Annotated in this window: 101 protein-coding genes (2 of these 101 cut by a window edge); 49 read left to right on the forward strand and 52 right to left on the reverse strand. The window is 65.8% G+C overall.

Annotated elements, in window-relative coordinates; all coding sequences use genetic code 11:
• The 12 genes from KK488_RS10030 to KK488_RS10085 form a co-directional block, all read right to left on the reverse strand.
• A protein-coding gene (locus tag KK488_RS10030) for an FAD-dependent monooxygenase family protein (protein ID WP_214623096.1) crosses the window boundary here: on the reverse strand, positions 1–113 show its 5' portion. The gene continues 880 nt to the left of window position 1, outside the view; the window shows 113 of its 993 coding nt (coding positions 1–113); its start codon is at positions 111–113; its stop codon lies off the left edge, out of view.
• A 25-nt stretch (positions 114–138) separates the two neighbouring features.
• On the reverse strand, positions 139–1,227 hold the full coding sequence (locus KK488_RS10035) for a YncE family protein (protein WP_214623098.1): 1,089 nt from the start codon (positions 1,225–1,227) through the stop codon (positions 139–141).
• 47 nt (positions 1,228–1,274) lie between these two features.
• Positions 1,275–1,619, reverse strand: a complete 345-nt coding sequence (gene qhpC, locus KK488_RS10040; protein WP_214623100.1) for a quinohemoprotein amine dehydrogenase subunit gamma — start codon at positions 1,617–1,619, stop codon at positions 1,275–1,277.
• Entirely contained in the window at positions 1,616–3,076 is a 1,461-nt protein-coding gene (gene peaB, locus KK488_RS10045) for a quinohemoprotein amine dehydrogenase maturation protein (RefSeq protein WP_250890246.1), read from the reverse strand. The genes qhpC and peaB overlap by 4 nt, the downstream gene beginning before the upstream one ends.
• The gene (gene peaA / locus KK488_RS10050) at positions 3,073–4,926 is read right to left on the reverse strand and encodes a quinohemoprotein amine dehydrogenase subunit alpha (RefSeq protein WP_250890247.1); all 1,854 of its coding nucleotides are present in this window, start codon (positions 4,924–4,926) and stop codon (positions 3,073–3,075) included. Before peaA ends, peaB begins: the two co-directional genes overlap by 4 nt.
• Positions 4,927–5,073: 147 nt before the next feature.
• Positions 5,074–5,613 (reverse strand): cytochrome c family protein, encoded by a 540-nt coding sequence (locus KK488_RS10055; RefSeq protein ID WP_250890248.1) that lies wholly within the window; start codon positions 5,611–5,613, stop codon positions 5,074–5,076.
• Between the two features lie 29 nt (positions 5,614–5,642).
• Positions 5,643–6,188, reverse strand: coding sequence for a methylamine dehydrogenase light chain (locus tag KK488_RS10060; RefSeq protein ID WP_214623101.1), 546 nt, complete (start codon positions 6,186–6,188; stop codon positions 5,643–5,645).
• Positions 6,189–6,214: 26 nt separating this feature from the next.
• On the reverse strand, positions 6,215–6,817 hold the full coding sequence (locus KK488_RS10065) for a thioredoxin domain-containing protein (protein ID WP_214623103.1): 603 nt from the start codon (positions 6,815–6,817) through the stop codon (positions 6,215–6,217).
• A 5-nt stretch (positions 6,818–6,822) separates the two neighbouring features.
• Positions 6,823–7,365 (reverse strand): MauE/DoxX family redox-associated membrane protein, encoded by a 543-nt coding sequence (locus tag KK488_RS10070; RefSeq protein WP_284732164.1) that lies wholly within the window; start codon positions 7,363–7,365, stop codon positions 6,823–6,825.
• Positions 7,365–8,519 carry an amine dehydrogenase large subunit gene (locus tag KK488_RS10075; protein WP_214623105.1) on the reverse strand — a complete coding sequence of 385 codons (1,155 nt, stop codon included), beginning with the start codon at positions 8,517–8,519 and terminating at the stop codon, positions 7,365–7,367. Before KK488_RS10075 ends, KK488_RS10070 begins: the two co-directional genes overlap by 1 nt.
• Positions 8,520–8,629: 110 nt before the next feature.
• Positions 8,630–9,832, reverse strand: coding sequence for an MFS transporter (locus KK488_RS10080; protein WP_214623107.1), 1,203 nt, complete (start codon positions 9,830–9,832; stop codon positions 8,630–8,632).
• Positions 9,833–9,906: 74 nt separating this feature from the next.
• Positions 9,907–10,575, reverse strand: a complete 669-nt coding sequence (locus KK488_RS10085) for a TetR/AcrR family transcriptional regulator (RefSeq protein ID WP_214623109.1) — start codon at positions 10,573–10,575, stop codon at positions 9,907–9,909.
• Positions 10,576–10,748: 173 nt separating this feature from the next.
• Between KK488_RS10085 and KK488_RS10090 the strand changes: the two genes are divergently transcribed.
• Positions 10,749–11,210 (forward strand): c-type cytochrome, encoded by a 462-nt coding sequence (locus KK488_RS10090; RefSeq protein ID WP_250890249.1) that lies wholly within the window; start codon positions 10,749–10,751, stop codon positions 11,208–11,210.
• Between the two features lie 48 nt (positions 11,211–11,258).
• On the opposite strand, the gene KK488_RS10095 is transcribed toward KK488_RS10090, so the two are convergent.
• From KK488_RS10095 to KK488_RS10105, 3 genes are all read right to left on the reverse strand, one after another.
• Complete coding sequence (locus KK488_RS10095) at positions 11,259–12,593, reverse strand: ATP-binding protein (RefSeq protein WP_214623112.1); 1,335 nt, start codon at positions 12,591–12,593, stop codon at positions 11,259–11,261.
• Complete coding sequence (locus KK488_RS10100; RefSeq protein WP_214623114.1) at positions 12,590–13,279, reverse strand: response regulator; 690 nt, start codon at positions 13,277–13,279, stop codon at positions 12,590–12,592. The genes KK488_RS10095 and KK488_RS10100 overlap by 4 nt, the downstream gene beginning before the upstream one ends.
• 139 nt (positions 13,280–13,418) lie before the next feature.
• Entirely contained in the window at positions 13,419–14,390 is a 972-nt protein-coding gene (locus KK488_RS10105) for an ABC transporter substrate-binding protein (protein ID WP_349356873.1), read from the reverse strand.
• 175 nt (positions 14,391–14,565) lie between these two features.
• Here KK488_RS10105 and KK488_RS10110 point away from each other — a divergent pair, with 175 nt between their 5' ends.
• Positions 14,566–15,939 carry an MFS transporter gene (locus tag KK488_RS10110; protein WP_349356876.1) on the forward strand — a complete coding sequence of 458 codons (1,374 nt, stop codon included), beginning with the start codon at positions 14,566–14,568 and terminating at the stop codon, positions 15,937–15,939.
• 415 nt (positions 15,940–16,354) lie between these two features.
• Here the strand turns inward: KK488_RS10110 and KK488_RS10115 are convergent, their stop codons facing one another.
• From KK488_RS10115 to KK488_RS10130, 4 genes are all read right to left on the reverse strand, one after another.
• Positions 16,355–17,041, reverse strand: coding sequence for a PEPxxWA-CTERM sorting domain-containing protein (locus KK488_RS10115; RefSeq protein WP_214623119.1), 687 nt, complete (start codon positions 17,039–17,041; stop codon positions 16,355–16,357).
• Between the two features lie 436 nt (positions 17,042–17,477).
• Complete coding sequence (locus KK488_RS10120) at positions 17,478–18,209, reverse strand: SDR family oxidoreductase (RefSeq protein ID WP_214623120.1); 732 nt, start codon at positions 18,207–18,209, stop codon at positions 17,478–17,480.
• Complete coding sequence (locus KK488_RS10125; RefSeq protein ID WP_214623121.1) at positions 18,202–19,203, reverse strand: Rieske 2Fe-2S domain-containing protein; 1,002 nt, start codon at positions 19,201–19,203, stop codon at positions 18,202–18,204. The genes KK488_RS10120 and KK488_RS10125 overlap by 8 nt, the downstream gene beginning before the upstream one ends.
• Positions 19,204–19,490: 287 nt before the next feature.
• Positions 19,491–20,246 carry a TetR/AcrR family transcriptional regulator gene (locus KK488_RS10130; RefSeq protein ID WP_214623122.1) on the reverse strand — a complete coding sequence of 252 codons (756 nt, stop codon included), beginning with the start codon at positions 20,244–20,246 and terminating at the stop codon, positions 19,491–19,493.
• Positions 20,247–20,437: 191 nt separating this feature from the next.
• Here KK488_RS10130 and KK488_RS10135 point away from each other — a divergent pair, with 191 nt between their 5' ends.
• Entirely contained in the window at positions 20,438–22,105 is a 1,668-nt protein-coding gene (locus KK488_RS10135) for a CocE/NonD family hydrolase (RefSeq protein WP_214623123.1), read from the forward strand.
• 255 nt (positions 22,106–22,360) lie between these two features.
• On the opposite strand, the gene KK488_RS10140 is transcribed toward KK488_RS10135, so the two are convergent.
• Both KK488_RS10140 and KK488_RS10145 read right to left on the reverse strand, forming a co-directional pair.
• Complete coding sequence (locus KK488_RS10140) at positions 22,361–23,497, reverse strand: LLM class flavin-dependent oxidoreductase (protein WP_214623124.1); 1,137 nt, start codon at positions 23,495–23,497, stop codon at positions 22,361–22,363.
• Positions 23,498–23,768: 271 nt separating this feature from the next.
• A complete protein-coding gene (locus KK488_RS10145) occupies positions 23,769–24,758 on the reverse strand; it encodes a methyltransferase (protein ID WP_214623126.1) in 990 nt (329 codons plus the stop codon).
• 165 nt (positions 24,759–24,923) lie between these two features.
• On the opposite strand from KK488_RS10145, the gene KK488_RS10150 reads away from it, so the two are divergent.
• The 7 genes from KK488_RS10150 to KK488_RS10180 all read left to right on the forward strand — a co-directional run bounded on the left by KK488_RS10150 (position 24,924) and on the right by KK488_RS10180 (position 35,006).
• Positions 24,924–25,655, forward strand: coding sequence for an SDR family oxidoreductase (locus KK488_RS10150; RefSeq protein WP_214623128.1), 732 nt, complete (start codon positions 24,924–24,926; stop codon positions 25,653–25,655).
• A gap of 70 nt (positions 25,656–25,725) precedes the next feature.
• Positions 25,726–26,109 carry a BlaI/MecI/CopY family transcriptional regulator gene (locus KK488_RS10155; RefSeq protein ID WP_214623130.1) on the forward strand — a complete coding sequence of 128 codons (384 nt, stop codon included), beginning with the start codon at positions 25,726–25,728 and terminating at the stop codon, positions 26,107–26,109.
• Positions 26,106–27,902 carry a M56 family metallopeptidase gene (locus KK488_RS10160; RefSeq protein ID WP_214623131.1) on the forward strand — a complete coding sequence of 599 codons (1,797 nt, stop codon included), beginning with the start codon at positions 26,106–26,108 and terminating at the stop codon, positions 27,900–27,902. Before KK488_RS10155 ends, KK488_RS10160 begins: the two co-directional genes overlap by 4 nt.
• A 105-nt stretch (positions 27,903–28,007) precedes the next feature.
• Positions 28,008–28,805 carry a hypothetical protein gene (locus KK488_RS10165; protein WP_214623133.1) on the forward strand — a complete coding sequence of 266 codons (798 nt, stop codon included), beginning with the start codon at positions 28,008–28,010 and terminating at the stop codon, positions 28,803–28,805.
• A 41-nt stretch (positions 28,806–28,846) separates the two neighbouring features.
• Entirely contained in the window at positions 28,847–30,946 is a 2,100-nt protein-coding gene (locus KK488_RS10170; protein ID WP_214623135.1) for a TonB-dependent receptor plug domain-containing protein, read from the forward strand.
• A gap of 182 nt (positions 30,947–31,128) precedes the next feature.
• Positions 31,129–34,005, forward strand: a complete 2,877-nt coding sequence (locus KK488_RS10175) for a TonB-dependent receptor plug domain-containing protein (RefSeq protein WP_214623136.1) — start codon at positions 31,129–31,131, stop codon at positions 34,003–34,005.
• 395 nt (positions 34,006–34,400) lie between these two features.
• Positions 34,401–35,006: an alpha/beta fold hydrolase gene (locus KK488_RS10180; protein ID WP_214623138.1), complete on the forward strand. Its 606-nt coding sequence runs from the start codon at positions 34,401–34,403 to the stop codon at positions 35,004–35,006.
• A gap of 122 nt (positions 35,007–35,128) precedes the next feature.
• On the opposite strand, the gene KK488_RS10185 is transcribed toward KK488_RS10180, so the two are convergent.
• A complete protein-coding gene (locus tag KK488_RS10185) occupies positions 35,129–35,575 on the reverse strand; it encodes a Cif family virulence factor (RefSeq protein ID WP_214623140.1) in 447 nt (148 codons plus the stop codon).
• A 64-nt stretch (positions 35,576–35,639) separates the two neighbouring features.
• Complete coding sequence (locus KK488_RS10190; protein ID WP_214623142.1) at positions 35,640–37,028, reverse strand: MFS transporter; 1,389 nt, start codon at positions 37,026–37,028, stop codon at positions 35,640–35,642.
• A 192-nt stretch (positions 37,029–37,220) separates the two neighbouring features.
• Between KK488_RS10190 and KK488_RS10195 the strand changes: the two genes are divergently transcribed.
• The 3 genes from KK488_RS10195 to KK488_RS10205 all read left to right on the forward strand — a co-directional run bounded on the left by KK488_RS10195 (position 37,221) and on the right by KK488_RS10205 (position 40,129).
• Positions 37,221–37,748: a MarR family winged helix-turn-helix transcriptional regulator gene (locus KK488_RS10195; protein ID WP_214623144.1), complete on the forward strand. Its 528-nt coding sequence runs from the start codon at positions 37,221–37,223 to the stop codon at positions 37,746–37,748.
• 193 nt (positions 37,749–37,941) lie between these two features.
• Positions 37,942–38,709: a sulfite exporter TauE/SafE family protein gene (locus tag KK488_RS10200; RefSeq protein ID WP_214623146.1), complete on the forward strand. Its 768-nt coding sequence runs from the start codon at positions 37,942–37,944 to the stop codon at positions 38,707–38,709.
• Between the two features lie 118 nt (positions 38,710–38,827).
• Positions 38,828–40,129, forward strand: coding sequence for an LLM class flavin-dependent oxidoreductase (locus KK488_RS10205; protein ID WP_214623148.1), 1,302 nt, complete (start codon positions 38,828–38,830; stop codon positions 40,127–40,129).
• 207 nt (positions 40,130–40,336) lie between these two features.
• Here KK488_RS10205 and KK488_RS10210 read toward each other — a convergent pair whose 3' ends face one another.
• Complete coding sequence (locus KK488_RS10210) at positions 40,337–40,675, reverse strand: carboxymuconolactone decarboxylase family protein (RefSeq protein WP_214623150.1); 339 nt, start codon at positions 40,673–40,675, stop codon at positions 40,337–40,339.
• Between the two features lie 191 nt (positions 40,676–40,866).
• Here KK488_RS10210 and KK488_RS10215 point away from each other — a divergent pair, with 191 nt between their 5' ends.
• Positions 40,867–41,256: a carboxymuconolactone decarboxylase family protein gene (locus KK488_RS10215; protein ID WP_214623152.1), complete on the forward strand. Its 390-nt coding sequence runs from the start codon at positions 40,867–40,869 to the stop codon at positions 41,254–41,256.
• A gap of 56 nt (positions 41,257–41,312) precedes the next feature.
• Here KK488_RS10215 and KK488_RS10220 read toward each other — a convergent pair whose 3' ends face one another.
• On the reverse strand, positions 41,313–44,153 hold the full coding sequence (locus KK488_RS10220; protein WP_214623154.1) for a TonB-dependent receptor plug domain-containing protein: 2,841 nt from the start codon (positions 44,151–44,153) through the stop codon (positions 41,313–41,315).
• 240 nt (positions 44,154–44,393) lie between these two features.
• Here KK488_RS10220 and KK488_RS10225 point away from each other — a divergent pair, with 240 nt between their 5' ends.
• Together KK488_RS10225 and KK488_RS10230 are read left to right on the forward strand one after the other, a co-directional pair.
• The gene (locus KK488_RS10225) at positions 44,394–45,761 is read left to right on the forward strand and encodes an MFS transporter (protein ID WP_214623156.1); all 1,368 of its coding nucleotides are present in this window, start codon (positions 44,394–44,396) and stop codon (positions 45,759–45,761) included.
• Entirely contained in the window at positions 45,748–46,626 is an 879-nt protein-coding gene (locus KK488_RS10230; RefSeq protein ID WP_214623158.1) for an amidohydrolase family protein, read from the forward strand. Before KK488_RS10225 ends, KK488_RS10230 begins: the two co-directional genes overlap by 14 nt.
• A 4-nt stretch (positions 46,627–46,630) precedes the next feature.
• Here the strand turns inward: KK488_RS10230 and KK488_RS10235 are convergent, their stop codons facing one another.
• Complete coding sequence (locus KK488_RS10235) at positions 46,631–47,542, reverse strand: cupin domain-containing protein (protein ID WP_214623159.1); 912 nt, start codon at positions 47,540–47,542, stop codon at positions 46,631–46,633.
• A 237-nt stretch (positions 47,543–47,779) separates the two neighbouring features.
• On the opposite strand from KK488_RS10235, the gene KK488_RS10240 reads away from it, so the two are divergent.
• From KK488_RS10240 to KK488_RS10250, 3 genes are read left to right on the forward strand one after another with little or no spacing between them, the layout of a single operon-like run.
• Entirely contained in the window at positions 47,780–49,918 is a 2,139-nt protein-coding gene (locus KK488_RS10240; protein ID WP_214623162.1) for an acetate--CoA ligase family protein, read from the forward strand.
• Positions 49,919–49,947: 29 nt separating this feature from the next.
• Positions 49,948–50,799: a p-hydroxycinnamoyl CoA hydratase/lyase gene (locus KK488_RS10245; protein WP_214623164.1), complete on the forward strand. Its 852-nt coding sequence runs from the start codon at positions 49,948–49,950 to the stop codon at positions 50,797–50,799.
• Complete coding sequence (locus KK488_RS10250; RefSeq protein WP_214623166.1) at positions 50,796–51,131, forward strand: carboxymuconolactone decarboxylase family protein; 336 nt, start codon at positions 50,796–50,798, stop codon at positions 51,129–51,131. Before KK488_RS10245 ends, KK488_RS10250 begins: the two co-directional genes overlap by 4 nt.
• Before the next feature lie 107 nt (positions 51,132–51,238).
• Here KK488_RS10250 and KK488_RS21585 read toward each other — a convergent pair whose 3' ends face one another.
• The 3 genes from KK488_RS21585 to KK488_RS10265 are packed head-to-tail and all read right to left on the reverse strand — an operon-like array spanning position 51,239 to position 55,142.
• Entirely contained in the window at positions 51,239–52,324 is a 1,086-nt protein-coding gene (locus tag KK488_RS21585) for an acyl-CoA dehydrogenase family protein (protein WP_214623167.1), read from the reverse strand.
• On the reverse strand, positions 52,321–53,523 hold the full coding sequence (locus KK488_RS10260; protein WP_214623169.1) for an acyl-CoA dehydrogenase family protein: 1,203 nt from the start codon (positions 53,521–53,523) through the stop codon (positions 52,321–52,323). Before KK488_RS10260 ends, KK488_RS21585 begins: the two co-directional genes overlap by 4 nt.
• Positions 53,523–55,142 (reverse strand): GMC family oxidoreductase, encoded by a 1,620-nt coding sequence (locus KK488_RS10265; RefSeq protein WP_214623171.1) that lies wholly within the window; start codon positions 55,140–55,142, stop codon positions 53,523–53,525. Before KK488_RS10265 ends, KK488_RS10260 begins: the two co-directional genes overlap by 1 nt.
• 126 nt (positions 55,143–55,268) lie before the next feature.
• On the opposite strand from KK488_RS10265, the gene KK488_RS10270 reads away from it, so the two are divergent.
• Positions 55,269–56,777 carry an aldehyde dehydrogenase family protein gene (locus KK488_RS10270; protein WP_214623173.1) on the forward strand — a complete coding sequence of 503 codons (1,509 nt, stop codon included), beginning with the start codon at positions 55,269–55,271 and terminating at the stop codon, positions 56,775–56,777.
• Positions 56,778–56,982: 205 nt separating this feature from the next.
• Here KK488_RS10270 and KK488_RS10275 read toward each other — a convergent pair whose 3' ends face one another.
• On the reverse strand, positions 56,983–57,762 hold the full coding sequence (locus tag KK488_RS10275) for an IclR family transcriptional regulator (protein ID WP_214623175.1): 780 nt from the start codon (positions 57,760–57,762) through the stop codon (positions 56,983–56,985).
• A 473-nt stretch (positions 57,763–58,235) separates the two neighbouring features.
• Here KK488_RS10275 and KK488_RS10280 point away from each other — a divergent pair, with 473 nt between their 5' ends.
• Positions 58,236–61,181 carry a TonB-dependent receptor plug domain-containing protein gene (locus KK488_RS10280; protein ID WP_214623177.1) on the forward strand — a complete coding sequence of 982 codons (2,946 nt, stop codon included), beginning with the start codon at positions 58,236–58,238 and terminating at the stop codon, positions 61,179–61,181.
• An 87-nt stretch (positions 61,182–61,268) separates the two neighbouring features.
• Here KK488_RS10280 and KK488_RS10285 read toward each other — a convergent pair whose 3' ends face one another.
• Positions 61,269–61,790: a VOC family protein gene (locus KK488_RS10285; RefSeq protein WP_214623179.1), complete on the reverse strand. Its 522-nt coding sequence runs from the start codon at positions 61,788–61,790 to the stop codon at positions 61,269–61,271.
• An 85-nt stretch (positions 61,791–61,875) separates the two neighbouring features.
• Positions 61,876–62,787 carry a LysR family transcriptional regulator gene (locus KK488_RS10290; protein WP_214623181.1) on the reverse strand — a complete coding sequence of 304 codons (912 nt, stop codon included), beginning with the start codon at positions 62,785–62,787 and terminating at the stop codon, positions 61,876–61,878.
• 120 nt (positions 62,788–62,907) lie between these two features.
• On the opposite strand from KK488_RS10290, the gene KK488_RS10295 reads away from it, so the two are divergent.
• From KK488_RS10295 to KK488_RS10310, 4 genes are read left to right on the forward strand one after another with little or no spacing between them, the layout of a single operon-like run.
• Entirely contained in the window at positions 62,908–63,705 is a 798-nt protein-coding gene (locus tag KK488_RS10295) for an alpha/beta fold hydrolase (RefSeq protein WP_349356877.1), read from the forward strand.
• Positions 63,706–63,727: 22 nt separating this feature from the next.
• Positions 63,728–64,894: an LLM class flavin-dependent oxidoreductase gene (locus tag KK488_RS10300; RefSeq protein WP_214623185.1), complete on the forward strand. Its 1,167-nt coding sequence runs from the start codon at positions 63,728–63,730 to the stop codon at positions 64,892–64,894.
• A gap of 23 nt (positions 64,895–64,917) precedes the next feature.
• Positions 64,918–65,865: an alpha/beta hydrolase gene (locus KK488_RS10305; RefSeq protein WP_214623186.1), complete on the forward strand. Its 948-nt coding sequence runs from the start codon at positions 64,918–64,920 to the stop codon at positions 65,863–65,865.
• 3 nt (positions 65,866–65,868) lie between these two features.
• A complete protein-coding gene (locus KK488_RS10310) occupies positions 65,869–66,249 on the forward strand; it encodes a carboxymuconolactone decarboxylase family protein (protein ID WP_214623188.1) in 381 nt (126 codons plus the stop codon).
• Positions 66,250–66,499: 250 nt separating this feature from the next.
• Here KK488_RS10310 and KK488_RS10315 read toward each other — a convergent pair whose 3' ends face one another.
• Positions 66,500–67,213 (reverse strand): carboxymuconolactone decarboxylase family protein, encoded by a 714-nt coding sequence (locus KK488_RS10315; RefSeq protein ID WP_214623190.1) that lies wholly within the window; start codon positions 67,211–67,213, stop codon positions 66,500–66,502.
• Positions 67,214–67,299: 86 nt separating this feature from the next.
• On the opposite strand from KK488_RS10315, the gene KK488_RS10320 reads away from it, so the two are divergent.
• Positions 67,300–68,244 carry a VOC family protein gene (locus KK488_RS10320; RefSeq protein ID WP_214623192.1) on the forward strand — a complete coding sequence of 315 codons (945 nt, stop codon included), beginning with the start codon at positions 67,300–67,302 and terminating at the stop codon, positions 68,242–68,244.
• Positions 68,245–68,282: 38 nt separating this feature from the next.
• Positions 68,283–69,125, forward strand: coding sequence for a fumarylacetoacetate hydrolase family protein (locus KK488_RS10325; protein ID WP_214623194.1), 843 nt, complete (start codon positions 68,283–68,285; stop codon positions 69,123–69,125).
• A gap of 157 nt (positions 69,126–69,282) precedes the next feature.
• On the opposite strand, the gene KK488_RS10330 is transcribed toward KK488_RS10325, so the two are convergent.
• A complete protein-coding gene (locus KK488_RS10330) occupies positions 69,283–70,116 on the reverse strand; it encodes an IclR family transcriptional regulator (RefSeq protein WP_214623196.1) in 834 nt (277 codons plus the stop codon).
• A 121-nt stretch (positions 70,117–70,237) separates the two neighbouring features.
• Here KK488_RS10330 and KK488_RS10335 point away from each other — a divergent pair, with 121 nt between their 5' ends.
• From KK488_RS10335 to KK488_RS10350, 4 genes are all read left to right on the forward strand, one after another.
• Entirely contained in the window at positions 70,238–71,455 is a 1,218-nt protein-coding gene (locus KK488_RS10335; protein ID WP_250890250.1) for an FAD-dependent monooxygenase, read from the forward strand.
• 12 nt (positions 71,456–71,467) lie between these two features.
• Positions 71,468–72,664 (forward strand): alpha/beta hydrolase, encoded by a 1,197-nt coding sequence (locus KK488_RS10340; protein ID WP_214623200.1) that lies wholly within the window; start codon positions 71,468–71,470, stop codon positions 72,662–72,664.
• Positions 72,664–73,440, forward strand: coding sequence for a helix-turn-helix transcriptional regulator (locus KK488_RS10345; RefSeq protein ID WP_214623201.1), 777 nt, complete (start codon positions 72,664–72,666; stop codon positions 73,438–73,440). The genes KK488_RS10340 and KK488_RS10345 overlap by 1 nt, the downstream gene beginning before the upstream one ends.
• A gap of 226 nt (positions 73,441–73,666) precedes the next feature.
• Positions 73,667–75,724, forward strand: coding sequence for a PQQ-dependent dehydrogenase, methanol/ethanol family (locus tag KK488_RS10350; protein WP_250890251.1), 2,058 nt, complete (start codon positions 73,667–73,669; stop codon positions 75,722–75,724).
• A gap of 205 nt (positions 75,725–75,929) precedes the next feature.
• Here KK488_RS10350 and KK488_RS10355 read toward each other — a convergent pair whose 3' ends face one another.
• Both KK488_RS10355 and KK488_RS10360 read right to left on the reverse strand, forming a co-directional pair.
• Positions 75,930–77,132: a cytochrome P450 gene (locus KK488_RS10355; protein WP_214623202.1), complete on the reverse strand. Its 1,203-nt coding sequence runs from the start codon at positions 77,130–77,132 to the stop codon at positions 75,930–75,932.
• Complete coding sequence (locus KK488_RS10360; protein ID WP_214623204.1) at positions 77,129–77,962, reverse strand: SDR family NAD(P)-dependent oxidoreductase; 834 nt, start codon at positions 77,960–77,962, stop codon at positions 77,129–77,131. Before KK488_RS10360 ends, KK488_RS10355 begins: the two co-directional genes overlap by 4 nt.
• A 260-nt stretch (positions 77,963–78,222) precedes the next feature.
• Here KK488_RS10360 and KK488_RS10365 point away from each other — a divergent pair, with 260 nt between their 5' ends.
• Genes KK488_RS10365 through KK488_RS10385 form a run of 5 tightly spaced genes read left to right on the forward strand, consistent with a single transcriptional unit; the run spans position 78,223 to position 84,737 of the window.
• Complete coding sequence (locus tag KK488_RS10365) at positions 78,223–79,590, forward strand: spinster family MFS transporter (protein ID WP_214623206.1); 1,368 nt, start codon at positions 78,223–78,225, stop codon at positions 79,588–79,590.
• Between the two features lie 46 nt (positions 79,591–79,636).
• Positions 79,637–80,986, forward strand: a complete 1,350-nt coding sequence (locus tag KK488_RS10370; protein WP_214623208.1) for an MFS transporter — start codon at positions 79,637–79,639, stop codon at positions 80,984–80,986.
• A gap of 22 nt (positions 80,987–81,008) precedes the next feature.
• On the forward strand, positions 81,009–82,376 hold the full coding sequence (locus tag KK488_RS10375) for an MFS transporter (RefSeq protein ID WP_214623211.1): 1,368 nt from the start codon (positions 81,009–81,011) through the stop codon (positions 82,374–82,376).
• Positions 82,377–82,410: 34 nt separating this feature from the next.
• Positions 82,411–83,805: an MFS transporter gene (locus KK488_RS10380; protein ID WP_214623214.1), complete on the forward strand. Its 1,395-nt coding sequence runs from the start codon at positions 82,411–82,413 to the stop codon at positions 83,803–83,805.
• A gap of 26 nt (positions 83,806–83,831) precedes the next feature.
• Entirely contained in the window at positions 83,832–84,737 is a 906-nt protein-coding gene (locus tag KK488_RS10385; protein ID WP_214623216.1) for an SDR family oxidoreductase, read from the forward strand.
• 57 nt (positions 84,738–84,794) lie between these two features.
• Here the strand turns inward: KK488_RS10385 and KK488_RS10390 are convergent, their stop codons facing one another.
• The 9 genes from KK488_RS10390 to KK488_RS10430 form a co-directional block, all read right to left on the reverse strand.
• On the reverse strand, positions 84,795–85,733 hold the full coding sequence (locus KK488_RS10390) for an amidohydrolase family protein (protein WP_214623218.1): 939 nt from the start codon (positions 85,731–85,733) through the stop codon (positions 84,795–84,797).
• Positions 85,734–85,781: 48 nt separating this feature from the next.
• Complete coding sequence (locus tag KK488_RS10395) at positions 85,782–86,582, reverse strand: HpcH/HpaI aldolase family protein (protein WP_214623221.1); 801 nt, start codon at positions 86,580–86,582, stop codon at positions 85,782–85,784.
• A gap of 73 nt (positions 86,583–86,655) precedes the next feature.
• Positions 86,656–87,600, reverse strand: a complete 945-nt coding sequence (locus KK488_RS10400) for a hypothetical protein (protein ID WP_214623223.1) — start codon at positions 87,598–87,600, stop codon at positions 86,656–86,658.
• Positions 87,601–87,757: 157 nt separating this feature from the next.
• Positions 87,758–88,789 (reverse strand): DUF6282 family protein, encoded by a 1,032-nt coding sequence (locus KK488_RS10405; protein WP_214623225.1) that lies wholly within the window; start codon positions 88,787–88,789, stop codon positions 87,758–87,760.
• Positions 88,790–88,880: 91 nt separating this feature from the next.
• A complete protein-coding gene (locus KK488_RS10410; protein WP_214623227.1) occupies positions 88,881–89,366 on the reverse strand; it encodes a nuclear transport factor 2 family protein in 486 nt (161 codons plus the stop codon).
• 159 nt (positions 89,367–89,525) lie between these two features.
• On the reverse strand, positions 89,526–90,020 hold the full coding sequence (locus KK488_RS10415) for a nuclear transport factor 2 family protein (protein ID WP_214623229.1): 495 nt from the start codon (positions 90,018–90,020) through the stop codon (positions 89,526–89,528).
• Positions 90,021–90,033: 13 nt separating this feature from the next.
• Complete coding sequence (locus KK488_RS10420; protein ID WP_250890252.1) at positions 90,034–91,020, reverse strand: alpha/beta hydrolase; 987 nt, start codon at positions 91,018–91,020, stop codon at positions 90,034–90,036.
• A gap of 22 nt (positions 91,021–91,042) precedes the next feature.
• Positions 91,043–92,038, reverse strand: a complete 996-nt coding sequence (locus tag KK488_RS10425; RefSeq protein ID WP_250890253.1) for an alpha/beta hydrolase — start codon at positions 92,036–92,038, stop codon at positions 91,043–91,045.
• 50 nt (positions 92,039–92,088) lie between these two features.
• Positions 92,089–93,270, reverse strand: coding sequence for an SMP-30/gluconolactonase/LRE family protein (locus tag KK488_RS10430; RefSeq protein ID WP_214623231.1), 1,182 nt, complete (start codon positions 93,268–93,270; stop codon positions 92,089–92,091).
• Between the two features lie 174 nt (positions 93,271–93,444).
• Between KK488_RS10430 and KK488_RS10435 the strand changes: the two genes are divergently transcribed.
• From KK488_RS10435 to KK488_RS10445, 3 genes are all read left to right on the forward strand, one after another.
• Complete coding sequence (locus tag KK488_RS10435) at positions 93,445–93,600, forward strand: hypothetical protein (protein WP_214623233.1); 156 nt, start codon at positions 93,445–93,447, stop codon at positions 93,598–93,600.
• Between the two features lie 214 nt (positions 93,601–93,814).
• Positions 93,815–96,385 (forward strand): TonB-dependent receptor, encoded by a 2,571-nt coding sequence (locus KK488_RS10440; protein ID WP_214623235.1) that lies wholly within the window; start codon positions 93,815–93,817, stop codon positions 96,383–96,385.
• Positions 96,386–97,345: 960 nt separating this feature from the next.
• Positions 97,346–97,708: a hypothetical protein gene (locus KK488_RS10445; RefSeq protein ID WP_214623237.1), complete on the forward strand. Its 363-nt coding sequence runs from the start codon at positions 97,346–97,348 to the stop codon at positions 97,706–97,708.
• Positions 97,709–97,776: 68 nt separating this feature from the next.
• Here KK488_RS10445 and KK488_RS10450 read toward each other — a convergent pair whose 3' ends face one another.
• Positions 97,777–99,399, reverse strand: a complete 1,623-nt coding sequence (locus KK488_RS10450; protein WP_214623239.1) for a GMC family oxidoreductase — start codon at positions 99,397–99,399, stop codon at positions 97,777–97,779.
• A 238-nt stretch (positions 99,400–99,637) separates the two neighbouring features.
• Between KK488_RS10450 and KK488_RS10455 the strand changes: the two genes are divergently transcribed.
• The 10 genes from KK488_RS10455 to KK488_RS10500 all read left to right on the forward strand — a co-directional run bounded on the left by KK488_RS10455 (position 99,638) and on the right by KK488_RS10500 (position 110,976).
• Positions 99,638–100,183, forward strand: a complete 546-nt coding sequence (locus KK488_RS10455; RefSeq protein WP_214623240.1) for a cupin domain-containing protein — start codon at positions 99,638–99,640, stop codon at positions 100,181–100,183.
• Positions 100,184–100,349: 166 nt separating this feature from the next.
• Entirely contained in the window at positions 100,350–100,832 is a 483-nt protein-coding gene (locus KK488_RS10460) for a MarR family transcriptional regulator (protein WP_214623242.1), read from the forward strand.
• A gap of 105 nt (positions 100,833–100,937) precedes the next feature.
• A complete protein-coding gene (locus KK488_RS10465; protein WP_214623244.1) occupies positions 100,938–102,869 on the forward strand; it encodes a flavin-containing monooxygenase in 1,932 nt (643 codons plus the stop codon).
• Positions 102,870–102,961: 92 nt separating this feature from the next.
• Positions 102,962–104,431, forward strand: coding sequence for an aldehyde dehydrogenase (locus KK488_RS10470; RefSeq protein WP_214623246.1), 1,470 nt, complete (start codon positions 102,962–102,964; stop codon positions 104,429–104,431).
• 82 nt (positions 104,432–104,513) lie between these two features.
• A complete protein-coding gene (locus KK488_RS10475; RefSeq protein ID WP_214623248.1) occupies positions 104,514–105,425 on the forward strand; it encodes an NAD(P)-dependent oxidoreductase in 912 nt (303 codons plus the stop codon).
• A gap of 68 nt (positions 105,426–105,493) precedes the next feature.
• Entirely contained in the window at positions 105,494–106,531 is a 1,038-nt protein-coding gene (locus tag KK488_RS10480) for an aldo/keto reductase (protein WP_214623249.1), read from the forward strand.
• Positions 106,528–108,138 (forward strand): flavin-containing monooxygenase, encoded by a 1,611-nt coding sequence (locus tag KK488_RS10485; protein WP_214623251.1) that lies wholly within the window; start codon positions 106,528–106,530, stop codon positions 108,136–108,138. The genes KK488_RS10480 and KK488_RS10485 overlap by 4 nt, the downstream gene beginning before the upstream one ends.
• Before the next feature lie 37 nt (positions 108,139–108,175).
• Positions 108,176–109,573, forward strand: coding sequence for a nuclear transport factor 2 family protein (locus tag KK488_RS10490; RefSeq protein ID WP_214623253.1), 1,398 nt, complete (start codon positions 108,176–108,178; stop codon positions 109,571–109,573).
• 36 nt (positions 109,574–109,609) lie between these two features.
• Positions 109,610–110,149 (forward strand): nuclear transport factor 2 family protein, encoded by a 540-nt coding sequence (locus KK488_RS10495; RefSeq protein ID WP_214623254.1) that lies wholly within the window; start codon positions 109,610–109,612, stop codon positions 110,147–110,149.
• A complete protein-coding gene (locus tag KK488_RS10500; protein WP_214623255.1) occupies positions 110,119–110,976 on the forward strand; it encodes an alpha/beta fold hydrolase in 858 nt (285 codons plus the stop codon). The genes KK488_RS10495 and KK488_RS10500 overlap by 31 nt, the downstream gene beginning before the upstream one ends.
• A gap of 374 nt (positions 110,977–111,350) precedes the next feature.
• Here the strand turns inward: KK488_RS10500 and KK488_RS10505 are convergent, their stop codons facing one another.
• The 6 genes in view from KK488_RS10505 to KK488_RS10530 are tightly spaced (at most 42 nt apart) and all read right to left on the reverse strand, a layout consistent with a single transcriptional unit that may run on beyond the window.
• On the reverse strand, positions 111,351–111,869 hold the full coding sequence (locus KK488_RS10505; protein WP_214623257.1) for a nuclear transport factor 2 family protein: 519 nt from the start codon (positions 111,867–111,869) through the stop codon (positions 111,351–111,353).
• Positions 111,866–112,453: a nuclear transport factor 2 family protein gene (locus KK488_RS10510; protein WP_214623259.1), complete on the reverse strand. Its 588-nt coding sequence runs from the start codon at positions 112,451–112,453 to the stop codon at positions 111,866–111,868. The genes KK488_RS10505 and KK488_RS10510 overlap by 4 nt, the downstream gene beginning before the upstream one ends.
• Complete coding sequence (locus KK488_RS10515) at positions 112,450–112,929, reverse strand: nuclear transport factor 2 family protein (protein WP_214623261.1); 480 nt, start codon at positions 112,927–112,929, stop codon at positions 112,450–112,452. Before KK488_RS10515 ends, KK488_RS10510 begins: the two co-directional genes overlap by 4 nt.
• The gene (locus tag KK488_RS10520; RefSeq protein WP_214623263.1) at positions 112,926–113,498 is read right to left on the reverse strand and encodes a carboxymuconolactone decarboxylase family protein; all 573 of its coding nucleotides are present in this window, start codon (positions 113,496–113,498) and stop codon (positions 112,926–112,928) included. Before KK488_RS10520 ends, KK488_RS10515 begins: the two co-directional genes overlap by 4 nt.
• Positions 113,499–113,509: 11 nt before the next feature.
• A complete protein-coding gene (locus tag KK488_RS10525) occupies positions 113,510–114,079 on the reverse strand; it encodes a carboxymuconolactone decarboxylase family protein (RefSeq protein ID WP_214623265.1) in 570 nt (189 codons plus the stop codon).
• Between the two features lie 42 nt (positions 114,080–114,121).
• Positions 114,122–114,225: the 3' portion of an SDR family NAD(P)-dependent oxidoreductase gene (locus tag KK488_RS10530; RefSeq protein WP_214623267.1), read on the reverse strand. The gene runs 667 nt beyond the window's last position; the window shows 104 of its 771 coding nt (coding positions 668–771); the start codon falls outside the window, past its right edge — the gene reads right to left on this strand; it ends in the stop codon at positions 114,122–114,124.

Consider the following 114,225-nt stretch of genomic DNA (forward strand, 5'->3'; position numbering starts at 1 on the left):
GCGGGGACGGAGGGGCGATGGACAGGCACCAAGTCCGCCGCGATGCCAGCCCGGCCGAGCAGATGCGCGCAGCTCATCGCCGCCACGCCGCTGCCCCTGATGGTGAGGTTCATTCGGACTTGCGAGGCTTCCGCGCGATCACTGCGTGATCACCATGCCTGCCATCGTGATGTCGTTCTGCGTTTCCCAGTCCGCGACCGGCTTGAGCGTCTTGCTGTCATAGACCGCGATGTCATAGCCGGCGCCATAGACATAGAGCTTCGCCCCGTCGCCCGACATGCCGAAATAGAAACGCCGGCGGCAGGGAAACTCGGCCTTGTCGACCGCGATGTTCTTGACGAGATCGAAGTGCCAGAACTCGCAGCGCTGGCTGCCGATGTCGCCATTCACGGCGACGGTATAGCCGTCCTTGCCGTCCGGCGTCACTTCGAGGCCGGCGAGCCGCGCCGGGGCCGGGCCGACCGGCGTGAAGTTGAACTGGCGCGAGGTCAGATCGAAGCGGGCGATGCCGAAAATCTTGTTATGGACGTAGGGATCCTGCGCGTTGAACAGGGAGATGAGCTGGCCGGGCGTGCGCAGCCGATCCAGCGTGCCGCCGAAGCTGACCTGCTCCATGCCTGGCGAGTCCGGCTTGGCGAGGTCGAAGCGCTCGACGACCTTGAAGTCGGCCGTGTTGACGACCAGCACCTTGTCGCGGAACACATAGAGCGTCTTGCCGTCGGGCGAGAGCGCGAGATTGCCGCGATAGCTGAACGTGCTGTCCTCCGGCGCGAGATCGACCGAGCGGACGACTTTCTTCTGCTGCAGGTCGACGACCATATATTGCAGCTTGCTGATGAAGTAGCGATCGATCTCCTTCTCAATCCGCGTGCCCAGAATGTAGAAGTAGCGGCCGGTGGGATCGACCACGCCGCCATCGAAGCGGTAGCGCGTCGTGGGCGTGTTCAGGCTGAACTTGTTGATAATCTTGCGCGTGGCGACGTCCATCACCTCGATGCCGCTCGTGGTGTTGGTCGTGACGTAGAGCTTCTTCTTGTCATCGGAGAGCCGCATGCTGGTCGGCAGGCCGGTGTCGAGCGTCACTTTCTGGAGCGTGGCGCCGTTGGTGTCGTCGATCATCATGACCTGGTTGGGATAGCCGCCCAGGAAGATCGTGCTCGCGGCCAGCGAACTTGCCGCGCCGGTCGCCAGCAGAAGGGCCGAGACACATAGGGACAGCTTTTTCATGCGACAGGCTCTTCCTCAATCGTTGCAGGCAAGGGGCTCGACCGGTCTCATGGGAAGACGAGATCGAGGTTGCGCCAGTCCTTGGTGGCCACCGCGCAATTGGCGGCCCAGTCCGGCGAGTAATTGAGATGATCGGGCACCGCGACCGGCCAGAAGCAGGTGACGTAGCAATCGTAAATGTCGCGCTCGACCGGCTGGCACAGGCCCGCCGTGCCGCCACCCGAATCCACTTCCCAGCCGGGCGAGAAGGAGAGCGTACAGCCCATCGGCACATGCGGCCGGGGTGCGTTCTGCTGCAGGGCGACGACATCTTCCTCGGTCGAGGCGTCTGCCGCAGTGATCGCGTCGTCGATGCGCTGTGCTTTCCTGTTGAGGGGCCGGAGATGCTTCATGACAGGGCCTTCCGTTCAGCAAATCGTTCCAGGAACTGGGGATTGAGGGCGCTCAGCGCGCCGTAGATCTTGAGGCAGGTGTCGGTCCACTCGCGGATCCAGTCGCAATAGTGGAGGTTGGCGTGGCCGGTGTCGCCGTAGCGCACGAACGCCTCGTGATGGCAGCCGCCGGCGCAGAGCGGGCGCGCCCAGCAGGTCTGGCATTCATATTTGGCGGTGACGTGGCCGCGCGAGAGGAAGTCCTCGCGCTTGTCCTGATCGATGCCGGTTTCGAGATTGCCGAGCGTGTGCGTGTCGGCATCGGTGAAGCGGTGGCAGGGCGAGAGATCGCCGGACGGACTGACCCCGAGCAGGCCCAGGCCCGCGCCGCAGGGATGCGACTTGTTGACGCCGGCCAGCAGCTCGCCGATCGTCTCGCTGACATTGGTGAAGCCGTGCATCCGGCCGCGCAGGGCATATTCCAGCCACTCGTCGGCCAGTTCGTGGAACTGGGCGAGCACCTCGTTCATGCCGTCGCCGTTGATCGAGTAATCATGGTCGCCCGAGGTCGTCACCGGCGCGAAGCCGACCTCATGGAAGCCGATATCGTCCTTCAAGTGGCGATAGATGCGCACCACGTCGGTGACGCCGTTGGTCAGCGTCACGCGCGCCGTGATCGCGCGGGTCTTGTGATTGGCGATGAGCTTGCGCAGGCGCGGCTCGATCACCGCATAGGTGCCCTTGCCGGTCTTGTAGACGCGGTGCTTGTCCTGCAGGTCCGGCGGGCCGTCCATGCTGACCGTGACGCCGATGCCGTTGTCCGAGAGGAAGGCGATGATCTCGTCGGTGAGCAGCGTCGCGTTGGTGGTGAGGCTGAAGCCGATCGTCTTGCCGGCCGCGGCCGCCGCCTCGTTCGCATAGAGCACCACCTCCTTCAGCAGCTTGAAGTTCATCAGCGTCTCGCCGCCGAAGAAGGTGATGTGCACAGCCCCGCGGTCCCGGGACTGCTCCAGCAGGAAGTCGACCGACGTTTTCGCCGTGTCGATCGTCATATATTTGGGCTTGCCGGCGGGCGTCGCGATCTTGTCGGCGCCGAACTCGTAGCAATAGGTGCAGGCGAGATTGCACTGGTTCGTGATGTTGAGCACCAGCGCCTGCAGCGGGAAATCGGCCGGCGGGCTGGTCGGGCCGGGCTCGGGCGCGCCGCGATCGGTGACGATGCCGCGCACCAGGCGCAGCTCGCGGATCAGCTCCTCGGCATCCGCGCCGTCATAGCCGCCGGCGACCAGCGCCTCGACCAGCTCGGCATGGCTCATCTCGCGCTCGTCGAGCCGGGCAAGGACATTGGTCGCGGCCTGGTCCAGCGCGAAGATCGAGCCGGCCGACACGAGGTACATGAACTCCTGCCCGACCGACTGGAAGCTGTGCATCTCGCCGCGCCGGTAACGGGTGACGCTGATCGGCTCCATCTTGGTCATTGCGAAACCTCCGGCTGGTCCCAGCGCTTGTAGGTGGGCACGGTCACGACCAGGTAGGAGCGGGCGGTGAGCGGCCGGCCGAACGCGTCCTTCTCGGACTTCGCCGTCGCGACGACCCACACCTCGCCATAATTGTTGCGACTGAAGCGGCGCTTGGGGTTCGGCCCTTCGACCGAGGGGACGAACAGCGCGGCCGGGCTCAGCGTGCCGACGAAATCCTTGTCGTCGTCATAGGTGACGGTCGAGAATTCCTGCACGCTCCAGGTGACGTCGATCGAGCCGAGCGGGATGTCGTCGGCAGTGTTGGGCTTGCCATCGAGGCCATTGTCGAAGCCGATGGCGTCATATTGCTGATAGCCCTTGGGATATTTCTCGCCGCCGAGATGGGCGAGGCTCGTCTCGGGCGTGACCTTGAGATAGTCGACCTTCTTGTAGATCGGCAGCGCCTTCTGCAGGACCGTGCCGCGTATGCCGACGTCGCGCAGGCCGGGGAGGGCGGCACTGGCGACGTCGACGGTGGCGACCACCTCGTTGGCGCTCGCCGAGGCGACCTTCTTGACGGTGACGCCGGCGCCGAGATCGAGATCGGCGGCGGTGAGTCCGCTCGGCAGGTTGGCGCCGTAGATATGGACGCTGACACCGGTTGAGCCAACCTTGATCGCATAAGGCGAGACGCTGACCACCACCGGATCGGCGCTGACGCGGGTCAGCTTCACGTCCATGCCGAACTCGTGATACTCGCCCCAGTACCAGCGGCCCTCCGCGCTCTTCTGGTCGGGCGAGAACCACATCGTCTCGCGCATCACGCTTTCGAGATCGTCCGGCTTCTCGGTCGAGAGCGCGCCCTGCGAGCGGCCGCGCCAGCTATAGCCCGAATAGATGATGCCGCTGCCCTTGCGGGTCATCGCGGTGCCGCCGGTGAGGGAGTGCAGGGTCGTCGAGGTGGTGAAATCCGCAGGATCGCTGCCCGGCGCGATTGTCATCTCGCCCACGAAGCGGCCCTTGCCGGGCACGGTCGCCGAGACGATCCAGGTGCCGGCGAGCTTGGGATCGCGGATGCGCGGCTGCCAGGCGGCCCATTCGGGCGTGTGCAGCGCCGCGGCCTTGGAGATATAGTCGAGCGCGACCTCGCCCGGCGTGGGCGGCGGGGGCGCGCCGTCGGCCGGCTCGGCGCCCGGCATGCGCCGGCGATACTGCGCTTCCGCCTGCGGATAGAGCGCGACGTGCATGTTCTGCAGCAGCGCCCATTCCGTGCGCGTGCGGCGCGAGGACATGGGCTGGCCGAACGCATGGCAGGAGGCGCAGGCGGTGCGGACGGTCTCGTTGGGGATGTTCGTCTCGTCGAGGATACGGCGCTCGGCCATGTACATGACCGGCTTGGCCTCCTCGGGCGCCAGACCGTGCCATGTCGCGAGATATTTGACGATGCCCTTGGCTTCCACGGGCGAGATCGGCGCGCCGTTCAGCTCGACCATGCGCTTGATCGTCTGCGCCCAGCCTTCCGGCGTCGCGCGCACCCAGGAGATGCGGCTCAGATTGCCCTTGGCGTCCGGCGCGTGGCAGGTGCCGCATTTCTCGATCGTGAGCTTGTCGGTGACGGGGATGCCGGCCTCGGTCTCGACCATCGGCCAGGCGTCCTTGTCAGCCGGCTTGGTGGCGACCTGCGCCGCCACGACGGAGGCGCAGCCGACGGCGCTCGCCAGCAGGAGCTTCTGCGCCAGGGAGACGCGCGCGCTCAGCTTTCGCACCTGCGAAGGGATGCGCTGGAATGGCGTCAGGGTCACGCTTGATTGCGTCGATCCGCTCTCGGAATCGATCGATACTGGCTGGTCGCTCCGCGAGACGCTCATGCTCGGATAGTCCCCTTATTTGTCCGGCGCCGCTGTGATTCGGTTCATCGGATTGCGCGAAGATTGGACATTCGTCCAGAATTGGTCAAGCGACTTTTGCATGTGCGAACAGACTTTATTTTCAAGCCTGTCGGCGTGCCGCTCCGCTCAGTGCGTCGGGGCCGGCATGACGAACAATTGCCGCAGCGAGGCGGGCGCGCCGCACTTGCGGATGGCGCTCTCGACATGGCGGGCGCGCTCCGCCTTGAGCGAGACGGAGGAGAGGGCGAACTGCCGCTCGTGAGCGACCTCGGCTTCCGTGAACGGCTTTGTGCCACGCGGCGCGCTGGTGCCGCCGATGCCGAAGATGACGTAGTTCACCAGATCGGCAAGCTGCTGATTGTCGGTGATGCGGCTGTGCGCGATGTTCGGCAGGCGGATGAGATAGGCGCGCGAGTCCGGCGTGCACATGAAGTAGCCGACGCGGCCCTGCAACTCGGGCAATTGCGCTGGCGCCGAGCGGCCGTCCACGCCGTGGCAGCCGCCGCAATTCTCGATATAGTCGGAGCGCGCCAGCAAGGGATCGCCGATCATCGCGGCAAGCGGGTCGGCGCCGGTCTCGGCCCGGCCGGTCATCGAGCCCGCAGCCGCGCAGATCATGAGCGTCAGCACGGCGAGCAGGACCAGAGAGGCGCGGAGGGTCGGCATGACCGGTCTCACCCTCGCGACCTTCCGGTCTACTGCGCTGCGCCGACCAGCACGGCGGTCGAACAATGATACTGCATGCTGTCCGTGCCGAAGCACCAGATGATGTCGTTGTTGAGTTGCGGCGTGTAGATCTGCGTCTCGCGGTCGGCATTGTCGCAGAAGCAATGGTTGCACAGCGGCTTGCCGCAGCAGTCGCGATAGGCGATCAGATAGGCCTTGCCGTCATCGGGATTGATGCATGTGCCGACCCAGGAGACGGGGGACGGCTGGGCGCCGGCCGGGCAGCTATGGATGCCGCCGCCGCAGCAGGAGCAGAGCGCGCCGTCGATCGCGCAATAGCGCCAGTAGTTGCACTCGGTGTCGTCCTTGGTCTGCGCGGCGCGCGCGAAGGCGGTCTTGCCCTCGGGCGAGCGATCCGGCTTGGCGGCATTGGCGCGGCTGACCGGCAACAGCGGGAAGGCGGGCGCGGCGACCAGGGCCAGCCCCAGTTTCGAGAGCAGGCTGCGGCGCGAGGTGCGGCCGGCAAAGCCACGCAGCAGCGATTCGCCCAGGCCATCGGCATCGAACTTCTTCATCTGTTTGCCCCCTTTTCCCGACCGGCTCAGGCTGCCTGGGCCTTGAGGCCCGTGATGTAATCCTGCACCGAGCGGAGCCCCATCTCATGCGCGATGACCAGGCTCTCGAGATGCTCGCGGCTGTTGACGAGGCCCTTGGAGAGCACCGCGCCATGCTCGTCGAGCAGCACGGCGTAGGGCAGCTTCCCGACGCCATAGGCCTGGCCCACTTCCGGCCCGTTGATGAAGGTGTAACGCTCGAGCCCCTGCTTCGCGATCATCTCGCGCTGCACGGCCGGATCGTCGTCGCCCACGAAGCTGAGCGCGATGCGCTCGTCATGCGCGAAGGACTTGGCCATCGGGATCAGCGCCTTGCAGAGCGGGCAGGCGGCCGAGACGAACATGAGCAGCCGCAGCTTGGTGCCGTGCGCCTCGCCGCCGACGAAGGTCGTGCGCCCGTCGAGCGTCGCCGCCGCGATGGCATCCGCGCGCTCGCCCACTTCGGGGCCGCCCGCCGTGGTCAGTGCGCCGGCCGGGGCCACGCGCATGTGCAGGACGCCGACCTGCCGGGCGAGCGCGAGCAGCGCGGTGCCGAGGATCAGGATCACGACCCAGGAGAGGATTTGCGAGACGATGAGCGAAACCAGCATGGCGCCTATCTCCTGGACGCGAGGGCTGGGGCGGTGCCGATCGCCCCGATGGAAGACATGAGCGCCGCAAGCAGCGCGAGGCTCAGCCCGGCCGCGACGGCGGTGACGAGATCGATCCCCGCCAGCGTCGCCAGCTCCGGCAGGCGCAGCAGCAAGGCCGCGCCGAAGAGCAGATTGCGCAGCACCAGCGTCCAGCTCAGCGATTGCGACAGTTCGGGCCGCCCGCATCCGCAGCTGATGTGGCTGCGGCCGCGCAGGATATTGATGGCCATGGCGAGCGCGAACAGGCCGAGCAGCGCGATGCCGAGCAGCGCCGGGACGGGACGCAAGCCGGCGATGAGGGCGGCGCCGATCAGGATCTCGGCGAGGGGAAGCAAGGTGGCGGCGGGCGACACCAGCGCATCGGGCAGCAGCCGGTAATTGGCGATCACGCCCGGCAGCAGCCGGCGATGGCGCAGCTTGACGATGCCGGCGGTCGTGAAGATCAGGCCGATCCCGATCGAGGCCGCCAGGCCCGTCACCGACAGGGCGGTGGCCAGCGCGGTCATCATGACGCGGGCATGGTATAGGCCATGCCGCCTCCGGCCCGCTCGATCTTATGCTCTTCCTTGCCGGTCTTGCCGTCGAGGATGATGCCGTTGCCGCCTTCCTCCTCGTTGAGGAAGATCATCGGCTCGGCGCCTTGGGTCACTTCGATATGGGCGGCGGGGATCTTGAGCGGGAAGCGCCGCACGACCTTCCTGCTCGTCGTATCGAGCACCCAGATCTCCTCGCCAGCCGCCTTGTGCGACCAATATTCGCCCATGTGCATCAGCACGTAGAGCTCACCCGAGGGCCGGTGCAGCGCCATCGGCTGGCGCCCGCCCGGATACCAGTCGACAGCGAGCGGCTTGGTGTCGGCGGCGGCATAGCCCGCGGCGGCCTGGATCGAATAAGGCTGCGCGACCGTCGGCGTCGCGCCGAGCGTGGCGGTGTAGATGAGGCCGGTATAGGACATCATCACCGTCTGCTGCTTGGCCTTGTCATACTGGAAATTCTCGAAGATCGGATCACCGGTGGCCGAGAAGAAGGGCGCGCTGTGCGTGATCACCGGCTTGGCGCCGCCGACCGTGACGGTGGCCAGCGACCCGTCCGAGCAGAGCGCCGAGAAGCCCACCGCCGGATTGGGCATCAGCGCCGCGCAGCCGGGCAGCTCGATCGCCTTGACGAACTTGCGCTTGGTGAGGTCGACGACGTTCACTGACGAGGCGGGGCTCATATTGTAGACGAAGCCCCATTTGCCGTCGTCGCTGATGATGAAATTCTGCTTGCGCTCGCCGACCAGCAGCCGGTCCGGAATATTGATGTCGGCCTGCAGCTTGAGATCGATCGCGTCATAGACCGCGACCATGTCCTGCCGGGTACCGCGATTGCCCTTCGTCCAGATCGTCTCGGAGACGTAGTAGAACTTGCCGGTCGGATCGAGCGCCATGTCGGAGCTGGCGCTGGTGTTGACCATGCCCTTCATCTTGCCGGTCTTGGTGTCGTAGATGCTGGTGCCTTCGCTGCCGAAGCCGCCGCGCACGAACACCCATTCGGGCTTGGGCGGCTCCATCTTCGAGACTTCGGACGTCTCGCCCTCCTGCGCGCGGACCGCGCTGCTCGCCGTCATCAGGGCGAGGATGGTGAGCGAAGAAAGCACCCTGGCAGCGGCGAGCGTCATATGGTCTGGTCCCCCGATCAATGCCGATCTCGCTGTCGAAGATTGGACAGATGTCCAAATTCGTCAAGTGTTTCTTGCGGCATCGCCACAAATTTTTTGCGAGTGCGAAATCAGGCGTGGTAAAATTTTGAAGTACCAGCAGATTCTGCCCGGTCGACCGGCAGATCGTCAGTCTTCTCCGGCGCGGCACGGCACCAGAGCCCGGAGAGAATCAGCGCAACGCAGCCGGCGGAAATCGTGACGATGGCACCCCCCAGAAGGCCCGCGTCGCCGAAAGCGCTCGTCAGGATCGAGCCGATGACAGGTCCCAGAATCATGCCCCCGCTGTGTGTGCAGGCGACGAGGCGGCGGAAGAAGGGATCCTGACTGGCGGCGCTCGCCATGCCCGAGCAGCGGATGATGATCGCGGTCGAGCCGATGTTGAGCAGCACGATCGAGACGACGAACAGTGCATCGTCGCCGATCGCGGTGGCCGGGATCGGCGCGAGCAGGGACAGGCCGGCCAGCGCGCCGGTCAGGGGCAGCGGCATCAGCGCGCGCTCGCGCATGACGCTGAGCGCCGTCAGCGCACCGGCGATCGAGCCGATCGCGACGGCATCGCCGATGACGCCCTCGTCGATCTGCGCCGCGATAGCGAGCGCGCCGGTGAAGCTCCAGACCATCATCGTCGAGCAGATGAACAGCAGCGATGCCGCGGCGAGCGCCCAGGCCGAAGGCGAGATGGGATGGCGCTGCTCGGCGATGCGGGGGGTGGCGCGGGCAGCGGGCTGCTCGGCGCGGCGCGTGAACAGCATCAGGCCGAGCGCGACGCTGGGGACGATGGCCAGCGCGGTCAGCGCCTGACCCGGATCGGCCGCGCGCGCGACCGCCGGCGCAACCAGCGCGACGCATGTCGAGAGCAGCAGCTGGATGAGGAACACCGCGCCATAGGCGCCGTTCGGGCGCCAGGCGGCTGCGGCGCTCATCGCCCGCGTGTAGATCATCCCCATGCCGAGGCCATAGCTGGCGCGGATGCCGAGCAGCGCTGCGGTCGCGTCGATCCGCGCGGTGGCGAGGCTGGCGAGCAGCGCGAGCATGGCGCAGAGGATGAAGAGGCCGAACGGCAACCGCGCGCCGGCGCGCCAGACGATCAGCGAGCCGATCACCATGCCGCTCTGCGTTGCGCCGACGATCCAGCCATGATCGGCCGGGGCGACGGGGTGCGCAGAGGACAGGAGCGTGAAGAAAACGGGATCGATGCCGGGTTGCAGGCAGCCGAGCGAGGCCGTCAGGATCGTCGCGAAGAGCGCAGCCTTGTGCAGTCGCAGTCCCATGATGATCCTCGCAGCCCTCCGCGCGCCGGCGGCGCGTGGGCCCGTCAGATCATCCCGTCCGGGACCTGCGGTCTCTAGGTCAGCCGCCTGGTCATCAGCGCGATCTCACCGGGCTCGAGGCTCTTGGCGAGCCGGACGAACCATTCGGTGGAAATCGCCGTGATTGCAGGCATATCGCCTGCCCAGGGCTTCTGGTATCCGAGAAAAGGCGTAGTGCCTTCCATCGAGGCGCTGATGAACAGGGCGACGGTGGCGACCTCTTCCTTGCTCAGCCGGGGATTGATGGCGCTCACATATTCGCCGATCACCTCATGTACCTTGCCATAGAAGGCGCGGACGCGGTCGGCGATGAAGTCGTTGTGGTTGGCGAGCGCCCACAGCTCGGTGAACAGCCGCGTGGTGCGCTTGCCGCAGATGTCGTCGAGGCAGATCTTGATGACCAGCCGCAGCCGCTCCTCGGCCGAGAGGTTCGGCTGGCGCACCTGCATCTCCAGCTTCACGTCATAGTTGGTGACGATCTCGTCCAGCAGCACCTGCACCAGCATTTCCTTGCGCGGGAAATGATAGCTGACATTGCCGACCTTCATGCCGCAGGCGGCGGCGATGCGCCGAATCGTGAAGGCGGCGGCGCCTTCGTCGATCAGCACGGACAGCGCCGCCTTGAGGATGGAGTCCACGGTTTCGCTGCCGCGCGAATAGATGCCGGGGCGGGGACGGGCGAGTTCGGTAAGCGCTTCAGCCATGCAACCTGCTATATAAAGGGCCTGATGTCGCCGCCAAGTCACGGTGCAGCAAATTACATGCTGCACCTGCTAATGGATGCTTGACGAAAATTTGATAAATGTCCAGTATTTGTGAATCGGTATCCGCAAATCCGGGCGGCGACCGGCGGGTTTGCGCGAAAGGGATGCGTCGAATGAGGCCTGTCAGGTGGACGATTGCGGCCCTTCTCCTGTTGGTGCCGAGTCTCGCCCATGCCAACGGCGCCGCGACCTATTCCTCGCGCTGCGCCATGTGCCACCGGCCCGATGGCGCCGGACTGCCCGGCCAGTTCCCGCGGCTGAGCGGCCGCGTCGGGCAGATCGCGGGCGCGAAGGACGGGCGCGTGCTGCTCGGCAAGATCCTGCTCTATGGCATGTACGGGTCGATCACCGTGGACGGCAAGCCGCTCACCGGCCTGATGCCGCCGATGGGATCGCTGCCCGATCAGGATATTGCGGACGTGCTCAACCATGTCGCGTCGTTCAAGAAGGCCGGCAAGCCGCCAGCGCCCTTCACGGCCGCCGAAATCGCCGCCTTGCGCGCGACCAGATTGTCGAGCGCGGCGGTCGGCGCCGAGCGGGCAAGCCTGGCGGCGAAGGGCGTGGTGGTGCCATGATCGTGGTGCGCTGCGCGCCTCGCTGCCCCAGCGTTTCGGCGCGCGTCGCTAGGCGGGCAGCGTCACCGTTGCGCAAAGGCCGCTCGGGACGCGGTTGACGAGTTTGACGTCGCCGCCATGCGCGCGGGCGACGGCGCGCGCGCTTGCCAGGCCCAGCCCCATGCCGCCGGTCTCGCGGTTGCGCGATCCCTCCAGCCGGAAGAATGGCTCGAAGACTTTGTTCAGCCGATCCTCCGGGATCCCCGGCCCTTCGTCCTCGACGTCGATCACGATCTCGCCATCTTGCCGGTGCAGCGTTACCTGCGCCGCGCCACCGTAGCTGATCGCGTTGTCGATGATGTTCGACAGCAAGGCCTTGAGCGCGGCCGGATCCCCCTCGATCGCGATCGGCTCGCCCGGCGCCAGGCTCGCGATCGCGCCATGATCGACGAAGCCGTCGACGACGCTTTCCGTCAACGCACGCAGATCCAGCTTCTGGCGCTTCGCCGGCTGGGCAAGATCGCGCAGAAAGCCGAGGACGACCGTGATCATCTCCTTCATGTCGAGAATATCGCCTTCGGCGGCCGTGCGCTGCGGTTCGGGCATGGCGTCGAGGCGCAGCGACAGGCGCATGAGCGGCGTACGCAGGTCATGGGCGATCGCCGCCATCAGCAGCGAGCGGTCGTCGACATAGCGCGCAAGCCGCGCCTGCATCTCGTTGAAGGAGGCTGCCGCCTCGACGATTTCGGGAGGTCCGGTGAGCGGCATGGGCTCGGCGCGCGGATCGCGGCCCAGCCGCTCCGCCGCCTGCGCGAACAGCGCGATGGGCTGCGCCAGCTTGCGCGCCAGCCACCAGGCGACCGGCGCCGCCGCCAGCACCGTCGCCAGGATCCAGAACAAAGCGCGCTGCTGCCAGAAATTGATGCTGCGGCTCAGCGGCGCCACGGTCCGCCATTCATGCCCGCGCAGCCAGAGCGAGGCGCTGAAATCGCCGAAGATGACATGGCCGTTGGGACCCTCGCCGGCGGATACCAGCCGCCGGACGCGCATTGGCGACAGCAGCGGCAGGTCCATGATGATCGGCGCGGGCAGGGGGCGCCACACGCGGACATGGGATTCCGGGACCTTGAGCTCCTCGGCGAGCCGTTGCTCGACGAAACCCAGCCGGCGACCCCGCGCGGATGCCGTTTGCGCATCCAGCACCTCGATGCGCAATTCGCCGGCCTCGTCCGCTTTTCCGGTCAGCGCGGCGCCTACCTGCGGCAGCGTGAACAACTTCGGCACCGGCGCGGGCAACAGGAAGATGAGCGCGGTGGTGACGAGCTGGACGCCGGCCACCGCCGCGATCATGACGAGGAAGATGCGCAGAAATAGCGGCGCAGTCCGCCGGCGCGGCGCGATCATGCCGGACGGACCTCCGGAACGAACAGATAGCCTTCGCTCCTGATCGTGCGGATCACCTCGTCGCCAGGCGCGCGCAGCTTGCGGCGCAGCCGGCTAACCTGCACGTCGATCGCGCGGTCGAAAGCCTCGGTGTCCGGCCCGCGTGCATGGTCGAGCAGCGTGTCGCGGCTGAGCACCTTGCGTGGCCGCTCGACGAAGGTGCGCAGCACCGCGAACTCGCCCGGCAGCAGATCGACCAGCAATCCGTCCGCGTCGAGGAGCTGGCGCGTCTCGAGATCGACCACCCAGCCGTTGAAGGTCAGCGCGCGCGCGCCGTTGGCGACGGTCTCGCGGCTGCGCAGGGCGGCCTTGACGTGCGCGAGAATCTCGCGCGGGCTGCAGGGCTTCACCAGATAATGGCCGGCACCGATCTCCAGCCCGGCGACGCGGTCGTCGATTTCGCCGAGCGCGCTCAGCATGATGACCGGTGGTCCACCGCGCGCGGCCAGCCGCTCGCAGACCGAAAGCCCGTCCTCGCCCGGCATCATGATGTCGAGGATGATGAGATCGAACGTCGCGGCCTGCATCGCGCGGTCCATCTCGCCGGCATTGGCCGCCGTCTGGACGGTGTAGGCATGACGCATCAACGTCTCGGACAGAAGTGTCCGGACGCCGGGATCGTCGTCCACCACGAGCAGGTTGGCCATCGTGCCTTTCCTTGGGCTATCCTCGCCGCATCATATCGCGGGCAATGCCGGGTGTCGCTTTCGCATGCATGCTTTTCCGGAGTGTTTCCATGGGCTGCGCGCGCGGTGGATCGCCAGGATTTCCCGTTGGGGCTGACGACTACTCCTTCCTCCGCGACAGGGCCCGCGCCTCCGCCTCGATGCTTGGGTCGATGAGCCTGGCAAGGTTTTCCCGCGTTCGGGGCGTGCGGCCATCCCGGGCGGCCAGCCAAGCTTCCTCGCTCACCAGCGTATCGAGGAGGTCGGCTGAGAGCGTCGCGGGGAAGCTTTGGTGCGGCCAGGCGGCGCGAACGAGCTTTTCCGGATAGCCCGTCGCCTGCGCCGCAAGGATTATGGCGTCAGCGGGATCGCGGCGCATATGCTCGGACGCCTCGACCAGCCTGGCGACGAAGCGGACGATCTTCGCGCGCGACGCGGGATCGGCCAGCTTTGCGGCCGTCGCGTGCAGATTGTAGAGCTCACGATAGCGTGTGTCCGGCTGCAGGATGACGGCGTCGCCGCCGAGTTGCTCGATGGCGCTCTCCGGCTCGGGATCCCACAGCACGAGCGCGTCGGCGCCGCCGTCCAGCAGGAGCCGGGCGCTGTCCTTCGGCGGAAGCGGGAGCGGGACGATCTCCACGTCGGCGTCCGTCATTCCGGCTGTCGCCAGCGCCGTGTGGAGATAGAAGGCGGCCGAACTGTCCCTGACGGTCGCGATCTTCCTGCCTCGCAGGTCGGCAACGGACCGGATGCGGGCTGATCGCTTGCCCACGATCCGATATTGGCCTTCGGTGATGGTCAGGATGATCCGCAGATCGGGATGGGTCAGCGAATGCCGCAGCGCCTGGGTGTCGGCGTGGCCCGCGAGGTCCGCGGCGGCGCTTTCCGGCACCTGGTAGAGGCTGGGGATGGCACCGTTGGGAATCTCCGGCCGGGCGGCGGCCAGGTGCCGGATCGCATAATGCACCGGCGCCGCCTCGATCACGGCATGGGCCGAGAAACGGAGGTCGCCCGGTGTTGCGCGGGGCTGCACGGCGCGGCTGGCACATCCGGCCGTTGCCATGGCCAATACGCACAGGAGCGCGAGCGTCACGGCGCGGCTCGTTGGCACACGCGATGCCAGTGTCGCAGCTCTCATAATCCTCCCCCGCCTCTTCATCTCTAAATTAAAGTCATATAGAATAATATTGTCTCGTCCGATAGGCCATGTTAGCCGTGCCGCAAAGCCGCGACCAACGGGATGATCGGGCAGGGAGAGACAGTTGAGCGTGGCGCAGCAATCGATCGACACGGTGCTCGAGCAGCCGGTCATGGGCAGCTATCGCTGGACCCTCTATCTCGCGTGCGGCTTTCTGATGATGCTGGAGGGCTATGACGCCTATGTCGTCTCCAATCTCGCCGCCATCATCGCCAAGGGGCTCTCCATTCCGATCCCGCAGATGGGGGTCGTGTTCACGGCGCAGTCGGCGGGCATGGCGCTGGGCTTCTATACCGTGCCGATGCTGGCCGACCGGATCGGCCGGCGCAACATCATCATCATCGGCGCGATCCTGTTCGGCGTCCTGACCCTGATGTCGGCGATGGTCGGCACGATGCAGCAATTCACGATCGTCCGGTTCCTGGCCTTCGCCGCGCTTGGCGGGACGATGCCGACGATCGTCGCGCTGAACGCGGAATTCATGCCGGCGGCGCGGCGCGGCAAGCTCGTGACCTGGCTGTTCATCGCCCATGGTCTGGGCGCGTCGGTGGCCGGATTGCTGGGCCCGACCATCGTCGCCTATCATAGCTGGCAGGCGGCCTTCTGGGCGGGCGGGCTGCTCATGCTGCTGTTCGTGCCGTTTCTCTATCTCTACCTGCCGGAATCCTGCCGTTATCTCATCCTGCGCGATCCGCAGGACGCGCGGATCGGGCAGATCCTGCGACGCATCGCGCCTGGCCTGTCGTTCGCGCCGGGCACGCGCTTCACGACGACCGAGACGAGGACGACGGGCATTCCGGTCGCGGATCTGTTCCGCGATGGCCGCGCCCCGATGACGGTGTTGCTCTGGGTCGCGATGGGGGCGGCGCTGTGCGTGACCGCGACCTTCACCGCCTGGCTGCCGACCTATCTCCACGTGCTTGCCGGCCTGCCCGTCGCCACCGCGACGCGCATGACGGCGGTGTCGGCGTTCGGCGCGATCGTCGGGCCGATCCTGCTGACGATCATGATGAAGCGGCTGGGCATGCCGCTTGCCCTGATGGCGACCTTGCTGCTGGCCTTCGTGGCGATGACGTGCCTGGCGCTGGTCGGCGGGCTGCCCTGGCTCGGCTGGGCGCTCGGCGCCGCCTACGGCCTGCTGCTGATCGGATCGCAGGCTGGCCTCAACGGGCTGGTGGCAGCAAGCTATCCGACCTCGATCCGCTCGACGGGGATCGGCTGGGCGGGCGGCGTCGGCCGGCTGACGTCGATGATCGGTCCGGGGCTGGGCGGGATCATCCTGGCGGCAGGATGGGGCCCCTGGGAAATCTACCCCGCCATCGCCGCTCCGCTCCTGATGGCGGCCGTGGCGATGCTGATCTTCCACTGGATCCGGGCCGGGGAGCCGGCCGTCGAGGCAGACCGGACGACGGGTCCCGGTGTCGCGGCGGCGGCGAGGCATTAGGATCGCGCCTGGCTGCACGGAAAGTGTTAACCTGTGTGAGGTTCTCGAAGGGTATTTCGTTCAGAAATAATGACATGTGCCTCGAAACTTCGCGAACATCGCGCGTATGACGCATGGCGTTTCGTCAAAAGTCCCGCGCGGGCCGAGCGGGGGTCTGATGTTTCGGGAATGGTTCAGACGAGTCAAAGAGCGGGCGCGGCCTGGCGCCTGATTGGCATGGCATGAAAGGTGGCGCGTAGGACAGAAGGTCGGGCGGTGCTTTCCGGCGAGGGCGGGGCACTGGCGTGGTTCATGATTTCCGCGTTGACGGCACGGTCCTGATGGTCGCGGTTCGACACACGCCCTGGACGGCAAGCGGACGCGGAAAGGCCGCCGGGAGCTGGTCCCGACGGCCTTCCCGATGTGCAGCGATCGATCAGGCGAAGCTGGCGACAGCCTTGCGGCCGCGCATCGCGGCGCCGGCGAGCGCGAAGCCGCCGATCATCATCGCCCAGGTCGCGGGCTCGGGCACGCCGGGATTGCCCGGCGTCGCCGAGTTGATCGTGATGTCGGCAAAAGCGACCTGGTTGGCCGAACCGCCGAAGTCCACCGACATGGCCGTGCCGGCGAAGGTCACGCCGATCGGGACATAGGGGCAGAAGTTCGCGCCGAAGCAGCCCGGAACGCCGGCGCCGTTCTGCGTGGTCGGCAGGTTGATGGTGGCGAGGATCGACCCGGTGGCGTTGAGACCGCTGTACACGTTCACGAAGGCCGGGTTGTTGACGGCACTGTAGTAGAACGAGAAGCCGGTGTTGAAGCCGCCGGCAACGTTCATCGTCGAGGCCGCACCGGTCAGGAAGAACAGCAGGTTGCCGCCGGTCGGCAGCGCCGCCGAGTTGCAATTACCGCCCGGCTGGACCGAGCAGGCAATGGCATTGTTCGAGAAGCTGATGCCATAGTTGGTGCCGGGGCCGGAACCGAGGCTGCCGGTGCCACCATTATAATATTCGAGAACAAGTTCCTGAGCGTCGCCGTTCAGACCGGCAAAGTTCAGCGATTGAGCGCTGACAGGCATCGTGACGGTGGCAAGCAAAGCGCCTGCCAGAGCAAATGCAATCTTCATGATCAAACTCCCACATGCCGCGTTCCCAGACGTATCGCGCAGCTGCTTGTTGGGACCCGCGGCACTTCCCACCAGCCTAGCGATCCGATCTATCTCGTGCGCCTGGTTCCCAACGCAGGGCGCACGCAAAGATCACCGGGATATTAACCTTTTTTGCCATGCAAGAAGAGCGGAAAATTCTCGGTCGGGACACGTTTTGAGATTGTGCCGAAATGGTGCAGATGATGCTTTGAAATATCTATAAATTTCAAAATCTTAACAAATTTCGCTTCCCAGTGGATACTCCACAGAGGGCCGATTTCCGGCTTTGCTGGCGGCTCCCGTTACCGTGGATGCCGCGATTGATCGTCACCGGTTCGGCTGTTCCCGATTCGCCGCAGGGGCTGGGCTCCCGCCGCGATCGGCGCGCCGACCATCCTTCAGGACATGATGCGCCTCACCAGGGAACCTGGCCATTTTCGCCGTACAGCCCGCCGGTCGGGCCATCCGCGCCGAGGAGGGCGAGGCCGACAGCTACCGCGGCGCCTTCGCCGGGCGGGCGGCCCTTGCCGCCCGAAAGCGCGGTGGCGCACAGGCCCGGATTGGCGGCGTTGACCTTGATCGGCGTGTCGAGCAGCTCGTTGGCGAACTGCACGGTGATGCCGTTCACCGCCGTCTTGGAGGTATTGTAGGCGAGCAGGCGGCTGAACGAGAAGGGCGCGTCGCGGCCGCTGCTGAGCGCGAGCGAGGCGAGGCCGGTCGACATGTTGACGATGCGGCCGGCGGGCGCGCGGCGCAGCAGCGGCAGCATCGCCTGGGTGACGGCGACGAGGCCGAAGACATTGGCCTCGTAGGTCTCGCGCATGATCGCCAGATCGGCACCGCTCGGCGGCACGTCGCGCTCCAGCGAGACGGCGGCGTTGTTGACCAATATGTCGAGCCGGCCCCGGTCGGCGGCGATCCGCCCGGCGGCGGCCTCGATGCTGGCTGCGTCGGTGACGTCGATCGGCAGGAACTGCGCGTCGAGACCCTCGTCGCGCAACTTGGCTGCGGCCTCCTCGCCGGCCTGCGCATTGCGCGCGCCGACCAGCACGGCGGCGCCCGCCTTGGCGAGGCCGCGCGCGATCTCGAAGCCGATGCCCTTGTTGGCGCCGGTGACGAGGGCGACCTTGCCCGCCGCCTCAGACATCGAACGGTGCCGAGCGCGGATATTTCTCCATATATTGCAGGAACTGGCCGAAATATTTGTCGCTGCGGATCAATGTGCTCTTCTGGAAGCCGCGGAAGCGCAACGAGAAGAGGATCGGCTCGTCCTCGGCATAGAGCTTGTGGACATAGTCGACGCGCTTCTCGAGCTCGGCATCGGCCGCCTCATAGCCCATCTCCTCCGCCTGCGACTTGCGCATGGCGACGATGAAATAAGCGTCGGACCAGCCCGCCGCGACCTGCGAGCTGCCGGCCATGAACAGCCGTTCGATACCGCCGGTCAGCTGCAGGTGCGCGGCGAGCCAGGTGCCGCCATAAAGCTGCGTGTCGGCGACGCGCACGTTGGATTCCTGACGGACGGTCACAACATAATCGTCGAAATCGACACGGACCGGATTGGGGTCCGGGATATTATGGACCGTCTTCAGATGCTGGAAATCGACGAGGTTGGACGAGCTGATCCAGCCCTCGATCGGCCGCAGCGCATGATGATAGGCTTTGTAATAGACCTCGTCTTCCGAGAGATTGGGAAATTCCGGAAGATCGAACAAGGCTTCCTCACCATTGAAGGCCCAGATGATGCCCCAGCGCTCGCCGGCGGGATAGGGATGGATGCGCACGGCGGAGGGGATGACGGTCTCGTCGGGAATGTCGACGCATTGCCCGTCTGGCCCGAACTGCCAGTGATGATAGGCGCAGCGCACCGCGCCATTGACCAGGCAGCCTTGCGCGAGGTCGGCGCCGACGTGCGGGCAATAGGCGCTCTGCACGACCGGCTTCCCGTCCGGGCCGCGATAGACGATAACGCGGGTACCGAGGAAGTTGACGCCGACGATCTTCCCCTCGGGCAGATCGGCCGCCAACATGAGCGGGTTCCAGTTCTTCAGATATTTGCCGTCATGCGCCTTGCCATAGACCTGGCCGGTATGCGGCTGCGGAGGCGCGACCGGCGCCTCCTGAATGTTCGCGTCAGACATCGGACTCTCCTTGATGGCGGCCTGCCTAACATGTCGCGCCGGGCGGGGAAATAGTTTTTATAGTCGAGTAGAATTATTGGAGGGGGCGGGGCCCTTGCTCAAACTTCCGTTCGTCCTGAGTAGGGGGTGAGCCTGTCGAGCCGCAGGCGACCGAAGGTCAACACCCGTATCGAAGGATTCTGTGCCGCGCGGAGTCCTTCGATACGCCATTTCGACAAGCTCAATGGCTACTCAGGACGAACGGGAACATAAGTCTGCTAAGGAAAGGAGTAGCGTAAGGAGCGCGCTCAGCTTCCCGCCGCAACCTTGCGCGCGGGCTGGGTGCCCGCAACGCCCTCCGCGCCGACGCCCTTGAGGATCATGTCGATCACGAAGGCCTTGTAGCGCTCGGCGGCCTGCGCAGGGCTTTCGCCACCGCGGCCGACCAGCTTGGCGGCATGCAGAATCTTCTCGCACAGGCCCATGATGGCGAGGAAGGTGAAGGCCGGGTCGATCGGCCGCAGCGTGCCCTCGGCGACGCCGGCGTCGATCAGGCCCTCGTAGATCTCCAGCGTCTTGCCCATCCACAGGTTGATCAGCTCGGTCGCGAGCGGGTCGGTCTCATTGTCGATGATCTCGACCATGAGGCGGTGGTAGAAGGGATTGACCAGGAAGAAGTCGACCATCGCGTCGATGCGGATGGCGAGGCGCTCCGGGGCAGACTTGGCGTCGTTGGCGCCCTCGATCTCGATGACGCGATCGCCAATCTCCTTGGAGAGCATGCGGGCGACGTCGACCAGCAGGCGGGTGCGATCCTGGAAATAATATTTGAAGAGGGTCAGATGGACCTTGGCGTGGCGCGCGGCGACCGAGAGGGAAAGCTTCTCCGGCGGCACGGTGCGCAGCAGCTCGGCAGTCTTCTCGATCAGCAGCTCTTTGCCGATCCGTCCCTTGCCGGTCGGTCGGCCGATGGCGCGCGCCGTTTTGGCTTTGGTGGCCTTGGTGGCCTTGCGCGGGCTAGCCGATGGGGTCTGATCGCCGATTGGAATAATATCCTTCGCCAACGGATCGTCATTTCCTTCTTGTCGGCCGGAAGCGCCCGGGCGATGTTGAAACCCCTAGCTCTTCCCTCGCTTTTCGGCAACTCCCGCGGCGAAAAGGACAGTTTGCCATAATTATAATGATATTGAAATAGGACCGTCGGTCCAGTAGGTCGGTAGGAAAGCGCGAAAGACGGGCAGCGAAGGGGCAGAGGATGGCGAAGGGCTACAAGGACAGGCTGCGGGCGCCGCTCAATTCGCCGGAGTTTCGCGGGGCGCGAGCGCGGCGCTACGAGCGGATCGAGGCAGATGGCATGGTCATCGAGCGCGACCTGCGGGTGCCAACGCGGTTCGGCTTCGACATCTGGATCGACCTGTTCCGCCCCGCCGATGCGCCCGTGCACATGCCGGTGCTGGTGGCCTGGACGCCTTATGGCAAGCATGACCCCGCGCCGCTCGCGACGATCTTCCCGGCCTCGGGCGTCGAGCCGGGCTGGATGTCCGACTATACCATCTTCGAGGCGCCGGATCCGCTGTTCTGGACGCGGCGCGGCTATGCGCTGATCACCGCGGACGTGCCGGGCACCTGGTATGCCGAGACGGAGGCGAGCTATTTCTCGCCGCGCGAGGCTGAGTGCCATTACGACCTCATCGAATGGGCGGGGACGCAGGACTGGTCCAACGGCAAGGTCGGTACATCGGGCGTCTCCTATCTCTCCTCCTCTCAGTGGAAGGTCGCGGCGCTGAAGCCACCCCATCTGGCCGCGATCAATGTGTGGGAGGGCTGGTCCGACACCTATACCGAGATCGTCCGCCATGGCGGCATCCCGGAGACGCATTTCTGGCCTTATATCCAGGTGCGCTGGGGCGTGTCGGACAGGCAGGTCGAGGATCTGTGGGCGCAGACCGTCGAGCATCCCTTCTTCGATGAGTATTGGAAGACTAAGGTCGCCGATTTCGCGGCGATCGATGTGCCGGCCTATGTCGTGGCGAGCTGGTCGGATCATGGCGTCCATACCCGCGGGACGCTGGAAGCCTACAAGGGACTCTCCTCGTCGCAGCGGTGGCTGGAAATCCACGGCAGCAAGAAATGGGGCTATTTTTACGAGCCGCCATCGGTGGCGCGGCAGGCGGCTTTCTTCGATCATTTCCTGAAGGGGGAAGCGACCGACCTCGCCAACTGGCCGCCAGTGCGGCTGCATGTGCGCGATCGCTTCGGCGTCGCGGTGCAGAAGCCGGCGGCGCAATGGCCGGTCGAGGACACGCGCTATGAGCGGCTTTATCTGGATGCCGCCGCGGGCGCGCTCAGCCGGGAGGCGCCGGCGCTGGCCGGCGAGGCCGTCTATGATCCGCTCGACCAGACAGGCGAGGCGGTGTTCGACCTGCGTGTCGACACCGAGACCGAGCTGGTCGGTCATATGAAGCTCAAGCTCTGGGTCTCGACGGACGAGGGCGACGATCTCGATCTCCATGTCGCGGTCGAGAAGCTGCGCGCGGATGGCACGAAAGAGGGCTTCGCGCATTGGGCGGTGTTCGAGGACGGGCCGGTGGCGCTGGGGTGGCTGCGCGTCTCGCGACGCGCGCTCGATCCGGACAAGTCCAGCGACTGGCAGCCGGTGCTGGCCAACGACCGCGACGAGAAGCTGGCGCCCGGCGAGGTGGCCGAGGTGGACATCGAGATTCTGCCCTCGGGCACGCGCTTTCTGCCGGGCGAGACGCTGCGGCTGATCGTCAAGGGGCGAGACGTCTACAATCATCCCAAGCCGATGCTCTACATGCGGCATGAGGATACGGTGAACCGGGGCACGCATCGCATCCACAGGGGCGGTGCGCGGGCATCCTATCTGCTGGTGCCGGTGGTGGCGTTGGGCGAGCGGCTTTGACTCTTAGCCCCTCCCCTTCAGGGGAGGGGTTGGGGTGGGGCTGGACGTTTTGGCAGTCTCGCTGCGCGAGCGATGCTGCGCATCGCCCCCACCCCTTCCCCCTCCCCTGAAGGGGAGGGGCTGATCAGTCGGGTATCAGGAAAATCCCCCCAGAGCCGGCGGAGAGGAGCTGCCGGCCCTGGGGTATGCGGTGCTGCATGCGTCCGCCGGATTGCCGGGCGCCGGGGCGAAGTGCCCGGCGACCGCTTGCAAATCTCAGTTGCGGCCCCCGGACGCGAGCACCTTGTTGACCGCCGCGGCATTGGCGCCGCTGAATTCGTGGCGATTCTCATAAACCCAGTCGAACGATTTCTCGCGCTGGCGGTTGGTGCCGTTGAAGCGCGGCATGACGTAGCGCGCCATCAGCTCGTAGCTGCGCTTGGTCGCTTCGTAGTTCATCCAGTTGGTGCCGGACATGAGGACCGTGCCGAACGGGCCGATCCGCTCCCACAGCTTCTCGAGATACTCGACAGCCTCGTCCGGCGTGCCGACCAGGCCGCCGCGCGCGGCGACCATCCTGGCCGGATCGTCGCCGCCCTTCTCGCGCGTCTCGGCATAGGCCTTGGGATTGAGGGCTTCGAGATATTTGAGCCAGGGGTCGTAGCCGAAGTGCAACGCCTTCTCCGCCTCGGCCTTGGTCTCGGCGAGGTGGAATGAGACGACGACGCGCAGATCGTCGCGATCGAGCGTGTTGCCATGCTCCTTCGCAGCTTCCTCGGCATGCGCCCAGGCGCCGTTCACGTCGCCGCCGCCCTGCGTCAGGATGCCCATGCCATAGCGGCCGGCGAGGCGCGAGCCGATCGGCGTGCGCGAGGTGGCAACGGCAAGCGTCGGGCGGGGATGGCTGTAGGGCGAGAGCTGCAGGCGGGCACCGTGCAGCGTGAACCAGTCGCTGTCATGATCGACCACTTCGCCGTCGAGCAGCCTCATGATGACATCGACGCCCTCGACCAGTCGCTCGCGCTGCTGCTCCGGCGCGATGCCGAGCATCTGCGCATCGGAGATGAGCATGCCGGGACCGAAGCCGAACATGGCGCGGCCGCGCGTCTGATGGTCGAGCTGCACGATGCGGTCCGCGACCATATAGGGGTGATGATAGGGCACGGAGATGACACCGGCGCCGATGCGGATGCGCGAGGTGCGCTCGGCGGCGGTGGCGATGAAGAGATCCGGCGAGCCGTAGATCTGCAGGCCGCCGCTGTGATGCTCGCCGATCCACGCCTCGGTGAAGCCCAGATATTCGAGATACTGCACCAGATCGAAATCGCGCTGCATGCAGAGCGCGACATCCTCGTCATTGGTATGGTGAGGGGGCAGGAACACACCTGTCCGCACGTGACGCGATTCAACCAAGCAACTTCTCCCAGATCTGTTCTCGCCGCGAGCCATCCTTAGGCGCCCGCCATGCGCGTGACAAGATATTTCTAGTTGATTAGAAAATATACAACGGAAGGAGCGCGCGCTTTCCTCCTTCTTCCGTCATTCCCGCGAACGCGGGAATCCAGAATGGCGAGGCCCGGCTTATCCGCTCTTGGATTAGCTTCGCTGAACTTCGTTTCCCGCGTTCGCGGGAATGACGGGGAAGGTTCAGGTGGAATGACGGGAAAGGCGCGGGGCCAGCCAGTCAGACGGCGCGTGCCTCGATCGCCCAGCAGCCGTCGGCGAGCGGCTTGACCGCTTCGACCGCGAAGCCCGCTTCGCCGAGCATATCGCGGAATTCCGCCTCGGTGCGTTCCTTGCCGCTGATCGGCATCATGACGAGATCGGCGCGGACGACGGCCTCGTCCTGGGCGCCGACGCGCTCGGGCAGGATGCGCTCGAGGAGGAGGAAGGCGGCGCCCGGTGCGAGCGCGGCCCGGATATTGGCGAGGATGCGCCGGCAGTCGCCATCCGGCCAGTCGTGCAGGATATATTTGAGGAGGATGCAGTCGCTCCCCTCCGGCACGGCGCTGAAGAAATCGCCGCCGCGGAAGCCGGCGCGTCCGCCGAGGTCGGCCTCGTTCAGATAGCGTTCCGCACCGGCCGCGATCAGGCCGAGATCATAGACGAAGCCGCTTGCCTCGGGATTGGCGCGAAGAACTTCGATCAGCACGGCGCCATAGCCGCCGCCGACGTCGATGATGTTGCGATAGGCGGAAAAGTCGCATGCCTGCGCGAGCGCGCGGGCGATCGGCACGGACTGTTCGGCCATGGCGCGGTTGAAGATGTCGGACTGGGCGGGGTCGCTGTGGATCGCGCCGAAATTGCCGTTGCCCCAGCCGGGCTCGCCGGTGCGCAGCGTGTCGCCGAGCGTCTCCAGCGAGCGCCAGATGCGGTCGCCCCACAGCATCGCCATGCCGCGCAGCGAGTTGCTGGCATCGGCGCGCAGCATATGGCCGGCCGGCGTCGCGACGAAGGCATCGGCCGAGACTTGATCGCACAGCCCCAGCACGGCGATCGCGCGCAGGATGCGCAGGCAGGTGGGCGCATCGAGCCCGAGGAGCAGGGCGAGATCCTCGACGGTGCGGGGCGTCTCGTCCAGCGCGTCGAACAGGCCCGCGCGCGTGCCCTCGTAGATGGCGCGGGTGCGCCATGCGCCGGTTATGGCCTCGGTCACCTTTCTTGCGTCGGACATCATTCCCTCCTCCTGACGGCGCTTGTCGCGCATTCCTCCGCGCGCTCCTGCACCTTTTCGCTTTCGCCCGCAATTAGAATTATAGATGAATATAATATGACGATTTCGGTGGATTCGCGGCGCATTTGCAGGAAGACCTCGCCGCAACAAATTAGGGAGAGAGACATGCACGATCTGTCGCGCCATACGGCGGTCATCACCGGCGCGAGCTCCGGTATCGGCGCGGCGGTCGCGCGGGCCTTCGCGGCGGGCGGCGCGAAGCTGGTGCTGGCCGCGCGGCGGCAGGACCGGCTTGAGGCGCTGGCGCGGGAGCTGGAGGGCGAAGGCGGTGAGCTGATGATCCGCCCGACCGACGTGACGTCCGAGGACGACGTCGTCGGCCTGTTCGCGGCGGCGGAGGCTTTTTCGCCGGTCACTCTGCTGGTCGCCAATGCCGGGGTGGTCAGTCACATGCCGACGGCGGACTGCACCATGGCGCACTGGAACGAGGTGATCGGCGTCAATCTGACTGCGGCCTTCCTGTGCGGCCGCGAGGCTTTCCGGGCGATGAAACCGCGTGGGCGGGGTCGGATCATCAATATCGGGAGTTTATCGGCGCAGATGCCGCGCGAGAACACGATCGCCTACACCGCCAGCAAATATGGCCTGGAAGGCATCACGCGCTCGCTGGCGCTGGACGGGCGCGCCCATGGCATCACGGCCTCGATCATCCACCCCGGCTCGACGATCACCGAGCTGATGGGCGAACAGACCAACACGAGGCCGCCATCCGACAAGACAATGGAAGCGACGCATGTCGCCAACCTGATCGCGATGATGGCGGCGGTCCCCGACGAGGTGAATCTGCTGACCGCGACGATGCTGCCGATCGCACAGCCCTATCTCGGCCGGGGCTGAGTATGCGGCGGCGCTTGACGGCGCTACAAATGTAGCGTAGTGCTACAAATGTAGCGATGAAAGGTTCGCCATGCTCAAGAAACTGCCGCCCCGTGAACGCGAGATCGTCGACCTGCTCTATGAGCGGGGCGAGCTGGCCGTGTCCGAGATTTGCGACGCCCTGCCGGTGGCGCTCAGCGGCTCGGCGGTGCGCGCGATGCTCAAGCGGCTGGAGGACAAGGGCTATGTAACGCGGGCCGACTCGCTGCGCGGCTTTCTCTACAGCCCGGTCGTCGCCGACAGTGATGCGCGCAAGTCCGCGCTGAGCGACGTGGTGCGGACCTTCTTCAACGGATCGGCGGCCAGCGCCGCGAGCGCATTGCTGGGCATGTCCGAGCGGATCGACACAGGCGAGCTGGACGAGCTGGAGCGAATGATCGCGCAGGCTCGCCGCGCGAAGGAGACTGGCCGATGAACGCGCTGATCGCTCTTGCCCTCAAGTCGCTGGTGATCGGCGCCGTCACCTTGCTGCTGCTCCGCCTGGCGCGGGGACGCTCGGCGGCGGAGCGCAGCTGGGTCGCCCATGTCGGCCTGCTCGCGATGGTCGTGCTGCCCTTCGCGCCGCTGGCGATGCCGGCGCTGCAGATCGAGCTGCCTTCCGCCGTCAGCTCGGCAACGGACCCGGCATCGCCCGCGCCAGTCGCGGCTCAGGGCGCGGCGGAGCCCGCGGTGTCGACGAAGGTCGCGGCGGCGCAGCCGGCCGATACCCGGGCGAACGCGGGTCCAGTCATCGATCTCGATACGGCGTCCTTGCTCTACTGGATCCCGACCGGCATCCTGCTCGGCATCACGCTGCTGTCGCTCATGCGGCTCTTCGCCCTGCGCGCGCGGGCGGACGTGCTCGTCGACGGCCATTGGCTGAGCGCGCTGGCCCGCGCGCAGAAGCGGATGGGCTTCAAGCATGGCACCGCGCTGCTCACCAGCGGCGATCTGCCCTCGCCGATCAGCTGGGGGCTGATGCGCCCGGTGATCCTGCTCAATACGCGTGCGGTCGATGCCGCCGATGAGGCCGAGGCGATCATCGCGCACGAGCTGGCGCATGTCGCGCGGCTGGACTGGCTGAAGCTGTTGCTCGCCCGCGTCGCGACCGCCCTGTTCTGGTTCAATCCGATGGCCTGGATGCTGGCGCGCGAGGCGCATCAGCTGCGCGAGGAAGCGGCCGACGACACAGTGCTGGCGGCCGACATTCCCGACACGGACTATGCCCAGCTGCTGGTCGGCATCGCCCGCCACGAGTGCAAAGGCATGCTGATCGGCGCGCATGGCGTGGCGCCGTCGAAGAGCTCGCTCGCCCGCCGCGTGAAGCGCGTGCTCGACAGCGGCCTGCCGCGCGATCCGGCGGCGCGGCCGTTCCTGCTCGGCGTCTTCGTCGGCATGCTGGCGCTCGCCGCGCCACTGGCCGCGCTCACGATCGTTCCAGCCGGATCGGGCGCGACGAACGGCAAGGGCAAGAAGGTGGCCTTCGCCGACGAGGACAAAGGCTATTATCCGGCCGGCGGCGTCGCGCTGCCGCATGTCGTGCGCCAGAGTGTTGACAAGGCCGTCTCGTCGGCCGTCCAGGGCGCGCTCTCGGTGGTGCAGCCGCCGGAGCCACCGGCACCGCCGATCCCGCCGGCCGTGGCGCAGAGGATGGATGCGCGCGGCGCATGGTCGGGCATCGGCCCGCGTCCGGGCGAGGTCGGCCCGAAGCCGGGTGATGTCGGGCCGGTCACGCGCCAGCCCCGTGACGAGCATTCGGCGATCGACACGGCCATCGAGATGCGCGCCGTCGGCGTCACGCCGGATTATGTCGCCAACATGCGGACGGCGGCGCCCAATATCGGCCGCCTCAGCAACGAGGATCTGATCGAACTGCGCGCCGTGGGGGTGACGCCGGCCTATGTCCAGGAGCTGGCGAATGCGGGCTATCGCAGTCTCGACAAGGATGCGCTGGTGCAGGCGCGGGCCATGGGTATTCGCGGCTCGTATATCGCCAGCCTCGCGGCCGAGGGCTATCCCAACCTGTCGATCGACGAGCTGGTCGAGATGAAGGCGGTCGGGGTCCGCGCCGAGGATATTCGCGCGCTGCGGCGGCAGGGCTATCCGCGCTTCACGCCTAAGCAGCTCGTCGACATGAAGGCCGTGGGCGGCAGCGACATCTCGCACGGCCGGCGAGGCCGTGGTGCCGATCCGGATCCTGATCCCGATCCCGATGACGACACTGGCTGAGCGGCCCGCGCCGCGCTGACCGCCTGATCTTCCACTGACGCAGACTTCGCAACGCCCACCCCGGGCGAACGGGAGCGGCTTGCCGCTCGCCACAGGAGACGTGCCATGCCTCGACCCCTTGCATTCCTCATCGCCCTCGCGCTCGGCCTGATGGCTGTCGGCTCGGCCGGCATCGCTCTGCCGCTCGACGATATCCGCTTCACCCTCGATCTTTCGCGCGATCATGCCGAGGTGCGGCTGACGCTCAACGACGCGCGCGACAAAGGCAGGAAGGGCGATCATCACTCGTCGTCCGACTATCCTGTCTCCGACCTTGCCGGGCTCAAGCCGGACTGGGCGAGGGGCGGCCCGGTCAGCTTCGCGCTCGTCCGTGATGCCGGCCGGGTCGACTGCGCCGGCACCGCGCGCGCCGCCCATGCCGAGGGGACGTGCCGCTTCACGGCGGATCGCGGCCTCTCCGATCTTCTGGCGGCGAGCGGCATGGCCCGGCCGACCGAGGAAGAGGCTTATGCGATGACGCTGATCGGCGTGCGCCGCGCCCTGCTCGATGCGCTCATCGCCGGCCATTATCCGATGCCGGGCATCGACGATTTCATCGCGATGAGCGCGGTCGGGGTGACGCCGGACTTTCTGCGCGAGCTGGCCGCCACCGGCTATGCGCGGCTGGAACCGGAGCAGCTGATCCAGATGGCGGCGCTCAGGATCGATCCCGCCTTCATCCGCGGCTTCGAGCGGATCGGTTACAAGAATCTGCCGGTCGAAACTCTGGTCCAGCTTCGCGCGCTCGATGTCACGCCGCAGTTCGTCGAGTTGGTCAGGCGCGACAGCATGGGCGATCTCTCCATCGACCAGCTCGTCAAGCTCAAGGTCATCGGCTTCAGGCCTGCCGCCGCCGCGCACTGAGCGTTAGCGGCCCTTCAATCCCGATTTGCGAAAGGTGGTTCATGGCTTTCAGGCCCTTCTCCAGTCTTGCCCCGATGATCGGCGCTGCGCTGATTCCCGCCGCGGCCATCGCGCAGGCCGTGCCGGCCGCGACGGACCCGGCGGTCGTGCCGCCGCCTGCGCTCTCCGGAGGTCGTGCCAAGCGCGTCTATACGCCCGCCGATTTCACCCGCTTCGCGCCCAAGACCGCCTATGACCTGCTGGTGCAGGTGCCCGGCTTCGTGATCCGCGTGCCCGATCAGAATCGCGGGCTAGGCCAGGCATCGGAAAATGTGCTGATCAACAGCCAGCGCATCGCCAACAAGTCGGGCGGCGCGGTCGACGAGCTGCAGAAGATCAACGCCGCAAACATCGCGCGGATCGAGATCGTCGAGGCGGCGAGCCTGGGCATTGCCGGTCTTTCGGGGCAGGTCGCCAATGTCATCCTCGCGACGGAGATCAAGTCGTCCGGCCGGTTCGAGTGGAAGCCGGACTTTCGCGCGCATTATTCCGAGCCCAATTATTTCAGGGGTAGCATCAGTTACACGGGCAAGAGCGGCTGGCTGGACTATACGCTCGCGGTCAAGAACAATACCGGGCGCGGCGCGTTCGGCGGGCCGATCCTGCTCTACGATGCCAGCGGCAAGCTGTTCGAGACGCGCGAGGAAATCTACCACGGCGAGACCGAGCAGGTCACCTTTTCGACCAAGTTCACGATCGACGGACCGGGGTCTTCGGTGGGTAATCTGACGCTCGCCTACACGCCCTACTGGGCGCCCGAGGCGCGGTGGGACAGCCGCATCCGCACCGACGGCAATGACAGCGCGCGTAGGACCGGCACCAAGCTCGACGGCTGGTATTACGACCTCAACGCCGATTACGAGTTCGCGCTCGGCCCGGGGCGGCTCAAGCTGATCGGTGTGCGCCACTTCGATCATGAGCCGATCGTCACGACGCAGGTCACCGATTTCGACAGCGGCAATCCCGCGCAGGGGACCTTGTTCGGGCGCAACTCGCGCATTTCCGAGACGGTGCTGCGCGGCGAATATCGCTGGAAGACCGGCGCTAACGACTGGCAGCTCTCGCTCGAGCGCGCCTTCAATGCGCTGGACCAGCGCGGCTCGCTGGCCAGGCTGGCGCCGGGCGGCGCCTTCGAGCCGCAGGATTTTCCGGAAGGGACCGGCAAGGTCCAGGAACTGCGCTACGAGGGCATCGCGACGCTCAGCCGTCCGCTTGGGCCGAAGCTCGATCTGCAGATTGCCGGCGGCGGCGAGATCTCGACGCTGGAGCGGGTCGACGGCAACCTGCCGGCGCGCAACTTCTTCCGGCCCAAGGGCAGCATTGTGCTCGGCTGGCATCCGGGCGGCGGCTGGGACGCCAGCCTCAAGCTCAATCGCCGCGTCGGCCAGATCAGCTTCTATGATTTCCTCGCCCAGCCCAAGCTGGTCGACGATCGCGAGAACAGCGGCAATCCCGATCTCGTCCCGCCCCAGCAATGGGAAGTTGAGGTCGAGGTCGGCAAGGAGCTCGGCGGCTGGGGCAAGACACGGCTGCGCGTTTATCGCCATTGGGTGGAGGACATCGTCGACATTATTCCGATCGGCACGGATGGCGAGGGCGTCGGCAACCTGCCGCATGCCACCCGCTTCGGGATGGAGAGCACCGGCACCTTGCTGTTCGATCCGGTCGGCGTGAAGGGGGCCAAGCTCGACATGACGCTTGGCTTCGAGCGCACCAGCGTCAAGGATCCGCTGACCGGCGAGAACCGCGCGCTCAGCGGCACGCGCGATCATTGGGTGGAATTCAACCTGCGTCACGACATTGCCGGCACGCCGCTCGCCTGGGGTGTCGATGCCACCAATGAGCATTACACCGCGAACTTCTATCTGAGCGAAGTCTATCGCAGCTGGGAGGGACCATGGTTCGTCAATGTCTATGCTGAGCACAAGGCGCTGTTTGGCCTGACCGTCCGCGCGCAGATCGGCAACATCTTCAATGCCCGCCACCGCCTCGACCGCACAGTCTATGCAGGCTGGCGCGACCGCGATCCGGTCGCCTTCATCCAGCGCAACAACCAGCTGATCGGCCCGATCTTCCAGTTCACGGTGCGCGGCAACTTCTGAGCAAATCCGCACATGACGCTGCGGAAAGCGTCTTTTCGCCATGGACGGCCGCCCAATTTCCCCGCTTGCCTTTTAATCAGCCTGTCTTATGAATGGCGCAATTGTCGAATGGCATTCAAAATAGTGGCATGACCACGCCGACGACAGCGATCAAAAGACGATGATCAAGAGGGGAGTGGATTATGGCACGCATCGTGAGGCTCCGTACGCGGGGCTTGCTGATGATCACGACGGCGATCGGCGCTGTGGGACTGACGGTTGGTCCGGCGCAGGCGCAAGCACTGGCTGAGCCACAGGATGCCCCATCGGCGGCCGAGGGCGCCAGCGATCAGGACATCGTCGTCACCGCCTCGCGCACGGCCCAGAACGGCCTGCAGGCGCCAACGCCCACGCAGGTGATCGGCGCGGACGTCATCGCCAAACAGGCGGTGACCACGGTCATGGAGGTGCTCAACCAGAACCCCGCCTTCAAGGCGACCCGCTCGCCCGGCGCCAACGCGACCAATACCTCGAGCCCAGCACAGGCCACGGCCGACCTGCGCGCGCTCGGCGGCCAGCGCACGCTGGTGCTGGTTAACGGATCGCGCGTCGTGCCGTTTGCGCCGGCCAGCAATCTCGGCGTGCCGACCACGACCGACCTCAACCTCTTCCCGACCCTGATGATCGAGCGGGTCGACGTGGTGACCGGCGGCGCCTCGGCGCTCTACGGGTCGGATGCGGTCTCGGGCGTAGTCAACCTGCTGATGCGCAAGCAATATGACGGTATCCAGGTCACCGCCCAGGCCGGCATCTCGTCGCGCGGGGACTATCGCACGCTGCGCGGCGGCTTCATCGGCGGCCATGATTTCGATGACGATCGCGGCCATATCGTGCTCAGCGCCGACTATTCCGACAACAACGGCGTGGGCGACATCTATCGACGCGGCTGGGGCCGGGATGAATGGATGATCGTCAGCAACGGCCAGCGCACCACACCGAATACGCCGGGCTTCGGCCAGCCTGCCTTCATCCTTGCCAAGAACGTCCACAACAGTCTGGGCGCGGGCGGGGTGATCACCAGCGTCATACCCGGCCTGACCAACATGACCTTCAACAACAACGGGACACTGCGCCCATTCCAGAAGGGCTCCATCTTCGGCGGCTCGACGATGATCGGCGGAGAAGGTCGCTCGATCATCACCGACACCGCGCTGGTGCCGGACGTCACCCGCTTCACGGCCTATGGCAGCCTCCATTATGAGCTCAGCGATGCCGTCACCGCCTATGTCGAGGGCGGCTATAGCTGGTCCGAGGGCTTCCTGGACGGCGTCGCCATCCGCCTCACCAGCCAGGCGATCCGGCGCGACAATGCCTTCCTGCCCCCTGCTGTGCTGGCGCTGCTGCCCGCCACGACGCAGAGCTTCAACATCAGCAAGATCGCCCATGACGTCGGCATCAATCACTATGATGTGACCAACAAGACGCCGCACGGCGTGGTCGGCTTCGAGGCGGCGCTGGGGGGGGCGTGGAAGCTCGATGCCCATCTCTCCTACGGCGAAAACCACTACGCCTCGCGCACCAGCGAGAACCCGGTCACCGCCAAGCTCGCCTTCGCCATCGACGCGGTGAAGGACGCGAACGGCAACATCGTCTGCCGGGGCGTGCGCGACGGGGTCGCGGCGGCGGCGGGCTGCCAGCCGCTCAACCTGTTCGGCGAGGGCAACACCAGCGCGGCGGCACGCGCCTATATCTGGGGCAATGGCCTCTCCGAGGTGAAATATACCCAGGTATCGGCGGCGGCCAACATCGTCGGCCAGCCTTTCTCGACCTGGGCGGGGCCGGTCGCGGTGGCCTTCGGCGGCGAATATCGGCGCGAGACCGAAGCGCTGACTGCCGATGCGGTGGGCGCCGCCAACGGCTTCCTCACCGCCGGCAACGCCGTGCCCTATTCCGGCGCCTTCGATGTGAAGGAGGGCTATGCCGAGGTCACTGTGCCGCTGGCGGCCGACACGCCGGGGCTAGAGACGCTCGATGTGAACGGCGCGTTCCGCTATGCCGACTATAGCACGGCGGGCGGCCAGACGGCCTGGAAGCTCGGCGCCGTCTGGGAGCCGATCAAGGGCCTCAACTTCCGCGTGGCGCGCTCGCGGGACATTCGCGCGCCCGCGATCAATGAGCTCTACAGCCCGGGCAGCAACGTCACCAACAACGTCACCCTGGTCGTCGACGGCGTCACCAAGAATGCCTCGATCCCGCAGAATACCAGTCTCGGCAATCCCAATGTCGGGCCGGAATTCGCGGACACCTGGACGGCGGGCTTCGCCTATACCGGCAGCGGGGCGTTGCGCGGCGTCGGCCTCTCGGTCGATTATTACAACATCAAGATCAAGGACGCGATCACCAACCTTTCAACCACGAATATCGCGGCCCTGTGCGGGGCAGGGGAGACCCAGTTCTGCAACTATTTCACTTATGGGCCGGACACGAGCACGCCCAACCCCAACGACCGCATCCACACCGGCCTCGTCGCCGGCGCGCTCAATGTCGGCGCCTTCACGCAGGAAGGCATCGACATGACTTTGAGCTACCGCACCACCGCGCCGTTCCTGGGCGAGGACGGGCGCTTCACGACCACAGCCAGCGGCACCTATGTGCTGCACGCGCTGGTCGACAGCGGCACCGGCGCGGCGCCGATCGACCGCGTCGGCGAGAATGGCTGGGCGAACCTCGGCGCGATCCCGCACTTCCGCAGCACGATGACCAACACGTTCGGCGCGAAGCAGTGGGAGCTCTCGTTGCAGACCATCTTCATCAGCGGCGGCGTCCAGGACGTGACCTACAACACCTCGCCGACCACGACGATCAACGACAACAAGGTGCCGCGGGTCGTCTATTTCAACCTGACCGGCAAGCTCATGGTCGGCGACGCCCGCAAGTTCGAGCTGTTCTGGGCGGTCAACAACGTGCTGGACAAGGATCCGCCGCCAACCCCCTACATCATCCTCAACGGCCCGGTGAACGGCCAATATTACGACAAGGTCGGCCGCAATTTCATGGTGGGTGCGCGCGTCAAATTCTGACGGGCGCATCCGTTTCCCTCCTGGGGCGCCTCCATGGGGCGTCCTTTTTTTGGGCGCCGAGGACTGTCGGACTGATCGAGAGAGTCGATCGGGGCGCGCGATAATCTTCCGAAGTTCACGAAGGTCACGGTGTGAATTAATTTCTATTTCGCGAAAACAGGAGGGGGACCCGGACGAGCCGGATCCTGTGATCGAAAAGCGATTATTCATGCTGAGAAAGAACCGGGCTGTCATGGCATCATGGCAGGGGTGTAGGACAGGGGTTTCCGAAAGCGTGAGTTCCGACCGGTTTGCATCGGTGCGAGGCCATGGGCTCGCGAAAGCGGATTATCGGACGGCGACGTCTTTACGGACGGCGGCGTTGTATTCTGTTCGCCGCGCTCTAGGACCGCTGCATGACTAAGACGTTGTTCCTCCCCGGGGCCACTGCCGATGCGTCCTACTGGAGTGATGTCGCCGACCTGCTCGATGTCGAGGCGATCCATTTTTCGTGGCCGGGCCTCGGGGGTGAAGCACCTGAAGAAGGCATCGAAAGCATCGACGATCTCGTCCGTCTGGTTCTCGCGGAAATCGATCAGCCGGTGAATATCGTTGCGCAGTCGCTCGGCGGCCTCATTGCGATCAAAGCCATCCTCCAAAAGCCTGAGCATATCAACAGGCTGGTGCTGGCGGTGACCTCCGCTGGCGTGCCGGTTGGCGATCTTGGAGGAACAGACTGGCGGCCAAACCACATTCGCCGCTTTCCCAATGCACTTCTGCCCCGGTCGCCAGACTGGATGGAAGACACGTCGGTCGATCTATCGGAGCAGATAGCGCTTATCCAGGTTCCAACACTTCTGCTGTGGGGAAATGAGGACCCGATTAGCCCCGTTGCCGTCGGGGAGCGATTGCATTCGCTTTTCCCGAAATCGGAATTGCGGATCATTTCCGGAGGCCATCACGATCTTGCCCAAACACATGCGCAATTGGTCGCCGGCTTCATCGCTCAGCACTTCGCCTGACCGTCGTTGGGTGCACCACCAGACTATGCGGGCTGTTGAAGGCGGACGGCCGCTCCCCCCAACCCCTCCCCTGAAGGGGAGGGGCTAAGAGTTGGATTCTCGCCCGTTCCGGTGAGCCACCCTCAGCTGAAGTTGAGCTGGTTGCCGCCCCGGAAGAGGTTGACCAGTTCGCGGCGGGTGCAGAGCCAGCGGCCTGCGGCTTCGTCGTAGCGGAAGGTCTCGGTGGCGCGGCTGATGCGGGTGGGGACTTCGCTTTCCAGCGGCGGCTCGCCGTCGACGGCCCAGAGCAGCATGTACCAGTGAGCGGTGGCGCCGCCGGTCTCGTCGAACTCGGCGCGGAAATTGCTGTAGGCGTGGACGGCGACGCGGGCGCCGCGGTCCTCGCGCCAGCTGTAGAATTTCTGGATTTCCTCGCGGCCTTCGAGGTTCAGCTTGCCGGATTTGTAGACGGCTTCGGGCGCGTAATAGTCGGCGGCGTTGCGGCCCCAATTGGTGTCGACGTCATGCCAGAAGTCGGCGAGGCCCATTTCAAGCTCGGCCGTGGCGATGGCGCGGTCCCTGCGATTCATCCTTGTCTCTCCGTGATTTGGATCGGGTATTGCGGGCCGGCCGTGAAGCGTGACGCGCGCGCGCTCAGCCATGGGCCAGCGCGGCGCGCTGGATCCTGGGCGCGCCGTTGAGGCTCATCAGCCAGAGCGAGAAGAGGCCGGCCGAGGCGAGCGGCAGGGCGAGCATGGCGAAGATGCCCGCCGCGCCGAAGCCCTCACTCAGGACGAAGGCGCCGAACAGAGGGGCGAAGATGGAGGCGACGCGGCCCGCGCCATAGGCCCAGCCGACGCCGGTGGCGCGGTAGCGCGACGGATAGAGCGCCGCGGCGAGGGCGGCGACGCCGGCCTGGCCGCCATGCTGGCACATGCCGAGCATGACCAAGGCGACGAACATCAGCGGGCCGGGCGCGGTGACGCCGATCAGCGCGCAGCCGAGCGCCGCGGTGAGGAAGGTCGCCACCATCACGCGCTTGAAGCCGAGCCGATCGATGAAGAAGCCGATCGACAGCGTGCCGAGGACGCCGGCGGTCGTCTCCGTGGCGTTGACGGCGGCGACCATCTGCCAGGAGAGGCCGAGCACTTCCTTGAAGATCGTCGTCTTCCAGACCCCGGCGGTGATGAAGACGAAGCTCGATATGGTGATGGCCCACATGAGCAGTGTCCTAACGCGCATGTCCGGCCCCAATATCTCGGCGACCAGCGCTTTGGTGGCGCCGCCGGTTTGGGCTGGGCGGGGTGTCGCGACGATCGTCACCGGCGGGGCGCCGCGCGGCTGCATCGCCCGGGCGAGCGTCTGGATCGCGGGATCGTCCGGATTGCGGCCGGCGCGCGCGCGCAGCGATTCCGGCAGGAGGAAATGGACGAGCGGCAGCATGATCGCGGGCAGGGCCGCCGCGATCCAGAAGGCGCCGCGCCAGCCGAACGGTTCCAGCACGACCGCCTGCATGATCGCGCCGAACAGCGAGCCGAGCATCGTGCCGGAAACGGTGATGGCGCTCATCGTGCCGCGCAGACGTTTCGGCGCGGTCTCCGACGCGATGGTGACGAGGATGGGGATCATCGCCGTGCCGCACAGCCCGGCGAAGAAACGCCAGGCCGCGAAGACCGGCAGCGTGTGGGCGGTGAGGATGCCGAGCGCGGCGACCATCATGCCGGCATAGCAGATGAGCAGGACACGGGGCCGGCCGAGCCGATCGGCAAAAGGCGGGATCAGGAAGGCGCCGATCAGCATGCCGGTCTGCTGCGCGATCATCGCGGCGGTGACGGCGGCGGGCGCGACGTGGAAATCCTTGGCGAGGAGCGGCAGAACCCAGCCGACGACATAGAGCTCATAGCCGTCGATCGCGGTCAGCAGCGTGCAGAGGGCGATGACGATGATGTGGAAGCGATTGAGCGCGAGGCCGTCGACAAACGTGTCGGCGTCCATGGATTGGGGGATCGATGTTGGCATCGAATCCGGTTGCGCGCCCGTCATCCTGTCTCTCCTCCGGCCTGCTCGTGGACAGGCGCGGGGAATAGAACAGGATGGCAGCCAGACTGTCAATCAGGTTTGGTGAACATCGTTTGTCATGAGCAAACAGAAACGAGGCCGGGGCGCGGTTTCACGGCGCACATGAGGGCCGCCGCGATGCTGGACAGCGATGGCGCGATCCGCCATCAAGCAGTCATGGCGAAAACAGCCCATTCCGATGCCAAGACTTGGGCCGAGCATCCGACGCGCTCGATCCTGAGCCTCGTCAAGCAAGTGCAGTACAAGGCCTATGTGCGGCTGGAGTCCGTGTTCCAGCCGCTCGGCGTGACGGCGGTGCAGTTCCGCATCCTGACGACCCTGTCGTCGCGGCCGGGGCTCTCCTCCGCCGAGCTGGCGCGGCTCTACGACGTCAAACCGCAGACGATGATCAAGCAGATCGCCCTGCTCGAGGCCAAGGGGCTGATCGGCCGCCGGACCAGCCCGACCAACCGGCGGCTGCTCGAACTGACCCTGACGGAGGAGGGCCAGGCTTGCCTGAAGCTGTGCCGCACGGGCGCCCAGGCCATGGAGCGCACGCTGCTGGAGCCGCTCGACGAGACCGAGCAGGCGCATCTGCGGGCCATGCTGGTGACCCTCCTGCAGTCGATGAGCGGCCCCGTCGTGGCGGAGGGCGACGATCCGGATATCGAGGAATTCTCGCGGGTGGGCGTGCAGCGGGTTTGAGGTGGTGACCGACACTCCCCCTCCCGCTTGCGGGAGGGGGCCGGGGGGTGGGCTTTCCGACGTCACCGTCCAGTGCCCACCCCTAACCCCTCCCGCAAGCGGGAGGGGGACAGACCGTCCGAAACGCCTCGTCTGCCTGACAAGCTTAGGTGCCGCCCATCCCATCCCCCGGTTCACCTCCCCCAAGAAGAGCTTGATTGACCGATCCGCCGCGAGGCCCGACACGCAGCGGGCCGTGCTGACGCTCGCCCTCGCCCTCGTCGCTGCCCTTTACGCCTCGGTCGGGCAGGCGGGGGGCACGGGTTATCTGGCGGTCATGGGCATCGCGGGGATCGATCCTGCCGTGATGAAGCCGACGGCGCTGGCGCTCAACGTGTTGGTCGCGGCGATCGCCACGTTCCATTTCTGGCGGGCCGGGCGCTTCTCGTGGCGGTCCTTCTATCCGTTCGGCGTGCTCGGCTTTCCCTTCTCGCTGATCGGCGGGGCAATCAACCTGCCGGCTCATGTCTATTATCCGGTGGTCGGCGCGCTGCTGCTGGCGGCCTCGGGCCAGATGATGCGCGCGGCGCTGGCCGGGGCGATGCCGGAGTTGGCGCCGCGGAATCCGCCCTTCGTGCCCGCGTTGCTGGTCGGCGCCTGTATCGGCCTGCTCTCGGGGATCACCGGGACCGGCGGAGGCATCTTCCTGGCGCCGGTCATCCTGATGACGCGCTGGGTCGAGATGCGCCGGGCCGTCGCGGTGACCGCCGCCTATAATCTGCTCAACTCCGCCGCTGCCCTCGCGGGCAGCTATGCCACGCTGAACCGGCTGCCGGCGGCGCTGCCGCTGTGGCTGCTGGTCACGGCGATCGGCGCGACGGCGGGGGCCATCGTGGGCAGCCGCCATGTGCCGGAGCGGCCGATGCGCCTCCTGCTCGCGCTGATCCTGCTCGCCGCGGCGCTCAAGATGCTGCTCGCCTGACCGGTCGCTCACGCTCCGATCGCCACAAAGCCCTTTACATCATGCGCACCTCATGACAGCAAGGCTGTTATAAGCTTGGCTGTCAAATAGGCCGCCGAGTCTGAGAGGAGATGCGATCATGCAGTTCGGGCTCTTTTACGAACATCAGTCGCCGGCGCCGTTCACCGCCGAGGGGGACCACCGGATCTTCCAGAATGCGCTGGACGAGCTCGAGCTCGCCGACGCGCTGGGCTATGATTATGCCTGGCTGGTCGAGCATCATTTCCTCGAGGAATATTCGCACAGCTCCGCGCCCGAGGTGTTCCTGGGCGCGCTCAGCCAGCGGACCAAGCGCATGCGCCTCGGCCATGGCATCTGCGTGATGCCGCCGGCGATCAACCATCCCGTCCGCGTCGCCGAGCGCATCGCGACGCTCGACCTGCTCTCGGGTGGCCGCATCGACTGGGGCACCGGCGAGAGCGGCACCGCGCTGGAGCTGGAGGGCTTCAATGTCGATGTCGACCGCAAGAAGGACATGTGGCGCGAGGCGACCGAGCAATGCGCCAACATGCTGACGATGACGCCCTATCCCGGCTATGAGGGCGAGTTCTTCTCGATGCCGACGCGCAACATCGTGCCCAAGCCGCTGCAGAAGCCGCACCCGCCGCTCTGGGTCGCCTGCTCGCGGCGCGACACGATCCTGCACGCGGCGCGCAACGGCATGGGCGCTTTGGTCTTCGGCTTCGCCGCGCCGGAGCAGGCGGGGCAGTGGGTCCAGGACTATTACGACATCATCAAGTCCGACGAGTGCGTGCCGATCGGCCATGCGGTGAACGCCAACTTCGCGATCGTGACGGCGCTCAGCGTCCATGAGGACGAGCAGGAGGCGATCCGGCGCGGCTCGCAGGGGTTCAAGTTCTTCGGCTATTCGCTCGGTTATTATTCCTCGTTCGGCGAGACGAAGCCTGGCGATTCAAAGGTCTGGGAGACATTCCTCAAGGCCGAGGACAAGATCGCCGACAATCATGGCAACGGCGGCATCGGCACGCCCGAGCAGGTCTATGAGCATTGCAAGGGCTATGCGGACGTCGGCGTCGACCAGATCATCTTCGTCCAGCAGACCGGGCCGGCCAATCACGAGCATATCATGCAGTCGCTGGATCTGTTCGCGAAGACGACCATGCCGAGGCTGAAGGCGGACGAGGAGAAGCGGCTCGCCGACAAGGAGGCGGAGTTGGCGCCCTATGTCGCGGCCGCCCTGGCCCGGAAGAAGACGATGGCGCCGCTGCCTGTCGACGAGATCGCGCCGGTCACCTCCTTCGGCCAGCGCAAGAAGGATGCCGGTGCCTATGTGAACTTCCGCTCCGATCGCGGTGGCGGCGTCGCGGTGGTGCCGGACGATCCGCTCGCGCCGGTGGCGAAGGATCCGGCGGCGGCATGATGCGGGGGGGAGGTCAACTCCCCGCCCGTTCGTCCTGAGTAGGGGCTGAGCTTGTCGAAGACCCGTATCGAAGGACCGTGCATGGCCCTTCGATACGGGTCTTCGCTACACTGCCTTCGGCAGCTACTCAGCCCCTACTCAGGACGAACGGGAATGGTAGGAATGCCCCTCCGTTCTTGTTGAGCGTGGCTGGACTTTCAGGCTCCGTCAATCGTCCCGCGAGGCGCCCTCATGCGCGCGCTGGACGTTGAGCAGCGCCCGCGCGCCGTTCACCGCGCAGGGCCAGCCGGCATAGAAGGCGATGTGCGAGATGGCTTCGCCCAGCTCCTCAACCGTGAGGCCATTCTCGATGCCGAGCTGGATATGTCCCTCCACCTGATTGCGGTTGAGCGCGACGAGGGTCATGATCGTGATCAGGCTGCGATCGCGCTTGGAGAGTTGCGGGCGTTCCCAGACCTTGTCGTAGAGTATGTCCTGCGTGATCTCGTTGAGCAAAGGGGCGACGGCGGCCAGTTCCTTGCCCTTGCCGCCGGATGGTCTCTTCATGTCGTCTCTCCCGTCGGGCAGTTGCTATTTACAAACCCCATTCAGCATGGCAGCGACATCCTTATAAGCCAAGCTTTCATATCGCCGTCCGGTTCGATGCCGAAGCGGGAAAGGCTGTTAGCACGGACGAGGATGTTGCGCGCGGGCGGCCGCGCGGCCGCAGAGATACTTACCCTGAAAGGACCGATGCCATGAGCTTCAAGACCGACGATCCCTCTTTCGAGGCCGGCAAGGAGATGCGGCGCAAGCTGTTCGGCGAAGCGGCCGTGGCGCGGCTGGAGGAGGCGGATGATTTCAACGAGCCGCTGGAGGATTATGTCACGCGCGCCTGCTTCGGCGAGACATGGACGCGGCCGGGCCTGACCCTGCGCGAGCGCAGCCTGATCACGCTGGCGGTGGTGGCGGCGCTCAACCGGCACACGCCGGTCAAGCGGCTGACCAAGATGGCGATCACCTGCGGCGCGACCAAGGACGACATCAAGGAGACCATCCTGCAGACGACCATGTATATGGGCATCGCCGGCGGCGTGGAGACCTGGGCGCTGTGCGCCGAGGCGCTGAAGGAAATCGACGCCTATTGAGGGGTAGGGGGAGCCCTCTCCCACGAAAGTGGGAGAGGGCTTTAGGGGCCCGTCCCTCAGAAGCGCACGCGGGCGCCGAACACATAGTAGCGCCCGACCTTGTCGAACATCTGCGAGTTGGCCACGGTCGGCTGAGTGATCGCGTTCGGCAGGATCGGCGGGCTGACGTCGAGCAGATTGTCGACCTTGCCGTAGATCTCCAGGAAATCGGTGATCTTGTAGGAGGCCGACAGATCGAGATAGCCGCGGCCCTTCACATGATTCTGGTCGGCGGGCAGATCGACATTGTCGACATAGAAAGAGCGGAACTTGCCGCTGCCGATATAGCGGAAATAGGCGCCGAGGCGCATCTTGTCGGTGGTCCAGCTGAGATCGTAGTTCCATTTCCAGTGCGGCTGGCCGGAATAGTCGGTGGCGAGGTCGCCGATATAGCTGGTGGTGAGACCCGAGACGGTGAGGGCGAGCTTGTCGACATAATTGACCAGCAAGCGGGCCGCGACCGTGCCCTCGGCGCCGAGCAGCGAGAGCCGGCGGCGATAGGCGATCTCGAAATCGATGCCGCTGGTCTCGCTGCGCTGCGTGTTGACCAGAGTGGCGACGACCTTCGAGATGAGGTTGGTGTTCGGATCGACGGTGATCAGCGCGCAGCTGTCCTGCAGGTTCGAGACATAGCAATTGTTGAGGATCGTCTGCGAGGGAATGGCGGTGATCACCCCGTCGATCTTGATGTGATAATAATCGATCGAGGCGTTGAGGCCGGGCAGGAAGCTGGGCTGGAGGACGAGGCCGATCGACTTGGTGTCGGCGCGCTCGGGCTGGAGCGTCGGATTGCCGCCGGTGAGCTGCAGGATGATGTAGCTGGGCGACGGCCGGTTGGCGCGCGGATCGGTCAGCGAATTGAGCACCTGGTTCTGGCCGGCGTAAAGCTCGTTGATGTTGGCCGCGCGAATGTCGCGCGAGATGGTGCCGCGCAGGCGGATGTCCTTGATCGGGTTGTAGTTGAAGCCGACCTTCCAGGTGGTGACCCCGCCCGAGGAGCTGTAATCGGCATAGCGCACGGCGCCGTTCAGCTCGAGATTCTGGGCGAAGGCCATGTCCTTGGCGAGCGGAACGGCTGCTTCGAGATAGGCTTCCTTGACGGTCAGCTTGCCCGTGAAGGGCTGCTGGTTGATCGAGCGCCAGGACCGCGTCAGCGAGAGCGCATCGGACACGCTGTCGATCGTCTCGTGCCGATACTCGCCGCCGACCGCGACGCTGACATCGCCGGCCCAGGTGGCGAAGGGCTTGCCGCGCAGGTTCGCGCCGGCCGCGTTCTGGGTCATCCTGGCATCGTACCAGGACGTGCCCCGATACCAGTTGAGCGCCGCCTGGCTGATCGAGCCGGCGCCGAATACGTTGATCGGCACGCAGGCGGGATTGTCGTTGGCGGTGCTGGCATCGGCATTGATCCGGCAGACCGGCTGGCCATTGGCGCCGATGACGGCGTCGACCCCGTTGAACCAGTTGGTCTGGATGCGGTTGTTGACCGATTCCTGGCGGAAGCGATTGTCCGAACGCTGGACGAAGGCGTCCCACTCCCAGCCATCGCCGAACTTGCCGTTGAGGCCGGCGGCATAGCGCAGGACGCGGCCCTTGCTGTTGTTCTGCGAGAAGCCGTCTTCCATGTTCACGCGGCCCAGGCTGAAGCGCGTGATGTTGTTCGCCGTCATCAGCGTGCGGATCGAGGTCGGCAGGAAGGCGTTGTCGCGCTGGATGGTGAGCGGCGTCGCGCCAAGATCGATGTTGGGCGCCAGATCCGAATTCACCTCGACCCGCGACCAGAGCAGGTCGGTCCACAGGGTGATTGCTGGCGAGATGTCGAAACTCGCGCGGCCATAACCCGAATAGCGCTTGATATCCGGCAGGATGTTGCCGTCATCCTCCAGCGAGGCGCCGTCGCCGCCGAGCATGAAGGTGTTGTTGGCCGGGCTGCCATAGGTGAAGGATTGCGGCGTACCGCCGGTGCCGAACTGAACACCGCGCAGCACGTCGACGCCATTCGCGGCATTGGTGTCGGCATTGACGCCGACGATCAGGCCGCCGAGCGTTGCGAACAAGCGACCATTATTGGCGATATAATTCTTGACCTGGCTATTGGTCGACGTCGCAAGCGGATTGCCGAACAGGATCGGACTGTTCTGCCCCCAGGGACGGGCTGCCTGACGCGTCTGCCCGGTATTGTGATAGAAATCGCCGGCGATCTCCAGATGCAGACGATCGTCGAGCAGGCTGGTGCCGGCCGCGCCGGATATCACCGGGCGGTTGAAATCGCCGTAGCGCGAGACGCCGTAGGAGGCGTCGAGCTTGAGGCCGGTGAAGTCTTTCTGCAGCCCGAAATTGATCACGCCCGCAACCGCGTCGGATCCGTAGGCGGCCGAGGCGCCGCCGGTGACCACATCAACATTGCTGATCAAGGCGACCGGGAAGACGTTGGAATCGATGCCGCCGAACGGGCTGGTCGCGGCGAGGCGGCGGCCGTCGAGCAGCACCAGCGTGCGCGCGGCGCCAAGGGCGCGCAGGTCGATCTGGTTCTGACCGACCGGCTCGGACGAGCGGCCGACATTCTGGTTCACGCGCAACTGCGGGATCTCGTAGTTGAGCTCGGCGACGCTGGTGATGGCGCGGTCCTGAATCTGGACGGCGCCGACCGTGGTGACGGGCGTGGGCGCCTCGAAGCCGCGGCCGAGGCGCGAACCGGTGACGACGATCGCCTGATCCTCGGCCTCGCCCGTGGCGGGCTGTGCCTGCGCGTCCGCCGGCGCCGCGAGCGACAGCATCGGCAGGGCCAGCGCCAGAGCGCTGCAACCGGACCGCCAGGACGGCGGGCCGAGGCGTGAGATGATCGACCAAGAACGCATGTACATCCTCCCCTAACCGGATACGGGCACGGCCTCTGGCCGCTGCCTTCCGCACGTTCGCGCGACGTCTGAGACGGAATGTCCCGCCCCGCATCTTCATTCTGAATTAACGAACGATAGTCGGTTATGACATATAGCGCCTATCGCGCAAGGGTAAAATCAGATATTGCCGAACGTCATTGGTTATCTGCATAAGTGATGCGGACGGTCCACCTTGAAGGACTGCGCGGGAGAGACGGCATGGCAAGCACGACAGCGGGACAGGCGCGATCGCCCGCAGCGACGATGAGCCCCTATCAATATGCGCTGGTGGCGCTCTGCTGCATATGCAACCTGGCGGACGGGTTCGACGTCTCCTCCCTGTCGCTGATCGCGCCGGTGCTGAGCGAGGACTGGGGCATCGATCCGGCGGTGCTCGGCGTCATCTTCACGGCGACTTCGGTGGGCCTCGCGCTCGGTGCCTTCTTCATCGCGCCCCTTGCCGACCGCTTCGGGCGGCGGCGGGTGATGCTCTGCGCGATCGGATCGCTGGCCGTGACGATGATGCTGTCGGGTGCCGCGACGAACATTTCCCAGCTTCTCATCTTGCGCACGGTCACCGGCCTTGCGCTCGGAACATTGGTCGTCTGCCTCAACACCACTGTCGCCGAGTTCGCGACGCCGGCCGCGCGCAACGTTTCGATGGCGGTCGTGCATGTCGGCTTTTCGCTCGGCATGGCGACGGCGAGCGCGGTGACGATCCTCGTGCTGGACTGGCAGGGGTGGCGGGGCGTGTTCGTCGCGGCGGGCCTGCTGAACGGGGTGACCTTCCTGATCAGCCTGCTGCTGCTCGGGGAGTCGCCGCAATTCCTGATCAAGCGGCGCGGTCCGGCGGACCTTGCGCAGTATAATCGCCTGCAGCGGCGCATGGGACTGCCCGACGTGGCGGCGCTCCCGCAGCCGGTGGTCCATGAAACCGTGGCGCGGCCGGGCTTCCGCAGCATGCTGGAACCGGCGATGCGCAGCGAGACGCTGCTCGCCTGGACGACGGCGCTGACCTATTCGATCGTCGGCTATTTCCTGATGAGCTGGAAGCCCACGATCCTGCACAATGCCGGCCTCTCGCCCAAGCTGGCGGCGGCCAGCGTGATGATCAGCAGCGCGTTCGGCATTGCCGGCCATCTCGGCATGGGCCTGTTCGCCAAGCGCTTCGGCGAGCGGCGGCTGACGGCGCTGTTCTTCCTGCTGGCGGCGGTCTGCCTCATCATCTTCGGCATCCAGCCGCCCGACCCGGTCCCGCTGCTGCTGATGGCCGGGCTCACCAACTTCTTCGTTGTCGGCGCCTATACCGGGCTCTTCCTGGTCGCGGTGGTGATGTATCCGCCGGCGAGCGCGAATACCGGGCTGGGCTTCATCGTCGGCTTCGTGCGCGTCGGCGCGGCGGTCGGGCCGATGCTCGGCGGCTTCCTGCTCAGTGCCGGGTTCGGGCGGATGGACACCTATGTCGTCTTCTCGGCGATCGCGATCGTCCCTGCGCTCACCATGTTCCTCGCCGCCCGGCTCGCCGCGCGGCGGCGGCCCGACGCCTCCTCCACCGCAACCGCAGGTCTTGCCAGTGAAGCTGTTTGATGCGCATGCCCATGTTTTCACCGGCGATACGGATCGCTATCCCATCGACGTCACCAATGCGAAGGAAAGCCCGGAAGCGCTGATCGCGCGCATCCGGGACAATCCGATCGACGCGGCGCGGCTGCTCGCGGAATGGGATGCGGCCGGGGTGAGCGGCGGCACGGCGGTGCAGTATAACTCGATCTACAAGACCGATAATCGCTACATGCTCGACGTGGTCGACGCGCATCCCGGACGGATGTCGGCGGTGCTGATCCTGGACGCGACGCGGCCGGAGACGCCGGAAACGCTGACGGCGCTGGCCAGGGCGCATGACGTGGTGGGGCTTCGACTGTTCGGCTTTCCGGGACCGGACGCGGACTATCCCTGGTTCGACTCCCCGGCCGCGCACCGCACCTGGGAGGCGGTCGCCGCAAATGGCCTCGCGATGGACATGATGTATGTGCCGGGTCCGCCGACGCGCAACGTGATCGGCCGGATCGTGGCGCTGGCGAAGCGCTTTCCGGACATGCCGGTGCTGATCGACCATTGCGGCTGGCCGCATGTCGACCGGGGGGATGAGGGGACGATCGGGGAGGAACTGCTGGAGATGCGCGAGGTGCGCAACATCCAGTTCAAGTTCACCGGGATCAACTTCAACCGCTTCGCGCCGGCCGGGATCGATCCGGCCCGGTTCGTGCGCCGGATGGTCGACACGTTCGGCGTCGAGCGGCTGATGTGGGGATCGGACGTCGGCAACACCAGGGAAAGCTATGCCGACATGGTGGCGATGGCGATCGGCGCGATGGACCTGCTCAGCGACGCGGAGCGCGCGGCGGTGCTGCACGACAATGGCCGGCGCGTGCTGGGCCCGCGCCGGGGATGATCGCCTATTCCCTGCCCGGCATCGGATAATCCTCGGCATTCAGCACCCAGCCGGGCTTGGCCGAGAAGTCGAAGCGCGGCGGGCAGAAGGCATCGAGCAGCCGGTTGAGGCCGGGCGCGACGCCCTGCGAGGTGTGGGTGACGGGCGGCGGGATCACCGCGACGGAGGGCGCGGCGCAGCGCTCATGCTCGTCCTCGCGCCATTCGCGGCCGTCGCTGATCCACGGCCAGCGCAGATGATGGATATAGTCGCCATCCAACGCGATCGAATATTGCTCGAAATCGTCGTGATGATGGGGCGAGAGATTGTCGAGCCCGCGCTCGCCGACGCGGCCGTCGCCGAAGTTCACCATGATCGTGGAGCCGCGATAGAGCCGGCCGAAGCGGCACTGCTCCGGGCCGACCGAGCCGGAATAGACGCGCACCTTGCGGCCGCCGACCGGGTCCGGCCAGGGCTGGAACGGCGGGATGTTGGGGTCGGGCGTCTCGTAGAAATCGGCATTGGCGCAGCGGGTGACGAGATCGACCGCACGGACGGTGAACAGGCGCAGCAGCCGGCTGCCCTTGCGCACCGTCACCTTGCTCGCGCCCGAGGGCACGAAGGCGACCGACTTGCCGCGTGCGATCACGCGCTGGCCGTCACTCTCGATCTCGATCTCGCCATCCTCGTCGGGGAGAAGGACGGCATATTCGTCGGGCTGGTCGGCCCGCTCGAAGACGGCGCCTTCGCCCACCTCGCTATAGGCGACGACCATGGTCTGGCCGCGCGCATACCAGGTGCGGGCAACGGAGGTCGTTTCCTGCGGCGGTTCGCCGTAGAAGCGGGCATAGCTCGCGCCCTTGAAACTGGTCGGGGTGGGGGCTTTCCCGCTCTCCGCCGGGGCGAGCGTTGCCCGCAGATCGTTGCGCCCGTACATCGCTCTCTCCTGCGTCAGACGATTGATTCCGGCGCTTTTGCGCGGTCCGGATGGTGTCGATCGTAGGGCCGTGATGGCTGCGGGGTCTAATTCCTTATATCAGCCTGGCTCATATCCGGAAAGTATCGGATGGCAGCATAGCGACTCATAGCGTGATCCTATCGCAACCTGTCCAAAACGGCATTGGACCCCACCGGGACAGGTGCCAAACAGGGTGCAAAGACCCGGGAGTGGAGGATGGCCTTGCAGTATGATGCGGCGACGATCGATGCGCCCGAGCGCGCCGAGAGGCACATGGGCGCCGCGCTCTCGCGCCTGCTGCGGCCGCGCTCCATCGCCATTGCCGGCGCCTCCCCGGATGCCAAGACGATGGGCGGATCGGTGCTCGCCAATGTCGAGCGGTTTGCCTTCGGCGGCGACGTCCACCTGATCAGCCCGACGCGCGACGAGATCAACGGGCGGCCCTGCATCAAGTCGGCCGAGGAGCTGCCGATGGGAGTCGATGCCGCTGTGCTCAACGTGCCGCGCGCCGCGATCCTGCCGATGGTCGAGGCCTGTGCGCGCCGGGATGTCGGCGGTCTGGTCGTCTTTGCTTCCGGCTTTGCGGAGGCTGGCGAGGAGGGGCGGCGCGAGCAGGAGCGCGCCGCGGCGATCTGCCGGGAGGCAGGCATGGCTTTGCTCGGCCCCAACTGCTTGGGCTATGCCAATTATCGTGCCAATGTTGCGCTGACCTTCGAGCCGGTGCAGCCCATGCCCCCCGGCAAAAGGCGCGGCGTCGCGGTGATCGCGCAGAGCGGTGCGACGGCGTCCAATATCCGCGCGGCCATGCAGGGGCGCGGCATTTCGGTCTCGCTGTCCGTCGCGACCGGCAACGAGGCGGTGATCGACGGCAGCGACCTCATCGATTTCATCGTCAGCGACGGATCAGCCGGCGCGATCGCCCTCTATGCCGAGCAGATCGGCGATCCGCAGCGCTTCCTCGCCGCCGCGCGAAAGGCGCGGGCGGCGGGCATCCCGATCGTCATGCTCCATCCCGGCCGCAGTCAGCGCGGCATGGCGGCGGCGGCATCGCACACCGGCGCGATGGCGGGCGACTATGCGCTGATGCGCAGCGCCGTCGAGAATGAGGCAGTGGTGGCGGTCGACACGATGGATGAGCTGTTCGACACGCTCGCCATCCTGCATCGCTATCCGGAGCCGGTGCCGGGCGATCTGGCCATCGTCACCAATAGTGGCGCGATCCGGGGCATGTGCTTCGATTTTGCCGAGGATATCGGCCTGCCGCTGGCGCAGGTGAGCGACGCCACGCTCGCCCGGCTGGCCGAGAAGCTGCCGGGGCTGGAGATCGACAATCCGCTCGATGTCGGCACGACCGGCTTCGTCAGCGGCGCCGTCTATGGCGAGACCAGCGAGATCATGCTGGATGACCCCGCGGTGAGCGGCGTGCTGCTGCCGATGGCGAGCGGGGCACCGCCGCAGCAGCGCTCCAAGTCGGACGCGGTCATCCCCGTCGCGCTGGCATCCGGCAAGCCGGTGGTGATGGCGCTGACCGGTGACGAAGCGCCCCTCGATCCGGACTTCCTCAGCGCGATGCGCGACAGCGAGACACCGCTGTTCCGCTCGCCCGAGCGGGCGATGCGCGCCTTCGCGGCGGTCAATCGCTATGCATCGGCGCTGCGTCATGTCGAGGACCGCACGGCGCCGGCGAGCGGCCTGACCGGCTGGGCCGAGGCGGGCGTGAAGCCGGAATATGCCGGCAAGGATTTCCTGCGCCGGATCGGCGTGCGCGTGCCCGAGGGCGGGCTGGCCGGGACGGTCGAGGAGGCGCTGGCGATCGCGAGGCGGATCGGCTTCCCGCTGGTGCTCAAGGCGCAGGCGGCGGCGCTGTCGCACAAGAGCGATGTGGGCGGCGTGATCCTCAACCTGCGCGACGAGGCGGACCTGCGCGCCGGCTGGGACCGGCTGATGGCCAATATCGGCGGTGCGAAACTGGACGGCGTGCTGGTCGAGCAGATGTCCGCGCCGGGCCTCGAGATGATCGTGGGCGCGCGGCATCATCCGCACTGGGGCGCCTCGGTGCTGGTCGGCCTGGGCGGCGTCTGGATCGAGGCGCTGGACGCGGCGGAACTGCTGCCGGCCGACATCTCCCATGCCCGCGCCGTCGAGCGCATCCGGGGGCTGCGCGGCGCCAAGCTGCTCGGCGCCTTTCGCGGCCAGCCGGCGCGTGACGTGGACGCCGTCGCCGATGTGGTGGTCAAGGTCGGCGCGGCGATGCGCGCGGGCATCGGCATCGAGGAAATCGATATCAATCCGCTCATGGTGCTGGCGGAAGGGCAGGGGGCGGTCGCGCTCGATGCCCTGATCGTCACGCGCTGAGCAACGACAGGAACAGGACGAGGACAATCATGACCGATAAAGCGATACCCGGCGGCGACACCGTGAAAGTCGAGTTCGAGGATGGCATTGCCTGGGTGCATCTCAACCGGCCCGAGAAGCGCAACGCGATGAGCGTCGGCCTCGCGCGGGAGATGAACGCGGTGTTCGATGCGCTGGAGGTGGATGATCGCGCCGGATGCATCGTCTTGACCGGCAGCGGCGAAGCCTTCTCGTCCGGCATGGACCTCAAGGATTTCTTCCGCGCGACCGACGGCATCTCCGACGTCGAGCGCCACCGCGCCTACCGCGAGACGCGCGCCTGGCAATGGCGCACGCTCATGTATTACGCCAAGCCGACCATCGCGATGGTCAACGGCTGGTGCTTCGGCGGAGCGTTCACGCCGCTCATCTGCTGCGATCTGGCGATCGCCGACGAGGATGCGGTGTTCGGCCTCTCCGAGATCAACTGGGGCATCATCCCTGGTGGCGTCGTCTCCAAGGCGATCTCGACGCTGATGGGCGACCGCGAGGCGCTCTATTATGTGATGACCGGCGAGAAGTTCGACGGGCGGCGGGCCAAGGAGCTCGGCCTCGTCAACGAGGCGGTGCCGAAGGACCGGCTCAAGGCGCGCACCCGCGAGCTGGCGAAGATCCTGATCGACAAGAACCCGACCGTGTTGCGTCAGGCGCGGATGGCGTACAAATATGCGCGCGAGATGAACTGGGAGCAGGCGGCCGAATATCTGACCGCCAAGGGTGACCAGACCACCTTCGTCGACCGGGAAAAGGGACGCGAGCAGGGGCTGACCCAGTTTCTGGACGAAAAGACCTTCAAACCCGGGCACGGCCACTACAAGCGGGAAGAGGAGCAGGATGGATGAGAAGGCCGAGCGCCGCCAAGGGCGATGAGCTGAAAGCCGTCGCGCCCGATTTCGTCGAGCTGACCGACCGGGTGCTCTACAGCGAGGTGTGGGAGCGGCCGGGCCTCGCGCCGCGCGACCGATCGATGCTGACCATTGCGGCGCTGATGGCCTCCGGGCGCCTCGGGCAACTGGAGAACCATATCCGCTTCGGGCTGGAGAACGGCATCACGATGAAGGAGATGGAGGAAATCATGATCCATCTCGCTTTCTATGCCGGCTGGCCGTCCGCCGTGGCAGCGACGCGGACGTTCCATGACGTGGTGAAGGCGCGCGAAGCGGCGGGGAGCTAGCTCTACCTGATCCACTTGGGGGTCTTCCGTTCGTGTCGAGCGAAGTCGAGACACGAGAGAGCCGCCCTTGCGTGTCTCGACTTCGCTCGACACGAACGGGGTAGGTGTCAGCCCGCCCAACCGCCGCCAGCCGCCACCACCGCCCGCTGATGATCGGTGTCGCCGAACAGCATCCCCAGCACCGTCAGCCGCTGGAAATAGCGCCCGGCGGGATAGTCGCTGGCGAGGCCCATGCCGCCATGGAGCTGGATCGCCTGCTGCCCCACGAACCGCGCCGAGCGATTGACCAGCGCCTTGGCGGCCGCGACGGCGACGCTGCGCCGGGCTTCCGGCGCCTCCATCATCGAGGCTGCGTAGATCATGATCGAGCGGGCACGCTCGATGGCGATCAGCATGTCGGCGGCGCGGTGCTGGAGGGCCTGGAACGATCCGATGACGGCGCCGAACTGCTGGCGGACATTGAGATAATCGACGGTGATGGCGAGCAACTGCTCCATCGCGCCGACCATCTCCGCACAGGCGCCGAGAATGGCGCCGTCGACAGCCTCGGCGAGGATCGCGCGGTTGCGCGCGGGATCGCCGATCGCGGCCTCGGGCGGCAGAGTGACGGCGTCCAGCGTCACGTCCGTCGCGTGGCGGCCGTCCGGCGTCGGCTGGATGGCGAGCAGGACATTGGACGTGCCCGGCGGAATCAGGAACAGGCCCAGCCCCCGCGGCGTCGCGGCGGGGCAGAGCAGGACGGTTTCGCCGTCATGATCCAGCACCGCGACTTTCGCGCCGCTGATCGTCCAGCCCTCGGCGGTCGGTTCGGCGCGGGTCGCGGGCGCATCCCAGCGATAGCGCTGGCCCGGCTCGAACAGCGCCAGGGCATGGCGCGCGCCCACCGCGAGCAGGCCGGTCAGGGCTTCGTCTGCGCCGGCGAGCGCCAGCGTCCGCCCGGCAAGCAGCACCGATTGCAGATAGGGCGCCTGCGACAGGTGTCGACCCATCGCTTCCATGACGATCATGACTTCCTCGGGGCCGCCATCGAAGCCGCCTTGCGCCTCGGTGAAGGGCAGGCCGATCAGGCCCTGATCGAGGCAGTCGCGCCATTCGGCCGCGGGGTCGCGAACGGTCTGTGTGGCGTGGCTCGCCAACAGACGCCCCGCCATGTCCGCAAGCAGGATCTGCTCTTCGCTCGGATCGAAATTCACGACGGCCGCCCCAGCCGCAGCACCGAGCCGGCGAGAATGTTGCGCTGGATCTCGTTGGAGCCGCCGAAGATCGAATATTTGCGGGAGCTGAAATAGGCGGAAACGATGCCCGAGCGCGCATCGAGGCCGTCGAAAAGCGCGTCCTCGCTTGCCTCGGGAAACCCCGCGGTCAGGGCGCCGGGACCGAGCGTGTCGATCAGCAGCTCGGCGGCGCGCTGGAGAAGTTCGCCGCCTTCGGTCTTCAGGATCGAGGTCTTTGGATCGATGCCCTGCACCGGCGCGGAGGCGACGACGCGCATCTGGGTGATCTCCAGCGCCTTCAGCTCGATCTCGGCCCAGGTCAGCCGCCGGCGGAAGGCGGGATCGTCGATCAGCTGGGCGCCATGTTCGCCCGATGCCTGTTCCGCCAGCGCCCGCACGCGGTCGAGCCGCCGCCGCGTGAAGCCGACATTGCCCATCGAGGTGCGCTCCTGGCCGAGTAGGTAGCGCGCATAATCCCAGCCCTTGCCTTCCTCGCCGACGAGATTGTCGGCGGACACCAGGACATTGTCGAAATGCACTTCGTTGAGATGGTGGAAGCCGTCGATCGAGCGGATCGGGCGCACCTCGATGCCGGGCGTCGCGAGGTCGATCAGCAGGAAGCTGATGCCCTGCTGCTTGCGCGCTTCCTGTGAGGTGCGCACGAGGCAGAAGATCCAGTCGGCCTCGTGCGCATAGGTGGTCCAGATCTTCTGGCCGTTGACGCGATACGCATCGCCTTCGCGCACGGCCGAGGTCTTGAGCGAGGCGAGGTCGGAGCCGGCATTGGGCTCGGAAAAGCCCTGGCAGAACCACAGGTCGAGATTGGCGATGGCGGGGAGGAAGCGCCGCTTCTGCGCCTCCGATCCGAAGGCGGCGATGACCGGACCGACCAGCGCGACATTGAAGGCCAGCGGTTTGGGGACGGCGTTGCGGTCGATCTCCTCGGCGAGGATCGCGCGCTTGACCGCCGACCAGTCGCGGCCGCCCCATTCGAGCGGCCAGTGCGGCACGGCATAGCCGGCGCGGTTGAGGATCCGCTGCGCCTCCACCGTCCAGGCGCGTGGCAAGGGCTGTTCCTGATAGACGGCGGTGCGGATGCGCTCGGGGACATTGGCGAGGAGATAATTGCGCACCTCGGCCCGAAAAGCCTGCTCGTCCTGCGTGAATTGCAGCTCCATCAATCGGCCGGTGCCAGCGGGGTTCGTCCCCGGATCAGGTCGGAGGCGCGTTCGGCGACCATGATCACCGCCGCATTGATGTTGGCGCCCGGCACGGTCGGGAAGACCGAGGCATCGACCACGCGCAGGCCCTCGATGCCCTTCACGCGCAGCTCGCTGTCGACCACCGCGGCCGGATCCTCGCCCATCCGGCAGGTGCCGCAGGGATGCTGGGTGATCTTGAGATTGTCGCGGATGAACTGGTCGAGCGAGGCATCATCCTGTGCTGCCGCACCTGGCGCGCGCTCGCCGCTGACCATGTCGGCGAGCGGGGCCGACGCGAAGATGCGCCGCACCGCTGCGACCCCGCCGCGCAACTCGGCGAAGTCGTTGGGCGTCGAGAGGAGGTTAAGGTCGATGCGCGGCCGCTCGGCCGGATCGGCGGAGCGCAGCTCGACCGTGCCGCGGCTCTCCGGATGCAGCTGCATGACCATCACCGAGAGGACGTGGCTCTGCTGCGCGCCGAACGGATACCAGAGCTTGGCGTCGAGCCGGACCGGCAGGAAGACGAGCTGGATGTCCGGCTGGGACAGCTCGGGCCGGGTCTTGAGCATCAGGATGCCGCTGGTGATCTGCGTGGCGAACGGTCCCTTGCCGGTCGCCCACCAGCGCAGCACCGATCGCACCGCGCGATCGAAGCGCAGGGCGGAGAGAAACGTCGTTTCCTCCCGCGCGTTGAAGCTCATGTAGAGCACCGGATGCTCGGAGAGATTGCGCCCGACCTGCGGGGCATCGACGAGCGCCGCGATGCCATGCTCGGCGAGGTGGTCGCGCGGGCCGATGCCCGAGAGCATCAGCAATTGCGGTGATCCATAGGCGCCGGCGGAGAGGATCACTTCCTTACGGGCGCGGACCTGATGGAGCGCGCCGTTCCGGCGATATTCGACCCCGACCGCGCGGCCATTCTCGATGAGGATTCGGGTGGTCTGCGCCTGCGATTCCACGCGCAGGTTGCGGCGCGTGCGGGCGGGTTTGAGATAGGCTTGCGCGGTGCTGGCGCGGCGGCCCCGGCGATCGACCGTCACCTCGCAGCGCGAAAAGCCCTCCTGCTGCGCGCCGCTCAGATCCTCGCTCGCTTCGAAACCGGCGGCGAGCACGGAGGCGCCGATGGGCGCGCCGAGCAGATGATCGTTCTCGACCGGCGTGACGGCGAGGGGGCCATCGCCGCCATGATAAGGCCCGGCGCCGTGCCAGCTCGTTTCCATCTTGCGAAAGTAGGGGAGCACATCGGCATAGCTCCAGCCCGTCGCGCCCATCTGCCGCCAGCCGTCATAATCGCCGGAATGGCCGCGCATATAGATCATGCCGTTGACCGAGGAGCAGCCGCCGAGCAACTTGCCGCGCGGCAGGGGCTGGGTGCGGCCGCCGGTCTTGGGATCAGGCTCGCTCTCATAGCCCCAGTCGATGGCCGGATCACCCGCCGCCATCATGAAGCCGAGCGGCATTTTGAGCAGCCATTTCTCGTCCGACCCGCCGGCCTCGAGGAGCAGCACCGCGTTGGCGCCATCCTCGCTCAACCGGTTGGCGAGGACGCACCCGGCCGACCCGGCGCCGACGACGATATAATCCTGTTCCTGCATGCCCTGCATCCGCTCCCGTGCCGGCGTTGTGTCATGGCAAATAGCGTTCGACAAGGCCTAACGCGGTCGTTTAATGGAGCCTCACCGGCACAAAGCCGCCTTTTGACCCAGCCGAGGAGGAACGGAATGTCGGACGCGCAGACCCTGGAGAAACCGCCGGTGCCCGCACTCGATGAGGCGCGTCGCTTCGCGGCGGGACGGCATCAGCTCTTCATTGGTGGTCGCTGGGTCGAGCCGCAATCGGGCGAGCGGTTCGCGACCCATGACCCGGCGACCGGCGCGCATGTCGCCCATGTCGCCAAGGCGATGGCGGCCGACGTCGATCTCGCCGTCCAGGCCGCGCGCAAGGCGATGGCGGACCCGGCCTGGACCGAGATGAAGCCCAATGCCCGCGCCCTGCTGCTCAATCGCCTCGCCGACGCGCTGGAAGCGCATGCCGACGAGTTCGCCGCGCTGGAGACGATGGACCAGGGCAAGCCGGTGCGCGACGCGCGCTTCTTCGACCTACCCTATGCGGTCGATCTGCTGCGCTACAATGCCGGCTGGGCGACCAAGCTGAATGGCGAGAGCATATCGCTGTCCGGCCCTGGCACCTGGCATGCCTTCACGACGCGCGAGCCGGTCGGCGTGGTGGCGCAGATCGTGCCGTGGAACGCGCCGATCGCCATGGCCGTCGCCAAGATCGCGCCGGCTCTGGCGGCCGGCTGCGCGGTGATCCTCAAGCCCGCCGAGGAGACGCCGATGACGGCGCTGCGGCTCGCGCATCTTATCGCGGACATCGGCTTCCCGGACGGCGTGTTCAATCTGCTGACCGGCTTCGGGGAGTCGGCGGGTGCCGCGCTCACCGCGCATCCCGGCGTCGACAAGGTGACCTTCACCGGATCGACCGAGGTTGGCCGCCTGATCCTCCAGGCCGCGGCCGGCAACTTCAAGCGGGTGACGCTGGAGCTCGGCGGCAAGACGCCCTGCATCATCCTGCCTGATGCCGACGTGCCGCGCGCGATCGAGGGCGCCGCGCGCTCGATCTTCGGCAATGCCGGCCAGATCTGCAATGCTGGCTCGCGACTGTTCATCCATCAGCGCCATTATGATGAGGTGGTGGAGGGCGTGTCGAAGATCGCCGAGGCGATGAAGGTCGGCGGCGGGTTCGAGGCGGATACCCAGATGGGGCCGGTGATCAGCGCGACCCAGCGCGATCGCATCCGCTCCTATGTCGAGGGCGGCGTTGCGGCCGGTGCGACCCTGCGCGCGGGCGGGCGCGAGATCGGCGGCCCCGGTTCGTTCGTCGCGCCGACGATCCTCACCGACACGGACGCGCAAATGGCCGTGCGCCGCGAGGAGATTTTCGGCCCGGTGCTGTGCGCCATGTCCTTCGCCGAAGAGGATCTGGAGGCGATTGCCGCGCAGGCCAATGCCAGCGACTATGGCCTGGGCGCGATCCTGTGGACCAACAATCTCTCCGCCGCGCATGGGCTGGCCCGCAAGCTCAAGGCCGGCACGGTGCGGGTGAATGGCGGCGGTCTCGATCCGGCGCTGCCGTTTGGCGGCTTCAAGCAATCCGGCTGGGGCCGCGAGAATGGCCGCGAGGGCATCGATGCCTATACGGAGGTCAAATCGATCGCGATGGCGCTATAGCGATGCCGTGACGGCGATGACCGGGTTTCGGCGGTGAGCGGGCGCTGCCTCTCCCACCGACGTCACCCTGGGCTTGACCCGGGGTCCCGCTGTTCCTTTTTCACACGTTCGGGGCATACTTCGATATCGCACAGAGGAAGCGGGATCCCGGATCAAGTCCGGGGTGACGGCAATCTCAATGTCCGCAAAGGCGTCGTGATCCGACCTATCCGGCCCCTTCCGCCAGCTGCCGCGAAACGCTCTGCGCCGCCGCCGGTACCAGCCCCACGCACTTGTCACGATTGGCGGTCACATATTCGATGGGGCCGAGCAGGGTCAGCACCGCCGCGAGATTGCCCTGTGGTCCCAAGACCGGCGCTGCGACGGCCGCGAAGTTCTGGTTGAGCTGGCCGACCGTCGAGGCATAGCCGTTCGCGCGTACCGCCTCGATCGGTCCGTCGAGCTGGTCCATGGCCAGCGGCAGGCGACCACCGTTGGCGCGGCGCACGCTGGTCTGCGCATCGAGCAGTGCCTGCGTTTCCGACCGGGGCATGTGGGCGAGGTAGATGAGGCCGCTCGCCGTGGTGCCGAGCGGAAGGATATAGCCCAGCCGGAGCGCGAAGGCGCCCTGCCGCCCCCCGTCCGCCTTGGCGACGATGCACGGCCCCTGATCGCCCCAGAGCGAGAGATAAATGGCGCAGTCGGTCTGGTCGCGCAGCTGCGTCAGCACGTCGGCGGCGAGACTGACGACATCGAGCTGGCGGACGGCCGCGAGGCCGAGCTGGATGGCGAAGGAGCCGAGGCCATAATAGCCGTTGCTCGGCTCCTGATAAGCCATGTTCTCGCGCACGAAGCTGACGAGATAGAGATGAACCTTGCTGGGCGGCATGCTGGCGCGCGCCGCGATCTCGCGCAGCGGCAGTGGCCCCTCGGCCATGCGCAGGACCCGCAGCACCCGAAAGCCGACTTCGATCGACTGGACCCGCCGCCGTGACTGCTCCGCCATGCCCTCTCGCGCCATTCGTTCCACCCTGCACCGTGAACGATCTTCCTGACCGCTGAGGCGCGCTCTGTCTAGGTTTTGCGCTGCGAAAACTGGGGGAGGGGAGGATCGAACCGGCTCGCCGGACAATGCAGATCGAGAGGAAGCGTTTCACCTGATGGTTCAATCAGTTGCGAAATCAACAGATGTCGTTGATTCTGTCTCGATTCGTGCGATAGTTCGTCCGTGGCACCGCCAGAGTGCCGAACAGAATGAGGGAGGCTCTGCGTTGCTCTTTCGCAACCGCAATTTCCGTCGGTCATATCCATTGGCCGGCGCTCGCCTCGCGATCCATCGAAGCACGTCATCCAGAACCAGAAAAGGGCGCATGTCGAGCGGGTGAACTGCGCGCCGGATTTTGCCGGCGTTCGAAGAACAGGGAACAGGAGAGAGAAATGCCCGGATTTTCAGCGAGAGATTGTCGCCGCGGATGTCGCATGTCTGCCGCATGGCTGGCCAGCACGGCGCTGGCCATCGGGCTGATCGGCACCGGATCGGCGCAGGCGCAGACGTCGCAATCTAGTGCCGAGACAGCCTCGGATCAGGCGATCATCGTGACGGGATCGCGCCTCGGCCGCACCACGTTCGACACGCCCACACCGGTGACCGTGCTCGGCGGCGACAATCTCAAGCAGCTCGCCATCACCAATGTCGGTGTCGGCCTCAACCAGCTCCCGGCTTTCCGCGCCAGCACCTCACCGGCCACACAGGGGTTCGGCAGCTTCAATGTCGGTGCCAACATCGTGAACCTGCGCGGCATCGGCACCAGCCGCAACCTGGTGCTGGTCGATGGCCGCCGGTTCGCGCCTTCGACGCGCGAGGGAACGGTCGATCTCAACCTCGTGCCCTCCGTGCTCGTCGGCCGCATCGAGGTGGTGACCGGCGGCGCATCGGCCGCCTATGGCTCGGACGCGATCGCCGGCGCGGTGAACGTCATCCTCGACAAGGATTTCGAGGGGGTCAAGGGACAAGCCGATTATGGCGTGTCCGGCAAGGGCGACGGCGACAATTTCCATGCCGGGCTCGCCTTTGGCACGAAGTTCGCGGGCGGGCGCGGACACTTTCTCATCGGCGGTGAATATGACGACCAGAAGGGCATCGGCAATTGCTTCACGCGCGACTGGTGCACCTCCGGCGCCAATGTCACCAACACCGGCTTCGCAACCAACGGCCTGCCCAATCTGGTGCGCAGCAACGAGAATGCCGGCTGGTTCTTCAACAGCGCGGGTGTCGTCTCGATCAACAATAATGCAGCCGGAACCGGCGCCACGATCCGCAACCTGCGCGGCACCAACGGCATCACTTTCTCGCCGACGGGCGCTGTGCTGGCCTATCGGCCCGGCTCGCCGGCCTTCGGTCTGAGCCAGATCGGCGGCGATCTCTACCCGACCTACACCGACGCCAACATCACCGTGCCGGTGACGCGCTATTCCGCGTTCGCTCATGCCGATTATGAGTTCAGCGACAGGCTGAGCGGCTTCATCGAGGGATCCTATGGCCACATCATCGGCAAGCTGCTGCAGACCGCTTATTTCAGCGCGTCGATCCCGGTCTTCGCGGACAATCCCTATATGCCGGCGGAAATCCGAGCGATCGTCGGCCCGGCGCCGGGCCTGACGGAGCGCCCGGCGGCAGCCACCTTCAGCCTCGGCCGCGTGCTGGACGATGTCGGACGCGGCTATTCGGTCTCGACCGCCGATACCTATCGCTTCACCACCGGTCTCAAAGGCGACCTGGGCGGCAGCTGGAACTGGGACGCTTATTATCAATATGGCCGCACCGACCGGCTCCAGACGGTCGAGAATAATCTGGTCACTGGCGATCCCACCCAGTCGCTGACCAACCCCGCGACCTATGCGGCGGCCAACGCTCGCTTCCAATATGCGATCGATGCGGTGCGCGACCCGGTGACGGGCAACCCGACCTGTCGCGCCCTGCTCAGTGCCAATGCCGCGCTGCGCCAGGCGGCCGCGGGCTGCGTTCCGATCAATCTCTTCGGCGCCGGGAATGTCACGCCCCAGGGCAAGGCCTATATCTTCGGCACCTTGCGTGAGGACATCAGGCTCCAGCAGCATGTGCTGGCCGCCAACGTCCGGGGCGACATCACCGAGCTTCCTGCCGGCCCGGTCTCCGTTGCCGGCGGTGTCGAGTATCGCGTCGACAAGATCTCGGTCGTGCACGACGCGCTCTCCAACCAATATGCCTATTTCCAGAATTTCGGCTCGGATTACCGGGGCACGAGCAAGGTGCTTGAAGGCTATGCCGAGGTCGGCGTCCCGCTCGTCAAGGATGCGAGCTGGACCAAGTCGCTGAGCCTCGACGGCGCTGCCCGCGTCACGCGCTACGACATTCAGGGCTTCGGCAGCTATCTGCGCGCCGCCGCCAGCAATGCCTTCACCCGGGCGACCTGGAAGATCAGCGGCCTGTGGGAGCCGGTCGACTGGCTGCGCCTGCGCGTGACGCAGAGCCATGACATTCGCGCGCCCAATTTCGCCGAGCTGTTCCTGGCTTCGGCCGGCGCCTTCACGCCAATCACCAACCGGTTCACCAACTCGGCCAATACGCCCGCCATCTTCTCGGGTGGCTCGCCGACGGTGAAGCCCGAGACGGCCGACACCACCACGGCAGGCATCGTCATCCAGCCGGGCAGTGCGGCGCAGGGGCTGCGGCTCTCGGTCGACTGGTATCGCATCCGGGTGAAGGACTATATCGCGACGGCGCCGGGCGGCGTGCAGCAGATCGTCGATCGCTGCTTCGCCGGCGTGCAGATCGCCTGTAATCTCATCACCTTCGGCGCCAACCAGTCGATCACGCAGATCCGCAACGTCTCGCTCAACCTCGATCGACTGACCGCACAGGGCATCGATTTCGAGGCGCAATATCGCTATCCGCTGGGCGAGGGGAGCGCGCTCACCTGGCGCGGCCTCGCGACCTATGTGAGCAAGCTGGAAGCGACCAGCTTCCGCCAGTCGATCGACCGCGCCGGCCAGACCGGGCAGTCGGCCGCCATCGCCGCGCCGGACTGGATCATCAACAGCTACCTCACTTATGACGGGCCGCTGTTCAGCCTCACCGTGCAGGGCCGCTGGATCACCAAGGGCAAATATGATGCCATCTACAGCGCGCCGGGCGATGCGGGCTATACGACCACGGTCGCCAACAGCATCAACAACAACAATGTCGGCGGGCGCTTCTACGTCAATCTGTTCGGATCAGTGCGGGTTTATGGCGACCGTGCCCATGGCATCGAGCTGTTCGGCTCGGTGAACAATCTCTTCGACCGCGCGCCGCCGGCAGCGCCGGAGACGCAATTCTACACCAACCCAACCTATTTCGACACGATCGGCCGCTACTTCCGCGTGGGCGCGCGGTTCAATTTCTGAGACGCTGGCTCGGATTGAAATGAGAGACAATGCTCCTGCTTTTGCAGGAGTAGCGTCTCACAGGAGCAGAACGAACCGACCGGCGAGTCAGGCCGAGGCCAGCGCCTTGCGCTTGCGCTCAGTCCAGGTCTTGAGCGTGTCGTGCGCCTCGGCCGCCGCCTGCTGCAGGAAGCCGGGTTCTTCCGTCCGGGTGGTAATCTCGAGCCGCAAACCATTGGGATCGAAGAAATAAACCGAATTCACGAACTCGTGGTCGACGATGCCGATGGTCTCCACGCCATGCTCCTTGAGGCGGTCCTGCATCGCCCGGACATTGTCGAGCGAGGCCGTCTCGATCGCGAAATGCTGCACCCAGGCCGGCGTGTTGGGCGAGGGGGCGGGCATCTCGTCGCCGCCCAGATCGAAGAAGGCGATGTAGCTGCCGTCGCCCAGCTCGAAGAAGAAATGCACATAGGGGCTTTCCTCGCCGGTGCTGGGCACGCGCTCGGCGAGCATGCAATTGACCATCGGCAGGCCGAGGATGTCCTCGTAGAAATGGCGAGTCTCTTCCGCGTCCCGGCACGGGTAGGCGAAATGATACATGCCTTTCAGCGGTCTTGGTTCGGTCATCGGGCTGCTCCTCTCGCGCCAGACTAGCAGGTCTGGGGATCATCGCCTGTCACCCATATAGGGGGACAAGCCCGGCAGATCGAGATCAGGCCCCCTGCGGCGCGGATGCGCGCTCGGCCATGACAGTCGCAAAACGCCGCAGGGCGGCCGACTGGTCCCGACGGCGCCAGACCAACAGGACATGGAGCGCCAGATTGAGGTCGGAGATGGGCACGAGGCGGATGTTCTGGAATGACGGCAAAGGCTTGCTGACCGTCATGAAGCCGACGCCCATGCCGACCGCAGCCAGGCTCAGCAGGATCGAATTGGTCGTGCATTCCTGCACCACGCGCGGTGCTCCACCAGCTTCCAGACAGGCGGTCATCAACCGGTCATAATAGCCGGGCTGGGCGCGCCGTTCCGGCCAGAGCACCGGTTCGTCGGCCAGTTCCGCCATGGTGACGCTGTCCCGCTCGGCCAGATGATGATTGCGCGGAACCGCCAGCATCGTTTCACCGATGCCGATGGTCACATGCTCGAGATTGTCGCGATCCCGCTCATCGACATGCGCGTCATAGAGGATCCCGGCGTCCAGCGTGCCTTCCTTGAGCGCGGCGATCTGTTGCATCGATCCCATCGATCGCAATTCCAGCGCGACGCCCGGCTCGCTCTCGCGGAACTGGAGCAGGCCGTATGAGATGAATTCATGCGCGGCGATGATTTCGCTCAGACCCACGCGGATCGTCCCGAGATGGCCGCTGCCCAGCCGCTTGGCGCGATCCGCTGCGCGGTCCACCTGCGCGAGGATCTCCTCGACATCGGCCAGGAAAATCCGGCCAGCTTCCGACAGCCGGACGCCGCGCGGCAAGCGCTCGAACAGCTCGACGCCAAGCTCGGCCTCCAGATCGCGGATCTGACGGGTCAGCGCTGGCTGCGCGACGCGCAGGGCGATCGCGGCGCGGCCGAAATGCTCCTCGCGCCCGATCGCGCGGAAATAGCGAAGATGCCGCAACTCCATCGGAGTTTCATACCTATGCGGTATCTAAGGCTCAAGACCAAATTATTGGACGTATCAGTCGTCCGGACACACTCTCGCGACAAGGACAGAAACTGAACCTCGGAGACGGACTTGGATACGGTGCATATTGACGAGCTGGACTTCGGCACGCTGTCGATGCTCGACGTCCGGGGAACGCAGATCGAGCTGCTCCGGGCCGGTTCGGGCGCGCCCTTGCTGTTCCTTCATGGTCTGGACGGGCTGGAGGGGGCCGCCGCGATCCTGGCCGAGTTGGCACGCAGCTTCGCGGTCTATGCGCCCTCGCACCCCGGCTTCGGCGGATCGGCTTCGCGTGACGGCCTGAACCGGGTCGATGATCTGGGCTATTTCTATCTCGACATGATGGACCAGCTCGGGCTTGACGCGCCCGTCGTGGTCGGCGCCTCGTTCGGTGGCTGGGTCGCGGCGGAAATCCTGACCAAGGAGCCGCGCCGCGCTGCCGCTTTGGTCCTTGCGTCGCCATTCGGTCTGCGCACGGCCGAGCGGCGCGAGCAATATGTCGCCGACATCTTCATGATGTCGCGCAAGGAGCTCGGCGAGCGGATGCAGGTGGGCGCCCCGGGCCCGCTGCAGGACATCATGAACCTGCCCGAAGATCGTCTGCGCCGCGCGATGCGCAATGACGAAGCGGCAAGCCATTTCGGCTGGACGCCCTATATGTGCAATCCGCAGCTGGCCGACCGTATGCATCGCATCGTCTGCCCGACGCTCATCGTCTGGGGCGCAGAGGATGCGATCATCAGTCCGGCCTATCGCGAGGCCTATGCGCGGGCGCTGCCGCTGGCTGAGGTGGCGAGCATCGCCGGCGCCGGGCACCGCGTCCATGGCGACCAGGCGCAGCAACTCGCCGCCCGCATCACGGATTTTGCCGGCCGCTGAGCCGATCCCACGGAGACATGAGATGATCATCTGGCAATTCAGCGAACAGGCCTATTATCCCGCCTTCCAGAGGCCGGGTGCGATGCGCGTGACCTTGCCGCAGAACCAGTGCGATCCGCGCGAGGCGGGCCGGCTGCTCAATCGCTATCTCGACGAATATATGCTGGCCGACGAGCTCGGCCTCAACATCATGATCAACGAGCATCATGCCGCTGCGACCTGCATGTCGACCAGCTGCATGACGACGCTCTCGATCCTGGCGCGGCAGACGCAGAAGGCGCGGCTGCTGGCGCTCGGCATCCCGCTCGCCAACCGCTCCAATCCGCTGCGCGTCGCCGAGGAGATCGCGATGGTCGATTGCCTGTCCGGCGGTCGGCTGGAGGTCGGGCTGGTCAAGGGCGCGCCCTATGAGCTGTTCATGTCGAACCGTCAGCCCACCGGCTTCATGGACCGCTTCTGGGAAGCGCATGACCTCATCGTCGCCGCGCTCGCCAACGAGGGCGACAATTTCTCGTGGCAGGGGGAGCATTTCCATTATCGCACCGTCAGCCTCTGGCCCCGCGCGATCCAGGCACCGCATCCGCCGATCTGGATGACCGCCTCCAGCGCCAGCAGCGCGCGCGAGCATGGCAGGCTCGGCTATACCTGCGCGACCTTCCTCTCCGGAGCGGTCGCCCGTCAGGTGTTCATGGGCTATCGCGAGGCCTATGCGGCGCAGTTCGGTCAGCAGCCGGGTCTCGACCGGCTGGGCTATCTGGCGGTGGTGGCCTGCGCCGACAATCGCGCCGAGGCATACAAGCGCGCCGAGGCGATGCGCAGCTATTTCGCCACCGCCGCGCGCTGCGATCCGCAGTTCCGCAATCCCTGGGGCTTCAATCCGGTCGAGGCCAATGTCCATGCCCTGCTGGGCGGCAGAGGCGGCAAGGCGATCCCGGTCTATGACTCCATCGACGATTATATCAAAGCCGGCCTGATGTTCGTCGGCACGCCCGACGATGTCTATGAGCAGCTCGCCGCTTTCCACGAAGAGACCGGCGGCTTCGGCAATCTGCTGATGATGGGGCAGGCGGGTGAGCTCAATCATGAGGATACCGTCGACAGCCTGACCTTGATCGCGAAGGAAGTCGCCCCGCGCCTCAAGGAACTGCCGGACGTGCCGCTCGAAACGCGCTACGAGGCTGTCGGCTGACGGCGATAGGGGTGGAGACGGTAATGGCGGAAGAAACGGCGGTGTTTGCCGAGGGCATCGCGGATTATGTCGCTTTGTTTCGCCAGACGGCGCCATCCACCGACATGGAGGTCATGCGCTTGTTCGGCGACATGACGGCGGGCCGCTTCGCCCAGGGGCTTGCGGTGAACGTACGCCGGTTCGACACCTCCATTGCGGCGCCGGGGCGCGAGATCGCGGTGCGCGTCTATGATCCGGCCGGAAATCGCGCCAGCGAGGAGCTGCGGCCGGCCATCTGCTATTTCCACGGCGGCGGCTTCGCGCTTGGCAGCGTCCAGAGTCTCGATCTGGCGACTGCGGCGCTGGCCGAGGCGACCGGGGCGGTGCTGGTCAGCGTCGAATATCGCCGCCTGCCCGACAGCGACTATCCTGCCGCTCAGGCCGATTGCGACGAAGCCTTCGGCTGGCTCGCGCGCAGGGCTGATATGTTGGGTGTCGACCCCGCGCGGATCGCGGTATCGGGCGACAGCGCCGGCGCGCTCCTCGCATTCTGCTGCGCGGCCAACGCGCGCGATGCGGGCGGGACGGTGCCGGTGTGCCAGCTGCTGTTCTACGGCACCTTCGCGATGGATCCCGACCGACCGGCCTACAAGACCGCGCTCGATCCCAATCTCGTCGTGGCGCGCATCCATAACTACATCGCGCTCTACAAAGAGCAGGGCGGCGGGCCTGCCCCGGTTGACCGGACCGATCTCGCCGGGCTGCCGCCCGCCCATATCGTCGCCGCGCAATATGATCCGCTCTGCGAGGAAGCCGGCGAGTTTGCCGACAGGCTGCGCGCGGCGGGCGTCCCGGTGACCCACCATGTCGCGCCCGGCATGATCCATGGTTTCCTGCGCGCGATCGGCGTATCGCCGCCCGCGCGCGACGAACTGACCGCGGCGGCGCAGGCGATCCGCCCGCTGCTATGGCCTGACAGAACAGGGGATTAAGCGATGGAAAAGGATGATCTTTACGAGCGCGGCCGGCAGATGCGCCTCGACATGTTCGGTGAGGCGGGCGTGCGCGGCATCGACGATGCCGACGACTTCCAGGAGCCGCTGCAGGATCTGGTGACGCGCCATTGCTTCGGCGATGTCTGGAGCCGCGCGGGCCTCGACGGCAAGACGCGCTCGATGCTGACCATCGCCATGCTGATCGGCCAGTCGCGCCCCGACCAGCTCAAGAACCATGTGCGCGGCGCAGTCGCCAACGGAGTCACCAAGGAAGAGGTGCGCGAGATCCTGGTCCATGCCGCGCTCTATTATGGGCTGCCCTCCGTGTCCGACGCGTGGCGCCATTGCCGGGATGCACTGAAGGAGGTCGATGCTTACTAGGTCGTCGGCCCGACAAGGGCGGACTGTCAGGACGCGGCCCAACTGCGGACATCATAGCCCCTCCTCTTCAGAGGAGGGGTAGGGGGTGGTGGCGATGCGCAGCATCGCTCGCGAAGCGAATGACCGCCACGTCGCAAGCACCACCCCAACCCCTCCTCTGAAGAGGAGGGGCTTATGACGGCTTCCCAACTCATTGCGGGCGTTCGATTTGCGAGTGCGCGCTCTGCCTGCCTCATTTTGGCGACGAACCTCAGCCGAACGGCTGATCGAAGCCGGCGGTTTTGATGAAATTGGCGAGGAGCGCATAATAGCCGGCGATGGCGACGCATTCGCTCGCGCCCGTCCGCCCGATCTGGTCGATGGCGGATGCCAGCGTCGTCGGCGACGCCACATTGTGCGCGATCAACTCGCGGCAGAGCGCGATGATCGTCGCGTCCGGCTCGCTCGGCGCATGGGCCTGCGCGTCCGGGTGGGCGGCGGCGATCGTCGCCTCCGGGACGCCCGCCGCCCGCGCGGCCGGCGCGTGATAGGTCCATTCATAGCCGCAGCGGGCCGCACCGGCTGTGGCGAGGATCGCGATTTCGCGCTGCGCGTCGGGCAGAGTCGAGCCGAAACGGATGACGGCGCCGACCTCCTGGATCACGCGCGCCAGATGCGGCGCGTCGAGCATGGCAAGGAAGGGGCTGGGCACCGAGCCGCGCGGTCCGGACGCGATCAGGTCGACGACGCGGCGCTGCTCCTCGGTCGCGCCCGCCAGATCGGCGGACAGGCCGATGGCCGGCGCCTCGGGTGTGGCAGTGGAGGGCTCGGGCGCGCTCAGCATTTCCAGAGCCACGGCGTGGAGGCGGGCAAGAATCCGCTCCTCGTCCGCCCCGGCGAGTCGCATGTCTGCAAATGGCGGTTCGACCGCTGCCCCGACCGGCGCGAGATCGAGCAGCGAGAGGATTTGCGCAAGCCGGGACATGGGATCCTTCTCCTCATTCATGCCCTTTGATCTGGTATCAGTCAGGCTGACATGGTAGTCGGGCGCAAACAGAATAAGAGGGCGCCGTGCTTCAGTCACTCGGTTATGTCGGCATCGAGACCGCGCACATCGACGACTGGGCGGATTTCGCGACCGGACTGCTCGGCATGCAGATCGCGCAGCGCCGTGCTGCCGGGTTCGACCTGCGCGCGGATGCGCGCGCAGCGCGGCTGTTCGTCGATGCAGGCGGAGCCGAGACGGTCAGCGTCATGGGCTGGGAAATCGCCGATGGTGCGGCCTTGGCGCATCTCGCTGTCCAGCTCTCGAATGCCGGTCAAGACGTCGCGCCGGGATCGCCTGAGCTGGTCGAGCGGCGGCGGGTGCGCGATCTGATCGTCGCGCACGATCCGGCCGGCAACCGGCTCGAGTTCTTCCATGGCGCACAGGATGCGTCGACGCCTTTCGTGCCCGGCCGGGCGATCAGCGGCTTTCGCATCGGGCCGCTCGGCCTCGGCCATGTCGTGCTGACCGCCCGCTCGGCCGACACCGTCATTCCCTTCTATCGTGACCTGCTCGGCTTCCGGCTTAGCGACTATGCGCTGCGCCCGTTCGGAGCCTATTTCTTCCATCTGGGCAACCGGCATCACAGCTTCGCGGTGGTCGAGACCGGCGCCAACGGCTTCCATCACCTGATGGTGGAGCTTAACTCGCTCGACGATGTCGGGCAGGGCTATGATCTCGCGCAGCTCGAGGAGGGGCGGGTCGCCGTCACGCTCGGACGCCATACCAATGACCATATGACCTCCTTCTATGCGCGCTCGCCCTCGGGCCTGATGATCGAATATGGCTGGGGTGGCCGCTCGATCGATCCTGCGCGCTGGGAGCCGTTCGAGTGCGACTATGGCCCGAGCCTGTGGGGACACGAGCGCTCGTGGCTCGATGCCGCCAAGCGGGCTGAGGCCCGGTCCCTGCGGCTGGGCGCCGCTGCCGCGGGCCGGCGCGCGCCCGATTTCGTGCGTGGGACTGAGTGACGAAGGCAAGATCGAGGCAACCACAAGGAGAACTATAGATGAAACTGGTCAGCTTCATGGCACATGGTCGCGCCGGCTGGGGCATGGTGGAGGGCGATGCGGTCCGGGACATGAGCGCGGCTCTGCCCGGCACGCCGAGCCTCAGGACGTTGCTGGAGCAGGACGGGATCCCGGCCGCCGGCAAGGTCGCCGCGTCAGCCCCGTTGCTGGCAATGGAGACCATCACCCTGCTGCCGGTCATTCCGGACCCGGCCAAGATCTTCTGCATCGGTCTCAACTATGTCGAGCATCGCGAGGAGACCAACAATCCGACGATGACCGAGCCGACCATCTTCGTGCGCTTCGCCAATTCCCTGACGGCGCACGGCATGCCCATCCGCCATCCGGCCGAGACGGACATGCTCGACTATGAGGCGGAACTGGCCGTCATCATCGGCAAGGGCGGGCGGCGGATCAGCCGCGCGGCCGCCTATGATCACGTCGCCGGCTATGCCTGCGCCAATGATGTCAGCGTGCGCGACTGGCAGCGCCACACCACGCAATATACGCCGGGCAAGAACTGGCCGACCAGCGGTCCACTCGGTCCCTGGCTCGTCACGCGCGACGAGGTCGGCGAGCTGGCGCCGCTGCGCATCAGCTGCCGCCTGAACGGCGAGACGGTGCAGGACGCGCATCTGGGCGACCTGATCTTCGATGTGCCGCGCCTCATCGAGTATATCTCGACCTTCACCGAGCTGGCGCCGGGAGACGTGATCTTCACCGGCACGCCGGGCGGCGTCGGCGCCAAGCGCGTGCCGCCTCTGTTCATGAAGCCGGGCGACCGGGTGGAAGTGGAGATCGAGAAGGTGGGCCTGCTGGTGAACCCGGTGGTTCAGGACTGAGGATCGCGCGCCCTCCGTTCGTGTGGGGGGGGTGGCGTGGCCGGGTATGGCGGGGGGCACCTGGGGCGCCGTAGCGCGAGCGAAGTCGAGACACGTTAAGCGCTGTGCCAACGTGTCTCGACTTCGCTCGACACGAACGGGGGCGGTGAGCAGTCCCCTAAGCTGCTTCGCTCGACTCGGCCGCCGCGCCCGGCGCGCCGAGCCGCTGCGAGAGACTGTTGGTCGCCTCAAGCAGCAGACTGGAGAAACCGCGCTGGCGCTCGCCGGTCATGAAATCGGTCGGCCCGAGCAAGGTCAGCGCCGCCGCGATCCGGCCGCTATAGTCGAAGATCGGCGCGGAGATGCCGGAGAAGTTGCGGTGTAGCCGGCCGACCGTCGAGGCGAACCCGTGCTGGCGCACGCGCGCGATCTCCTTGGCGAGGCTCTCCGCAGTCTCCTGCCGTGAGGCGCCGCCGCCGCGCTTGCCCGCGGCCTCGAACGCGGCCTGCGCGCCGAGCGCTTCCTCGGTTTCCGTGTCCGGCAGATAGGCGAGGAAGACGAGCCCGGTCGCGGTCGAGGTGAGCGGCAGGATGTAGCCCAGGCGCACCGCGAAGGCGCCCTGCAGCGCGCCATCCGCCTTCGCCACGATGCAGGGGCCACGATCGCCCCAGAGCGAGAGATAGATGGCGCAATCGGTCTGGTCGCGCAGGCTGGTGAGCGTGTCGGCGGCGAGGCTGACCACATCGATCTGCCGGATCGCAGCGAGGCCGAGCTGGATGGCGAAGGAGCCGAGGCCGTAATGACCCGTCTTCACATCCTGATAGGCGACATTCTCGCGCACGAAGCTCACCAGATAGAGGTGGACCTTGCTGGGCGGCATGTTGGAGCGCGCGGCGATCTCGCGCAGTGGCAGCGGCCCCTCCGCCATGCGCAGCACGCGCAACACGCGGAAGCCGACCTCGATCGACTGGACCCGCCTTTGTGCGGGCTCTGCCGCCGTTTGCTTCGCCATTCAGCACCCATTTTTTTGCCGTTCCGGGCATTGCCACGGTTCCCGGTCTGCGCCAATGGATTTGATATTGACGAATATCATTCGTCAGAACTATGACTTTGCCCGAGAGAAGGGGTGTGTGTTGAAGACCAATTTGGGGATCGGTATTGTCGGCGGCGGCATCGGGGGTCTGACCGCGGCATTGGCCCTGCTGCGCCGCGGTTTCGACGTGACGGTTTACGAGCAGGCGAGTGTCCTTCAGGAGGTCGGGGCGGGGCTGCAGATCAGCCCGAACGGCGTGCGCGTACTGGCTGCGCTCGGCGTCGAGAAGGAATTGCTGGACATTTGCTTCGAGCCGCAAGGCAAGGAGATAAAGCTCTGGAATACCGGCCAGACATGGAAACTATTCGACCTCGGCGTGGAGTCGGTCGAGCGCTATGGCTTTCCTTACATCACCGTCCACCGCAACGATCTGCACCAGCTGCTCTATCAGACCATCGTCAGCCTCTCGCCCGATGCGGTGAAGCTCGATCATCGCTTCACCGGTGTCGAGCGCAATGACGGCAAGGTGACGCTGGCGTTCGACGGCAAGCCGTCGGCGACGTTCGACGTCGTCATCGGTGCCGATGGCGTCCATTCGCGGATGCGCGAGCTGCTGTTTGGCGCGGGGCCGGCCAAGTTCACCGGCATCGTCGCCTGGCGCGGCGTCATTCCGGCCGAGCGGCTGCCGGAGCGGTTGCTGAAGCCGGTCGGCGTCAACTGGATCGGGCCGGGCGGCCATGTCATCCATTATCCGATCCGCCGAGGCGAGCTGATCAACTTCACCAGCGTCATCGAACGGCAGGACTGGACGGTGGAAAGCTGGTCGATCCCCGGCACGAACGACGAATATCACGCCGATTATCCTGGCTGGCACGAGGATGTGCATACCTATATCTCGGCCATCCCGCAGCCCTTCAAATGGGCGCTGATCGCGCGGCCGCCGATGCAGGACTGGGTGACGGGACGGATCGCGCTGCTTGGCGATGCCTGCCATCCCTCGCTGCCTTTCCTGGCGCAGGGTGCGGTGATGGCGCTGGAGGACAGCATCATCCTGGCGCGCGCCTTCGAGGAGTTCGACACGGTCGAGGACGCACTTGCCCGCTATCAGGCGGCGCGCATCCCGCGCACCACCAAGGCGGTCAACGGCGCCAATGCCAATGTCGAGCGATTCCACAACCCCAAGCTTGCCGATCCGGCCGGCGCGCAGGAATATGTGGATGCACAATGGGAGCCGAGCCAGGTGGTCGATCGCTACGAATGGCTGTTCCGCTACGACGCGACGAGCGTGCCGCTCGACGGCCAGACCGTGGCGGTTTGAGGCGAGCGCGCTATGAGTGAGTCTGGCCCAGCGAGCAAGGCGGCATGGACGCGCAAGCCGCTCATCCTCTCCTTTCCGGACAATCCCACCTTCAACGAGACCTATGGCTTTGCCGGCAATTCGGGGAAGGTGAACCTGGAGGCGCAGCTGCTGCGCGATCCCGCCTCGACCCAGCGCACAGTCTATGTGTTCATGCACCCCACCTCGGTGCTGCATCTGCTGCCCATGCCGCTCGCGCTCGCCGATGCCGGGCTCGATGTGCTCTGCGCCGCGAGCCGCTATCCGCGCAACGACACGGCTTTGATCTTCGAGAAGGTGGCGATCGATCTGGGCAAGTGGATCGCCTATGCCCGCGAGGCGCTGGGCTATGAGAAGGTCGTGCTGGTCGGCTGGTCGGGCGGCGGGTCGCTCTCGCTCTTCTATCAGGCGCAGGCGGAAAGCCCGAGCATCACGCAGACGCCTGCCGGCGATCCGGTCGACCTGACCAGGGCGGGGCTGCAGCCGGCTGACGGCGTGATCTTCATCGCGGCCCATCTTTCCCGTGCCGAGACGATGACGGAATGGCTCGACCCTTCCGTGACCGACGAGCTCGATCCGGACAATCGCGATCTCGAGCTCGATATTTATTCGCCCGATTGCCCGAACAAGCCGCCGTTCAGCGCGGCGTTCGTCGCGCGCTTCCGCGAAGCGCAACGGGCGCGCAACCGCAAGATCACCGACTGGGCACTGGCGACGCTCAAGCGCCTGAGGGAGCAGGGCACCGAGGAGCAGGAACGCGCCTTCGTCGTCCACCGGACGATGTGCGACGTGCGCTGGATCGATCCGACCATTGACCCGTCCGACCGGCGGCCGGGCCATACTTATATGGGCGATCCCAGGACCGTGAATGTCGGCCCCGTGGGCCTTGCACGCTACACGACCCTGCGTTCCTGGCTCAGCCAGTGGAGCTACGATCTCTCCAACGCCAAGGGACCGATGAACGCGGCGCGGATCCACCGCACGCCGGTCCTCCAGATCGAGAACACTGCCGACGAGGCCGTGCCGGCGACCCATAATCCCGCGATCCGCGACGCCCTGGCAACGCCGGACAAGGAATATGTCGTGCTGAAGGGCGCGACCCATTATTATCTCGGCCAGCCCGAGCTGCTTGCACAGTGCATCGGCGCGGTGATCGACTGGAGCCGTCGCAAGGGCCTGCTGTCCTCATGATGGCGCGGGAAACCGCCGATGCCCTGGCCGATCTGGTCGGCGCGATCGGCAGCGAGCGGTTTCCCGGCCATTTTCATGCGGCGCTCGCCTCGCTGGCCGACGTCGCGCTCTGCTCGGCGTTCCGGCAGGACGAAGACGGGACGATCCGGCTGATCCTGGCGCAGGGTGCATTGCCATTGCTGGCGGATTTCCCGCTGCATGCCTCGCTGGATTATGCCCGGACCTATTGGCGCGCGGATCCACAGATGCGCCGCCTCGCGCATGCCGCGCCGGGCCCGCCGATCGTACTGCGCAGGAGCGCCGCGGAAATCGCCGATCCGGCCTATCGCGCGGCCTGCTATGAGCGGGCGGGCATCAGGGAGCGCATTTCCATCTATCGCGCCGGTGCCCCGTCGCTCGTCGCCAACGGCTATCGCACGCTGGAGCAAGCCGCCTTTTCGCTGGCCGAGATGGCGGCGATCGAGCGTCATGCCGGCCTGCTGATGGCGGCGCTCGAGCGCCATGAGCAAGGTCGCGCCGCAGCTGGGGAGATGCATGACGAAACGGCGCTGATGCAGTCCCTCATGAACCTTCACTGCGGTCTCAGCGCGCGCGAGGCGGAGGTTTCGGCCGCGATGATGCTCGGTGAGACACAGGCCGAGATCGCCGCGCGCAAGCGACTGTCGCCCGACTCGGTGGTAACCTATCGGCGCCGCGCTTATGGCAAGCTGGGCATCGCCAACCGGCGCGATCTGTTGCGGCTTCACCGGCGACTGGCGAGCGGCGAGCGGGCGTGATCGCGATCCGGCGAAGAGCGGACGGGCGGGCAAGGGGCGAGGGACTGAGATGGCTAAATCTTTCATGGCACGTCACCCCGGACTTGATCCGGGGTCCAGCTTCCTTCGCCAAGGCCTGGCTTTGAACGCTGTGCTTGAAAGAACAGCTCGACCCCGGATCAAGTCCGGGGTGGCGGAGATGGGTTATGCCCGCCTGCGGCTCTGCAGGGGCTTTGGTGGGGTGCTGATGACAGGCGCGCTCCTGGCGGCAGCACCTCTCGCCATCGCCGGCCCCGCCAATGTCGATCACGCCCGGCTGCTTGCGGCGGACAGGACGCCCGGCGAATGGTTGACCACCGGCCGCACCTATGACGAGCAGCGATTCAGCCCGCTCGACCAGATCAACGACAGGAATGTCGCGCAGCTCGGCCTCGTCTGGTCGGCTGACATTCCGGTCGATCGCGGGGTTGAGGCGACGCCGCTGGTGATCGGGCGCACCCTCTACAATATCGAGCCGTGGAACGTCACCACCGCCTATGACGCCACGACCGGCAAGCAACTCTGGCGCTTCGATCCCAAGGTCAATCGCGACTATGGCAAGCTCGCCTGCTGCGACATCGTCACGCGCGGCGTCGCCGCCTGGAAGGGGCGCATCTACCTCGCGACGCTCGATGGCCGCCTGATCGCGCTTGATGCGCGGACGGGCAAGCCGGCGTGGAGTGTCGACACGTTCGACAAGCTCTGGCCCTATACGATCACCGGCGCGCCGCGCATCTTCGACGGCAAGGTGCTGATCGGCAATGGCGGCGCGGAGGGCGCGGCGCGCGGCTATGTCACCGCCTATGACGCGGCGAGCGGCAAGCAGCTCTGGCGCTTCTACACGGTGCCCGGCGACCCCGCGAAGCCACAGCCCAACAAGGCGCTGGAGATGGCGGCCGGGACGTGGAAAGGCGACTGGTGGAACCGCGGCGGCGGCGGCACCGTCTGGGATTCCATCGTTTACGACCCGGATCTCAAGCTCATCTACATCGGCACCGGCAATGGCGGGCCGTGGGTCCAGCGCTATCGCAGCCCCGGCGGCGGCGACAATCTGTTCCTCTCCTCGATCGTCGCGCTGAAGGCCGACACGGGCGACTATGTCTGGCACTATCAGACCACGCCTGCCGACGAGTGGGACTTCACCGCCACGCAGCCGATCATCCTCGCCGATCTCAGGATCGACGGCGTGCTGCGCAAGGTGCTGATGCAGGCGCCCAAGAACGGCTTCTTCTATGTGCTGGACCGGGTGACGGGGAAGCTCATCTCCGCGCGCAATTATGTGCCGACAAGCTGGGCGAGCGGGATCGACATGACGACCGGCCGGCCGATCGTGAATGCCGAGGCGCATTATGGCGTCAATCCGGTGATCGTGACGCCCGGGCCGGGCGGCGGCCACAATTGGAACCCGATGGCCTATAGCCCATTGACCGGGCTCGTCTATCTGCCGACCACCGAGATCTATTACGCTTATTCGCGCAATCCGGACTTCAAGCAGTCGCCGGGCAATATGAGCCAGCTCGGCATTGGCGGCGCGGGCTTCGAGCTGACGCGCAAGGCGGCCGCCGAGTTCGCCGAAAAATATGCGCGCAACGGGCTGATCGCCTGGGATCCGGTCGCGCAGAAAGAGGTCTGGCGCGTGCCCTATACAGGGCGCGGCAGCGGCGGGGTGCTCGCGACGGCGGGCAACCTCGTGTTCCAGGGGACGATCGACGGCACTTTCGCCGCCTATAGCGCGGACAAAGGCCGGAAGCTCTGGGAGATGCCGGTGCAACAGGTGCCGATCGCGGCGCCGATGACCTATATGATAGACGGCGTGCAATATGTCGCGGTCAATGCCGGCTGGGGCGGGGGCATCGCCCATGCGGGGGTGGTCAAGCCCTTGCCGATCCCGCTCTCGGCGCCACGGCTTCTGGTCTTCCGGATCGGCGGCACGGCCAAGCTGCCGCCGCTGGTACTGGCCGGCGCCGGCCCGGTCCGGCCTGACGACACCAAGGCCGATGCCGCGACCATCGCGCAGGGCGGCGCTCTCTTCGCGACTCATTGCGCCACCTGCCATGGCGAGCAGGCACGCGGCGGCATCAAGGATCTGCGCGTCATGTCGCCGCAGACGCGCGCGGAGTTTCTCGACATCGTGCTCGGCGGCAAGCGGCGCGAGAAGGGGATGGTCAGCTTCGCCAATGTGCTGAGCCGGCCCGATGCCGAGGCGATCCAGGCCTATCTCGCGCGCCGCGCCAACGAGGATTGGGAGAGCATCACGAAGCGCTAGCGCCATCGACCCTCTCCCGCCCGCGGGAGAGGGAGGGCCCCGCCGCGGAGCGGCGGGAGGGTGAGGGTCTTGCCTTTGCGTCGCAAAGGCGCGGGCCGATGGCCCGCACACCCTCATCCAACTCCGCCTAATTCGCTTCGCTCATAAGGCTGCGTATCCTTCTCCCGCCTGCGGGAGAAGGTTTGAATGCGCCGACGGGCTAAGCCTAAGCCGCCACCAGCCGCACCGGCAGATGCTTCCAGCCCACCGCCGCATTGTTGATGAAGCGCTCGCCCTCGCCGGCCGGCTCGATCGCCGCGACCTTCCGGACCAGCGCTTCCAGGATTACCTCGGACTCCATCCGCGCCAGAACCTGGCCCATGCAGATGTGGATGCCGCCGCCGAAGCCGACATTGGCGCCGGTGCGGGTCACGTCGAAGCGCTCCGGGTCGGCCCAGCGGCGCTCGTCTCGACCCGCAGCCGTGAGGAGCAGGGAGATCTGGTCGCCCCGCCGGAACTTGATGCCCTCGACCTCGATGTCGACCAGCGCCGTGCGACCTTGCATGCGGGCGGGGACGTCGTAGCGCAGCATCTCGTTCACGGCATTCTTCACCAGCGCCGGATTCTCGCGCATCAGCGGCCAGTTCTCCGGGAAACGCACGAGCCCGCCGATAATGTTGGCGATGCCGAGCACGGTCGTGTCGAAGCCTGCCGCCAGCGTCGCGCGAATCAGGAACTCGGCCTCCTCCTCCGTGACGATCCCCTCGTCGCTGAGGCCGAGGATCCTGGCGGCGAGGCTGCCGGGGGTCACCGTGTCGCGGCGGGTGTGATGATCGACCCATTCGAAGGCCGGTCCCGCGCGCACCATGCTCGCCTCGAAGATCGCGTTGCGCGGGCCGACCGTGTTGAACGCGGCGTCACCGAAATCGAGGATCAGCGCGCGCCCTTCCTGCGGCATGCCGAGCATGTCCGGGAAGACCTTGAGCACGAAGGCGGCGGCGATGTCGGTGACGGCATCGACCGTGCCCTTTGCCAGCGCCGCGTCGACGATCCGCTCGGCATCGGCGGCGAAGGCGGCACGATAGGGCGCCAGCGCGGCGGGCGACAGGAAGCGCATCAGCGCATCGCGCGCGATCGTATGGTCCGGCGGATCCTGCACGACGAGGATCGGCGGCACCAGCGTGAAGGGATCGTAAAAGGGCTTGGCGGTCGAGGTGAATTGCCGCCAGTCGGGCAGGATCTTGCGCACCGGCTCGTGTCGCATGACTGCGATGCTGTCATATTTGTCGAGCCAGACCGCGTCGCCTAGCCTGGCGAGCGAAGCATCGCTTTCCGGCAGCGCGGCGATCCAGTCGCGGGTGAAGGGGTCCGCATCGGTGCGCGGCATCGTGTCGGGCGGCGTGACCTTGATCTCGTCGGGCGCGATCATGCCTGCATCTCCCGCCGTTTCGCTTCGTCGGCGAAGGCCCTGGCGATCGCGTCCTGCCGCGCCGCCACCTCGGGCCACATCCCGGGATGGGTGATCGCGTAGAGATCGCCGCGCCTGATCGCGTCGAGTGCGATCCGCGCAGCGCGGGCGGGCGAGATCCAGTCGACCGCCGCTTCCTTGAATTGCTCGCTGTCCTCCAGCAGCACGTCCGAGAGATTGCCGGCCAGATGCGCCGGGCGATTGCGCGTGCTGCTGCCCAGATCGGTCTGGACCGGGCCGGGGCAGAGCACCGTCACGCCGATCTTCTCGCCGGCCGTGGCCATTTCCATTGCCAGCACCTCGCTCAGGCCCAGCACGCCATATTTGGCGGTGCAGTAAGTGGCGAGCGTCGGCACCGGCATCATCGAGGCCATCGAGCCGGTGTTGAGGAAATGGCCGCCTTCCGGATTGGCGCGCAGGATCGGCAGGAAATGCGTGATGCCGTGGACCACGCCCTTGATGTTGACGTCGATCATCCATTGCCAGTCGCGCAAGGTGAGATCGACAACCGGCGCCATCGGACCGATGCCGGCATTGTTGCACATGATGTGGACCGTGCCGAACTGCGCGACGGCGCGGCCGGCGAGGGCCGCGACCTGATCCGGATCCGAGACGTCGGTCGGCACGCCGGTCACGCCGAGTTCGGTCGCGGCCTGCTCCAGCCGCCCGGCCTCGATGTCAGCGATCATCACCTGCATGCCTTCGGCCAGCATCGCCTCGGCCAGCGCCCGGCCGATGCCCGATGCGCCGCCGGTGATGACGGCCACTTTTCCTGCGAGCGATCCTTCCATGCTTTCCCCTCTTTTCCGCCGGTCTGTCGCGCCGGTCCAGGCACTTGTGGCAGCAAATCCCGGTTCGCGACAAGCACGGAAAAATGCGAGACGATGTTTCGTTGACAGGGGCAACTCGTCCACATACTTATCATGTTATGTTTTGCGGCCGGGCCGCCAGGCAGGTCGCGTGTGCTGCAAATGCGCACGAGGCGGAGGGAGAAATTGTCGGGCGGCGCTGATCGGATCAGGCCCGCTCCGGCCGGGAGAGGTTAGAGAGAGTGGCCACGACCAGTGTGAATGAGGCGACCGCGGCGTCGTCGGAATCCCCGGCTATCGCGCCGGATGGAACGAGTCCGAAGGGCTGGTATCTCGTCTATATGACCGCGGTGGTGGGCGTGATGTCGCAGGTGGATCGTGGCATCCTGGCCCTCTTCGTCCAGCCGATCAAACGGGACTTTCACCTGAGCGACACGCAGGTGAGCATCCTGCTCGGTTTCGCCTTCACCTTCTTCTATGTGGTCGGTGGTCCGCCTTTGTCGCGCATGGCCGATAATGGCGTGCGCCGCACAGTGATCTCCGGCGCGCTCGCCGTGTGGAGCATCGCGACGGCCATGTGCGGCTTCGCGCAGAGCTTCTGGGCCTTCTTCGCCTCGCGCGCGGTGATCGGCGCGGCCGAATCCGGGTGCGGCCCGGCCAGCCTCTCGATGATCGGCGACGCCGTGCCGCGCGAGAAGCTGCCGCGCGCCTACGCGATCTACAATAGCGGGTTTGTCGGCGGCTCGGCGCTCTCGCTGATGCTAGGCGGCGTGCTGATCGGCCTGCTGAGTGATATCAAGCCGATCCAGCTCGGCAGCTACGGCGTCATCTATAACTGGCAGCTGGTCTTCATCATCGTCGGCCTGCCGGGACTGCTCATCGCGCTGCTTTTCCGAGCCACCGTGCCCGAGCCGGCGCGCAAGGGCGGCAAGAAGCCAGGTGGCTATCCGCTGCGCGAGGTGCTCGCGCATGTGCTCAGCCAGCGGGCGATGCATTTTCCCCTGATCATGGGCGTCCTGCTGATGGCGTTCCAGACCTATGGGCTCGCGGCATGGGGTCCGGCCTTCTATCAGCGCACCTATGGCTGGGGGCCGGCGCAGATCGGCATGCTGCTTGGCGTCATCACGCTGATCGGCTCGACGATCGGTCTGTTCACCGGCGCACGTCTCGCCGAGATATTCGGCCGCAATCGGGATGACGCCAACCTGCGCGTCCTGTTCCTCGCGCAACTCCTGCCGATCCCCTTGCTGGTGGCCGCGCCGCTGATGCCCAGCCCGTGGCTGGCGCTCGGCCTGAATGCGGTGGGCGGCATTCTCGCGACGATGGGGGCGGCCGGATACAATGCCGCGATCAACATCTCCACGCCCAACGAGATGCGCAGCCAGATCAACGTCATGTACTTCATCCTTCAGAATGCCATTGCAGGCTCGCTCGGCCCGACGGTCGTCGCGCTCTGCACGGACTTCATCGCGCATTCGGAAGGCGATCTTCGCTACGTGATCTCGGCGCTGCGGCTGATCCTGGGTCCGGCCACGGCCTTCTTCCTGTGGAAAGCATTGAGGCCCTATGGCCGCATCTATCGCCAGAAGGTCGAAGAGGGCCTGAATTGAGCACGGGCCTGCCGACGCAGCTCGCGGCGTCGCCCGGATATCGCGCGTGACGGCCAGCATGGACAGCGTGGCCGCCGAGGCGCCGCCCACCACCCCGCGGGCGACCAGGGGCGGTTGGTTCACCGTCACCATGCTCGCCGTGGTCGTCATGCTGGCCCAGATCGACCGAGGCATCATCTCGCTCATGGTCGAGCCGATGAAGCGCGATCTCGGCCTGACCGACACGCAGATCAGCCTGCTGATCGGCATCGCCTTCACCTTCTTCTACGTCATCGTCGGGCCGCCGGTGGCGCGCATCGCCGATCGAGGCTTCCGCAAGTCCGTGGTGGCGAGCAGCCTGGCGATCTGGAGCGCGGCGACGGCGCTTTGCGGCCTCGCGCAGAATTTCTGGCAGCTCGCTCTCGGCCGCGCCGTGATCGGCGGCGCGGAATCGGCGAGCAGCCCGGCGAGCATGTCGATGATCGCCGACGTCATCCCGCGCGACAAGCTGCCGCGCGCCTATGCCATCTATACGGCGGGCTTCGCGGCTGGCGGATCGCTGGCGCTGATCCTGGGCGGGCTGCTGATGGGCGCCTTCGCGCATTTCGAGCCAGTCCACGTGCCGGGCATAGGCCTGATCCGCAACTGGCAGCTTGTGTTCATGATCCTCGGGTTGCCCGGCCTGATCGTTGCCGGACTTATCGTCCTGACCGTGCCCGAGCCGCAGCGCCGCGGCGGCAGTCGCCCGCAGGGCTATCCGCTCGGTGAGGTGTTCCGCTTCATTGCGGCCAACCGGGGCATGCACCTGCCGCTCCTTGCCGCCGTGCTCCTCAACAGCTTCCAGAATTTCGGCGCCGCCGCGTGGATCCCGGCATTTTACGAGCGCACCTATGGCTGGGGGCCGGCCAAGGCCGGGCCGTGGCTCGGCATTGTCGGGCTGGTCACGTCGCTGATCGGCCTCTTCATCGGCGCACATATCGCCGAATGGCTCGGCAAGCGCCGGGACGACGCCAATCTTATCGTGATGTGCCTGACCTATGCCTTCGCGATCCCCTTCAACGTCGTCCAGCCGCTGATGCCGACGCCGGAGCTCGCCATCATCGTCGGCGCGATCGGTGCCTTCATCGCGGTGATGGGCGGCGGGGCCTATAACAGCTCGCTCCAGGTTGCCACGCCCAACGCGATGCGCGGCCAGATCAACGCCATGTATCTCTTCGTCATCGCCGCGATCGGCGGCGCGCTCGGACCGCTGCTGATCGCGCTGGTCACGGACTTCGTCGCCGGTTCGGAGGCCGACCTGCGCTACGTGCTGATGGGCTTCCGGCTGGTGATGGCGCCGCTCAGCACCTTGCTCGTCTGGCTGGCGATCCGGCCCTATGGCCGCGCCGTCCGCGCGCGGATCGAGGAAGGCGAATGAGGATAGGGTGTCCGGAGAGGGGATGACATTGGCCGCGCACGCTGAAACCACGCCCATCGAGGCGCCAGCCGCACCTTCCGTCGTGTCGGAGGATGCGATGAAAGGCGGCTGGTATGCCGTCTTCGTCATGGCCCTCGTGGTCATGCTGGCTCAGATCGACCGCAACGTCATTTCGCTGATGGTCCAGCCGATGAAGCGTGATCTCGGCCTGTCGGACACGCAGGTGAGCCTGCTGATCGGTCTCGCCTTCTCCGTCACCTACACGCTCGTCGGGCCGCCCGTGTCACGCATCGCCGATCGCGGCTTCCGCCGGCCGGTGGTCGCGGCGAGCCTCGCCATCTGGAGCTGCGCGACGGCGGCATGCGGACTGGCCCAGAATTTCTGGCAACTCTTCCTTGGCCGGGCGGTGGTCGGCGGCGCGGAATCGGCGAGCAGCCCCGCATCGCTCTCGATGATCGCCGACGTCATTCCCCGGCACAAGCTGCCGCGCGCCTACGCCATCTACAATGCCGGCTTCATCGGCGGCGGCGCGCTGGCGCTTACGCTCGGCGGCCTGCTGCTCGGTGCGCTGCGCCATATGGAACCGATCCATGTGCCCGGCATCGGGCTCATCCGCGACTGGCAGATCGTGTTCATCGTTCTGGGCCTGCCCGGCCTGCTGGTTTCGTTGCTGATCATGCTGACCGTGCCCGAGCCGCAGCGGCGCAGCGGTCACAAGGCGGAGGGCTATCCGCTGCGCGAGGTTTTGCGCTTCCTCGTCGCCAATCGCGCGATGCACCTTCCCATGCTGTGCGGTGTGCTGCTCAACAGCATGCAGGCTTTCGGCGCGGCGGCCTGGGTGCCGGCCTTCTACGAGCGCACCTATGGCTGGGGACCGGCGGTCGCCGGTCCTCTGCTCGGGCCGATCAACATGGCGAGCGCGCTGGCCGGCCTCTTCTTCGGCGCCTGGCTTGCCGAGCGGCTCGCCAAGCGCCGTGACGACGCCAATTTGCGGGTGATGTTTCTGGCCAACTTCCTCTCGATCCCCTTCATGGTGATCCAGCCGCTGATGCCATCGCCCTGGCTGGCGCTGAGCCTGAGCGCGGTCGGCGGCGCCATCGCGGCGATGGGCGGGGCGGGATACAACAGCGCGCTGCAGCTCTCGACGCCGAATGCGATGCGCGGCCAGATCAACGCCTTGTATCTATTCTGTATTGCCGCGATCGGCGGGACGCTGGGACCGTTGTTCATCGCGCTGCTGACGGATTTTGTGGCGGGCAAGGAAGAGGATCTGCGTTATGTGCTGGTCGGCTTCCGCGCGCTTTTCGCCCCGCTCGATTGCTTCCTCATCTGGCTGGCCGTCCGGCCCTATGGGAAGGCGTTTCGAGCCAGGATCGAAGCCGGGGATTGACGGCGGGGAAAGCCCGCGCAGGAGAGGATGAGAGATGAGTGCGAGCGTAAGCGGCGAGCCGACGGATATGGCCGGAGACGGGACTGCGGATGCAGCGGCGGCGACGTTTGACGGCACCAGCCAGGGGGGCTGGTATATCGTCTTCATGACCGGCCTGGTCGCGATCATGTCGCAGATCGACCGCGGGGTACTCGCTCTGTTCGTCCAGCCGATCAAGCGCGACTTCCATCTCTCGGACACGCAGGTGAGCGTGCTGCTCGGCTTCGCCTTCACGTTCTTCTATGTGGTGGGCGGGCCGCCAATTTCCCGCCTGGCCGATCGCGGCGTGCGCCGGAATGTCATCGCGGGTTGCCTCGCCGTCTGGAGCGTCGCGACGACGCTATGCTGTCTCGCGCAGAATTTCTGGGGTTATTTCTTCGCACGGGCCGTGGTCGGCAGCAGCGAGGCGGGCTGCGGACCGGCGAGCATGTCCATGATCGCGGATGCGGTGCCGCGCCAGAAGCTGCCGCTGGCTTACGCCATCTACAATAGCGGCTTCATCGGCGGTGGCGCGCTCTCCCTGATCATCGGCGGTCTGCTGCTCGGTCTCCTCAAGGATGTGCCGCCGATCCACATCGCCGCCATCGGCGTCATCTACAACTGGCAGCTCGTCTTCCTCTTCCTCGGCCTGCCCGGCCTGCTCATTGCGCTCTGGTTCCGCCTCACGGTGCCCGAGCCCAAGCGTCGCGGCGCGACCAAGCCGGGCGGATATTCGATGAAGGAGGTCGGCGGCTTCGTGATGAGCCAGCGGGCGATGCACCTGCCTTTCATCATCGCCGTGCTGCTGATGTCGTTCCAGCTCTATGGCCTGCAGGCCTGGGTGCCGGCCTTCTTCGAGCGCACCTATGGCTGGGGACCGGCCCAGTCCGGCCCGCTGCTCGGCCTGTTCGGGCTGGTCAGCGCTGTCACCGGCCTGTTCCTCGGCGCGCATTTCTGCAACGTGATGAGCAAGCGCTACGACGATGCGCATATGCGCGTCTATTTCATCTCGCAGACGCTGGCGGTCCCGTTCGGCATCGCCGCGCCGCTGATGCCCAATCCCTGGCTGTCGCTGGTGTTCAGCAGCCTCAGCGGCATCTGCGGATCGATGGCGAGCCCGGCCTATAGCGCCCTCATCCAGCTCACCACGCCCAATGCGATGCGCAGCCAGGTGACGGCGCTCTACTTCATCCTCGCCAATGCCATCGCCGGCACCCTCGGGCCGACCCTGGTCGCGCTGACGACCGACTTCATCGCGCATAACGAGCATGATCTTCGTTATGTGATGGTCGGCTTCCGCGTCGTGCTGGGGCCGATCGCGGCTTATTTCATGTATCGCTCGATCGCGCCGTATCGCGACCTGTTCCGCAAGCAGCGGGACGAGGAAGCGGCCCGCACCGTGGCGATCTGACAGTTTGAAGCGAGGGAGGAGCGGCGATGCTGCTGGAAACGATCGCGACCGGCCACACGCCGATGGACATGACCGATCTGCGCGGCAAGGTGGCGGTGGTCATCGGCGGCGCCTCCGGCATCGGGCTGGCGCTGGCGCGGCGGCTGAAGGCGGAAGGCATGCAGCTCGTCCTCGCCGATTTCGATGCTGCTCCGCTGGAGGCGGCCGCGAGCGAGTTGGAGGCGCTCGCCGTCCTCGCCGATAGCCGCGATCCGCAGAGTGTGCAGGCGCTCGCCGATCAGGCGGTGGACCGGTTCGGCAAGGTCGACCTCCTCTGCTCCAATGCCGGCGTGGCGCGGATGGCGGGCATTGCGCATTTGACCTTGCAGGACTGGCGCTGGCAGTTTGACGTCAACCTGTTCGGCGCGGTGAACGCGGTCCAGGCCTTCCTGCCGATCCTCAAGGCGAACTCGGACGGCGCCCACATCCTGTTCACGGCCTCGCTGTCGAGCTTCTACCCGACGCGCGGACAGGCCGCCTATGCCGCCACCAAATATGCGCTGGCCGCCTTCGGCGAGACGCTGGCGCTGGAGATGCAGGCGGAGGGCGCCAGGGTCGGCGTGACTCTGCTCTGCCCCGGTCCGGTGCGCACCAATATCGGCACGCAATATGCCAGGCGGGAGGCGCAGTATCAGGCGAAGCCCGGGGCGGGAGCGGGCGGCGGCCCGGACATCCACGAGCAGGCGTTCCGCAGCGAGACGTTCGACATTGATTGGAGGGCGGCGGACGAGATCGCGGACGCGGCCCTCGCGGGCATGCGCCGGGGCGAAATGTGGGTCATCACCCATCCCGACCTGATGTCGGCGACGCTGGCGCGCAACGAGGCGATCGCGCAGGCGGCAGAGCGCAATGGCGCGCGGCCGCAGGTGAAGGCGGCGCAGCCGGCGGAATAGGGTCCCAGAGGGCTGGTAAAAGCCCTCTCCCGTGAAGACGGGAGAGGACAAGAAAGGTCAGTCCACCCCGTTCCACTTCATGAGCACGCGGCGGCCGGTGTCGTGCAGCACCTTGCGGCGCTCCTCGTCGTTGAGCAGCGCGGTCGAGTCGATCGCGCGCTGCACCATCTCGTGATAGGTGCCGGACGAGGTGCCGATGTCCGATCCCCACATGATCTGGTCGGCGCCGTAGAAATCGACCGCGCGGCGCAGCACCTGCTCGACGGCGACGCCCTGCTCGCGGGTCGTGTCCATGATCAGCGACGTCCATTTGTAATAGATGTTCTTGCGCGCCGCGAAACCGTCGAACCGGGAATCGATGCCGAAATTGGGCTGCGTGACGTCCGGCATGAACAGGTGATCGAGCACGATCGGCGTCTTGGGGAAGCGGTCCGCCATCGATTCCACCACCGGGATCAGCTCGTCGGCGTCGAAGGGCGGGCCCTCGAGGTCGACCGCGAGGCCGAGCTCGTCGCACAGCGCCCAGACAGCCACGGACTTGTCCGAGCTGAACCAGGCGACCTTGTCGTCGACGTTGACCGGGAAGTAGCGCACGCCGACGATGCCGCGGCCCGCGCCCGCGCGGATCTCGGGAAGTGTCTTCTCCTCCTCGGGGTCGAGAATGACGATCGCGCGCATCTCGTCCGGAAACAGGTCCGCCGCATCGACGATATAGCTGTTATCGGTGCCGTAGATCATGCCCTTCTGGACGGCGGCGATGCTGACGACGTTGAGCTCGCCCATCCACTTGTGCATCTGCTCGGCGGTCGGCTTCTCGTTGACCGGGTTGGGACCATGCTGGCCCCCCGGGATGCCGATCGTGCCGGGGCCGAACGGCGCCCGCAGCGCATGGCCGCCGCCGCCGGTCAGCTTGAACGGGTTGCGGGGATAGCGCGCATCGTCATTCGAGACGAGATGGGCATGGGAATCGAACAGGCGGGGACGGGTGTCGGCCACGGGTAATCCTCTCTATCGGGCGTCAGGGCCCAGGGCTGTCAGGCGCTCTCAGGCGCCTTTCATCAGCTTGTTGAAATTGGCGAGCTGGGCAGCGGCGCTGGCGCGCAGAAAGCCCTGGTCGTTGCCGACCAGCATGACCGTCACGCCCAGATCCTTCATCGCCTGTGCGTCGTCGGAGGCGAGGCTGGGACAGACGGCGGCGAGCGCCTTGCCGTTGCGCAGCACGGCTTCGGCCGCCTTCTTGACCGCTTCGTCCAGCGTCGGCTTGGGGCCTTGCACATTGCTCAGCGACAGGCCGAGATCGCCGCGGCCGAGGAAGAAGACGTCGATGCCCTCGACCGCCGTGATCTCCTCGATATTCTCGATGGCGGCGGCATCCTCGATCATCGCGAAGACCGTGCTGACGCCGTCGGCCCACTGGTAATAATTGTCGATGCCCTGCGTCGCCATGCCACCATAGTCGCCGCCGCGGCTCACGCCCGAGCCGCGCGAACCGCCCTTGTAGCGCGACCAGGAGGCGAGATTGCGCGCCATCGGCGCCGAGTCCACATGCGGGCACATGATGCCGACCGCGCCGTCATCGAGGCAGGAGAGCACGCTGGCGGCATCGGGGCGCGAGATACGCACGATCGGCGCGATGCCGAAGGCGCGCGCGCCGAGATAGGCGTGGCCGAGCTGCTCGCGCGTCCAGGGCGAATGTTCCTCGTCGAGCATGACGAAGTCGAACCCCAACTGGCCGAGGATTTCGGTCGGCTGCGGCACGGTGAATTTCATGAAGGTGCCGAGCACCGGCTCGCCATTTTTGACGCGGGTGCGGAAGTCGCGGATATCGGGGCGGGACGTGGTCATGGCGTGCATCGGCCTTTCGAAAGGGATAAAAAAGAGGCCCGCGCTTTATCACGCGGGCCTCGGGCTGATTTGATCAGGCCGGTTCTTTTACCGGCATCGTCACGCCCTCGGGCAGCGGATATTCGTCCGCATTCTGGATCCAGCCCTCGAGCAGCGAGAAGTCGAGCCGCGGCGGCGCGAAGATGTCGGCCATGCGATTGTTCGACGAATGCAGGCTCTCCGAGGAATGGATGACCTTGGCCGGGATGAACGTGGCCGAGGGTGCCTCGGTGATCGGATACTGGTCGGGATACCAGTAATTCTTGTCGACGCCCCAGGGCCAGCGCATGTTGTGCAGGAAAGACCCCGCCACCACGAACGAGCACTGGTCGAAGTCGGCATGGCTGTGCGGCGACATCTTGGTGATGTCGCGCGGGCCGCCACCCGGGGGGGGGAAGTTCAGCATGATCGTGGTGCAGCGCCAGATCGGGCCCATCTTGCCCGGCACGCGCTCCTTCCACAGGTCATAGACGCGCAGCTTGAAGCCGTCGACCGGGTCCGGCCAGCGCTTGAATTCCGGAATGTTCGGATCGTGGACCGCATAGGTCTCGGCATTCGCGCACTTGGCGTTGAGATCGTCTGACTGGGTCGAGAAGAGGCGCGCCAGGCGGCCGCCCTTGGGCAGGGTGATCTTGCTGTCGCCCGGCGGCACGATGACCACCTGATAGCCCGGGCCGGTCCTGGTTTCGGGGCCGTTGACGCCATGCTGCGCGCTCACCTCATAGGGCGTGTCCTCGTCGATCAGCACGATCATATATTCGTCGAGCTGGTTGGTGCGCGAGAAGGTCGCGCCCGGCTTGGCCTCGATATAATTGACCAGCAGATCCTGGCCGCGCGTGTACCACGACTTGCCGTTCGCGTCGTCGTCGGTCGGCTTGTCCTTGTAGTAAAGGCCATAGCTAGCCGGCGTCGCGCTGCTGCCCGATGGGTCGCGCGCTGCGGTGGCGAGATTGTTCCGGGGATCACCTGGGGGATACATGCAGTTCTTCCTCTCCACTTAAGTCCATAGACGGGGCTCGATCCGCCTCCATCAAAAACATAACATGATAAATATAATTCCGGGAGATGACCGAGTCAACGAGACATCGTTCCGCTCTATGACACAGTGTTACGAAAAATCGCAAGCCTGTCGAGGATCAGCCCGGCAACGGCGGCAGGCCGATCAGCCAGGCGGGATTCTTGCGGAACATGAGGTCGAGGTCGGCGTCGGTGAAGCCCGCCTTGCGCAATTCGCGAATCGCCAGCACCAGCGCGTCAGGGTGATTATAGCCCGGCAGGCCGGCATCCGATGAGACGAAGACATGGGCCGGGCCGACCGCGCGGATCATCTTGATCGTGCTGTCGCGCAGCGCGGGGGCCATCAGCTCGCTCGCCACGACCTCGGCATAGGCGCCCATCGCGGTGACCTGCTTGAGCTGTTCGATCGTCGGATCGGTGAACTGCGGCCCGAGCCCCGGATGGGTGATGATGATATGCTCGATGCCCTTCTTCCTGGCCTCGGTAACCAGCATCAGCATCTCGGCGGGGAAGACATGGCCGGTGGCAAGCGTCAGCTTGTGCTGGGCGATCAGGTCCAGCACCTCATTCACTTCGGGGATCAGCTTGCCGTCCCTGGAGGTGCGCACGAAGCGGCGCGTCTCGTGCGGGTAGGTCACCTCATGCTCGGAGTCGTGCGTGGGGAACCAGACGATCTTGGCGTAGCCGCCCTGGACGTCGACGAAATAGCGGATCGCCTGCGGATTGATGCCGCCGACCGTGGTGTTGAGCGCGATGCCGCCGAACGCTTCCAGGCCATCGGCACCGGCATATTTGCGCACGAGAAAGGCCGTGCTGGCCGATTCCGACCAGTGGTTCTTGAAGACGAGGCCGCGCATGCCGCTTTCCTTGGCGCGGCGGGCGATCTCGAAGGCGTCGCGCTGCCGCTCGTAGGAATCGGGTCCGAAATGCGCATGCAGGTCGATCGCGCCCTTGATGATCGGGTCTGTCAGATGCTGGTCCGGCTGCGGGTGGAAGGTCATGGTCTTGTATGCCTCCCATGCCGTCTCGCCCTTGTTCTTGAGCTCAGGGGAGGGGGGCGACCGGTCGACGCCCTGCGCCACGGCGCTGGTGGGCACCGCCGTCGCCATTGCCAGGCAGGACAGCCCGAGCAGAATTTTCTTCGAGATCATATGATTGTTCCTCATCCCAAGACTCATTTCGATCCTCATAACCGGAGGCAGTCACGCGCCGCTATGCCGGTCTCGCAACCAGCATATCCCATCACCAGCAGGGATTTTCCGGCGGCGAGGTGCTGCTGATCTCGTTGATGACGTTGCGGCGTGAGAAGCGCCAGCCCTGGGGCGTGCGGACGAGATCATCCTCATAATAGCCATAGCCGGCGAGATAGGGCCAGCGCGGCTGATTGTCGTTGTTGAGGTCGAACCAGTAAGCGACGGCATGAGCTTTATCGCCGTCGATCCTGATGACCTGATTGGTCACGAAATGCCGCAGGTGAGCGGGCTTGGTCGGCGCGGAGGCGTCGGCGAGCTTGCCGAAGAACTGGCCGACGCGGGTGATCATCTCGCGGATCTGATCGTGGCCCTTCGCATAGCCCTCGGGAAACACCAACTCGCCGTCCTCGGTGAAGGTGTCGACATAGACCTGGGCGTCATACCAGTCGATCGCGTACATGTAGCGGCTCTGCAACTCGGCGATCTCGATCTTGTCGATCGCCTCCTGGACGGCCTTGGGAAGTGCTGTGCTCATCTGCCTCTCCATGCCGGCGCCGTGCGCCCGAACTGCCGGTGCGCATCCGCCGAACTAGTTAACATGTTCACCGTGCTATAACTTGCATCCGCGCGCAATAGTTGAACGAAACGGCGGGAAATGCGGCACGGACGGGAGTCCCCGCGCGCGTCCTGCGGATCACCAGCAGGGATTTTCCGGCGGCGACTCTCCGGTCATCTCGTTGAAGATCTTGCGGTGGGTGAAGAGCCAGCCGTCGCCATCGCGCACGAGCTCGTCTTCATAATAACCGTAGGCCTGGACATAGGGCCAGCGCTGCAGATTGTCGTTGTTATAGTCGAACCAGTAGCAGCGTGCCGTGGCGCGATCGCCGTCGATCTTCACGACCGCATTGCTGATGAAATGCCGCTTGTGCGCCATCTTGGTCGGTGCCGAGGCCGCGCCGCCGCGTCGATACATGTCGCCCAGCCCGGCGCTGACGGCATGGATCGCCGCGCGGCCCTCGGCGCGGCCTTCCGGCCATTCGAGAATGCCATCCTCGGTGAACAGCGCGGCGTAGATGTCCGCATCATACCAGTCGAGCGCGAACATGTAGCGGCTCTGCATTTCGCGGATCTCGATCGTGTCGATCATGTCCCGCGTGGCCCGGTCAATAGTGTCGATCGTGTCGCTCATCGTCTGTTCTCCTCTAGGCCGTCACACGCCGGATGAACCGGCCCACCTCGGCCTGCAGCGCGTTGTTCTCCGGCACGTCGCCCGGCCCGAAGCCGCCATGGGGCATCGCTTCCCAGACGTGCAGCTCGGCATCGATTCCCGCATCGCGCAGCTTGCGATGGATGCGGACCGAGTTGGACAGGAAGAGATCGCGCGTGCCCGACTGGACGAGGGTCGGCGGGAAGCCCTTCGTGAAGTCGGCGAAGAGCGGCGAGAGATACGGATCGGTGAGATCATGCCCGCCTGCATAGAGCGCGTTGGCATCCGGCAGGCCTTGCTTCAGCACCGTGTCGATGTCGGCATTGGTGCGGAACGTGTCGCCGGCCTCGGTCAGGTCGACTTCCGGCGTGAGCAGCACCGCGCCGGCCGGCAGCGGCAGACCCTGGTCGCGGATCATCAGGACGGTCGCCGCCGCGATATTGCCCCCTGCCGAGCTGCCGCCGACCACGATGCGGCTGGGGTCGACCGTCTCCAGCAGCGCCTTGTACACGGCGAGGCAGTCCTGCGGCGCGGCGGGGAAGGGGTGATCGGGCGGCATGCGATAGTCGACCGAGACGGTGTGGATGCCGAGATTGGCCGCCGGGCGCAGGCCGCCGACCTTGGCGAAGGCATCCGCGCCGACGACGAAGGCGCCGCCGTGGACGAAGAGATAGATCGGTCCGCCTTCTTCCGCGCCATCCAACGGGGCGCAGTCGTGACACAGGACGCCCGCGATTCTCTTGGTCTCGATCGTCGCCGGGAGGGATGCGAGCAGCGGCGCGGCCATGTTGGCCCAATTGGCGTCGCTATTGGCGATGTAGGCGCGCCAGCCCGGCAGGTCGTCCGCCCTGGGCCAGGGCATGCGCGGCGTTGCGGCGCCGTCCGACAGCGCCTTGCGCGCCGCCGGGCTGATCGTCTCCGGCGGCGGAATGTCGCGCGCATCGATATGGACGGACGTGTAGCTGGGTGTATCGTCGGCCAACGAGCCTCTCCTCTTTATCTGTCTACGTCGTGACGCGGCGGATGAAGCGCGCCACCTCGGCGAGTATCTCGGCATTTTCCGGCGCGTCGCCCAGAAATTCCCCATGCGGCATGGCTTCCCACACATGCAGTTGCGCGTCGATCCCCGCGTCGCGCAGCTTGCGATGGACGATCACGCTGTTCGACAGGAACAGATCGCGCGTGCCCGACTGGACGAGGGTCGGCGGGAAGCCCTTCGTGAAATCGGCGAAGATCGGAGAGAGATAGGGATCGGTCAGGTCGTGCCCATTGGCATAGGCGGCGTTGGCCTCGGGCAGGCCGGCCTTGAGAATGACGTCCAGATCCTCGTTGGTGCGGAAGGTGTCGCCCGCTTCGGTGAGGTCGATCTCCGGCGTCAGCAGGATTGCGCCGGCCGGTAGCGGCAGGCCCCGGTCGCGGGCCATCAGGATGGTTGCGGCGGCGATGTTGCCGCCCGCCGATGTGCCGCCGATGACGACGCGCTTGGGGTCGATCGCCTCGATCAGCGCCAGATAGACGGCGAGGCAGTCCTGCGGAGCGGCGGGGAAGGGGTTGTCCGGTGCCATGCGATAGTCGACGGAGACGACACGCGCGCCGGTCGCGCCCGCGTTGCGCACGCCGAGCGCCTTGGCATAAGGTCCGCCGCCGACGACGAAGGCGCCGCCGTGGATGAAGAGATAGACCGGGCCGTCCGCCGCCACGCCGCCGGTCGGGAGGCAATCGAAGCAGGGGACGCCGGCAATCTCCTTCGCTTCGAACGTCGCGACGCCGCTCGCCAGGATCGGCGCGCCCTGCGCCTCCCACATCGCATCGACCGCGGCGCGCTGCCGCAGCCAGGCTTCCTTGTCGTCCCAGGCGGGGCGGGGCCGGCGCGGGAAGGCAGCGCCGTCGGCGAGGCCCTTTTGCGCGATCGCGCTGATCGTCGCGGGTGGCGCGATATCGCGCGCGCTCAGATGGACGGGCGTGTAGCTGATCGTCTTTTCGGCCGGCTGACTGCTCATTCTTCTTCCCTCTCGCGCCGACCGGCGCTCGTCATGTTCCGTCTTCGGCGTCAGCGCGCCGGCCCCTCCAGGAGGCCCGGCGACTTGAGGTCGATCGCATACACATCGTCGCAGGCTGTGATGTAGAGCGTCTTTGCGTCATCTCCGCCAAAGGCCATGGCGGAGGCGCAGATCAGCTTCGTCGGCTCCCTGTTGCCGACGGTCGGCATGTGGAGCAGGCCGAGCAGCTTGCCGGTCGGATCGGTGATGCGCACGATGCCCGGCATCGGCCCGGTCGAATAAAGATTGCCCTTCGCGTCGGTCTTCATCCCGTCGCCGATGCCCGGCCCCTGCGTGAAGAGTGTGCCCGGGCCGACGCTGCCGTCCGCCTTGACCGGATAGCGCATGATCTTCGGCGTGGCGCTCATCGTTCCGGCCGAAAGATAGAGATATTTGTCGTCCGGCGAGAGCGCGATGCCGTTGGGCTCGGAGCCCAGCTCGTCGCGGCTGACGACCTGCGTGACCTTGCCGTCCTTCCACATCCAGACCGCGTTGGGCATCTGCGCCAGCCCGCCATTGATGCCACCGCGCAGGCCGACATCCGAATCGGTGAAGTAGATCGCGCCGTTCGCGGCGATGGCGACATCGTTCGGCCCGTTGAAGCGCTTGCCGTCGGCCTTGTCGGCCAGCACGGTGCGCGTGCCGTCCGGCTCCAGCCGCTTGAGCGCGCGATCCTGCCCGGCGCACCAGATCAGCCGACCTTGATGATCGATGCCCGTGCAGTTCGGCCCGATCAGGATCAGATGGAGCCGCGCGAAGGACGCGAGCTTGCCGTCATGCGCGAAATCGCTGCCGCTATAGCCGGCCGTATCGAGCGCGACCGACACCTCGCCCGCCGGCGATACCTTATAGACCACATTGCCGATGATGCTGCTGACGAGGAGATGGCCGGGGACGCCGCCATGCCCCCTGACCCAGACTGGTCCATCGGCAAAGCCGAAGCCGGACGCGATGGTCCGCAGGGTTGCGTCCGGCGCGATAAGGGCGTCGAGCGCGGGGTCGGCGCGCTCGATCCGGAATGGCTGCGGTGTCGCGCTGGGCGGTGCGGGTTGCGCATCGGCGCCGCAAAAGGCGATGGCGGCCGAGAGCATGGCGCAGGCCATTGCCCACCGGCCGGGGCGGGCGATGCGATTCGGAGGATCAGAAGGTGCCGGCGCACCGGTCGATCGCGCCATGCCGGGCTGCTCTCTCATCTCGCTCCTCGCCCAAAATCGGATCCGTACCTTCGTGGGACCCGGAAATCATCTGTCTCTAATTAATATGTTAAATATAGTTGGAACGGATCGCAACCGGGCATGGGCAGGGCAGGCGAGAGAGGTTCGATTTGCGCCTTCAGGTCGCAAAACAGGGTATCGCGAGCCGACACAATGCGCGCGACCATCCGCGAAGATCATGATATCCTGACTGAACTCTACATGAATGTTGCAGAAATTGCCGGCGAGCCGGTCCGAATCGGCCACGGATTCGGCTTCCGGCATCGACAAAATGCCCCGAATCCGGCCGCCTCGGCTATCGAACTGTGACATTATTTCCGCATCGGGCCGGTTTAACTTCCGATCATGCGATCGTCCGTTGACAGGGTTTTTCCAGATATATACTTATCATGTTATGTTTTGTGGCAAAGCTGCAGGGCATGTGACGCCGGAGCGCCACGTGAGATGGCCCCATTTTTTGACATTATGAACGCAGCGAAAAACTGACGAGGAGTAGGACATGATACAAAGGGGAGGAACAGGTATGTCGGCAGGAAAGGGCCGGCGCTTGCTCGCCGGAAGCTGCCTGGCGGCGTTGGCCGCATTTGCGCAGCCGGCATTCGCGCAGAACGCGGCGACGCCACAGACCGGAGCAGCGCCTCAGGATAGCGCCGCGACGACGGATGATCAGGGCATCACCGACATCGTCGTCACTGCGCGTTATGTTTCGGAAAATGTTCAGGACACGCCGATCGCGATCACCGCGCAGACCAGCACGCAGCTGCAGGCCGCGAACGTGACGCAGCTCAGCACGCTCGGCGCGGTCGTGCCGAACCTGTTCACCATGCCGGGTGACTCGCAGTCGGCCGGTACGCCGGTCATCGGCATGCGCGGCGTGACGCAGGGGTCGACCTCGAGCCTCGCGGTTCCGCCGGCGCTCGCTATCTATACCGACGACATCTATCACTCGACGACGGCCGGCTCGGAGCTGGACTTCACCGACATCGACCATATCGAGGTCAATCGCGGTCCGCAGAGCACGCTGTCGGGCAACGCCTCGATCGCCGGTTCGATCAAGCTTTATACCGTTGATCCCAAGGGCGACGGCTCGGGCTATCTGCAGGTCGTCGGCGGCTCGTACAAGAAGCTCGGCATCAGCGGTGCCCTGGATCTCGGCCTGACCAGCAACCTGTCCATGCGCGTCTCGGGCAATTTCGAGCGTCAGGACGGCTATGGCAACCGCCTCGACTTCTCCTGCATGATGGATAAGCTCGGCACGCCCCAGTACAAGGGCACGCTGCCCTACTTCCAGCCGGACTCGCGTAATCGGGATTGCATCATCGGCCATCTCGGCGGCGGCACCAAGGCCGTCGGCCAGGTGAAGCTGCTGTGGAAGCCCACCGACAAGATCAGCTGGCTGGTCACCGCGCGTCACCGCGAGGAAGATCTGGAAGAAACGCCGGAAGTCGCGCTCTTCTACCAGACGGCCTGTGCCGCCGCGACGACGGTCAATCCCTCGCAGGGCATCTTCATCGCCACCCCGGCGATCGGCCCGGCGGGTTGCACACCCTCGACGGCCAGCGCCGCCGCGGTTCACCGTGCGGCCTACAACACGTTCGGCATCACCAGCGGCTCGTGGTTCATCACGCCGCAGCGCAATGGCGGCATCTACGATACCTATGCCACCAACTGCCGTCCGCTACTGAACCTGCAGGGCGGCGGCTTCCCGGCCGGCTATCCGACGGGCTACTGCTACGACCAGGGCAAGACCGCGCACCACACCCTGCTCTCGTCCAAGCTGAACTGGGAGCTGACCGACGACATCAACCTGACCTGGATCGGCGGCTACACCAACTATGGCAACGAGTTCACCCAGAATGGTGACCAGTCGCCGCTCGGTTATGTGGTCACGCACTTCGTCAACACCGACAAGCAATATTCGAGCGAGGCCCGCCTCGACGGCAAGCTGTTCGACGGCAAGCTGCAGTGGGTCGTGGGCGGCTTCTGGCTGAAGATGAACGGCTACCAGAAGACCCACGTCGATTTCGTGAATATCTTCCAGAACTCGATCATTCACGGCATCAACAACAGCAAGTCGGCCTTCTTCCACCTCGACTACAACCTGACGGATCGCTGGCGCGTGTCGGGCGGCGCCCGCTACACGGACAGCGAGATCATCATCACGATCGACAATCCGCAGGCAGTCTCGGTGCTCGTCCCGGTGACCTCGTCGACCAAGCGGCCTGACTGGCTGATCTCGACCGACTACAAGATCACCGACGACATCATGGCCTATGCGTCGGCCGCCTCCGGCTCGCGTCCGCCGGGCCTGACCACGATCACCGGTACGCCGCGTCAGCTTCAGGCGACCTCGGACGAGGATCTGATCAGCTACGAGGCGGGCATCAAGGCCGACTGGTTCGATCGCAAGCTGCGCACCAACCTGACGGCTTTCTATATCGACTATCGCAAGCTCTCGACGGCCGCGACCGGTATCGAATGCCGCAACCAGCCCGGTGCGGTGGCGACCTGGTTCAGCGCGAACCAGAATTCGCCGGAAGCGATCACGATCTGCTCGCAGTTCCCCGGTGCTCCCAGCCCGATCACCTTCACCCAGAATGTCGGTATTCCGGCCAAGGTGCGGGGCTTCGAGTGGGATATCACGGCGAACCCGGTGCAGGGCCTGCGCATCGACTGGACGGGCGGCTACAACAGCTATCAGTCCGGCGTGAAGACGCCCAATACCCCCGGCTATCTGTGGCCCGGCAACTATCGCCAGCCGCAGTGGAACCAGCATGCGGACATCTCGTATGAGATCGAGTCGCCGATCGGTTCGTTCACGCCGCGTCTGGACTGGACCTGGCAGTCGCTCCAGACCTACGACACCACGCCGCAGGCGCACGCGCCGGCAGCCAAGCTCACGATCCCGGCTTACTCACTGTTCAATGCGCAGATCGCGTATCGGGCACCGGACCGTGGCTGGACCGCGACGCTCGCCGTCACCAACCTGGCCAACAAATGGTATCACTACCAGGTCATGAGCGGCGTCATCAACGATCAGACCCGCGTCGGCGAGCCGCGCGAGTGGACCCTCACGATCCGCAAGAACTTCTGACCGGATCATAACCAGCTCTCTCCTGGCCCACGGCGCTTCACGGCGCCGTGGGATTTTTTTGTTGGGGGCATGGTGGCTCGGCCGGATCTGTCGCGATCACGGGAAAACATCCCGTTCGTGTCGAGCGAAGTCGAGACACGCCCGCGCCGCGCTAGCGCGTCTCGACTTCGCTCGACACGAACGGATCGCCCCTCGCTTGAGAGGAGCTCTGGGGGGATTGCCTTCTGGCGATTTCCCTCCCGTGCAGGCAGGGGAGGCGTCAGCGTCGAGCGCGGTCCGACGCCTCGCTGCCGAAAGTCTGCCGCGCCCGCCTAAACCCCTCCGACCAGTGTGTTACAGGAGTCAACAACTTAAAATCCGCAGAAAACCCAGAATGTCGAGTTTTGAGGGCACGCCGCTTGGATTGATTTGGTGCGGGCGAATTGGATCGCACACGTTATCGCGTGACGCTGGAGATGGGCCTTGCCATATCACTGAGATGGCAAACTCGCTTTTTGATGATGTTCCCTTGAGGGCTAAGTTGATCGGTTGGGGGATCATTGTGGTGCCTCTTGCCACATTGGTCTTTCTTGGCGCGGTGTTTCTACGGGCTGACCCCATCGACCAGCGATTGGTGTGGGGATGCTATGTGGCTAACGGTGCCCCCTCTCTAGATATCCGCAAAGATGTCATTCATGTCATTGAGCCGGCCCACAGGACATTCAGCTATGTCGCTGAGCCCTCTAAAACGAGCTACCAACTCAATGTGCGACCTGCATTGCTTCTGACACGCGAGGCGACAGGCCAATACGAGTTCACCGCCGCACGAGGCATTGGCTACTTTTGGCCACTGTTGCCTGCTGCTGGAAAAAACAGAGACCGAGTGAGGCATCCCCCAGAATTCGCGGGCCGTGTCGAGGTCGCTGCGGATGGGGAAGGGGTTATATATACCCGCACAAGCGAAGTTGGGGTTTGTCGACAGTGAGCGAAACAGAATCAGACATACTGCCGACGCTGGGCTTAGGCGGTGATGGTGACGAGATAGACGCCGTTCGTGATGTGGAGCGGGCGTTGGGTGTCGAGATAGATTGTAGCAACGCTGAAATGTCGCGGACGGTTGGCGATGTGTATGACGCTGCCAAAGCTGCGCTTCCTGACGATCAGCGAAACGCGAGCGACCTGTGGTCACGCTTCGCTACTGCCATCTCCTATCAGACTGACGTTGATCCAACGCGACTCGCGCCAGAGACATTGCTGTTAGCTGATCGCAAGCCACGGTGGCCAATGATGCTTGTCGCGATTGGTATTGGGCTTGCGATAGCGGTCTATCAGAACTGGAAGTAACCACGACCGTTAACCATACTCTCCCTACAAACGGGGAAGGGGCAACTCTCAACGATCGATGGCCTTAATCAGACCTCTTCGGCCGCCAGCACGCGGCCCTTGAGCAGATCGGCGGCTTTCTCGCCGATCATCATCGTGGGCACGTTGGTGTTGCCGGACGGATCCTCCGGCATCACCGAGGCGTCGGCGACGCGCAGGCCCTCGATGCCGTGGACGCGCAGTTGTGCGTCGACGACGGCGAGGTCGTCGATGCCCATCCGGCAGGTGCCGCAGGCATGGTGGCGATGCTCGGCCTGCTGCCGGATGGCATGATCGAGCTCCGCATCGCTCTGCAGATCCTTGCCCGGCAGCAGTTCCTCGCTCACCAGCTCGCGCATCGGCGACTGGGCGAAGATGTCGCGGCTCAGCCGCACCGCCTTCAGCATCGTCGGCATGTCCGCCGGATCGGTGAACATGTTGAAGCGGATGCGCGGCAGGTCGAGCGGGTTGGACGAGCGCAGCTTCACCCAGCCGCGCGACAAAGCGTGCAGGATGCCGACGCGCGCGGTGAAGGCGTAGATCGGTTTCCTGGTGATCCCGGGGAACCAGAGCTCGGCATGCTGGTGGATCGGCATGCAGATGATCTGCACGTCCGGGCGCTCCAGCTCGGGCCGGGTGCGCAGGAAGATGTTGGCCATCGTGCCGGCGGTGGTGAACGGTCCCTTGCCGAGCAGCGCCCATTGCATCACCGCCAGCGTCGCGCGGTCCAGCCGCAGATGGTTGGACAGGCCGAGCTTGCCGTTGGCGCGGTAGATGTTGAGCAGATTGGGATGTTCCTGCAGATTCTCGCCCACCCCCGGCAGATCCTGCAGCACCTCGACGCCGGCCGCGCGCAGCTCGTCCGCCGGGCCGATGCCGGAGAGCATCAGGAGGTGCGGCGAGGCGTAGGTGCCCGCGCACAGCACCACTTCGCGATCGGCGCGGACCTGTTCCAGCTTGCCGTCGCGCAGATATTCGACGCCCACTGCGCGCTTGCCCTCGAAAAGGATGCGCGTCGTCTGCGCCTTGGTGAGCACGGTCAGGTTGCGCCGGCTCTTCATCGCCGGGTGGAGATAGGCGCGCGCCGAGCTGGCCCGCCAGCCTTTGTTGGTGGTCAGCTCGATCCGGCTGATGCCTTCCTGCTGCGCCCCGTGATGATCGTCGCTGGCGTCGAGGCCGGCATTGATCGCGGCCTGGCGGAGCTCGTCGAAATGGGCCTCGGGAAAGTCGATGGGCACGTTGCCGACCGGGCCGTCGACGCCATGATACAGGCTCTCGCCGCGCCAGCTATTCTCCATCTTCTTGAAATAGGGCAGCACGTCGCGATAGCCCCAGCCTTCCAGCCCGCGCTGGCGCCACAGGTCATAATCATAGCGGCTGCCGCGCACGTTGATCATGGCATTGATCGAGCCGCATCCGCCCAGCGTCTTGCCGCGCGGGATCAGGAGCTTGCGGCCCTCCAGCCCTGGCTCCGCCTCGCTCTCGAACGGCCAGACATAGCGCGGGTCGGTCGCCACCTTGGGGAAGGCGATCGGCATGCCCATGAAGGGATGGTCGTCCCGCCGCCCCGCTTCGAGCAGCAGCACCGAGACGTCCGGATCCTCGCTGAGGCGTGCGGCCACGATCGAGCCCGCCGAGCCCGATCCGATCACGATATAGTCGAAAGCCTTCATCGCCGAGCCGGGAGCCCCCCGTTAACGCACGCCATGTTCATTCTATCCCCTGGCTTCGATCATGCCACGCCGCCGTCCCGCGAGATTCGGGTTGTGCTCGGATGGTCGCAGCGTATAAACTTCACAAGTTAATAATAACGGGATCAACCGGGGGCAAGAGAATAGGGGAGGCCGGACGCCGAATTCGCCGGGTATCCCTGATTTGCGCCACTTTGCTGTGCCAGGAAGGACGTCCACCATGCCGACCAATCTCGAACAATATCCGAATCTCCGCCGCGTCGTGACCGGCCATGACGAGAGCGGCAAGTCGATCGTGATGATCGATGCGCCCTGCACCTATCATGGCGCGGATGGCGATAGCTGGCGTGTGCAGGACATCTGGCGCTCGGCGGTGGTGCCCGCGCCGATCGACGGCATCGAGCCGGATCCGGTGGCGGGCCCGGTCGACTTCGAGATTCCCACGACCGGGGTCAGCGTCCGCATCACCGACATCCCGCCGACGCCGGCAGGGTCCGAGCCGTTCATGCACCGCACCAACAGCATCGACTATCTGCATGTTCTGGAAGGTGAGATAACCATGCTGATCGATGATCTGGAAACCAAGATCATCCTGCGCAAGGGCGACACCATGGTGCAGCGCGCCACCGATCACGCCTGGGTCAATCACACCGACAGGCATTGCCGCCTGTTCATCTGCATGGTCGCCGGGCGCATCACGCCGGAACTGGAGAAGGCCATCGGCAAGATGCCGGAATGGGACCCTAATCATCGGCGCAACGGCTGAGTCAGGGCGGGGCGGGCCCTCCCGCGCGGATGCTTTGCCTCGCCGCCGGTGCGGTCTATGATGTATCCCCGGCGGGCGACGTCTTTGAGTGGACAGGTCCGCCAATTGCCATATGTTCGCAGCCGGGGGCGGAGTGTTCGCAGCGGAAAAGCGGGGGAGGAATATCATGGCAGGACAGGGCAGGGGGCGGGTGTCGATCACGGCCGGAACCCGCAAGATGCCGCCGTTCGAGCAATCGCTCGGCGCCACATTGATCGAGGCCAAGGAGACGGTCATCGCGCCGTTGCGGCCGATCCTCCGCGAATATCGCGTCACGGAGCCGCAGTGGCGGGTCATGCGCGTGATCAACGATCGCGGGGCGACGGACGCCACGGGCCTGGCCGAGGTTGCGCTTCTCCACCCGCCCAGCGTCACGCGGATCCTCAAGGAGCTGGAAGAGCGCAAGCTCGTCTCCCGCGAGCCTGACGCCAATGACCGCCGCCGCACGATGGTCGCGCTCACTGCGGAGGGGCGGGAGTTCGTGAAGCTCATCTCGCGCACCATGATGCGGATCCTGCGCGAATATTCCGAGCGGTTCGGATCGGAGCGGCTCGAGCGCCTCGCCGACGAGTTGCGCGCGCTGTCCGCTGCCGTCAGGGGCGTCGAGTAGCATAAATCAACCCCGGCGGCCGCGCGGGGGAATCCCTATTGCCCCTCAATGCTTATCATGTTAAATGGATTGCGTGAGCTTTAAAGTTGGACGAAAAGGTTGAGGATGGCGACGATTGAGGCGCCCGTGCGGCCCGAGCTGCTGGCGGCAAGCGATGCGGTTATTGAAGACGCGGTCGAATATGCGGATCCGATGGTGCTCCGCGGCCTGCTCTATCAGCTGACGGGCGATCCGGAAGTCGAGGCGATCGAGATCAAGAAGGTGCGCATGGGCCGCGCCGAGATGAGTGTCCTCGCGAACGAGTCCGACATTGCCCTCCTGCGCCGCAAGGCTGCCGACTTCCTCAAGTCTTATCGCGATTCCGGCGCCGGCGAGCTGAGCTATGGTCCGCGCGAGCGCGTGCCCGAGAGCTTCGGGCTGGTCATCGGCCATCCGATCGAGGACGAGGCGGTCGATCTGATGGTCGAGGAAAGCGCGCTCGACCCCTGGGCGCGGTCGCTCAAGTGGCAGGCTCAGCCCGATCCCGAGGCGCTCGACAATTTCGAGGTGCTGGTCATCGGCGGCGGCATGGGCGGTCTGAATTCCGCCGTGCAGCTCAAGCGCGCCGGCATCCATTTCCACGTGATCGAGAAGAATCCGGATGTCGGCGGCACCTGGTACGAGAATCGCTATCCCGGTGCGCGCGTCGACACGCCGAGCCGCTTCTATCTGAACCTATTTGGTGTCGACTTCCCGCAGGAATATGCCTTCGGCACCCATGTCGAGAACCAGAAATATTATCACTGGGTCGTCGACGAGTTCGGCCTCGATGGCGACATAACCTACAATACCGAAGTCACGTCCATGGTCTGGGACGAGGCCGACTCGATGTGGGATGTCCACGTCAAGGGGCCCGATGGCGAGCGCGTGCTGCGTGCCAATGCGGTTATCAGCGGCGTCGGCTTCCTCAACCGGCCGAACATGCCGGTGATCGAGGGGATGGACGAGTTCAAGGGGCCGTCGTGGCACACGGCGCGCTGGCCCGACAATGTCGACCTTACCGGCAAGAAGGTGGCCGTCATCGGCACCGGCTGCACCGGCTACCAGCTCATCCCCGAACTGGTGAAGCTCGCCGGCCACGTCACCGTTTTCCAGCGCACGCCGCAATGGCTGATGGGCATCCCCGGCTATCTGTCGAAGCTGCCCGAGCAGGTGCTGTGGCTCGATCGCAACCTGCCTTATTATACCAATTTCACCCGCTTCAAGAGCTTCTACGGCACCGGGCCCTATCTGGCGCGCGTGTTCGATGTCGATCCCGACTTCGACGATCCGCACACGGTCAGCCCGCTCAACAAGGCGGCGCGCGAGCGCAGCATCGAGTTCCTGCAGAGCAAGCTCAAGGATCCCAGGCTCGTCGAGGTCATGACGCCCAAGCATCCGCCATGGTCGGCGCGCCCGGTCGCGGTCGACGCGGATTATTCGATCCTCGACGTGCTGGAGACGGACGACGTCACCCTGGTCACCAGCGGCATCAACCGGATCAACGCGACCGGCATCGAGGACGGCGAGGGCGTCCAGCATGATGTCGACGTGATCGTCTATGCGACCGGCTTCAAGGCCAACGACTTCCTCTATCCGATGGAGATCACCGGGCGGGGCGGGCAGACGATCGGCGAGCTGTGGGCCGAAGGCGGCCCGCGCGCCTATCTCGGCTGCATGATCCCGGGCTTCCCCAATCTCTGGGTGCTCTACGGGCCGAACACCAATGGCGGCCTGCCGGTCTCGCAATATCACGAGATGACGATGTTCTACGCCATGCAGTGCATGGAAAAGCTCATCCTCGAAGGCAAGCACTCGATCGAGGTCACGGCGGATGCCTACTGGCGCTACAACAAGGAGCTGGACGCGATCAACGGCACCAAGCTCTGGGCCGATCCGCGGGCCAATAATTATTACTGGACCAAGCATGGCCGTTCCGCCTCGCAGACGCCTTACACGGGCTTCGAGGTGCGCAACTTCATGCTGAAGCCCGATTATGACGACATGGAGATCCGCTGACCGCCAATCTTCCGGCGCAGGCAAGACAATCATTCCGCAATACGGCCTGTATGCCGCGCGCGGAGAGGAAGCATGAACAAGGAGATTTTCGCATGAGCGCGCCCAACCTTCGTCATCCTGACAAGCTGTTCATTGGCGGCGAATGGGTCGAGGCCCATTCGGGCCGCCAGCTCGAGATCACCTCGCCGGATACCGAGCAGGTCGTGTTCCGCGTCGCCGAGGCGGACGAGACCGACGTGGATCGCGCCGTCGCCGCCGCGCGCAAGGCGTTCGATCAGGGGCCCTGGCCCTGGATGGCGCCAGCCGAGCGCGTCGCCGCGATGAAGCGCTTCGTCGAGGCGCTCAAGCGCCGCGAGGGCGAGCTGGGGTCGGCCTGGTCGATGCAGATGGGCGGCATGAGCTTCCTCGCGCCGTATCTGACCGGTCGCGGCACGCAGAATCTGCAGGATGCGATCGATCTGGGCGGTACCTTCCCGTTCATCAGCAAGGTGGCGAGCGACGCCTCGCCGACCGCCTATGTGGTGCATGAGCCGGTCGGCGTCGTCGCCGCGATCGCGCCGTGGAACGTGCCTTACATGATCATGTGCGCCAAGCTCGGCCCGGCTTTGCTCTCGGGCAGCACCGTGATCATGAAGCCCTCGCCCGAGACGCCGGTCGAGGCCTATATCCTCGCCGAATGCGCCGAGGAGGCCGATCTGCCGCCGGGCGTCATCAATCTGGTGCCCGCCAATCGCGAGGCATCGGACCATCTCGTCAACAATCCGGGCGTCGACAAGGTGAGCTTCACCGGCTCGACCCTGGCCGGCAAGCGCATCGGCGAGGTCTGCGCCTCGCGCGTCGCGCGCTGCACGCTGGAGCTGGGCGGCAAGTCGGCCGCGATCATCATGGACGACATGCCGGCCGAAGAGGCGGGCAAGATCCTGTCCGGCGCGATCACTTTGCTGAGCGGCCAGGTCTGCGCGATGCTGACCCGCGCCATCGTGCCCAGGCATCGTCACGACGAGATTGCCGACGCGATCGCATCGGAGATGCAGAAGATCCGCCTCGGCCACAGCGACGATACCAACGCGCAGATGGGCCCGCTCGCCATGCAGCGCCAGCTCGAGCGCGTCGAAAGCTATATCGAGAAGGGCAAGAAGGAAGGCGCCGATCTCGTCACCGGCGGCAACCGCCCGGCGAGCATGAACCGCGGCTATTTCTTCGAGCCGACCTTGTTCGCCAATGTGAACAACAACTCCGCCATCGCGCAGGAAGAGATTTTCGGCCCGGTGCTGAGCCTCATTCCCGCCGACGACATTGATGATGCGATCCGCATCGCCAATGAGTCCAACTACGGCCTCAACGGTTCGGTGCTCACGCACGACATCAACGAGGCGTGGCGGGTCGCGCGGCGCGTGCGCACCGGCAATGTCGGCCAGAACGGGATGCGCAGCGACTTCTCCCTGCCGTTCGGTGGCTACAAGCAGTCGGGCATCGGCCGCGAGGGCGGTGCGCAGGGCCTGCATGCCTATCTGGAGACCAAGACCATCCTGCTCGACGCCGAACCGGCCGAGCTCGTCTGATCGCTTCAGCCTATCTCTCTTCCCGGGACGTCGCGGCCGCGATGCGGTGGCGTCCCGGGGCATTTCCCCGGAGCATGACCTCGTGACCAAGCCTGCAATCGGCTTCATCGGCCTTGGCGTGATGGGCACGCCAATGGCGCGACATCTCGCCGCGGCCGGCTATCGACTGACGGTCCTCGATCTCGATCCCACCCTCGGCGACGCGCTGGCGGCCGAGTTCGCCGACGTCAGCGCCGCTCGCAGGCTGGCCGAGGTGGGCGCCGCATCGGACATCGTCGTGACGATGCTCCCCTCCGGCGCGCCGGTGCAGCAGACCGCGATCGGTCCCGGCGGCCTCATCGAGAGTTTGAAGCCGGGCAGCCTCGTGCTCGACACGTCTTCGTCGGAGCCCTGGTTCACCCGGGAGACGGCGCAGCGCCTCGCCGAGGCCGGCATCGCCATGGTCGATGCGCCGGTCTCGGGCGCCGAATGGGGCGCGATCGCGGCCGAGCTGGTCTTCATGGTCGGCGGTGCGAAGGACGATGTCGCGCGCGTCGTGCCCTTGTTCGACATCATGGGCAAGGCGCAGTTCCACCTCGGTCCCGTCGGCGCCGGCCACATCATGAAGTCGCTCAACAATCTCATCACCTCGGTGACCTTCATGGCAACGGGCGAGGCGCTGCTCGCGGGCAAGCATGCCGGGCTTGATCCCGACATCATGATCGATGTCCTCAACCAGTCCACTGGCGGTTCCTGGGTGGCGAAAACCCACTTCAAGCAGCGCATCTTCAACCGCAGCTTCGACGATCCGTTCAAGCTGGCGCTGATGGTCAAGGATATCGGCATCGCGCTGGAAGCGGCTGAGCGGACCGGCGTTCCCATTCCGCTGTCGCAGGAGACGGGGCGCCAGTGGCGCGAGATTGCCGAAGGGCAGGCCGCCGATGCCAGCGTCAGCCGCATGATCGCCGGCATGGAGGAGCGCGCGGGCATCGAGCTGACGCCCGGCTCCAGTTGAGACGGACAAAACCCTGCTGACCGGCCGGGCGCATCGCGATCGGTCGATCGGATCGCAAGGAGAAGGATATGCAGTTGCGGACGCTGGGCGGCACGGGGATGCAGGTGAGCCCGTTGTGCCTCGGCGCGATGATGTTCGGCGCGATCGGCAATCGCGATCATGACGAATGCGTGCGGATCATCCACCGGTCGATCGACGCGGGCATCAATTTCATCGACACGGCCGATGGCTATTCGCGCGGCGAGTCCGAGGAGATCATCGGCAAGGCCATCAAGGGCCGCCGCGAGCGCCTCGTCATCGCCACCAAATTCTATGCGACGATGAGCGACGATCCCAACATGCGCGGCGCGTCCCGCCGCTGGGTCACGCGCGCCGTCGAGGACAGCCTGCGCCGGCTCGGCATCGACCATATCGATCTCTACCAGCTCCACCGCTGGGACGACGTCACCGATCTCGAGGAAACCTTGTTCACGCTCACCGATCTCGTCCGCCAGGGCAAGATCCGCGCGTTCGGCTGCTCCAGCTTCCCCGCCGATCGCATCGTCGAGAGCCACTGGATCGCCGAGAAGCGCGGTACCCAGCGCTTCCGCTGCAACCAGCCCGCCTATTCCATCTTCAATCGCGAGATCGAGCGCTTCATCCTGCCGGCCAGCCAGCGCCACGGCATGGGAACGATCACCTTCAGCCCGCTCGACGGCGGCTATCTCTCCGGCCGCTACCGCAAGCCGGAGGACATGAACGGCGAGAATCGCTTCGCTTATTTCGGCCGCATCACCGGGCGGGGCTTCGATCCTTATGCGGAGGCCGTCCGCCGCAAGCTCGATCTCGTCGCAGAGCTGTCGGCGCTGGCGGACGAGGCCGGCATCTCGCTGGCGCACATGGCGATCGCCTTCGTCATCCAGCATCCGGGCGTCACCTCCGCGATCCTCGGGCCGCGCACCTTGGATCAGCTCGAAGGGCTGCTCGGCGCCACCGATGTCAGGCTTTCGGCCGAGACGCTCGACCGCATCGACGCGCTGGTGCCGCCCGGCACCTCGCTCAACCCGATCAACGACATGCCGTCCGGAACGACCAAGCAGGCGCTCCGGCGTGGGGACGCACTATGACAGACACTGCCCAGGAATTTGACGCCGTCGTGATCGGGGCCGGTTTCGCCGGCATCTACATGCTGCACAAGCTGCGCCAGCAGGGGCTTCGCGTCCGCCTGTTCGAGGCCGGCGATGGCCCGGGCGGCGCCTGGTACTGGAACCGCTATCCCGGCGCGCGCTGCGACTCCGAGAGCTATTTCTACTGCTACTTCTTCTCGGACGAGATCCTGCAGGAGTGGAGCTGGAGCGAGCGCTTCCCCGCCCAGCCGGAGATCGAGCGCTATCTGAACTACGTCTCGGACAAGCTCGATCTGCGCAAGGACATGACGTTCGGCGCGCGCGTGACCACGGCCGCCTATGACGAGCAGGCGAACCGCTGGACGGTCGAGACCAGCGCGGGCGACAAGGTCACCGCGCGCTATGTCGTGACCGCGATCGGCGGCCTCACCTCGACCGCCGCCAACCTGCCGGACATTCCCGGCGTCAAGGATTTCCAGGGCGAATGGTATCATACCGGCCACTGGCCCAGGGAGGGCGTCGATTTCCGCGGCAAGCGCGTCGGCGTGCTCGGCACCGGCTCGACCGGCATCCAGGCCGTGCCCGTGATCGCCGAGACGGCGGGGCATCTGACCGTCTTCCAGCGCACGCCCGCCTATATCATGCCGGCCAAGAACCATCCGCTGACCGAGGAGTATAATGCGCAGATCAAGGCCAATTATCCCGAGATCCGCGCCAAGGTGAAGACGCACTGGGGCGGCCAGCCCTATGATGCGCCGGCCTACAGCTTCGAGGAAGTGACGCCCGAGCAGGCGCTCGCGCTGCAGGAGGAATATTGGAACAATGGCGGCCTGCGGGTCATCCAGCTGTTCAAGGAAGGCACGCGTCTGCCCGCCGCCCGCGAGTTCATGGAGAATTTCTTCCGCGAGAAGGTGCGCAGCATCGTCAAGGATCCGGCCAAGGCCGAGATACTGGAGCCCAAGGGCTATCCGATGGGCGCCAAGCGCATCGCGCTCGACACCAATTATTACGAGACCTTCAACCTGCCGCATGTCGATGTGGTCGACGTGCGCAAGACCCCGATCACCAGGATCACCGAGAAGGGTATCCTCGTCGGCGACACCGAATATCCGCTCGACGTGATCGTCTTCGCGACCGGCTATGACGCGGTCACCGGGCCGTTCCGGGCAATGGACATTCGCGGCAGGGGCGGCATGCAGCTGCGCGAGCGGCTCGACGATGGTCCGCGTTCCTATCTGGGCATGAGCTTCTACGGCTTCCCCAATCTGCTGGCGGTCAGCGGCCCGGCCAATCCGGCCCTCTCGACCAACGTGCCGGCCTCGATCGAGCATGACGTCGAGTGGATCTCCGACATTGTCGACTATGCCGAGAAGAACGGCTTCAAGACGATCGAGCCGACCGAGCAGGCCGAGGATGACTGGACCGAGGAGACGCAGGCCAAGGCGCGCGGCTCGGTCTTCGATCAGGCCGACAGCTGGCAGTATGGATCGAACGTGCCGGGCAAGCCGCGGCGCTTCCTGATCTGGCTGGGTGGCCTGCACACCTTCCGCGATCGCTGCGCGGAGGTGACGCGCGAAGGCTACAAGGGATTTACCTTCACCAAGTGACGAATGGCCCGGAAACGCGGGCAATCTGGAGGATGGGATGACTGACGCAGCACGACTTCAGGAGCTGGAGGACAAGGAAGCGATCCGCCAGATCTTCACCGATTATGCCCGCTATCTCGATAATTACGATTATGCCGGCTATGCCAGCCTGTTCGCGCGCGAAGGCGTGTTCGGCACGTCGGTGGGCGTCGAGGCGATCACGAAGCAGATGGCCGACTATGTCGAGCGCGTGACCGGCGCCAAGGCGGAAGGGCGTTTCCGCGACGCCGTCCACCTGATGAGCAACCCGCATATCGAGATCGATGGCGACACCGCCAGGATCGACATCACCTGGTGCTACATGACCCGTGATGCGGACGAGGTGCCGACCGTCTTCCAGATGGGCCATTATCTCGACGATCTCGTCCGCGAGGACGGCAAGTGGAAGATCGCGAAGCACACGGTCAACCGCAGCATGGGCCGTGCCCAGCTCGAGCCGCCGCATCCCTCGCGCTTCGATGCGCTGCAGGCGCAGGTCCAGGAGCTGAAGGACAAGGAGGAGATCCGCCAGATCTTCACCGATTATGCCCGCTTCCTCGATACCGGCAATATGGAGGGCTATGCCAGCCTCTTCGCCAGCAATGGCTGGATGAAAGCGTCACTCGGCGAGGCGACCGGCCCGGTCGCGATCCTCGAGCTGCTCAACAAATATCGCGACGTCTCGAAGGGGCGGAAATTCCCGCGCTCCGTGCATATCGTCAACAATCACGACATCAATCTCGACGGCGACAAGGCCGACGTGAAGGTCACCTGGTTCTATCTCACGCTCGATCCGGACGGCGTGCCGATGATCCTGCAGGGCGGGCATTATATCGACAAGATCGTCCGCGAGGACGGCAAGTGGAAGCTGGTCAGCCATGACATCGACCGCTTCTTCGGCCGTGCCGCCTTCGAGCCGGCGCCGGTCACACGGCTCGACCGCATCGAGCAGCGCCTCAAGGATGTCGAGGACAAGGAAGCGATCGTCCGCCTCTGCATGCGCATGCAGGACGCGCTCGATGGCCGCGATCTCGTCGATTATGGCAATTGCTTCACCAAGGACGGCGTGTGGAGCGGCGTCACCGGCCGCTATGTCGGCCCCAAGGCGATCACCGAGTTCTTCGAGAAGGTCTGCAAGCCCTGGGAGACGCCGGGCCACACCACCTATCACACCACCTCCGATTTCGTGATCGACCTCGACGGCGACACCGCCAGGGCGCGCAGCCAGTGGCGACACATCATGCGCGGCGAGAAGGACGCGCCAGTCATCGTCCATCACGGCCATTATGACGACGAGTTCCGCCGCACGCCCGAGGGCTGGCTGTTCACCAAGCGCGCGGCTTTCGGCGACATTCCTTATTACGAGCCCAAGTTCCAGCTCATCGGCGCGGCGAAGCCGGAAGAGATCGAAGCCTGAGCGGGCACCGGATAACCGACAAGAGGAGAGGATCGAATGACTGACGCAGCAAGCCAGGATCTGCACGCGCTCGTCGCGGACATGCAGGCCCGCCTCAGGCTGGCCGAGGACCGCGAAGACATCTGGCGCCTGCTCATGAAGATGCAGGATGCGATCGATGGCCGCGACATCAAGGCCTATGCCGACAACTTCACCGAGGATGGCGTCTGGGCCGGCGTCGTCGGCCGCGGCGTCGGCCCCGCCGGCGTGCTGGAGACGCTCGGCAAATATATGCATTCCGTGGTCGACCAATCGAAGCGGACCTTCCATGCCACGATGGACGTCGTGATCGATATCGACGGCGACACCGCGACCTCGACCAGCAAGTTCCAGCACATCCGGCACGCCGAGGACAACACGACCGACGTCTGGCATCTCGGCGCCTATGACGACCGGCTGGTGCGTACCTCGCAGGGCTGGAAGTTCACCCAGCGCCACGCCTATGTGATCGTTCCCTATATGGAGCCCAAGTTCCAGATGGTCGGCGCCGAGGATCGCCCGAAGGAATGGACGCAGCGGCGCGGTTGCAAGGAGTGAGGCTGGTCCGGCTGCTGGCGGCCTTGTTGCTGACCTGCTGGGTCGCAGCGCCGGCGGCCGCGTCCACGGCCATGCTCAAGGGGCTGAAGATCCACTACACGGTGCAGGGCAAGCCGGGCGGCAAGACGCTTATCTTCGTCCACGGCTGGACCTGCGACGACCGTTCGTGGTCTCGGCAGGTGCCGGCCTTTGTCGCGGACTATCGCGTCGTCACGCTCGATCTGCCGGGCCACGGCCAGAGCGACTCCCCGCCGCCAGCCGGTTACTCGATCGGGCTGTTCGCCGATGCCGTCGAGGCGGTGCGCAAGGCGGTCGGCGCGAACAAGGTGGTGCTGGTCGGCCATTCGATGGGGGCCGGGGTCAGCCGGCTCTATACGCTGGCGCATCCCGAGCATGTCGCCGGCATCGTCTCGGCCGATGGCCTGCTGGACATCCGCCCCTTCGCTGCGGCCGCCCTGCGTGCGCAACCCATGACGCATGAGCGGCGTGTGGCGGCGATCGAGGCGATGTTCGTCCCCTCGACACCCGAGCCGCTCCGTCAGGAAATCCGGCAAATGATGCTCGGCGCGTCGGAAGCGACATCGGTCGGCGCCAATGCCGCGATGATGGACCCGGCGATCCAGTCCAATGCCGTCATCACCGCGCCCGCGCTGACGGTGTTCGCCAGCTCGCGCACCATGGGCCTCGCCACGCCGACCAAGGAGCTGCTGCCCAACTGGGAGTCGGTGACGATCCCGGACACGGGCCATTTCGTGATGATGGAGAAGCCGGACCAATTCAACGCGCTGCTCCACGCCTTTCTGGCGACGCGGGCACGCTGGCAATGAATGCCCTCTCCCAAGTGGGAGAAGGCTACGGACCGCTAAGTCGAACCGAACCGTGCTCCTGCGAAGGCAGGAGCCCAGGGCGGTTAGGCCCGTCGGTTGCGCCTTGGGCTCCTGCCTTCGCAGGAGCACTGATCTGGTTTGGTTGGCCCATGGGAGGGCCGTTCGCCATATCAGAAAATACTGTCCTACACGCCAGCCGGCATGGCAGGATCAGGCCGTTCTTTCTCAGCCCTGAATAATCGCTCTTCTCGATCAGCTTTCGTCCGGCACCCCTGATGCCCCCGAGGAAAATCATTTTCCCCGTGACCTTCGTGAACTTCGGCGGAAAACTGCGCGGCATGATCGATCCACTCGATCAGGGAACGGAAGGGGGCTTACCCCTTCGCGCCCTTGATATGCTGCTCCTGGATGCGCTGGCGGGCGCGGATGACCGGCAGATATTCCTCCCCGGTCGGGATGGTCGGGATGTCGACCCGGCGCAGGATCTTCCAAACGCCATCCTCGCGGATGAACTCGTCTTCGTAGCGGCCGAACAGCACCGGCACCGGATTGCCGCCCGGCCCGCGCCGGAACAGCAGATGGCCCGAGCGCATCTTTGCGCGGTCGCCGTTCAGCTCGATGCGGGGATGGAAGGTCACCTCGAACGTCTCGAGATTGACGAAATCGTCCGGCTTGGTCGGGAACAGCCCGGCGACGAGCGCGCGGATCTCCTCCTTGCCTTTGCGGACCATGCCGCCATTCACCCATTCGGCCTCTTCCGCGAACAGCGCGATATAGGCGTCGGCATCCTGCGCATCGAGCGCGGAGGCATAATCGATGATGATCTGGCGGATGTCCTCCTTGTCCTCCAGCAGCTGCAAGCGCTGCTCGACCGAGAGCGCGGCGCGGCTCATTGCGCGCCTCCCGCCGGCGGCTGGGCCGGCTGCTGCTGGCGCGCGCGCATGATCCTGCCCCATTCCTCGGGTGTCGGAATGGTCGGGATGTCGACCCGCTTGAGGATCTTCCACACGCCATTCTCGCGGATGAACTCATCCTCGTAGCGGCCGAACAGCACGGCCTGCGGCAGGCCGCTGCCGTCCATGTGGCGCCGGAACAGCACATGCTCGGATCGGGAGGTCGCGCGGTCGCCATCCACCTTGATGTCGGGATGGAAAGTCAGCTCGAAGCTGTCCTTGTTGACGTATCCGGCGGGCGTGTTGTGGAACATGCCGTCGATCAGGGCATGGATCTCGGCCGGTCCCTTGCGCACGATGCTGCCGTTGATCCACTGGCCGTTCTTGGCGAACAGGGCGACATAGGCATCGGCATTCTTGCCGTCGAGCGCGGCGGCATAGGCGATGAAGATGTGCCGGATGGCGTCCTCATCCTCCAGCCGCTGGACGCGCTGCTCCAGGGTCGGCTTGGCCGGCGCCTTGGCGGTGGCCGCCACCGGCATGGTCGCCGCCAGCGCGGCGGCGAGAAGGGCCGCGCGCCTCATGTCCGCACCTTCGACAGGAAGATCTCTTCCCATTCGGCATGGGTGGGGATCAGCTCCTCCGCCTCGCGCCGCGCGATCTTCCACGCGCCGTCGATGCGCACATACTCGTCGGTATATTGGCCCGCGAGCGCCGAGGTCGGCCGGTCGTCGCGGCGCAGCACGAAGAGGTAGCGCGAGACGGCGCTGGCCCGGTCGCCGTCCAGCTCGATCCGCCAGTTGGTGTTGGCGTGATAGTAGTTCACCCGCTTGGGCGCCTCGGCCGGGCCGCCATTGGGGCCACCCAGCATCGCCATGATCGCCTCGCGGCCCTGATAGGTGCCCTCGACATTGGTCCAGACCCCGTCCGGCGCGAACAGGCTGACGAAGCCCTCCCAGTTCCGGCTGTCGAGATAGACCGAATAGTCGAAGATGATGCGCTGGATGGCCAGCTCATCCTCGACCCGCTGGAGGCGCTCCTCGATCGACCGGCTGCTCATTTGAAGCGGTCCAGATCGGGATCATAGGGCACGTCCGGATCGAGCGGCACGCCCGCCGTGTTGAGGAACGAGCCCATCATCACGAAATGGCCGACCACGAAGATCGCGTCGATCAGCTGCTCCTCGTCGAAATATTTGACCAGCTCCGCCCAGATATCGTCCGGGATGAAGAAGTCGGAGACGAGCGCATCGGCCGCCTTGACGAGGGCCAGATCGGCAGGGGCCCAGTTGTGCGAGCCGAGCGGGCGCTTGAGCGCGACCACTTCCTCGTCGGTCAGCTTGGCGTTGCGCGCATAGGAGAGGTGGCGTGACCAGACATAGTCGGATTGGATCCGCCAGGCGGTGCGCAGCGCCATGATCTCGCGCTCGCGCTCGGGCAGCTTGTTCTTGTCGATCATGACGTAGGTCGCCCAGACGCGGAACGCGGTGAGCATGCGGGGATGGCGCGCCATGGTGCGCGCCACGTTGAAGTCGGCGCCCATCTTGCGGAACGGGCCGATAATCTCTTCCTGCGCGTCGGTGAGTTCGCCGTCCTTGAGCGGGGGCAGGCGCGGTTTGTCCATTGGCATGAGGCGGCTCCTTATAGTTTCTCGAGATCGGGGTCGGCGACGACATCGTCGTCGATCGGCAGGCCGGCGCTGTTGAGGAACATGCCCAGCATCATGAAATGCCCGCACACGAAGATCGCGTCGATGATCTGCTCTTCGTCGAAATGGGCATTGAGCTCGGCCCAGACCTTGTCCGAGATGAAGAAATTGGCGACCTGATCCTCGGCCAGATGGATGAGGGCGATGTCGGCGTCGCTCCAGGGATGCGCCGAGATCGGCTTCTTGAGCGCTTCCATCTCTTCCGCGGTCAGGCCGGCATTGGTGCCATAGGGGATGTGGCGCGACCAGACATAGCCGGCCTTGATGAGCCAGGCCGTGCGCATCGCCACGACCTCGCGCTCGCGGTCGGCGAGCTTGTTGCCGCCGCCCATGCTGTAGGCGGACCAGGTGCGGAACGCCTTGGAGGCGCGCAGATGGCGCAACAGCGAGCGCAGCACATGGCTGTCGATGCCGCGATCTCGCAGCGGCGCGAAATATTCTTCCTGTTCCGGCGTGAGCTGCTCGTTGGTCAGCCCCGGCAATCGGGGTGTCTTGGTACGCATGGCATCCTCCCTTGTCTTGTTGATCGGCCGGGCCGCAGCGCCTTATTGCGCCAGGAACCCCCCATCCATCACCAGCGCCTCACCGAGCGCCAGGTTCGATCGCGGGCTGGCCAGCCAGAGCACCGCGTCGGCAATCTCGTGCGGCT

Source organism: Sphingobium nicotianae (assembly GCF_018603885.1).
GTDB classification, from domain to species: Bacteria; Pseudomonadota; Alphaproteobacteria; order Sphingomonadales; family Sphingomonadaceae; genus Sphingobium; species Sphingobium nicotianae.

What these genes read in the sequence shown, in the direction of transcription:
- KK488_RS10260 (WP_214623169.1), bottom strand. Translation starts at nt 53,523, where the DNA reads ATGGAGCTGCAATTCACGCAGGACGAGCAGGCTTTTCGGGCCGAGGTG.
- KK488_RS10055 (WP_250890248.1), bottom strand. Translation starts at nt 5,613, where the DNA reads ATGCCGACCCTCCGCGCCTCTCTGGTCCTGCTCGCCGTGCTGACGCTC.
- KK488_RS10065 (WP_214623103.1), bottom strand. Translation starts at nt 6,817, where the DNA reads ATGCTGGTTTCGCTCATCGTCTCGCAAATCCTCTCCTGGGTCGTGATC.
- KK488_RS10355 (WP_214623202.1), bottom strand. Translation starts at nt 77,132, where the DNA reads ATGATCGCGCCCGACGAGATCAAGGTCACGCCGCCCGACACGATGCCG.
- KK488_RS10495 (WP_214623254.1), top strand. Translation starts at nt 109,610, where the DNA reads ATGACTGACGCAGCAAGCCAGGATCTGCACGCGCTCGTCGCGGACATG.
- KK488_RS10085 (WP_214623109.1), bottom strand. Translation starts at nt 10,575, where the DNA reads ATGGCTGAAGCGCTTACCGAACTCGCCCGTCCCCGCCCCGGCATCTAT.
- KK488_RS10080 (WP_214623107.1), bottom strand. Translation starts at nt 9,832, where the DNA reads ATGGGACTGCGACTGCACAAGGCTGCGCTCTTCGCGACGATCCTGACG.
- KK488_RS10395 (WP_214623221.1), bottom strand. Translation starts at nt 86,582, where the DNA reads ATGACCACGTCCCGCCCCGATATCCGCGACTTCCGCACCCGCGTCAAA.
- KK488_RS10500 (WP_214623255.1), top strand. Translation starts at nt 110,119, where the DNA reads ATGGACGCAGCGGCGCGGTTGCAAGGAGTGAGGCTGGTCCGGCTGCTG.
- KK488_RS10315 (WP_214623190.1), bottom strand. Translation starts at nt 67,213, where the DNA reads ATGTCCCGGCTTGCGCAAATCCTCTCGCTGCTCGATCTCGCGCCGGTC.
- KK488_RS10415 (WP_214623229.1), bottom strand. Translation starts at nt 90,020, where the DNA reads ATGAGCGACACGATCGACACTATTGACCGGGCCACGCGGGACATGATC.
- KK488_RS10480 (WP_214623249.1), top strand. Translation starts at nt 105,494, where the DNA reads ATGCAGTTGCGGACGCTGGGCGGCACGGGGATGCAGGTGAGCCCGTTG.
- KK488_RS10250 (WP_214623166.1), top strand. Translation starts at nt 50,796, where the DNA reads ATGAGAAGGCCGAGCGCCGCCAAGGGCGATGAGCTGAAAGCCGTCGCG.
- KK488_RS10120 (WP_214623120.1), bottom strand. Translation starts at nt 18,209, where the DNA reads ATGTCTGAGGCGGCGGGCAAGGTCGCCCTCGTCACCGGCGCCAACAAG.
- KK488_RS10505 (WP_214623257.1), bottom strand. Translation starts at nt 111,869, where the DNA reads ATGAGCCGCGCCGCGCTCTCGGTCGAGCAGCGCTTGCAGCTGCTGGAG.
- KK488_RS10510 (WP_214623259.1), bottom strand. Translation starts at nt 112,453, where the DNA reads ATGAGGCGCGCGGCCCTTCTCGCCGCCGCGCTGGCGGCGACCATGCCG.
- qhpC (WP_214623100.1), bottom strand. Translation starts at nt 1,619, where the DNA reads ATGAAGCATCTCCGGCCCCTCAACAGGAAAGCACAGCGCATCGACGAC.
- KK488_RS10235 (WP_214623159.1), bottom strand. Translation starts at nt 47,542, where the DNA reads ATGTACGGGCGCAACGATCTGCGGGCAACGCTCGCCCCGGCGGAGAGC.
- KK488_RS10125 (WP_214623121.1), bottom strand. Translation starts at nt 19,203, where the DNA reads ATGTCTGACGCGAACATTCAGGAGGCGCCGGTCGCGCCTCCGCAGCCG.
- KK488_RS10185 (WP_214623140.1), bottom strand. Translation starts at nt 35,575, where the DNA reads ATGAATCGCAGGGACCGCGCCATCGCCACGGCCGAGCTTGAAATGGGC.
- KK488_RS10325 (WP_214623194.1), top strand. Translation starts at nt 68,283, where the DNA reads ATGAAACTGGTCAGCTTCATGGCACATGGTCGCGCCGGCTGGGGCATG.
- KK488_RS10145 (WP_214623126.1), bottom strand. Translation starts at nt 24,758, where the DNA reads ATGTCCGACGCAAGAAAGGTGACCGAGGCCATAACCGGCGCATGGCGC.
- KK488_RS10265 (WP_214623171.1), bottom strand. Translation starts at nt 55,142, where the DNA reads ATGCAGGAACAGGATTATATCGTCGTCGGCGCCGGGTCGGCCGGGTGC.
- KK488_RS10430 (WP_214623231.1), bottom strand. Translation starts at nt 93,270, where the DNA reads ATGAGAGAGCAGCCCGGCATGGCGCGATCGACCGGTGCGCCGGCACCT.
- peaB (WP_250890246.1), bottom strand. Translation starts at nt 3,076, where the DNA reads ATGACCAAGATGGAGCCGATCAGCGTCACCCGTTACCGGCGCGGCGAG.
- KK488_RS10150 (WP_214623128.1), top strand. Translation starts at nt 24,924, where the DNA reads ATGCACGATCTGTCGCGCCATACGGCGGTCATCACCGGCGCGAGCTCC.
- KK488_RS10165 (WP_214623133.1), top strand. Translation starts at nt 28,008, where the DNA reads ATGCCTCGACCCCTTGCATTCCTCATCGCCCTCGCGCTCGGCCTGATG.
- KK488_RS10280 (WP_214623177.1), top strand. Translation starts at nt 58,236, where the DNA reads ATGTCTGCCGCATGGCTGGCCAGCACGGCGCTGGCCATCGGGCTGATC.
- KK488_RS10375 (WP_214623211.1), top strand. Translation starts at nt 81,009, where the DNA reads ATGACATTGGCCGCGCACGCTGAAACCACGCCCATCGAGGCGCCAGCC.
- KK488_RS10115 (WP_214623119.1), bottom strand. Translation starts at nt 17,041, where the DNA reads ATGAAGATTGCATTTGCTCTGGCAGGCGCTTTGCTTGCCACCGTCACG.
- KK488_RS10520 (WP_214623263.1), bottom strand. Translation starts at nt 113,498, where the DNA reads ATGCCAATGGACAAACCGCGCCTGCCCCCGCTCAAGGACGGCGAACTC.
- KK488_RS10070 (WP_284732164.1), bottom strand. Translation starts at nt 7,365, where the DNA reads ATGACCGCGCTGGCCACCGCCCTGTCGGTGACGGGCCTGGCGGCCTCG.
- KK488_RS10035 (WP_214623098.1), bottom strand. Translation starts at nt 1,227, where the DNA reads ATGAAAAAGCTGTCCCTATGTGTCTCGGCCCTTCTGCTGGCGACCGGC.
- KK488_RS10300 (WP_214623185.1), top strand. Translation starts at nt 63,728, where the DNA reads ATGATCATCTGGCAATTCAGCGAACAGGCCTATTATCCCGCCTTCCAG.
- KK488_RS10090 (WP_250890249.1), top strand. Translation starts at nt 10,749, where the DNA reads ATGAGGCCTGTCAGGTGGACGATTGCGGCCCTTCTCCTGTTGGTGCCG.
- KK488_RS10075 (WP_214623105.1), bottom strand. Translation starts at nt 8,519, where the DNA reads ATGACGCTCGCCGCTGCCAGGGTGCTTTCTTCGCTCACCATCCTCGCC.
- KK488_RS10210 (WP_214623150.1), bottom strand. Translation starts at nt 40,675, where the DNA reads ATGAAGAGACCATCCGGCGGCAAGGGCAAGGAACTGGCCGCCGTCGCC.
- KK488_RS10240 (WP_214623162.1), top strand. Translation starts at nt 47,780, where the DNA reads ATGGCCTTGCAGTATGATGCGGCGACGATCGATGCGCCCGAGCGCGCC.
- KK488_RS10340 (WP_214623200.1), top strand. Translation starts at nt 71,468, where the DNA reads ATGAGTGAGTCTGGCCCAGCGAGCAAGGCGGCATGGACGCGCAAGCCG.
- KK488_RS10275 (WP_214623175.1), bottom strand. Translation starts at nt 57,762, where the DNA reads ATGGCGGAGCAGTCACGGCGGCGGGTCCAGTCGATCGAAGTCGGCTTT.
- KK488_RS10290 (WP_214623181.1), bottom strand. Translation starts at nt 62,787, where the DNA reads ATGGAGTTGCGGCATCTTCGCTATTTCCGCGCGATCGGGCGCGAGGAG.
- KK488_RS10205 (WP_214623148.1), top strand. Translation starts at nt 38,828, where the DNA reads ATGCAGTTCGGGCTCTTTTACGAACATCAGTCGCCGGCGCCGTTCACC.
- KK488_RS10425 (WP_250890253.1), bottom strand. Translation starts at nt 92,038, where the DNA reads ATGAGCAGTCAGCCGGCCGAAAAGACGATCAGCTACACGCCCGTCCAT.
- KK488_RS10330 (WP_214623196.1), bottom strand. Translation starts at nt 70,116, where the DNA reads ATGGCGAAGCAAACGGCGGCAGAGCCCGCACAAAGGCGGGTCCAGTCG.
- KK488_RS10175 (WP_214623136.1), top strand. Translation starts at nt 31,129, where the DNA reads ATGGCACGCATCGTGAGGCTCCGTACGCGGGGCTTGCTGATGATCACG.
- KK488_RS10525 (WP_214623265.1), bottom strand. Translation starts at nt 114,079, where the DNA reads ATGCGTACCAAGACACCCCGATTGCCGGGGCTGACCAACGAGCAGCTC.
- KK488_RS10515 (WP_214623261.1), bottom strand. Translation starts at nt 112,929, where the DNA reads ATGAGCAGCCGGTCGATCGAGGAGCGCCTCCAGCGGGTCGAGGATGAG.
- KK488_RS10215 (WP_214623152.1), top strand. Translation starts at nt 40,867, where the DNA reads ATGAGCTTCAAGACCGACGATCCCTCTTTCGAGGCCGGCAAGGAGATG.
- KK488_RS10225 (WP_214623156.1), top strand. Translation starts at nt 44,394, where the DNA reads ATGGCAAGCACGACAGCGGGACAGGCGCGATCGCCCGCAGCGACGATG.
- KK488_RS10135 (WP_214623123.1), top strand. Translation starts at nt 20,438, where the DNA reads ATGGCGAAGGGCTACAAGGACAGGCTGCGGGCGCCGCTCAATTCGCCG.
- KK488_RS10410 (WP_214623227.1), bottom strand. Translation starts at nt 89,366, where the DNA reads ATGAGCACAGCACTTCCCAAGGCCGTCCAGGAGGCGATCGACAAGATC.
- KK488_RS10455 (WP_214623240.1), top strand. Translation starts at nt 99,638, where the DNA reads ATGCCGACCAATCTCGAACAATATCCGAATCTCCGCCGCGTCGTGACC.
- KK488_RS10350 (WP_250890251.1), top strand. Translation starts at nt 73,667, where the DNA reads ATGACAGGCGCGCTCCTGGCGGCAGCACCTCTCGCCATCGCCGGCCCC.
- KK488_RS10490 (WP_214623253.1), top strand. Translation starts at nt 108,176, where the DNA reads ATGACTGACGCAGCACGACTTCAGGAGCTGGAGGACAAGGAAGCGATC.
- KK488_RS10100 (WP_214623114.1), bottom strand. Translation starts at nt 13,279, where the DNA reads ATGGCCAACCTGCTCGTGGTGGACGACGATCCCGGCGTCCGGACACTT.
- KK488_RS10095 (WP_214623112.1), bottom strand. Translation starts at nt 12,593, where the DNA reads ATGATCGCGCCGCGCCGGCGGACTGCGCCGCTATTTCTGCGCATCTTC.
- KK488_RS10310 (WP_214623188.1), top strand. Translation starts at nt 65,869, where the DNA reads ATGGAAAAGGATGATCTTTACGAGCGCGGCCGGCAGATGCGCCTCGAC.
- KK488_RS10155 (WP_214623130.1), top strand. Translation starts at nt 25,726, where the DNA reads ATGCTCAAGAAACTGCCGCCCCGTGAACGCGAGATCGTCGACCTGCTC.
- KK488_RS10435 (WP_214623233.1), top strand. Translation starts at nt 93,445, where the DNA reads ATGCGCGCGACCATCCGCGAAGATCATGATATCCTGACTGAACTCTAC.
- KK488_RS10465 (WP_214623244.1), top strand. Translation starts at nt 100,938, where the DNA reads ATGGCGACGATTGAGGCGCCCGTGCGGCCCGAGCTGCTGGCGGCAAGC.
- KK488_RS10285 (WP_214623179.1), bottom strand. Translation starts at nt 61,790, where the DNA reads ATGACCGAACCAAGACCGCTGAAAGGCATGTATCATTTCGCCTACCCG.
- KK488_RS10190 (WP_214623142.1), bottom strand. Translation starts at nt 37,028, where the DNA reads ATGACGGGCGCGCAACCGGATTCGATGCCAACATCGATCCCCCAATCC.
- KK488_RS10470 (WP_214623246.1), top strand. Translation starts at nt 102,962, where the DNA reads ATGAGCGCGCCCAACCTTCGTCATCCTGACAAGCTGTTCATTGGCGGC.
- KK488_RS10195 (WP_214623144.1), top strand. Translation starts at nt 37,221, where the DNA reads ATGGCGAAAACAGCCCATTCCGATGCCAAGACTTGGGCCGAGCATCCG.
- KK488_RS10180 (WP_214623138.1), top strand. Translation starts at nt 34,401, where the DNA reads ATGACTAAGACGTTGTTCCTCCCCGGGGCCACTGCCGATGCGTCCTAC.
- KK488_RS10380 (WP_214623214.1), top strand. Translation starts at nt 82,411, where the DNA reads ATGAGTGCGAGCGTAAGCGGCGAGCCGACGGATATGGCCGGAGACGGG.
- KK488_RS10450 (WP_214623239.1), bottom strand. Translation starts at nt 99,399, where the DNA reads ATGAAGGCTTTCGACTATATCGTGATCGGATCGGGCTCGGCGGGCTCG.
- KK488_RS10460 (WP_214623242.1), top strand. Translation starts at nt 100,350, where the DNA reads ATGGCAGGACAGGGCAGGGGGCGGGTGTCGATCACGGCCGGAACCCGC.
- KK488_RS10170 (WP_214623135.1), top strand. Translation starts at nt 28,847, where the DNA reads ATGGCTTTCAGGCCCTTCTCCAGTCTTGCCCCGATGATCGGCGCTGCG.
- KK488_RS10485 (WP_214623251.1), top strand. Translation starts at nt 106,528, where the DNA reads ATGACAGACACTGCCCAGGAATTTGACGCCGTCGTGATCGGGGCCGGT.
- KK488_RS10160 (WP_214623131.1), top strand. Translation starts at nt 26,106, where the DNA reads ATGAACGCGCTGATCGCTCTTGCCCTCAAGTCGCTGGTGATCGGCGCC.
- KK488_RS10400 (WP_214623223.1), bottom strand. Translation starts at nt 87,600, where the DNA reads ATGTATCCCCCAGGTGATCCCCGGAACAATCTCGCCACCGCAGCGCGC.
- KK488_RS10360 (WP_214623204.1), bottom strand. Translation starts at nt 77,962, where the DNA reads ATGGAAGGATCGCTCGCAGGAAAAGTGGCCGTCATCACCGGCGGCGCA.
- KK488_RS10405 (WP_214623225.1), bottom strand. Translation starts at nt 88,789, where the DNA reads ATGATCTCGAAGAAAATTCTGCTCGGGCTGTCCTGCCTGGCAATGGCG.
- peaA (WP_250890247.1), bottom strand. Translation starts at nt 4,926, where the DNA reads ATGAGCGTCTCGCGGAGCGACCAGCCAGTATCGATCGATTCCGAGAGC.
- KK488_RS10060 (WP_214623101.1), bottom strand. Translation starts at nt 6,188, where the DNA reads ATGAAGAAGTTCGATGCCGATGGCCTGGGCGAATCGCTGCTGCGTGGC.
- KK488_RS10245 (WP_214623164.1), top strand. Translation starts at nt 49,948, where the DNA reads ATGACCGATAAAGCGATACCCGGCGGCGACACCGTGAAAGTCGAGTTC.
- KK488_RS10385 (WP_214623216.1), top strand. Translation starts at nt 83,832, where the DNA reads ATGCTGCTGGAAACGATCGCGACCGGCCACACGCCGATGGACATGACC.
- KK488_RS10345 (WP_214623201.1), top strand. Translation starts at nt 72,664, where the DNA reads ATGGCGCGGGAAACCGCCGATGCCCTGGCCGATCTGGTCGGCGCGATC.
- KK488_RS10270 (WP_214623173.1), top strand. Translation starts at nt 55,269, where the DNA reads ATGTCGGACGCGCAGACCCTGGAGAAACCGCCGGTGCCCGCACTCGAT.
- KK488_RS10440 (WP_214623235.1), top strand. Translation starts at nt 93,815, where the DNA reads ATGTCGGCAGGAAAGGGCCGGCGCTTGCTCGCCGGAAGCTGCCTGGCG.
- KK488_RS10305 (WP_214623186.1), top strand. Translation starts at nt 64,918, where the DNA reads ATGGCGGAAGAAACGGCGGTGTTTGCCGAGGGCATCGCGGATTATGTC.
- KK488_RS10220 (WP_214623154.1), bottom strand. Translation starts at nt 44,153, where the DNA reads ATGCGTTCTTGGTCGATCATCTCACGCCTCGGCCCGCCGTCCTGGCGG.